This is a genomic window from Chryseobacterium sp. Chry.R1 (assembly GCF_039645525.1).
GTDB classification, from domain to species: Bacteria; Bacteroidota; Bacteroidia; order Flavobacteriales; family Weeksellaceae; genus Chryseobacterium; species Chryseobacterium proteolyticum.
Window position 1 is genome coordinate 1,326,447 of the sequence record NZ_CP151793.1, and the last position, 115,343, is coordinate 1,441,789.

Annotated in this window: 101 protein-coding genes and 2 riboswitches (2 of these 103 cut by a window edge); of the genes, 57 read left to right on the top strand and 44 right to left on the bottom strand. The window is 36.2% G+C overall.

All coding sequences use genetic code 11. The features are described from left to right. The 5 genes from AAEU33_RS06225 to AAEU33_RS06245 form a co-directional block, all read right to left on the bottom strand. A protein-coding gene (locus AAEU33_RS06225) for a cbb3-type cytochrome c oxidase N-terminal domain-containing protein (RefSeq protein ID WP_345991465.1) crosses the window boundary here: on the bottom strand, positions 1 to 692 show its 5' portion. Its footprint begins 190 nt before the window's first position; only the first 692 of its 882 coding nucleotides appear in the window; it begins with the start codon at positions 690 to 692; the stop codon falls past the left edge of the window. 9 nt (positions 693 to 701) lie between these two features. Further along, the gene (locus AAEU33_RS06230) at positions 702 to 899 is read right to left on the bottom strand and encodes a cbb3-type cytochrome c oxidase subunit 3 (RefSeq protein WP_089028120.1); all 198 of its coding nucleotides are present in this window, start codon (positions 897 to 899) and stop codon (positions 702 to 704) included. 16 nt (positions 900 to 915) lie between these two features. Then, a complete protein-coding gene (gene ccoN, locus AAEU33_RS06235; RefSeq protein ID WP_172281244.1) occupies positions 916 to 3,177 on the bottom strand; it encodes a cytochrome-c oxidase, cbb3-type subunit I in 2,262 nt (753 codons plus the stop codon). 5 nt (positions 3,178 to 3,182) lie between these two features. After that, positions 3,183 to 3,407: a cbb3-type cytochrome oxidase assembly protein CcoS gene (ccoS, locus tag AAEU33_RS06240; protein ID WP_172281242.1), complete on the bottom strand. Its 225-nt coding sequence runs from the start codon at positions 3,405 to 3,407 to the stop codon at positions 3,183 to 3,185. Between the two features lie 109 nt (positions 3,408 to 3,516). Next, positions 3,517 to 5,892 (bottom strand): heavy metal translocating P-type ATPase metal-binding domain-containing protein, encoded by a 2,376-nt coding sequence (locus tag AAEU33_RS06245; protein ID WP_345991468.1) that lies wholly within the window; start codon positions 5,890 to 5,892, stop codon positions 3,517 to 3,519. A gap of 90 nt (positions 5,893 to 5,982) precedes the next feature. Here AAEU33_RS06245 and AAEU33_RS06250 point away from each other — a divergent pair, with 90 nt between their 5' ends. The 11 genes from AAEU33_RS06250 to AAEU33_RS06300 all read left to right on the top strand — a co-directional run bounded on the left by AAEU33_RS06250 (position 5,983) and on the right by AAEU33_RS06300 (position 14,758). Continuing rightward, a complete protein-coding gene (locus tag AAEU33_RS06250) occupies positions 5,983 to 6,696 on the top strand; it encodes a Crp/Fnr family transcriptional regulator (RefSeq protein ID WP_172281238.1) in 714 nt (237 codons plus the stop codon). Between the two features lie 61 nt (positions 6,697 to 6,757). Continuing rightward, positions 6,758 to 7,573, top strand: coding sequence for a 3-methyl-2-oxobutanoate hydroxymethyltransferase (gene panB / locus AAEU33_RS06255; RefSeq protein ID WP_172281236.1), 816 nt, complete (start codon positions 6,758 to 6,760; stop codon positions 7,571 to 7,573). Continuing rightward, positions 7,573 to 7,896: a hypothetical protein gene (locus AAEU33_RS06260; protein ID WP_172281234.1), complete on the top strand. Its 324-nt coding sequence runs from the start codon at positions 7,573 to 7,575 to the stop codon at positions 7,894 to 7,896. Before panB ends, AAEU33_RS06260 begins: the two co-directional genes overlap by 1 nt. Before the next feature lie 7 nt (positions 7,897 to 7,903). Next, on the top strand, positions 7,904 to 8,581 hold the full coding sequence (locus AAEU33_RS06265; RefSeq protein ID WP_273650005.1) for an RluA family pseudouridine synthase: 678 nt from the start codon (positions 7,904 to 7,906) through the stop codon (positions 8,579 to 8,581). A 125-nt stretch (positions 8,582 to 8,706) separates the two neighbouring features. Further along, positions 8,707 to 8,804: riboswitch (TPP riboswitch) on the top strand. 64 nt (positions 8,805 to 8,868) lie between these two features. Beyond that, positions 8,869 to 9,075, top strand: coding sequence for a sulfur carrier protein ThiS (thiS, locus tag AAEU33_RS06270; RefSeq protein ID WP_172281231.1), 207 nt, complete (start codon positions 8,869 to 8,871; stop codon positions 9,073 to 9,075). A gap of 24 nt (positions 9,076 to 9,099) precedes the next feature. Beyond that, entirely contained in the window at positions 9,100 to 10,911 is a 1,812-nt protein-coding gene (thiC, locus tag AAEU33_RS06275) for a phosphomethylpyrimidine synthase ThiC (RefSeq protein WP_345991472.1), read from the top strand. Next, the gene (locus tag AAEU33_RS06280; RefSeq protein WP_345991474.1) at positions 10,908 to 11,513 is read left to right on the top strand and encodes a thiamine phosphate synthase; all 606 of its coding nucleotides are present in this window, start codon (positions 10,908 to 10,910) and stop codon (positions 11,511 to 11,513) included. The genes thiC and AAEU33_RS06280 overlap by 4 nt, the downstream gene beginning before the upstream one ends. Before the next feature lie 3 nt (positions 11,514 to 11,516). After that, complete coding sequence (locus AAEU33_RS06285; protein WP_345991476.1) at positions 11,517 to 12,137, top strand: thiamine phosphate synthase; 621 nt, start codon at positions 11,517 to 11,519, stop codon at positions 12,135 to 12,137. Then, positions 12,134 to 12,907, top strand: a complete 774-nt coding sequence (locus tag AAEU33_RS06290; protein WP_345991478.1) for a thiazole synthase — start codon at positions 12,134 to 12,136, stop codon at positions 12,905 to 12,907. The genes AAEU33_RS06285 and AAEU33_RS06290 overlap by 4 nt, the downstream gene beginning before the upstream one ends. 11 nt (positions 12,908 to 12,918) lie before the next feature. After that, positions 12,919 to 14,037, top strand: coding sequence for a 2-iminoacetate synthase ThiH (gene thiH, locus AAEU33_RS06295; protein WP_172281225.1), 1,119 nt, complete (start codon positions 12,919 to 12,921; stop codon positions 14,035 to 14,037). A gap of 10 nt (positions 14,038 to 14,047) precedes the next feature. Beyond that, positions 14,048 to 14,758 (top strand): HesA/MoeB/ThiF family protein, encoded by a 711-nt coding sequence (locus AAEU33_RS06300; protein ID WP_172281223.1) that lies wholly within the window; start codon positions 14,048 to 14,050, stop codon positions 14,756 to 14,758. Between the two features lie 99 nt (positions 14,759 to 14,857). On the opposite strand, the gene AAEU33_RS06305 is transcribed toward AAEU33_RS06300, so the two are convergent. Continuing rightward, complete coding sequence (locus AAEU33_RS06305; RefSeq protein WP_345991481.1) at positions 14,858 to 17,080, bottom strand: outer membrane beta-barrel family protein; 2,223 nt, start codon at positions 17,078 to 17,080, stop codon at positions 14,858 to 14,860. A gap of 199 nt (positions 17,081 to 17,279) precedes the next feature. Beyond that, a riboswitch (SAM-I-IV-variant riboswitch) is annotated at positions 17,280 to 17,378 on the top strand. Positions 17,379 to 17,683: 305 nt separating this feature from the next. Between AAEU33_RS06305 and AAEU33_RS06310 the strand changes: the two genes are divergently transcribed. Further along, entirely contained in the window at positions 17,684 to 20,440 is a 2,757-nt protein-coding gene (locus tag AAEU33_RS06310) for a TonB-dependent receptor (protein WP_345991483.1), read from the top strand. A 75-nt stretch (positions 20,441 to 20,515) separates the two neighbouring features. Here AAEU33_RS06310 and AAEU33_RS06315 read toward each other — a convergent pair whose 3' ends face one another. The 4 genes from AAEU33_RS06315 to AAEU33_RS06330 form a co-directional block, all read right to left on the bottom strand. Further along, positions 20,516 to 21,349, bottom strand: a complete 834-nt coding sequence (locus AAEU33_RS06315) for a DUF5694 domain-containing protein (RefSeq protein WP_345991485.1) — start codon at positions 21,347 to 21,349, stop codon at positions 20,516 to 20,518. Between the two features lie 161 nt (positions 21,350 to 21,510). After that, complete coding sequence (locus tag AAEU33_RS06320) at positions 21,511 to 23,778, bottom strand: aconitate hydratase (RefSeq protein ID WP_273649986.1); 2,268 nt, start codon at positions 23,776 to 23,778, stop codon at positions 21,511 to 21,513. Between the two features lie 317 nt (positions 23,779 to 24,095). After that, positions 24,096 to 26,876 (bottom strand): bifunctional aconitate hydratase 2/2-methylisocitrate dehydratase, encoded by a 2,781-nt coding sequence (locus AAEU33_RS06325; protein WP_345991487.1) that lies wholly within the window; start codon positions 26,874 to 26,876, stop codon positions 24,096 to 24,098. 181 nt (positions 26,877 to 27,057) lie between these two features. After that, positions 27,058 to 27,201, bottom strand: a complete 144-nt coding sequence (locus AAEU33_RS06330) for a hypothetical protein (protein ID WP_172281212.1) — start codon at positions 27,199 to 27,201, stop codon at positions 27,058 to 27,060. 121 nt (positions 27,202 to 27,322) lie between these two features. Here AAEU33_RS06330 and AAEU33_RS06335 point away from each other — a divergent pair, with 121 nt between their 5' ends. From AAEU33_RS06335 to AAEU33_RS06370, 8 genes are all read left to right on the top strand, one after another. After that, positions 27,323 to 28,096, top strand: a complete 774-nt coding sequence (locus AAEU33_RS06335) for a WG repeat-containing protein (RefSeq protein WP_345991490.1) — start codon at positions 27,323 to 27,325, stop codon at positions 28,094 to 28,096. Positions 28,097 to 28,305: 209 nt separating this feature from the next. After that, positions 28,306 to 30,417 carry a TonB-dependent receptor plug domain-containing protein gene (locus AAEU33_RS06340; RefSeq protein WP_345991492.1) on the top strand — a complete coding sequence of 704 codons (2,112 nt, stop codon included), beginning with the start codon at positions 28,306 to 28,308 and terminating at the stop codon, positions 30,415 to 30,417. A 152-nt stretch (positions 30,418 to 30,569) separates the two neighbouring features. After that, entirely contained in the window at positions 30,570 to 31,322 is a 753-nt protein-coding gene (locus tag AAEU33_RS06345; protein ID WP_172281207.1) for a hypothetical protein, read from the top strand. Beyond that, complete coding sequence (locus AAEU33_RS06350; protein WP_172281205.1) at positions 31,307 to 31,831, top strand: acyl-CoA thioesterase; 525 nt, start codon at positions 31,307 to 31,309, stop codon at positions 31,829 to 31,831. Before AAEU33_RS06345 ends, AAEU33_RS06350 begins: the two co-directional genes overlap by 16 nt. A 171-nt stretch (positions 31,832 to 32,002) precedes the next feature. Beyond that, positions 32,003 to 32,938 carry a 2-hydroxyacid dehydrogenase gene (locus AAEU33_RS06355; protein WP_345991497.1) on the top strand — a complete coding sequence of 312 codons (936 nt, stop codon included), beginning with the start codon at positions 32,003 to 32,005 and terminating at the stop codon, positions 32,936 to 32,938. A 231-nt stretch (positions 32,939 to 33,169) separates the two neighbouring features. After that, a complete protein-coding gene (locus tag AAEU33_RS06360) occupies positions 33,170 to 34,432 on the top strand; it encodes a serine hydrolase domain-containing protein (RefSeq protein WP_345991499.1) in 1,263 nt (420 codons plus the stop codon). A gap of 25 nt (positions 34,433 to 34,457) precedes the next feature. Next, positions 34,458 to 36,185 (top strand): Ig-like domain-containing protein, encoded by a 1,728-nt coding sequence (locus tag AAEU33_RS06365; RefSeq protein ID WP_345991501.1) that lies wholly within the window; start codon positions 34,458 to 34,460, stop codon positions 36,183 to 36,185. Positions 36,186 to 36,192: 7 nt separating this feature from the next. Beyond that, positions 36,193 to 36,651 carry a heme-binding domain-containing protein gene (locus AAEU33_RS06370; protein WP_345991503.1) on the top strand — a complete coding sequence of 153 codons (459 nt, stop codon included), beginning with the start codon at positions 36,193 to 36,195 and terminating at the stop codon, positions 36,649 to 36,651. 76 nt (positions 36,652 to 36,727) lie between these two features. Here AAEU33_RS06370 and AAEU33_RS06375 read toward each other — a convergent pair whose 3' ends face one another. From AAEU33_RS06375 to AAEU33_RS06395, 5 genes are all read right to left on the bottom strand, one after another. Then, the gene (locus tag AAEU33_RS06375; protein WP_172281196.1) at positions 36,728 to 37,243 is read right to left on the bottom strand and encodes an NUDIX domain-containing protein; all 516 of its coding nucleotides are present in this window, start codon (positions 37,241 to 37,243) and stop codon (positions 36,728 to 36,730) included. Continuing rightward, positions 37,243 to 38,154, bottom strand: a complete 912-nt coding sequence (gene xerD, locus AAEU33_RS06380; protein WP_172281194.1) for a site-specific tyrosine recombinase XerD — start codon at positions 38,152 to 38,154, stop codon at positions 37,243 to 37,245. The genes AAEU33_RS06375 and xerD overlap by 1 nt, the downstream gene beginning before the upstream one ends. Before the next feature lie 5 nt (positions 38,155 to 38,159). After that, positions 38,160 to 38,582, bottom strand: coding sequence for a dCMP deaminase family protein (locus tag AAEU33_RS06385; protein WP_172281192.1), 423 nt, complete (start codon positions 38,580 to 38,582; stop codon positions 38,160 to 38,162). Positions 38,583 to 38,624: 42 nt separating this feature from the next. Then, positions 38,625 to 39,392 (bottom strand): enoyl-CoA hydratase-related protein, encoded by a 768-nt coding sequence (locus AAEU33_RS06390; protein ID WP_345991506.1) that lies wholly within the window; start codon positions 39,390 to 39,392, stop codon positions 38,625 to 38,627. Between the two features lie 105 nt (positions 39,393 to 39,497). Continuing rightward, positions 39,498 to 40,985: a catalase gene (locus tag AAEU33_RS06395; RefSeq protein ID WP_345991508.1), complete on the bottom strand. Its 1,488-nt coding sequence runs from the start codon at positions 40,983 to 40,985 to the stop codon at positions 39,498 to 39,500. A 118-nt stretch (positions 40,986 to 41,103) separates the two neighbouring features. On the opposite strand from AAEU33_RS06395, the gene AAEU33_RS06400 reads away from it, so the two are divergent. The 8 genes from AAEU33_RS06400 (at position 41,104) to AAEU33_RS06435 (ending at position 48,607) form a co-directional block, all read left to right on the top strand. Continuing rightward, positions 41,104 to 42,054 carry a LysR substrate-binding domain-containing protein gene (locus tag AAEU33_RS06400; RefSeq protein WP_172281186.1) on the top strand — a complete coding sequence of 317 codons (951 nt, stop codon included), beginning with the start codon at positions 41,104 to 41,106 and terminating at the stop codon, positions 42,052 to 42,054. Positions 42,055 to 42,287: 233 nt separating this feature from the next. Further along, the gene (gene metK / locus AAEU33_RS06405) at positions 42,288 to 43,568 is read left to right on the top strand and encodes a methionine adenosyltransferase (protein WP_172281184.1); all 1,281 of its coding nucleotides are present in this window, start codon (positions 42,288 to 42,290) and stop codon (positions 43,566 to 43,568) included. Positions 43,569 to 43,656: 88 nt separating this feature from the next. Further along, positions 43,657 to 44,145 (top strand): hypothetical protein, encoded by a 489-nt coding sequence (locus AAEU33_RS06410; RefSeq protein ID WP_345992743.1) that lies wholly within the window; start codon positions 43,657 to 43,659, stop codon positions 44,143 to 44,145. Positions 44,146 to 44,345: 200 nt separating this feature from the next. Next, positions 44,346 to 44,936, top strand: coding sequence for a sigma-70 family RNA polymerase sigma factor (locus AAEU33_RS06415; protein ID WP_089028087.1), 591 nt, complete (start codon positions 44,346 to 44,348; stop codon positions 44,934 to 44,936). Positions 44,937 to 45,134: 198 nt separating this feature from the next. After that, complete coding sequence (locus AAEU33_RS06420) at positions 45,135 to 45,830, top strand: YjjG family noncanonical pyrimidine nucleotidase (protein ID WP_345991511.1); 696 nt, start codon at positions 45,135 to 45,137, stop codon at positions 45,828 to 45,830. Between the two features lie 85 nt (positions 45,831 to 45,915). Then, the gene (locus AAEU33_RS06425; protein WP_345991513.1) at positions 45,916 to 46,365 is read left to right on the top strand and encodes a PepSY-like domain-containing protein; all 450 of its coding nucleotides are present in this window, start codon (positions 45,916 to 45,918) and stop codon (positions 46,363 to 46,365) included. Between the two features lie 287 nt (positions 46,366 to 46,652). Next, positions 46,653 to 47,324, top strand: a complete 672-nt coding sequence (locus AAEU33_RS06430; RefSeq protein ID WP_345991515.1) for a response regulator transcription factor — start codon at positions 46,653 to 46,655, stop codon at positions 47,322 to 47,324. After that, positions 47,321 to 48,607, top strand: a complete 1,287-nt coding sequence (locus tag AAEU33_RS06435) for a HAMP domain-containing sensor histidine kinase (RefSeq protein WP_345991517.1) — start codon at positions 47,321 to 47,323, stop codon at positions 48,605 to 48,607. Before AAEU33_RS06430 ends, AAEU33_RS06435 begins: the two co-directional genes overlap by 4 nt. Before the next feature lie 11 nt (positions 48,608 to 48,618). Here AAEU33_RS06435 and trpS read toward each other — a convergent pair whose 3' ends face one another. The 7 genes from trpS to ileS all read right to left on the bottom strand — a co-directional run bounded on the left by trpS (position 48,619) and on the right by ileS (position 55,576). Next, positions 48,619 to 49,587, bottom strand: a complete 969-nt coding sequence (gene trpS / locus AAEU33_RS06440) for a tryptophan--tRNA ligase (protein ID WP_345991519.1) — start codon at positions 49,585 to 49,587, stop codon at positions 48,619 to 48,621. A gap of 325 nt (positions 49,588 to 49,912) precedes the next feature. After that, positions 49,913 to 50,557, bottom strand: coding sequence for an ElyC/SanA/YdcF family protein (locus AAEU33_RS06445; protein WP_345991521.1), 645 nt, complete (start codon positions 50,555 to 50,557; stop codon positions 49,913 to 49,915). Positions 50,558 to 50,569: 12 nt separating this feature from the next. Continuing rightward, positions 50,570 to 51,208 (bottom strand): lipoprotein signal peptidase, encoded by a 639-nt coding sequence (locus AAEU33_RS06450; protein ID WP_172281172.1) that lies wholly within the window; start codon positions 51,206 to 51,208, stop codon positions 50,570 to 50,572. Next, positions 51,208 to 51,402, bottom strand: a complete 195-nt coding sequence (locus AAEU33_RS06455; protein ID WP_172281170.1) for a DUF2683 family protein — start codon at positions 51,400 to 51,402, stop codon at positions 51,208 to 51,210. Before AAEU33_RS06455 ends, AAEU33_RS06450 begins: the two co-directional genes overlap by 1 nt. Before the next feature lie 18 nt (positions 51,403 to 51,420). Next, on the bottom strand, positions 51,421 to 51,666 hold the full coding sequence (locus tag AAEU33_RS06460; protein WP_172281168.1) for a DUF6576 domain-containing protein: 246 nt from the start codon (positions 51,664 to 51,666) through the stop codon (positions 51,421 to 51,423). 80 nt (positions 51,667 to 51,746) lie between these two features. After that, a complete protein-coding gene (locus AAEU33_RS06465) occupies positions 51,747 to 52,127 on the bottom strand; it encodes a TraR/DksA C4-type zinc finger protein (protein WP_034740299.1) in 381 nt (126 codons plus the stop codon). A gap of 59 nt (positions 52,128 to 52,186) precedes the next feature. Next, positions 52,187 to 55,576 (bottom strand): isoleucine--tRNA ligase, encoded by a 3,390-nt coding sequence (ileS, locus tag AAEU33_RS06470; protein ID WP_345991525.1) that lies wholly within the window; start codon positions 55,574 to 55,576, stop codon positions 52,187 to 52,189. A 935-nt stretch (positions 55,577 to 56,511) separates the two neighbouring features. Here ileS and AAEU33_RS06475 point away from each other — a divergent pair. Then, positions 56,512 to 58,191 carry a M23 family metallopeptidase gene (locus AAEU33_RS06475; protein ID WP_345991527.1) on the top strand — a complete coding sequence of 560 codons (1,680 nt, stop codon included), beginning with the start codon at positions 56,512 to 56,514 and terminating at the stop codon, positions 58,189 to 58,191. Between the two features lie 100 nt (positions 58,192 to 58,291). Next, complete coding sequence (locus tag AAEU33_RS06480; protein ID WP_273649938.1) at positions 58,292 to 59,584, top strand: AMP-binding protein; 1,293 nt, start codon at positions 58,292 to 58,294, stop codon at positions 59,582 to 59,584. A 58-nt stretch (positions 59,585 to 59,642) separates the two neighbouring features. Here AAEU33_RS06480 and AAEU33_RS06485 read toward each other — a convergent pair whose 3' ends face one another. Then, positions 59,643 to 60,896, bottom strand: a complete 1,254-nt coding sequence (locus AAEU33_RS06485; protein ID WP_345991529.1) for an NAD(P)/FAD-dependent oxidoreductase — start codon at positions 60,894 to 60,896, stop codon at positions 59,643 to 59,645. Between the two features lie 98 nt (positions 60,897 to 60,994). On the opposite strand from AAEU33_RS06485, the gene AAEU33_RS06490 reads away from it, so the two are divergent. From AAEU33_RS06490 to AAEU33_RS06540, 11 genes are all read left to right on the top strand, one after another. Beyond that, positions 60,995 to 62,521 (top strand): aromatic amino acid ammonia-lyase, encoded by a 1,527-nt coding sequence (locus AAEU33_RS06490; RefSeq protein ID WP_345991531.1) that lies wholly within the window; start codon positions 60,995 to 60,997, stop codon positions 62,519 to 62,521. Next, positions 62,518 to 63,624 (top strand): WG repeat-containing protein, encoded by a 1,107-nt coding sequence (locus tag AAEU33_RS06495; RefSeq protein WP_345991533.1) that lies wholly within the window; start codon positions 62,518 to 62,520, stop codon positions 63,622 to 63,624. Before AAEU33_RS06490 ends, AAEU33_RS06495 begins: the two co-directional genes overlap by 4 nt. A 15-nt stretch (positions 63,625 to 63,639) precedes the next feature. Beyond that, positions 63,640 to 64,371: a 3-oxoacyl-ACP reductase FabG gene (gene fabG / locus AAEU33_RS06500; RefSeq protein WP_273649931.1), complete on the top strand. Its 732-nt coding sequence runs from the start codon at positions 63,640 to 63,642 to the stop codon at positions 64,369 to 64,371. 17 nt (positions 64,372 to 64,388) lie between these two features. Beyond that, positions 64,389 to 65,609, top strand: coding sequence for a beta-ketoacyl-[acyl-carrier-protein] synthase family protein (locus tag AAEU33_RS06505; protein ID WP_345991536.1), 1,221 nt, complete (start codon positions 64,389 to 64,391; stop codon positions 65,607 to 65,609). 5 nt (positions 65,610 to 65,614) lie between these two features. Beyond that, positions 65,615 to 65,869, top strand: coding sequence for a phosphopantetheine-binding protein (locus AAEU33_RS06510; RefSeq protein WP_172281149.1), 255 nt, complete (start codon positions 65,615 to 65,617; stop codon positions 65,867 to 65,869). A 48-nt stretch (positions 65,870 to 65,917) separates the two neighbouring features. Continuing rightward, positions 65,918 to 66,799 carry a lipid A biosynthesis acyltransferase gene (locus tag AAEU33_RS06515; protein ID WP_345991538.1) on the top strand — a complete coding sequence of 294 codons (882 nt, stop codon included), beginning with the start codon at positions 65,918 to 65,920 and terminating at the stop codon, positions 66,797 to 66,799. Between the two features lie 200 nt (positions 66,800 to 66,999). After that, positions 67,000 to 68,535 (top strand): NAD(P)/FAD-dependent oxidoreductase, encoded by a 1,536-nt coding sequence (locus tag AAEU33_RS06520; protein WP_345991540.1) that lies wholly within the window; start codon positions 67,000 to 67,002, stop codon positions 68,533 to 68,535. 70 nt (positions 68,536 to 68,605) lie between these two features. After that, on the top strand, positions 68,606 to 70,273 hold the full coding sequence (locus AAEU33_RS06525; RefSeq protein ID WP_345992745.1) for a C45 family peptidase: 1,668 nt from the start codon (positions 68,606 to 68,608) through the stop codon (positions 70,271 to 70,273). A 257-nt stretch (positions 70,274 to 70,530) separates the two neighbouring features. Continuing rightward, positions 70,531 to 71,622 (top strand): hypothetical protein, encoded by a 1,092-nt coding sequence (locus AAEU33_RS06530; protein ID WP_345991542.1) that lies wholly within the window; start codon positions 70,531 to 70,533, stop codon positions 71,620 to 71,622. Further along, positions 71,589 to 73,658, top strand: coding sequence for an FG-GAP-like repeat-containing protein (locus tag AAEU33_RS06535; RefSeq protein ID WP_345991544.1), 2,070 nt, complete (start codon positions 71,589 to 71,591; stop codon positions 73,656 to 73,658). Before AAEU33_RS06530 ends, AAEU33_RS06535 begins: the two co-directional genes overlap by 34 nt. 124 nt (positions 73,659 to 73,782) lie before the next feature. Then, positions 73,783 to 74,148 (top strand): hypothetical protein, encoded by a 366-nt coding sequence (locus AAEU33_RS06540; RefSeq protein WP_172281138.1) that lies wholly within the window; start codon positions 73,783 to 73,785, stop codon positions 74,146 to 74,148. A gap of 1 nt (position 74,149) precedes the next feature. On the opposite strand, the gene AAEU33_RS06545 is transcribed toward AAEU33_RS06540, so the two are convergent. From AAEU33_RS06545 to AAEU33_RS06645, 21 genes are all read right to left on the bottom strand, one after another. Next, a complete protein-coding gene (locus tag AAEU33_RS06545; protein ID WP_345991547.1) occupies positions 74,150 to 75,316 on the bottom strand; it encodes a DUF2062 domain-containing protein in 1,167 nt (388 codons plus the stop codon). A gap of 4 nt (positions 75,317 to 75,320) precedes the next feature. After that, positions 75,321 to 75,806 (bottom strand): hypothetical protein, encoded by a 486-nt coding sequence (locus AAEU33_RS06550; protein ID WP_273649915.1) that lies wholly within the window; start codon positions 75,804 to 75,806, stop codon positions 75,321 to 75,323. Positions 75,807 to 75,811: 5 nt separating this feature from the next. After that, complete coding sequence (locus AAEU33_RS06555; RefSeq protein WP_172281131.1) at positions 75,812 to 76,183, bottom strand: 3-hydroxyacyl-ACP dehydratase; 372 nt, start codon at positions 76,181 to 76,183, stop codon at positions 75,812 to 75,814. Between the two features lie 3 nt (positions 76,184 to 76,186). Further along, positions 76,187 to 76,822: a hypothetical protein gene (locus tag AAEU33_RS06560; protein WP_345991549.1), complete on the bottom strand. Its 636-nt coding sequence runs from the start codon at positions 76,820 to 76,822 to the stop codon at positions 76,187 to 76,189. Continuing rightward, positions 76,788 to 77,414, bottom strand: a complete 627-nt coding sequence (locus AAEU33_RS06565; RefSeq protein WP_345991551.1) for an outer membrane lipoprotein carrier protein LolA — start codon at positions 77,412 to 77,414, stop codon at positions 76,788 to 76,790. The genes AAEU33_RS06560 and AAEU33_RS06565 overlap by 35 nt, the downstream gene beginning before the upstream one ends. Continuing rightward, entirely contained in the window at positions 77,411 to 78,163 is a 753-nt protein-coding gene (locus AAEU33_RS06570) for a polysaccharide deacetylase family protein (protein WP_345991553.1), read from the bottom strand. Before AAEU33_RS06570 ends, AAEU33_RS06565 begins: the two co-directional genes overlap by 4 nt. 158 nt (positions 78,164 to 78,321) lie before the next feature. After that, on the bottom strand, positions 78,322 to 79,383 hold the full coding sequence (locus tag AAEU33_RS06575) for a beta-ketoacyl synthase chain length factor (protein WP_345991555.1): 1,062 nt from the start codon (positions 79,381 to 79,383) through the stop codon (positions 78,322 to 78,324). Next, on the bottom strand, positions 79,380 to 80,579 hold the full coding sequence (locus AAEU33_RS06580; RefSeq protein WP_345991557.1) for a beta-ketoacyl-[acyl-carrier-protein] synthase family protein: 1,200 nt from the start codon (positions 80,577 to 80,579) through the stop codon (positions 79,380 to 79,382). Before AAEU33_RS06580 ends, AAEU33_RS06575 begins: the two co-directional genes overlap by 4 nt. 3 nt (positions 80,580 to 80,582) lie before the next feature. Beyond that, a complete protein-coding gene (locus AAEU33_RS06585; RefSeq protein ID WP_172281119.1) occupies positions 80,583 to 80,840 on the bottom strand; it encodes a phosphopantetheine-binding protein in 258 nt (85 codons plus the stop codon). Positions 80,841 to 80,893: 53 nt separating this feature from the next. Next, complete coding sequence (locus tag AAEU33_RS06590; RefSeq protein ID WP_345991560.1) at positions 80,894 to 81,433, bottom strand: 3-oxoacyl-ACP synthase; 540 nt, start codon at positions 81,431 to 81,433, stop codon at positions 80,894 to 80,896. 10 nt (positions 81,434 to 81,443) lie between these two features. Next, complete coding sequence (locus AAEU33_RS06595) at positions 81,444 to 82,577, bottom strand: beta-ketoacyl synthase N-terminal-like domain-containing protein (protein ID WP_345991562.1); 1,134 nt, start codon at positions 82,575 to 82,577, stop codon at positions 81,444 to 81,446. Continuing rightward, on the bottom strand, positions 82,574 to 83,002 hold the full coding sequence (locus AAEU33_RS06600) for an acyl-CoA thioesterase (protein ID WP_172281113.1): 429 nt from the start codon (positions 83,000 to 83,002) through the stop codon (positions 82,574 to 82,576). Before AAEU33_RS06600 ends, AAEU33_RS06595 begins: the two co-directional genes overlap by 4 nt. Beyond that, entirely contained in the window at positions 82,992 to 84,260 is a 1,269-nt protein-coding gene (locus AAEU33_RS06605) for an ABC transporter permease (protein ID WP_172281111.1), read from the bottom strand. The genes AAEU33_RS06600 and AAEU33_RS06605 overlap by 11 nt, the downstream gene beginning before the upstream one ends. Further along, positions 84,247 to 85,005 (bottom strand): ABC transporter ATP-binding protein, encoded by a 759-nt coding sequence (locus tag AAEU33_RS06610; RefSeq protein ID WP_172281109.1) that lies wholly within the window; start codon positions 85,003 to 85,005, stop codon positions 84,247 to 84,249. The genes AAEU33_RS06605 and AAEU33_RS06610 overlap by 14 nt, the downstream gene beginning before the upstream one ends. Position 85,006: 1 nt before the next feature. Next, on the bottom strand, positions 85,007 to 86,002 hold the full coding sequence (locus AAEU33_RS06615) for a BtrH N-terminal domain-containing protein (protein WP_172281107.1): 996 nt from the start codon (positions 86,000 to 86,002) through the stop codon (positions 85,007 to 85,009). Positions 86,003 to 86,061: 59 nt separating this feature from the next. After that, positions 86,062 to 86,466, bottom strand: a complete 405-nt coding sequence (locus tag AAEU33_RS06620; RefSeq protein ID WP_172281105.1) for a hypothetical protein — start codon at positions 86,464 to 86,466, stop codon at positions 86,062 to 86,064. 13 nt (positions 86,467 to 86,479) lie between these two features. Then, positions 86,480 to 86,920 (bottom strand): ABC transporter permease, encoded by a 441-nt coding sequence (locus tag AAEU33_RS06625; RefSeq protein ID WP_345991566.1) that lies wholly within the window; start codon positions 86,918 to 86,920, stop codon positions 86,480 to 86,482. A gap of 5 nt (positions 86,921 to 86,925) precedes the next feature. Further along, positions 86,926 to 87,357, bottom strand: coding sequence for a hypothetical protein (locus AAEU33_RS06630; RefSeq protein WP_345991568.1), 432 nt, complete (start codon positions 87,355 to 87,357; stop codon positions 86,926 to 86,928). Beyond that, positions 87,357 to 88,496 (bottom strand): beta-ketoacyl-ACP synthase III, encoded by a 1,140-nt coding sequence (locus AAEU33_RS06635; RefSeq protein ID WP_345991570.1) that lies wholly within the window; start codon positions 88,494 to 88,496, stop codon positions 87,357 to 87,359. Before AAEU33_RS06635 ends, AAEU33_RS06630 begins: the two co-directional genes overlap by 1 nt. A gap of 3 nt (positions 88,497 to 88,499) precedes the next feature. Next, positions 88,500 to 89,414: a dialkylrecorsinol condensing enzyme DarA gene (locus tag AAEU33_RS06640; protein ID WP_345991572.1), complete on the bottom strand. Its 915-nt coding sequence runs from the start codon at positions 89,412 to 89,414 to the stop codon at positions 88,500 to 88,502. A gap of 45 nt (positions 89,415 to 89,459) precedes the next feature. Then, positions 89,460 to 93,110 carry an MMPL family transporter gene (locus tag AAEU33_RS06645; protein ID WP_345991574.1) on the bottom strand — a complete coding sequence of 1,217 codons (3,651 nt, stop codon included), beginning with the start codon at positions 93,108 to 93,110 and terminating at the stop codon, positions 89,460 to 89,462. Positions 93,111 to 93,295: 185 nt separating this feature from the next. On the opposite strand from AAEU33_RS06645, the gene AAEU33_RS06650 reads away from it, so the two are divergent. From AAEU33_RS06650 to rfbD, 16 genes are all read left to right on the top strand, one after another. Beyond that, positions 93,296 to 94,303, top strand: a complete 1,008-nt coding sequence (locus AAEU33_RS06650; protein WP_345991576.1) for a hypothetical protein — start codon at positions 93,296 to 93,298, stop codon at positions 94,301 to 94,303. Then, entirely contained in the window at positions 94,300 to 95,439 is a 1,140-nt protein-coding gene (locus AAEU33_RS06655; RefSeq protein WP_228457003.1) for an EpsG family protein, read from the top strand. Before AAEU33_RS06650 ends, AAEU33_RS06655 begins: the two co-directional genes overlap by 4 nt. Positions 95,440 to 95,789: 350 nt before the next feature. Further along, positions 95,790 to 99,272, top strand: coding sequence for a T9SS type A sorting domain-containing protein (locus AAEU33_RS06660; protein ID WP_345991579.1), 3,483 nt, complete (start codon positions 95,790 to 95,792; stop codon positions 99,270 to 99,272). Positions 99,273 to 99,523: 251 nt separating this feature from the next. Then, entirely contained in the window at positions 99,524 to 102,055 is a 2,532-nt protein-coding gene (topA, locus tag AAEU33_RS06665) for a type I DNA topoisomerase (RefSeq protein ID WP_345991581.1), read from the top strand. A gap of 109 nt (positions 102,056 to 102,164) precedes the next feature. Next, positions 102,165 to 103,235 carry a formimidoylglutamase gene (locus tag AAEU33_RS06670; RefSeq protein ID WP_345991583.1) on the top strand — a complete coding sequence of 357 codons (1,071 nt, stop codon included), beginning with the start codon at positions 102,165 to 102,167 and terminating at the stop codon, positions 103,233 to 103,235. Positions 103,236 to 103,241: 6 nt separating this feature from the next. Next, positions 103,242 to 104,243: a glycosyltransferase family 2 protein gene (locus AAEU33_RS06675; protein ID WP_345991584.1), complete on the top strand. Its 1,002-nt coding sequence runs from the start codon at positions 103,242 to 103,244 to the stop codon at positions 104,241 to 104,243. Between the two features lie 111 nt (positions 104,244 to 104,354). Beyond that, a complete protein-coding gene (locus AAEU33_RS06680; RefSeq protein WP_273649875.1) occupies positions 104,355 to 105,473 on the top strand; it encodes an MraY family glycosyltransferase in 1,119 nt (372 codons plus the stop codon). Between the two features lie 36 nt (positions 105,474 to 105,509). Beyond that, positions 105,510 to 106,388: a polysaccharide biosynthesis/export family protein gene (locus AAEU33_RS06685; RefSeq protein WP_172281083.1), complete on the top strand. Its 879-nt coding sequence runs from the start codon at positions 105,510 to 105,512 to the stop codon at positions 106,386 to 106,388. Positions 106,389 to 106,392: 4 nt separating this feature from the next. Continuing rightward, positions 106,393 to 108,876: a polysaccharide biosynthesis tyrosine autokinase gene (locus tag AAEU33_RS06690; protein WP_345991587.1), complete on the top strand. Its 2,484-nt coding sequence runs from the start codon at positions 106,393 to 106,395 to the stop codon at positions 108,874 to 108,876. 212 nt (positions 108,877 to 109,088) lie between these two features. Further along, positions 109,089 to 109,982 (top strand): DUF6089 family protein, encoded by an 894-nt coding sequence (locus AAEU33_RS06695; RefSeq protein ID WP_172282395.1) that lies wholly within the window; start codon positions 109,089 to 109,091, stop codon positions 109,980 to 109,982. Between the two features lie 5 nt (positions 109,983 to 109,987). Further along, the gene (gene uppS, locus AAEU33_RS06700; protein WP_172281079.1) at positions 109,988 to 110,737 is read left to right on the top strand and encodes a polyprenyl diphosphate synthase; all 750 of its coding nucleotides are present in this window, start codon (positions 109,988 to 109,990) and stop codon (positions 110,735 to 110,737) included. A 29-nt stretch (positions 110,738 to 110,766) separates the two neighbouring features. Further along, entirely contained in the window at positions 110,767 to 113,322 is a 2,556-nt protein-coding gene (gene bamA / locus AAEU33_RS06705) for an outer membrane protein assembly factor BamA (protein WP_172281077.1), read from the top strand. Between the two features lie 7 nt (positions 113,323 to 113,329). Next, positions 113,330 to 113,884, top strand: coding sequence for an OmpH family outer membrane protein (locus AAEU33_RS06710; protein ID WP_172281075.1), 555 nt, complete (start codon positions 113,330 to 113,332; stop codon positions 113,882 to 113,884). Between the two features lie 65 nt (positions 113,885 to 113,949). Beyond that, complete coding sequence (locus AAEU33_RS06715; protein ID WP_172281073.1) at positions 113,950 to 114,453, top strand: OmpH family outer membrane protein; 504 nt, start codon at positions 113,950 to 113,952, stop codon at positions 114,451 to 114,453. Between the two features lie 69 nt (positions 114,454 to 114,522). Beyond that, the gene (locus tag AAEU33_RS06720) at positions 114,523 to 115,008 is read left to right on the top strand and encodes an acyl-CoA thioesterase (RefSeq protein ID WP_172281071.1); all 486 of its coding nucleotides are present in this window, start codon (positions 114,523 to 114,525) and stop codon (positions 115,006 to 115,008) included. Further along, positions 115,008 to 115,343, top strand: the 5' portion of a protein-coding gene (rfbD, locus tag AAEU33_RS06725; RefSeq protein ID WP_345991592.1) for a dTDP-4-dehydrorhamnose reductase. It continues 528 nt past the right edge of the window; 336 of the gene's 864 nt are visible here — the first part of the coding sequence; the start codon lies at positions 115,008 to 115,010; the stop codon falls past the right edge of the window. The genes AAEU33_RS06720 and rfbD overlap by 1 nt, the downstream gene beginning before the upstream one ends.

The window sequence follows — 115,343 nt, forward strand, 5'->3', positions numbered from 1 at the left end:
TGGAAAACATTTTTAAATAAAGTCTTCTCTGGTTGGTTGATCCAGTAATTATCCGTTAAGTTCGGACCAATACCTCCTCTTCCGTCTTCTCCGTGGCAAGATGCACAGTTTGTTTTGAAAAGCTCTTTACCATCTGCAATATTATCAGCCGAATATTTCGCTGTTTCAATGGTTACAGGAGGCTGAGATTTTTCGTACTCTGCAATACTTGCGATTTGCTCTTTATATTCTTTTTCATATTCGCTTAATGGATGAGCGAAGTCTGTAAAAGAGTATGCACATATATATACAATACAAAAAGCAGTCCCAAAATAAAATAAACCTACCCACCATTTTGGTAATTGATTATCGAGCTCCATAATTCCATCGAAGCCATGGTCGATAAGGATGTCTTTTTCCTCTGTAACAGATTGCTTTTTGAATGCACTGTCATACATTCTTCTTAAGAAAGGAATCTTTTTCTCAGCAAGGTAAGCCGCTTTTTCATCAGGAGACAATTTTTTGAATCTATTATTTTCAATCAGGTCTCCAATGGCGCTATGAATATAAGCTAAGATAGCACTTATCACAACAGTTCCCCAGAAGTATGGTGAAGCTAGAAACGAGTAGCTTTGTACAAATAAATAATAAAAAACTATTAAAAGTCCAATTATTATTAAAATGTTTACAACAACCGGTGTTCTTTGTTTCATAATAAATTTTTAATTTTTTAAATTAAAGTCGTCTTCGTCATCCTGCAGAGGAGCCTCTTCTTCTTCCTTGTAATATTTTTTAGGTCTGCTAAAAACATATATTACCAAAGCTACGAAGAACAGCATAAAGAAAATCAGAGCCAGCGTCTGGTAAAAACCAGCGTTTTCTGTATTGGATAATATATCTTTAAAGTTCTGAGGAATCATTGAGCTTTAATATTTTTTAGTTATTACTTGCTGTTTTTATTTCTGTTGTTTTGATATCAGTACCTAATCTTTGAAGATAAGAGATAAGGGCTACAACCTCTTTTTTCTCTAGTTCACCTTTAGGTCTCTTCGCATAAGCCTCTTTCAGGTCATTTGCTTCAGAGAAAATATCTTTTACAATCTTCGCTGCCTGGTTATCTGCCCACTTGTTTGCAGAATCTATCTGAGGCTTTGTATATGGTACGTCAAAAGTATTTTTCATCAGTAACATTTTATCAACCATTTTAGATCTGTCTAAGTTCGTAGCGATTAACCAAGGGTAACGAGGCATGATAGAACCCGCTGATGTCGATCTTGGGTTATACATGTGCTTATAGTGCCAAGAACTAGGGTTTTTCCCTCCTTCTCTATGTAAATCCGGTCCCGTTCTTTTTGAACCCCACAAGAATGGTCTGTCATAAACAAACTCACCCGCTTTTGAATATTGTCCGTTTTTACCGTTAAATCTTACGATCTCATCTCGGAATGGTCTTACCATCTGAGAGTGACAAGCGTTACAACCTTCACGGATATAAATATCTCTACCTTCAAGTTCCAACGGAGAATAAGGCTTCACTGCTGAAATGGTTGGTACACTTTTCTTAAGTGATAGAGTAGGTATAATTTCAACTGAACTACCGATAGAAATAGTGATGAAAGATAAAATACCTAATAATACAGGAGTTCTTTCTAACCATAGGTGAGTTCCTTCTCCTTCTTTTCTGTTTTTGCTGATGTTTGCTAAAGCAGGAGCTTCTGCAGGAACTTCTTTCTGGAATGATCCTTTTCTTACCGTTGCAACAACGTTTACGATCATTAAAATAGCTCCTGAAATGTAGAAGAATCCTCCTAAGAATCTCATTTTAAAATAAGGGATAATAGCTGTTACAGTATCCAACCAGTTTTTCCACAATAGGGTTCCGTCTGGATTGAACTGTTTCCACATCAAACCTTGAGTAAATCCTGAAATATACATTGGTACTGCATAGAAAATAATTCCTAAAGTCCCTAACCAGAAATGCCAGTTAGCTAGTTTTACAGACCATAATTTTGTTCTCCACAAGATAGGTACAAGATAATAGATTACACCGAATGCCATGAAACCATTCCATCCTAGTGCACCTAAATGTACGTGTCCGATTACCCAGTCAGTAAAGTGACCGATCTTGTTGATATTTTTAGTTGCTAAAAGCGGTCCTTCAAAAGTTGCCATACCATAACATGTAACAGCCACCACGAAGAATTTAAGGATAGGATTTTCTCTTACTTTATCCCATGCTCCTCTTAAGGTAAGAAGACCATTAAGCATTCCTCCCCATGATGGAGCGATAAGCATAATAGAGAACCCTGTTCCTACTGCCTGTGCCCATGCAGGAAGTGCAGTATACTGAAGGTGGTGAGGACCAGCCCAGATATATACGAAAATTAATGACCAGAAGTGGATAATAGACAGTTTATATGAGAAAACCGGTCTGTCTGCCGCTTTTGGCAAGAAGTAATACATCAAACCTAAAACCGGAGTTGTTAATACGAATGCTACTGCATTGTGACCATACCACCATTGTACGATAGCATCTTTTACCCCTGCATATGCTGAATATGATTTCCATCCTGTGAAAGATAACGGAACTTCTAAGTTATTAAAGATGTGAAGCATTGCTACTGCGATCCAGGTACCAATGTAGAACCAGATAGCTACATAAAGGTGTCTTACCCTTCTCTTAGCAATAGTTAAGAACATGTTGATACCGAAAATGATCCATGAGAAAGCAATTAATATATCGATTGGCCATTCGTGCTCAGCATATTCTTTAGAGGTGTTGATCCCCATAAAGAATGTAATGAACGTAGCAACAATCATAAACTGCCAAGTCCAGAAATGTAACCAAGATAATGTATCGCTATACATTCTTGTTTTTAATAATCTCTGTAATGAGTAATAAATACCGGTATAAACGATATTACAAACGAATGCAAAGATTACCGTGTTGGTGTGCAACATTCTGATTCTACCAAAACCAAATGCACCATGAGTATTAATTAGCCCTTGGATATTACCACTCTTCAAACTCTGAATGGTAGTATCATCTGTACCAAATAAAAATTCAGGAAGTTCAGGGTAGAAAAGCATTAAGGCTGCTGTAAGCCCGAACAAAAACCCTATAAGCCCAAAAACTATGGTCGCATAAAGAAATGCCCGAACAATACTGTTGTCATAACTAAACTTTTGTGTCTCCATATCAACTATTCACTTTTTTCTTCAATTTTATTATTTTCTCCTTTTTCTTTCTCGTCTGTTTTGTTGCCATCTTTCTCTTTCTCCTTTATTTCACCGGAGTCAAAAAGAATTCGTACAGCAGGAGATTCATCATCCTCAAACTGTCCTTTTCGGGCGTTAACTATAAAAACGACCAAGAAAATTGCAGCTAAAGAAACACTGCATAGGATCATTAAATATAGAATATCCATCAGACAACAAAATTAACCTATTTTCGGGGTTCAAATTTAGTGAAAAATAATGACATTCATCACGAAATACCGATTCTTGCTAATTTAAAATCAGTCTAAATAAGGGCTTCTACGCCTCTTTGGTAAAGTATTTCCGTCCTAAGATCCAGGTTGAAATTGTAGTGAATGCAACTACAGTGATTGAGCTTATTGGCATGATTATCGCTGCGAATAGCGGATGCATATGGCCTGTAACAGCGTAACTTAAGCCTACTATATTGTATAAAAAGCTTATTATGAATGTCATTTTAACAATAGTAATTGAGCCTTTGCAAACGTTCAGGTACCTGTCAAGGGTAACCACTTTGTCACCATTCATGATGACATCGGATGAAGGAGTAAAGGTATTGGTGTCATCTGCAATGGCTATTCCTACATTGCTTTGTTTCAATGCTCCTGCATCATTTAATCCATCTCCCAACATGGCAACTTTGTAATTTTTATCCTGGAGTTGCTTGATGTAATTTAATTTATCCTCAGGGCTTTGATTAAATGCCATCGCCTGATAGTTGGGGACAATTTCCTTTAACTGATTTTCTTCAGAAGAATTATCTCCGCTTAAAATGAAGATTTTATAATGGTTGAGCGTTTTGAATAAGTCTTTAAGGCGACTTCTATATTCATTCTTGAATATGAATTTACCTAGAAATTCATTGTTTTTACTGATGTAGACTGCCGTTTCAAGATTTTTAGATTCCTGATTATTATATTTTGCAGATCCTATCTTGTAATGGGCTCCTCTTACAGTAGCCTCATATCCTTTCCCGGAGGTCTCAACGAAATTATCAACAGGGAAGTAGTCATCATTGATATCAATAAATTCGTATAAAGATTTTGAAAGTGGGTGATTTGAATTTTTTAATAAGGTTTTGATATTCAGTGAGTCGAATTCTGAAATGGTGGAACCTTCATACTTGATATTTGTTTTTTTGCGGTGGGTAATGGTTCCCGTTTTATCAAATACAAGCGTGTCGATTTTTGCAATTTTCTCAATGGTCAGGGTATCCTTCACGTAGAATTTATTTCGTCCTAAAATCCTCATAATGTGCCCGAAAGTAAAAGGAGCGGAAAGCGCCAGCGCGCAAGGACAGGCAATGATCAATATGGCAGATACCACCTGGAACATTTTTTCCAGATCAATGAATGACCAGTAAATTCCTGAAATCAAAGCTATGCCTAAGATGATAAATGTGAAATACTTGCTGATGTTATTGGTGAGAGTGTCAAGTCCTGTTTCGTATTTCTTAAATGCTTCCTTATTCCAAAGTTGAGTAAGATAACTTTGGTCCACATTTTTGATCACTTCAAGTTCAAGAGAAGATCCTATCTGTTTTCCACCGGCAAAAATTTTATCTCCCGGTTGTTTACTTATGCTTTCACTTTCACCAGTGATGAAACTGTTATCGATATTTCCTTCCCCGTTAATAAGAATAGCATCTACGGGGATGATTTCCTGGTTTCTAACCAGAATCCGGTCTCCTACTTTAACTTCTGAAAGTAAGATATTATCCTGCTTTCCATCAAAATCGACTTTGGTAACTGCAATCGGATAAAAAGATTTGTAATCACGGTCGTATGAAAGAGCACTATAAGTTCTTTTCTGGAAAGTTTTTCCTAGCAGCATGAAGAATAATAGCCCACAAAGTGTATCGAAATAGCCAGGTCCGTAGTCTGTTGCTACCTCATAAATACTTCTTCCGAAAAGAACGAAAATACCCAAAACAATAGGAACGTCAATATTAACGATCTTGTTTTTTAAACCATACCAGGCCGATTTGTAATAATCTGAAGCTGAATAGAAAACTACAGGAATGGCAAGCAGAAACATTAATGTTCTAAAAAGTCCTTTGTAATGCTGCATCCAATAATCTTCACCTCCAATATACTCAGGAAAAGCAAGGAACATTCCATTCCCAAACGCAAAACCTGCAATGGCAAGTTTAACAAGAAGGGACTTATCAAGATGATCCACGTTTTTCTCTGCCGTTTCCAGGCTAATGACCGGTTTGTATCCGAGGTTGGTTAAAAATTTAGCGAGTTCGCTTAGTTTTAGATCGTTATGGTTGAAAGAAACCTGTAGGGTCTTTCTGGTAAAATTGACCTGTGAATATTTAATGCCGTCGTTCAGGGTATGAAGGCTTTCCAAAAGCCAGATGCAAGATGAGCAGTGGATTACAGGGATTTTAAAAGTCACAAGGCTTGTATTGCCTTCTGAAAAATCGGTGACTTTTTCAAAAATTTCCGGGGTGTCCAAATAATCGAACTGAGAGGAATTTTCGTCCGGACGAATTCCTGCTCTTTTATTCAGTTCATAAAAATTACTTAGATTGTTGGTATTCAGAATTTCGTAAACTGACTTGCAACCGTTGCAACAAAAAATTTTTTCATCAAAAAGAATTCGTTCTTTTTCTATGCCTTGACCACAATGAAAACAGTTCTCGCTCACCTCCATAAATTATTGAGGTACAAAATTATAACAATTTTTTTTGTTTATCGAGTTAAAATGTTCTATTTTTGTGATAAATGTCATATTAAAATGTCGCAGGAACAACAGATTGCAATTGAAGAGAGGTTCGCCAGAGTTTTTAATGATAAATCTTTTAAGGAAAGACTTTCAAGCGCAGATTTTGAAAAATACATTAGCACAAAAAAGAAATTAAAATTTCAGAAACACGATACTATTTTCGAAGATGGAGAAACTCCAAAGGGAGTATATTTTTTAGAAAATGGTGCTGCTAAACTTTCTAAATCCGGAGCCTTTGGAAAAGATCAGATCTTAAGGTTTATCAAAGAAGGTGATATTATTGGCTACCGTTCTTTACTTTGCGGAGAAAACTTTCAGGCTAAAGCTGAAGCAATGACTGATATTGAGTGTACTTTTCTACCTGCAGATGTATTTATGTATCTTTTAGAGGTGGATTCTCAACTGTCTTTCGTAATGCTTCAGAAAATAGCTTATGAATTAGGAGAATCTTCAAACACGATTACTTTCCTTGCTCAAAAAACCGTAAGAGAACGATTGGCTGAAATTTTATTGCTTCTGGAACAGAAATTAGGAGTAGATCCGGAAGGGTTTATCAAAATTTCTTTAACAAGAGAAGAAATTGCCAATATCATCGGGACAGCTACCGAGAGTGCTATCCGTCTGATCTCCGAATTCAAACAGGATGATCTGATAGAAGTGGACGGAAGAAACATCAAGATCCTCAACCACGACAAACTAATGAAACTAGGTCACGTAGTTTTATAAATCATAAAAAAATTTAAGTCGGCGGAAGCCGACTTTTTAACTTTTAAAATATAGATACATTATGTCTGTTCATTCTGAAATAAAAAAAGTTACGACTGAAACCTTGCGTAAAATGAAGTTCGACAAGGAAAAAATAACAATGCTTACAGCCTATGATTTCACTACAGCAAAGATGGTAGATGCAGGAGGAGTAGATGCTGTTTTGATAGGAGATTCTGCAGCCAATGTAATGGCAGGTTTTGAAACTACGCTGCCTATTACTCTTGATCAGATGATCTATCATGCTCAAAGTGTTGTGCGTGGAGTAGACAGAGCTCTCGTTATTGCTGACCTTCCTTTTGGAACTTATCAGAGTAATCCTGAAAAAGCATTAGAGTCTGCCGTGAGAATGATGAAAGAGGGCGGTGCCCATGCTGTGAAAATTGAAGGCGGTAAAGAGATTTCAAAATCAATCAAGAAAATTGTTAATGCAGGAATTCCTGTGATGGGGCATTTAGGATTAACCCCTCAGTCTATTTATAAATTTGGAACTTACAAAGTAAGAGCGAAGGACGAAGCAGAAGCTGAGAAACTGATCAGTGATGCGCAGCTTTTAGAAGAATTAGGGTGCTTTTCTGTTGTTTTAGAAAAAATTCCGGCAGATTTGGCTAAAAAAGTATCTGAAAGTATCTCGATTCCGACAATCGGAATCGGAGCAGGCCCTGACTGTGACGGACAGGTTTTGGTTTATCATGATATGGTAGGAATGAACCAGGGATTCAGTCCAAAATTTTTGAGAAGATATCTTGATCTTTACAGTGAAATCACAGGGGCGGTTGCACAATATGTAAAAGATGTAAAAGAGGTTACCTTTCCTAATGAAAAAGAAAGCTATTAATGAGAGATAATCAACAGACTATACAAGGAGTTATTTCCGTTATCGCATTGATCTGCCTTGCCGTAGGATGGTTCAATTTCTTTTCACCGGAAACTAATGATATCCTCTCGAAAAGGGTATTTTACATCGTCATAGGAATAAGTTTTGCCATTCAGGCTCCTTTTCTGTCTAACAGAAATTTTGTATATCCAATGTATGCTGCCGCAGGCCTTTGTATTGTTGGCGCTTTTCTTCCATTGGAATCAAGGCTGGCTGCAATGAAAACACTTGGGCTTCTTGCAGGGATTATTCTTTCTTTGTCGAACAGACGACAGACTAATTAAATGTAAAATGGAGGAGCAGATTGCTTATGAAGACAACCATCTCCTGGTTGTAAATAAAAAAGTCGGTCAGCTTGTACAGGGTGACAAGACTGGTGATGAATCGTTATTAGAATCAATAAAGAACTTTATAAAGAAAAGAGATGCTAAACCGGGAAATGTTTTTCTCGGTTTGGTTCATCGTATAGACCGTCCGACATCAGGTTTGGTTATTTATGCCAAAACCTCAAAAGCCCTTTCCCGTCTTACTCAGATGGTTAAAAACAGGGAAATTAAAAAAACATACTGGGCTGTTGTTGCTAAAGAAATGATTCCGCATCACCAGAGACTGGTTCATTATTTAAAGAAAAACGAGAAAAATAATAAAGCCATTGTTTTTCCAAAGGCAACAGATGGAGCAAAAGAGGCAATTTTAACTTATAATGTTATTAAAACCCTGGACAATTATATGCTTCTTGAAATTGATCTGGAAACAGGAAGACACCATCAGATCCGGGCTCAACTTTCCAAGATTGGAGTTCCGATAAAAGGGGACTTGAAATATGGAGCACCCAGGTCCAATCCGGACGGAGGGATCAATCTTCATGCACGGATGCTTACATTCATCCATCCTGTGACCAAAGAAGAGATCAGAATTGTAGCTCCTGTTCCGCAAAATGATGCCATATGGAGAGCATGCGAAGAATAAGTCTGAATATAAAAGTTAATCTTAACATTATACTATTAAACATACAAAAGACCATCTAAAAGCAGATGGTCTTTTTGTTTTTAATGAAATCATTTTGCCTGTTTTGAAAAAATAACTAACTTCGTCCCATACTTTAGGGGTGTCTGTTCACAAACAGACTGAGACTTTACCCTTTGAACCTGATCTGGATCATACCAGCGTAGGGAAAAGTGAGATGACTTTTTGCTGTACATTTCTATTGTACAATTATAGCCATTCCTAAAGTGATTTATAACAAAAATCTTGGAATGGAACTTATAATCAATCACACACGGAAAACTTTCGATATTCCACCGGAAAACCTGGAGGCTTTGATGGCTCTGGAGGCACCCGGCCGCAAAAAAGGAATCGCTGTTGCCTTAAACAATCGTATTATTCCCATTTCCTCCTGGCAGAATACTGTACTTCAGGACCAGGATTCAATTTTAATTATTACCGCAACACAGGGCGGCTAATCTTCGTAAAACCCCAATAATTTTATGGCACATTCAATTACGCGTTCGCCATTTCCGAACTCAAAGAAAATTTATGTTGAAGGAAGCATTCATCCTATTAAGGTTGCTATGCGCGAAATCCTATTGAGCCCTACAAAGCTCAGCAATGGAACATTGGAGAATAATCCTCCTGTCACGGTTTATGATACGTCAGGACCTTATACGGATGAAAATTCGCAGATCGATATCCAGAAAGGACTTCCAAGAATAAGAGAGCAATGGATCCTGGAAAGGGGAGATGTAAAAATTCTCGACGGAATATCGTCCGAATATGGGAAAGCCCGTTTGGCAGATCCGAAACTGGATGAATTACGTTTTTCTTATAACCATAAGCCAAAAGTCGCTCTGGAAGGAAAAGAGGTAACCCAGTTATACTATGCAAAACAGGGAATCATTACTCCTGAAATGGAGTACATTGCCATCCGTGAAAACCAAAGAATAGAACAGCTTGATTTTGTTTCCAAAGAAATGTCTTCCCAGCATGCCGGGAACAATTTCGGGGCAAGAACTCCTAAAAATAAAATTACTCCTGAATTTGTAAGAGAAGAGATTGCTGCCGGAAGGGCAATCATTCCTAATAACATCAACCATCCAGAAAGTGAACCGATGATTATCGGGCGGAATTTTTTAGTAAAGATAAATGCCAATATTGGTAACAGTGCTGTTTCTTCCAGTATCGATGAAGAGGTCGAAAAAGCAGTGTGGGCATGCAGATGGGGTGCGGATACTATTATGGATCTTTCCACAGGAAAAAATATTCACGAAACAAGGGAATGGATCATCAGAAATAGTCCTGTACCTATCGGAACTGTTCCCATATATCAGGCACTTGAAAAAGTGAAAGGAGTTCCTGAAGATCTTACCTGGGAAGTATTTAAAGATACTCTGATAGAGCAGGCGGAGCAAGGCGTTTCGTACTTTACCATTCATGCAGGAGTGCTGCTCAGATATATTCACCTTACCGTTAATAGAGTAACGGGAATTGTTTCGCGCGGAGGCTCTATTATGGCTAAATGGTGTCTTTATCATCACAAAGAAAACTTCTTGTACACGCATTTTGAAGAGATTTGTGAAATCATGAAAAAATATGATGTAGCTTTTTCTTTAGGTGACGGACTTCGTCCGGGATCTATTGCAGATGCTAATGACGCAGCACAATTTGCAGAGCTGGAGACTTTAGGAGAGCTTACGAAGATTGCTTGGAAACACAATGTACAGGTAATGATTGAAGGTCCCGGTCATGTTCCGATGCATATGATCAAAGAAAATATGGATAAGCAGCTGGAAGAGTGCCACGAAGCACCTTTTTATACATTAGGGCCGTTAACAACAGATATTGCACCGGGCTATGATCATATAACTTCAGGAATCGGAGCTGCCATGATCGGATGGTTTGGATGTGCAATGCTTTGTTACGTTACCCCTAAAGAACATCTAGGACTACCCAATAAAAAAGATGTGAAAGACGGGGTTATTACCTACAAGCTGGCAGCACATGCTGCGGATTTGGCAAAAGGACATCCAGGTGCTCAGTACAGAGATAATGCTCTGAGTAAGGCAAGGTTTGAATTCAGATGGGAAGATCAGTTTAATCTTTCCCTGGATCCTGAAACGGCAAAAGCATATCATGATGAAACATTACCGGCAGAGGGAGCAAAGATTGCGCATTTTTGTTCCATGTGTGGTCCTAAATTCTGTTCCATGAAAATTACTCAGGAAATACGGGAATCCGCTGAAATGGGGATGATGATAAAATCACAGGAGTTTATCGAGAACGGAAAGGAAATTTATTTATGATCATTGTCATAAGTCCTGAAAACATTTTAATCAATGAAGCAGAATGTGTCAATAAGATGTTTCAGGATGGGCTGGAATTATTTCATATCAGGAAACCTTTTATCACTGAGGAAGAAATGATCGTTTTTTTGGATCAGATCGATGCATCATTCCGTCATCGATTGGTAATGCACAGTTATTTTGACCTGGCAGCAGAATATGGCATTTCAAGAATACACTTCAGAGAAGAGGACCGTATTAATGGATTGCATCCATGGCGTGCAAAAGGTTCGGTAATCTCTACATCGGTACATGATATCATTTCTTTTAATGCTCTTGAACCCAATTGGGAATATGCTTTTTTCAGTCCATTTTTCTCAAGCATTTCAAAACCGGGATATGGAGAACATTCCAAGGTTTTGGAGAGGATAGGACTTCGGAATAATCATGATGTGAAACTTATTGCTTTAGGAGGAATCTATGAGGAAAACATGGAGATAGCACTGAGATCGGGAGCAGAAGGTCTTGCCTTGCTGGGAGGGATCTGGATGAATGAGCAACCTGTAAAGGCATTTAATCAGTGCAGGAATAGAATGTTGGAATATAATTATCAAAACAGGTAGAAATTGGTCAAAGAAAAATTACAATATATTTCCCAGGGAAATACGAAAGAAGAACAGGAATTGAATATTTACAGGGCTCTGGACGCCGGTGTAAAGTGGGTGCAGGTTCGTTGGAAAAACGCGCCTGGGAAAGAGCTTTTTGAATTGTGTGAAAAATCAAAATTACAATGTACCGAATACGGGGCAATATGTATTATTAATGATCACATACATTTGGCAGAACTCGTAGATGCTGATGGTGTCCATTTAGGATTAGATGATGATACAATCACTCAGGCAAGACAAATTCTGGGTCCTGAAAAAATAGTCGGGGGAACAGCTAATACATTAGAGCATGTCCTGCAAAGAATTGATGAATCTTGTGATTATATCGGTTTGGGGCCATTGCGGTATACACCGACAAAGGAGAAATTAAGTCCGGTACTGGGCTTTGAAGGGTATCAGCAACTGATCCGGGATTTAGAAAAAAGATCGGTTAAAATTCCTGCAATCTATGCAATTGGAGGTGTACGTCTTGAAGATGTAGAATTATTACAGGAAATTGGAATCCATGGAGTTGCTGTCTCCGGACAAATTACAGGCAGGCCGTCTGTCGTTAATGAATTTATAAAATCTTTCAAATGAATCAAATACTAACAATAGCAGGAAGAAATTTCGAATCAAGGCTATTTCTGGGAACGGGTAAATTCGGAAATCTGGCAGAAATGACACAATCTATTATTGCATCAGAAAGCAATATGGTGACAATGGCACTGAAAAGAATTGATGCTCAATCTGAGGATGATGGTATTCTCACGGCACTGCAGCCCACCAATACCCATCTTCTGCCTAACACCTCCGGAGCCCGTACTGCGAAAGAAGCGGTATTAGCTGCGCAATTGGCTAGGGAAGCGTTAGAAACAAACTGGGTGAAACTGGAAATACATCCGGACCCTAAATATTTACTGCCGGATCCTATTGAAACATTATATGCAACGGAAGAACTTGCGAAGCTTGGGTTTATTGTAATGCCTTACATTCATGCTGATCCCGTTTTATGCAAACGGTTAGAAGACGCAGGGACAGCAGTGGTTATGCCATTGGGAGCCCCTATCGGAACGAACAAAGGTCTTCGGACGTTGGATTTCCTGGAAATTATCATTAGCCAGAGCAACGTTCCTGTGGTAGTTGATGCAGGAATAGGAGCCCCATCTGATGCGGCAAAGGCCATGGAAATTGGTGCTGATGCCGTATTGGTGAATACTGCTATAGCCGTGGCAAAGGATCCGATCAGTATGGCAATTGCATTTAAGGAAGGGGTTATTGCAGGAAGAAGAGCTTATGAAGCCGGACTGGGCTCGATTAGTTCTCATGCTGAGGCATCAAGCCCCTTGACTTCATTTTTATTTGAATAAATCGTATTAGAATGAAAAATTTTGAGGAGGTTTTCACATCCTATGAGTGGAATGATATTAAACAAAAACTGGAAAATGTCACTTTATCCGATGTAGAATACAGCCTTCAGAAGAAGCAGAAAACATTGGATGATTTCCTTAATCTTATTTCAATGGCTGCGGCACCGAAATTAGAAGTGATGGCTGGTATGGCGAGAGCGATTACCCAAAAACGTTTTGGCAAAGTAATCCAGCTTTATGCACCTTTATACCTTAGTAACGAATGTCAGAACATTTGTACCTATTGTGGTTTTAGCTTAGACAATAAACTGAAAAGAAAAACACTTTCCGATACTGAGATTATGATAGAAGCAACGGTTCTGAAGGCCATGGGAGTAAATCATATATTGCTGGTAAGCGGTGAAGCGAATAAGACCGTAGGAATTGCCTACTTTCTGAATGCTGTTCGGTTATTAAAATCCCATTTTGCCAACATTTCTATCGAAGTACAGCCATTGTCAGAAGATGAATACCGATTACTCCATCAGGAAGGAGTTCATTCAATCCTTGTGTATCAGGAGACTTATCATCAGGAAGTGTATAAGCAGTATCATCCGAAAGGTAAAAAATCAAATTTTAATTTTCGTCTGGAAACACCTGACCGAATAGGAAGAGCAGGGATCCATAAAATGGGGTTAGGTGTTTTATTAGGATTGGAAGATTGGAGAGTCGATAGCTTCTTCAATGCAGCCCACATTGATTACCTGCAAAAGCAATATTGGAAAAGTAAATTTTCCGTATCATTTCCGAGATTACGGCCCGCTGAGGGAATCATAGAACCCAACTTCATTATGGAGGATAAAGAGCTTTTGCAACTTATTTGTGCTTACCGGATATGGAATGAAGATCTTGAAATTTCCATTTCTACCAGGGAGAATGAAAATTTCAGAAATCATATTGTATCTCTTGGAGCCACTTCCATGAGTGCCGGATCTAAGACTAATCCGGGAGGCTATGCTGTAGATCCTCAATCGTTGGAACAATTTGAAACCAGTGATGAAAGAAGCATGCAGGATATAAAAAATGTGATCAGGAATGCGGGATATGATCCTGTTATGAAAGATTGGGATTCTGTGTACAGTGGTTTTTAATAGAATGATCATGAATAGCGAAGAAATGTTTTCCAGATACAGCCGTCAAATTTTTATTGATGAGATTGGTACTTCAGGGCAACGAAAAATACTTAATGCGAAAGTGCTTGTTGTGGGGGCTGGTGGATTGGGGAGTCCTGTTATTCAATATTTGGCAGCGGCAGGAGTTGGCATTTTAGGGATCGCAGACTTTGATAAAGTAGAGCTTCATAATCTGAACAGGCAGATCATTCATAATGAAAAAAGTGTCGGGATATCCAAAGTGTCCAGCGCAGTACAATTTGTTGAAGCACTTAACAGGCATATTACTATTATTCCCATTGATGAAAAGATAGATCTTTCAAATATTGAAAGGATAATTTCCAGATATGACCTGATTGTAGACGGATCAGATAACTTTTCTACACGGTATTTAATTAATGATGCTTGTGTGAGACTAAAAAAACCGGTGGTTTATGGAAGTATTCTGGGCTTTTCCGGTCAGGTGGCAGTATTTAATTACAGAGAGAGTAAAAACCTGAGGGATCTTTTTCCTGAACCACCGGTGGATGAAGATACCCCGGATTGTGATAGTTTAGGTGTTCTGGGATCATTACCCGGAATAATAGGAAGTATGATGGCACATCTGAGCCTGAAAATAATTACAGATCTTCCTGTGAATACCAATCAGCTGACTTTGGTCGATACTCTGGACTGGAGATTTCACACCATCGATTTTTAATTATATTGTTTTTAAATAAATCGGGCAATAAGAATATTCTTACTGCCCGATTTTATGATAATTGATATGTTGATGTAGTATTAAAAGACTATAACCTGATTATTTACTATCCTGTTGCATTACCCCTCCGTTATCCTCTTTCTTGCTGCTGTTTAAGATATTCGGATCCTCTTTAGCCAGTTTGTTTTTGGTTGGGATCTTGTAATTAATGGAAAGTCCGAAATTTCTTGTGTCATATTTTGTTCTCAAAGTAACCGCTTCTCCGGATGGCGGATTAGAACGGACCTGCATTACCTGTCCGTTAAAAATATCATTAGCAAAAACAGAAACAGTAAGACGGTTATCCAAAAACTTTTTAGTCAGTGTAATATCCAGTGAATTGCTGAATGGTTTTTCTGCTGTGAAGTAGAAATAACCTGCTTTTGGCGTCAGGTAGCTGTAGTTTGCTGTTAGCTTAATCTGTTTAGGCAGAATAAGTTGGGTCATCACATTGAAAATCCAGAATCCTTTGTTGTTTAAATTATCAATATCATGTTTCTGATATCCGGCATACAGATACATAAAATTGATTTTGTCCGGATTAAAATCAAACTTCATGATTTCGCTCATGGGCTTACTAAAAATCATGAAAGGGACAGGAAGCCCTACATTGAAATTGTGGATCCTCATGCTGGAAATGTTTATCTGCTCATTAAACAGGTTTTTTCCATTTTTTCTGATGATCTGTGCAACCTGATTTTTAGCAGAACTTACACTATATCCGATGAATGCATAATCAAAGGCAGAAAGTTTTACTTCATAATTGTTAAAGATCGTAGGCTGCAGATTCGGATTTCCGGTAACCTGGGTATTCGGTCCCTGAAATGTAGTGTTATTGGGATTAAGTGCAGAAATACTTGGCAGACTGATCTTCTTGTTATAGTTTGCTGAAACAGAAACCTGATTCATAAAGCTGTACTGAACACTTGCATTTGGAAATAATTTAAACTTATTAAAAGGGATCAGATTTTTCTGAACTATTGCACCGGTACTGTCAATCACCCTTGTAATTCCAGAGATGTCATAATTTTCAGCCCTGGATCCTAATGTGAAATCGAATTTTTTCAATTTAGCCTGGAACTCAAGATAGGTGGAAGCGGTCTGTCGTTGATAGTCCAGATTGGTCAAACCTCTGCTTTGGGTATCGAAGTTTTGTTTTTCATATAATCCACCGAAACTTACCTTTCCTCCATCAAGGATCTTGATGGGCTGCGAATAATCCACTTTAAAATTAGCAATTCTCATGTCAGATTCATTGTTCAGTAAAAGACCATCCGAAAATCTTGGAAAGTTTTCGTTAGGATTGATGTAACTGATATCTCTGAAAATATTATTCTGATCAAATTTACTCGTTGATTTGGTATATCCGAACTGGAAATCCAGTTTTTGAGATTTATCACTAAAGCGTTTCTGATAGGTTATTACCGCTTCCTGTCTCAAATTATTCGTGTAGGCGGCATCAAATGCATGAAAATATCCTTCCCTGATACTGTCTTTAACAGGAATGTACGGTAGGTCAGCAAAACCGTTACTATCTGTGTAATTGCTGTTTTTATTATGATAGATATCGTAATTTAATAATAATCTGTCCTGTCCCAGATCAAATGTTAAGCCCGATTTCGCGAAATAACCACGGCCGATTCTATCCGTATTGCTTAATAATAAATCATTTTGATTCGAATTCAGCATACTTTCCCGATAGTTCTGTCCGATGTTCAGCTGCCATCCGAAATATTTATTACGGGCGTTTAAATTTAAAGAGTTGCTGGTTCTGCTTCTCAACTTACCGTAGTTGGTAAATGAATAATTTCCTGAATAAGTTGCCGTAAGATATTTATTGGCATTTTTGTTCGTAATGATATTCATAATTGCGCCCCCGGAAGTTGCCGGGAATTCAGCGCCAGGTTGAGTGATCACCTCAATTCGGTCTACAGAATTGGCAGGCATCCCTTCCAAAAATGAATTAAGTTCATTGGAAGTAATGTTTAAGGGGCGTCCGTTAAGATAAACATCAAGGATCTTTCCCTGATACATCATACCGGCAATATCAGTAGACACCAGACCCGGAAGTTTTTTGATACCCTCTAAAACATTTCCGTTGTTCAGCTGGGGCTGTTCTGAAAAATCAAAAATAGTACGGTCTGCCTTTTGTTCAACGGCTTTTTTAGTTTTGGTAATTACAACGCCTTCGATCTGCTTTTCCTTGACCTGGTTGTTGGTTTTTTCCTGAGCCTTTGTGACAATAATGCTTAAGGAAAATAAAACGAGTACAATTTTTTTCATAATGGTTTTTACTACTACTCAGTTAGACGTTTAAAATAAAAAAATGTTACAAGGAAAGTTTTTAGAGGGTTGTTTTATTCCATGAAATACCTCACAATAGGATATAATTATATTGCATCATCATACGGCTTGGTTTTGCGATTAATTTAAAAATTTTACAAATTATTTTTTTATTTGTAAAATAGTTATATCTTTGCCTCACAATTATCAAGAATCTCATAGATGGGATAGCAACCTGCAAAACAAGCAAGGTGCTGAAATAGATAAGCCGGCAAGCTCCGGAAAAAATGTTTTTCTATTCATTCCCATCTTACAATTTTTGTTTAAAATTTAAAATCAATGTTTAAGAACAGGGAAAATTACAGCACAATGAATTTGACTTTTTGCCCGGCAGATATCGAAGCAAAGCTTCTGTATGCTGGTGATCACTCATGGCATTTCGTGATGTGTATGTGTTGTTGTTCTTAGCCTCTGGTTTCTATTAACTAATAAAATCGTTTATCATTTTTCTTTTAGCCTTGTGTTTTCAAGGTTACAGGATACTTTTTGCTTAAAATTTTAAGCAAACAAAAAAATTATAACAAAAATTTAAAAATAAAACACATGCGCCATTTTAAAAATAGAAGTATCATTGCTTCGGCCACTTTAATTTCGACGTTTTACTTCGCCCAGTCTGATACTCTAAAATCAAAAAAAATCGATGAGGTTGTTCTTCTCGGTTCAAGAGGATCAGGTAGATCATTAACAGATACTCCGGTTCCGGTAGACGTTATTAACATTTCAAAAATATTGAAACAAAGCCCGGTTAATAATATAAGCCAGGCTCTAAACTATATTGTCCCTTCTTTTTCCTCCACATCGCATACTGTAAATGACGGGACGGATTTTGTGGATCCTGCACAGTTGAGGGGTTTAGGTCCCGATCAGGTTTTAGTTTTACTTAATGGGAAAAGAAGGCATCAGTCTTCACTCATCAATGTAACCCTTACACCAGGTAGGGGTTCGGTGGGAACAGATCTTAATGCGATTCCTGCTTTTGCTTTAGATAAAATTGAAGTGCTTCGGGATGGTGCTTCTGCTCAATACGGATCTGATGCTATTGCAGGAGTTGTCAATTTAGGTCTTAAAAAAAGATTGGGGCTATCCGGTCAGTTATTTTTGGGAGGATATGCTTCACCGGTTACCAACAATTTTTCCGGTGGACTGGATGGAGAAACCATCTCTTTAGACCTGAATTATGGATTCAAACTTGGAAAACAGGGGTTCTTCAATATTACTACATCAACCCAATACCGGGATCCTTATTCCCGAGCTGGTGTGAGGAATGGCGATATATACAATGCCTATAATGCTATTAACTACAGGGCTGCTCAAGATGGGATAGATATAGACGGGCTTTATAAGAATATAAATAATACTTCCAATAGCCAGCAAATTATCAATACGATTAAGCAGTATGCAACAAAAGTAAATTATTTTTCATCTGATTTACAGAATAAAATTGCAAACGCCAATAATATTTCAACTTTACAGGGTTTATTAGGAGGGGATGTTACCAATGATGAACTTGCATATAGAGGACTTCAACGGAAAGATTTCAGTATCAGGGCTGGACAATCGAAATTGCAGTCAGCACAGGTTTATTATAATTCAGAAATTCCGATTAATGATGACTGGAAGGTGTATTCTTTTGGAGGATATAGCTACAGGCTTGGGAATGCCGGAGGTTTTTTCCGTTTGCCTAATACCGAGAGAAATATCAATTTTATAACACCCAACGGATATCTGCCGCAAATTGAGTCTACCATTAATGATTATTCATATGCAGCTGGGATCAAAGGAAAATGGAATGACTGGAATATAGATCTCAGTAACACTTTTGGAAAGAATACTTTCAATTTTGGAGTTGTTAATACTTTTAATTCTTCATTGGTCAACAACTCTCCAAGAAGATTTGATGCAGGTGGACTTGAGTTTTTGCAAAACACCCTAAACCTTGACTTTTCCAAAAAGTATGATGTATTGCATGGGCTGAACATTGCATTTGGAGGGGAATACCGTTATGAAAATTATAAGGTGAATGCCGGTAACGAGAATTCTTATGCCTCTTATGATATTTATGGAAATGTAGTGACCGTAAATACTCCAAAAAATGAGCTTGTGACTGATTTTTTTGGCGTAACAAGACCTGCCGGTTCCCAGGTATTTCCGGGATTTAGTCCGGATAATGCTGTTTCCGGAAATAGAAATAGTGTGGCCGGATATGTAGATGTGGAGCTGGAACCAACGGATTGGTGGCTGGTAGAAGGTGCTTTGCGCTATGAAAACTATTCAGACTTTGGATCTACCTTTAATTATAAACTAGCGACTAATGTGAAGTTGGCTGATAATTTTAATTGGAGAGGTGCTGTTTCTACAGGTTTTAGAGCCCCTTCATTAGCCCAGATCTATTATAGCTCAACATCAACCTTAATTCAACAGGGTAATACTACCCAGGTAGGAACTTTTAGGAATAATTCCGAGGCTGCACAGGCGCTTGGGATTCCAAAACTGAAACAGGAAACCTCTCAGTCGTACAGTACAGGACTTACTTGGAAAGCTCCAAATTTAAATCTTGTGGTTACAGCAGATGTTTATTATATTAAAATTAAAGATAGAGTAGTGCTCACTGATTTGTTTTTCAGGCCTAAAGGTACTATAGGTGTAGATTTTCCTGAAGGATCGGATCAGGCGATTCTGCAGGATGCTTTTGACCTTGCAAGAGCTAGTGCCGCCAATTTTTTTGCGAATGCTGTAGATTCCCAGACCAAAGGGCTTGATCTTACCATTTCCCAGACATCCAATTTAGGTTCAGGAATTAATCTGGAAAATAACTTTGGGCTCAATCTGAATCAGACCAGAAGAATAGGAAATATCCATGCCTCTCCAAAATTAGTTAGCCAGATAGACAGTTACTTTTCTGAGCCCAACAGGATTTACTTTGAAGAAGCCGTACCTCGGGTAAAAGCAACTCTATCCAATAATCTTAGAGTTTCAGGATTTAATATTTTATTGAGGAATTCTTTCTTTGGAAAAGTAACCGACGCTGATGTATTGGATGCTAATTTTGATGGTGTAGTAGGAAAACAGGAACACTTTGTATTGAATAATCGTTTTGTAACAGATCTTTCAGTAGGCTATGACTTCAGTAAAAATATATCTGCAACCATTGGAAGTAATAATATATTCAATGTGATGCCTTCTAAAAATCCACTAATCAATTCCCTGACAGCAGATAATCAGTTTGTATACTCCAGACAGGTTTCCCAATATGGTATTGGAGGGCGATTTCTGTTTGCAAGGGTAGAATTTAAGTTTTAAATGCTCTGGAAGCTTTGAAGCATAAACCCATATAAACAAAGGCAGAGATTTCAACTTAAATCTCTGCCTTTATATTTATAAAGAAGAAAATTCTGTGAACTCATATTCTGCAGAGCAGGTTAGAAGTTGTCTGAGGACTGCTGCATGTCCGTTTCCTACGATTACAAGAATCCTGTCGTCACTCTGATGCGGAATATTCTGTATATTACGGAATATTCTCAGATTCCTGCTATACCAGTTCATGGCAAGTATATCAGCTCCGTCATAATCCCTTAATTTAAAATCTCCACTCAGATAAGCGCCATATCCATATTCGTGATATTCTTTGCTGTTAAGATATTGGAAGGTGTTCATAAGTGAGCTAAAGTTTTTGGCTTCTGAATGATTATAGAAATCAGTAAAGTTTTGAGAAATAGGGTCGTCACTTTTATAATCATATCCCTCTGTAAGTTTCTTAAAATACAGTGAGTCAGTCTTTCCAAACTTTTCCATAAGATCTTCTAATATGGAAGAGGCGTCTACACTGAATAGTTCATTGATCTTTAGTTCATTGGCAATTCTCATGGCAAGCTGATACCGTTCATCTCTTTTATCATGGTGTTTTCCTTCATTATACTCTTTGAGTTTTTGATTGGCGTTCCATTCGGGTGAAGCTTCAATAGCAATCTTTGTTGGTCTGAACTTCTTAATATAATTTACCAGATCGGTAACCTCTTTGGATGTTTTAGGAGATAGTACATCGATCTGGTCCTGTTTTTTGATTTTGTGGGCATCCAGATTAGGATAATCAAAATGGAATGAACCAACTACTAATACTTTTGTTTTTGGGGAAGGGAAGAAATCTGATGGTTTTTTTTGGGCCTGAACAAAGCAGGAAAATAATAGAAGAGTGTAAAGAAGTGTTTTCATGATATTTTATTACTATTCTTAAAACAACTTATTATATAGATTTATTACATATTCCTATAAAAATTGAAGGTTATCATATAAAGTATATATATAGATATAGATAGATAATAAAAAAAAACATCCCGGTCGGGATGTTTTTTTTTATCGGGGCATAAATAGATTTATGCCTCTTGCTGTTTAATAAGATTCAATGCTGAACCAGCTTTGAACCAGTCGATTTGTTGATCATTATAGGTGTGGTTAGCCATAATAATATCCTTGGTTCCGTCAGCATGTACAAATTCGAGTGTTAACTGTTTTCCGGGAGCAAACTGATCTAAATCTAAGAAGTTAACAGTGTCGTCTTCCTGGATTTTATCATAATCTGCCTCATTAGCGAAAGTTAATCCCAGCATCCCTTGTTTTTTAAGGTTGGTTTCGTGGATTCTTGCAAATGATTTTACCAATACTGCTTTTACACCAAGGTGTCTCGGCTCCATTGCTGCGTGTTCTCTTGATGATCCTTCACCATAGTTCTGGTCTCCCACAACAATGGTAGGAATACCTGCCGCTTTATAAGCTCTTTGAACAGCCGGAACTTCACCGTATTCACCCGTTAATTCGTTTTTAACATGGTTTGTTTCCATATTATAAGCATTTACTGCTCCGATTAACATGTTATTGGAAATATTATCAAGGTGTCCTCTATATTTTAACCATGGTCCGGCCATAGAAATGTGGTCGGTTGTACATTTTCCGAAAGCTTTGATTAAAACTTTAGCACCTGTAATATTTTTACCATCCCATGCAGGGAATTCTTCTAATAACTGAAGTCTGTCTGATGTAGGGCTTACCTTTACTACCACTGAAGAACCATCTTCAGATGGAGCCTGATACCCATTGTCATCTACAGCAAACCCTTTTGCCGGCAACTCAGATCCTTTCGGTTCGTCTAGTTTAACCTGATCTCCATTTTCTGCAGTAAGTGTATCGGTAATAGGATTAAAGTCCAGTCTTCCTGAAATTGCTACAGCAGCTACCATTTCCGGTGAAGCTACGAAAGCATGCGTATTCGGGTTACCGTCCGCTCTTTTTGCAAAGTTCCTGTTGAAAGAGTGGATAATAGAGTTTTTCTCTCCTTTATCAGCTCCCTCTCTGTCCCATTGCCCTATACAAGGTCCACAGGCATTTGTAAAGATTCTTGCGTTTTCAAATTTTCTGAATGAATTTAAGAAACCGTCTCTTTCTGCAGTGAATTTCACCTGCTCGGATCCCGGATTGATACCCAAAATAGCTTTAGGTTTTACTCCTTTTGCTACAGCATCTTCAACAATAGAAGCTGCTCTTGACAAATCCTCATAAGACGAATTGGTACAAGAACCGATCAGTGCCCATTCAACCTCTAAAGGCCATCCGTTAGCTTCTGCTTTTGCTCTGAACTCAGAAACAGGAGTTGCTAAATCCGGAGTAAATGGTCCGTTTAAGTGCGGAGCCAGCTCTGAAAGATTGATTTCAATTACCTGATCAAAATATTGTTCAGGATTTGCATATACTTCGGCGTCACCCGTAAGATGTTCCGCAATTTTATCAGCAGCATCCACAACATCCTGTCTTCCTGTAGCAGCCAGATATCTTCTCATGGAGTCATCGTATCCGAAAGTGGAAGTGGTCGCACCAATTTCAGCGCCCATATTACAGATGGTTCCTTTACCTGTCGCAGAAAGAGATTCTGCTCCTTCTCCGAAATATTCAACGATGCATCCGGTTCCTCCTTTTACAGTAAGAATTCCTGCTACTTTTAAGATCACATCTTTTGCAGAAGTCCAGCCACTCATTTTACCGGTTAATTTTACACCGATTAACTTAGGCATTTTAAGCTCCCATGCCATTCCTGCCATTACGTCTACAGCATCAGCACCACCTACTCCGATGGCTACCATCCCAAGTCCTCCTGCGTTTACCGTATGCGAATCAGTACCGATCATCATACCGCCAGGAAAGGCGTAATTTTCCAGTACTACCTGGTGGATAATACCGGCTCCAGGTTTCCAGAAACCGATTCCATATTTATCACAAACAGAACTCAAAAAGTTGAAAACTTCAGAGTTTTTATTAATACCTTCCTGTAAATCTGCTTCTGCACCTACTCTGGCCTGGATCAGGTGATCCGCATGGGCAGTAGAGGGAACGGCAACTTTGGCTTTGCCGGCTTGCATGAACTGCAAAAGTGCCATTTGTGCTGTTGCATCCTGCATAGCTACTCTATCCGGAGCAAAATCTACGTAAGAGCTTCCTCTTTCATGTGCTGTAGTTGCATTTCCTTCCCAAAGGTGGGTGTATAAGATTTTTTCTGAAAGTGTAAGAGGTTTTCCAACGATTTGTCTTGCCGCAGCAATTCTTTCAGGGTAACGCTCGTACACCTTTTTGATCATATCAATGTCGAAAGTCATATCTATTTTAATTTTTCTTTTTCAATTTTTTTTCCGGATTTAATTTAAAAATAAGAAGCGGAAATTCTTCGAGTGCAAATCATCAAATACTATTCCTACCTTCCAAAAATGGCATAAATAAGATGAATCATTACTATTTTTAATACCTATCAAGTTAAGGAAAAAATAAATTTTGAGCTGTTGACCTAGGTTAAAATAATTCTATTCACTCTTAAATGGAAAGATTCTAAATAAAAAAGAAAGGTTTCAATCCAATAGATTGAAACCTTTCTTAAATTATCATATAAAAGAGTCTTTCGACTTATTATTTCAAGCTCTTAATGACCCACCTGAACAAGTTCTTTAATAGGTGGAGCAAATTTAGTAAGGTCAATACCTTCAACTGCAGCTTTATATTCATCTATATTAGGAATTCTTCCAATGATAGAAGATAGAACGACAACAGGTGTTGATGCAAGCAGGGATTCTCCTTTTTTACGTTCTGAATCTTCAACTACTCTTCCCTGGAAAAGACGGGTAGAAGTTGCCAGTACAGTATCTCCTTTAGCTGCTTTTTCCTGATTACCCATGCAAAGGTTACATCCCGGGCGTTCAAGGTACATTACGTTTTTATATTCTACACGGGCTTCTCCCTTAGGAGCATTATCATCAAATTCGAAGGCAGAATATTTTTCCAGTAGTTCCCAATCTCCTTCAGCTTTAAGTTCATCAATGATGTTATAAGTGGGAGCAGCTACTACAAGAGGAGCATTAAATTCTACTTTACCTTGCTGTTTTTCAAGGTTTCTTAGCATCTGGGAAACAATTTTTAAATCTCCTTTATGAACCATACATGATCCTACAAATCCAAGATCTACCTTTTTCTCTCCTCCGTAATAAGAAAGAGCTCTGATGGTATCATGTGTATATCTTTTGGAAACGTCTTCATTGTTTACGTCAGGGTCAGCGATCATCGGCTCTACAATAACATCAAGATCTACAACAACTTCAGCGTAATATTTAGCATTCGCATCAGGAGTTAAAGCTGGTTTTTCCCCGGATCTAATCTCTGCAATTCTTTTGTTTGCTTTATTGATCAATCCCTGAAGAACCTGATTTTTATTATCCATTCCTTTATCGATCATAATCTGGATTCTGCTTTTTGCGATTTCCAATGATTCGATCAGAGTATTGTCTTCAGAAATGTTGATGGATGCTTTTGCTTTCATTTCAGCAGTCCAGTCTGTAAAGGTAAATGCCTGATCAGCAGGAAGAGTTCCGATGTGGACTTCAATAATTCTACCCTGGAACACATTTTCTCCACCGAATTGTTTCAGCATCTGAGCTTGTGTTGCATGAACCACATCACGGAAATCCATGTGTTCTTTCATGTTTCCTTTAAAGGTAACTTTTACAGATTCAGGAATCGGCATAGAGGCTTCACCTGTGGCTAAGGCAAGGGCTACTGTTCCGGAGTCAGCTCCGAAAGCAACACCTTTAGACATTCTCGTGTGAGAATCACCACCGATGATAATTGCCCATTCGTCTACCGTGATATCATTAAGAACTTTATGAATTACATCGGTCATTGCATGGTATTCACCTTTAGGGTCACGGGCTGTAATCAATCCGAACTCGTTCATGAACTTCATAAGTTTAGGGATGTTTGCCTGAGCTTTTTTATCCCATACTGAAGCGGTATGACATCCTGATTGGTATGCACCATCTACTACCGGAGAGATCACTGTAGCCGCCATCGACTCAAGTTCCTGAGAGGTCATAAGACCTGTTGTATCTTGTGATCCAACGATATTTACCTGTACACGAACATCAGAACCTGCGTGTAATACTTTACCTGGTGTTGTTCCAACAGCATTTCTGTTGAATATTTTTTCTACTGCCGTAAGGCCTTGCCCTTCATGGGAAATTTCTTTTGAAGGAGCAAAAACAAGAGGAGTTTCTATTCCTAAAAGTTGTGCAGCGAATGTTTGAAGTTTTTTACCAAAAACAATGGCATATGAGCCTCCGGCTTTAATAAACTCCATTTTCTGAGGTGTGAGAGCCTTCGAAATATCAATAAGCTCCTGATCACCTTTATATAATTTTTTCTCTTTAATGTTGATTGTAAGTACAGTTCCTGTAGCTACAGAATAGGCTTCCTCAAGGATCGGCTCACCATTTTCATTACGAAGAGGATTGCCATTTTCATCCAGTTTTTTCACCCAGTTTTTAAGGTCGATACCTATACCTCCTGTAACATCTACGGTTGTAAGGAATATGGGAGAAATACCATTTGTACCTCCAACGATCGGGGCAATATTTACAAACGGTACATATGGACTAGCCTGCTTACCTGTCCATAAAGCTACATTATTTACTCCGGACATTCTTGAAGAACCTACACCCATAGTACCTTTTTCTGCAATAAGCATTACGCTTTTGTCAGGATGCTGTGCCTGCAGAGCTTTGATTTCTTCTTGTGCCTGAGGAGTGATCATACACTTACCATGAAGCTCACGGTCAGATCTGGAGTGAGCCTGGTTACCCGGAGAAAGTAAGTCTGTTGAAATGTCACCTTCACCGGCAATATAAGTAACAATCTTTATTTCGTCAGCAATCTCTGGTAATTTTGTGAAAAACTCAGCTTTTGCATAGCTTTCAACAATTTCCTGTGCGATTTTATTACCATTATTGAATGCTTCTTTCAGACGGTTAGTATCTGCGTCATATAGGAAAACCTGTGTTTTAAGAACATTTGCTGCTTCTTTTGCGATAGAAATATCATTTCCTAAAGCAAGATCAAGGAGTACTTCAATCGAAGGACCACCTTTCATGTGAGATAGAAGCTCAAAAGCAAATGCAGGTGATATCTCCTCTACTACAGATTCGCCCAGAATGATTTCTTTTAAAAATTTTGCTTTAACACCTGCTGCACTGGTCGTTCCCGGAAGGGTATTGTAGATGAAAAACTTAAGAGAATCTGCTCGGTCTGCATTAGCCGGGTCTTTAATTTGTGCGATGATTTCGCTTAGCAATTCTGCACCATCAATCGGCTTTGGATGAAGCCCCTGGTTTTTCCTTTCCTCAATCTCTTTGATGTAATCCTTATAATTATTCATATAGAAGTCTTTTCAATATTAATTAAAGGTAGATTGATAACGCCACTTTTCCTTACCAGTCAGAATTAAACCATAATATGCCGTTTTTGAGCTTTGCATTTTGATATGTAACACGGACCGGTTAAAATAAGTACAATCTACATTGCTTTTATAAAATGAAAGATAATGTTTCATGCCAAAGCTAAGTATAAAGGACCTTATCGAAAAGTGTAAATGGCTTACCTGTAGTCTGTCTTGCCGCAAAAACTCTCTTTGTAACGTTGGAAAACTTTCTGATCATATCAATATCAAATCTTGTATTCCAAAGACGTTTTAAAATTATCAAACATTTAAAAATGCTCCCAAAAGTACGAATTTTTAATATTTTATAAGGATGAAATTATTTAGATTCTTTATAAATATGATTTTTATATTTTCTATTTTGGCTGTACTTTTGCAAAAAATAAATGATGAAAGTGAAAAATGTAATGGGTCTGCTATCCCTTTTTATTTCGATTTTTGTTTTTTCACAGACTAAATCTGTGAAGAAATATCCGGTTAAAAAAGTTTCCAAAGCGGTTGTTAAAAAAGCATCCGAACCAAAAATCAATCCCGATCTGGTTGTTATTAATGACGAGATTCCTGTTCTGATTCCACAAAAGAAGGATGGCAAATTCGGTTATGTGAACCAAAAAGGAAAATTCATTATTCAGCCTGAATACCATATTGCTGTTTTTTTTGCTGAAGACTGTAATTTACTGTACTCCCCTAATGAAAAGGTCAGAAAATTCGGAACAAAAGAATATGCTACAGTTGAAAAAGATCTGATTTCTTATAGAATAGATCAAACCGGAAAAAGAGTATATCAGTATAAAAATTCCGATCTGGGACAATGTAAGATGGAATTTAAACAGCAACAATATCAAGCCTATATTTTAAATGGCTTTTACGGAATTATTGAACCTTCAAAATTTATGAATGCTGCTGATTACAGAGAATATCAGATCTATCCTCAATATGAATACCTGCATATCATGGAAGGAGATGATGTTTCTGATCCTATGATCGTCGCTTCTCATAATGACCGCTTTGGAGTAATTGATGTTCATAATAAAATTGTGATCCCTTTCGAGTATTCCAATATTAAAAGAAATTTCAGTTGGAAATTGGGAAAGATGTTTGAAGTAACAAAAGACGGAACAAACTATTATTATATAGATTCGAAGAATAAAGCGTACTAAGAAATGTGAGCCCCAGGTATCCACATGCCTCCCAATCTCATATATTTTTTGTAATTTCGCGGCTGAAATAAAGGGGTGCTTTTACAGGCTGAGATTATACCCACTGAACCTGGAACAGGTAATGCTGTTTAGGGACGCTCTGGCTTTTGCCGGAATTGTATAATATCTTATTGATCCCCTTTTATTCATTAAATTTTAAAATTTATAGAATGAAAGGATTATTTTTTTTAGGACTTACTGCCAGTTCAATGGCTTTTTCCCAAACCCAAAATACAGATTCCTTAAAAATCAAGGAAATTGAAGCGGTTAATTTTACCAGGAGACTTCCCGTTGCAAAGGAGATCATTAATGTACAAAGAGACCTGGACAGCAGGAACCTCGGACAGGATCTTCCCATACTTTTAAAAAATCAGACTTCTGTAATTTCCACTTCAGATGCCGGAAACGGGGTGGGATATACTGGTTTTAGAATTCGTGGAGTTGCAGGAAGGGGAATAAATGTTATGATGAATGGAGTTCCGTTTAACGATTCGGAGAGCCAGGGTACTTTTTTTGTGAATGTCCCGGATTTGACAAGCTCGGCATCACAGATTGTGATTCAGAGAGGAGTAGGAACTTCCAATAATGGGGTTTCGGCTTTCGGTGCGAGTATCAATGTTATATCCAAAGATCCGGAAGATAAGTTTTATGTAAAAACAGATGACAGTTACGGGTCTTTTAATACCTATAAATATTCTGCTGAGGTAGGTTCCGGAAAGTTTTGGAATAATCGTCTGTCATTAATGGGTAGGTATACCCACATCAGTTCTGACGGATATATTGACAGGGCTTCATCAAGATTAGATTCTTATAATTTCACTGCCTTATTTGAAGAAGGAAAAACAAGGGTTCGTCTGATGGCTTTTGGAGGGAAGGAGAAAACATATCAGGCCTGGAACGGGATAGACAGGAAAACATGGGAGACAGATCCGAAGTTTAATTATTCAGGTGCAATTTATGGCGCTGATGGGAATATCACAGGTTTTTACAATAATGAAACTGATAACTACAGGCAAAATCATTATCAGTTATTATGGGAACAGGGGGTTAATGATCATTGGAATTTAGAGACAACTTTGCATTATACCAAAGGAAAAGGGTATTATGAAAATTATAAGCAGGGAGATCCGTTTTCAAGGTATAATTTACCCAATATCATAGAAGGAGGGCAGACCATAGAAACATCAGATTTTATCAGAAAGAAATGGCTGAACAATGATTTTTACGGAATTGTTTCAACCCTTTACGGAAAATACGAAAACCTGGATCTTAATTTCGGTGCCGTGGCAAATCAGTACTATGGAAGACATTATGGGAATGTGACGGGTGTGTTCTTTCCTATTGATGAGCATGAGTATTACAGAGGGCGTTCGGTAAAAAATGAGGTGGCAGGATTTGCAAAAGCTTTGTTTAGGGTCAATGATTTTGAGTTCTTTGGAGATTTGCAGCTTAGAAATATTGATTACGATACAAAGATTTTATTGGAAGGTGATGATGAAGGTGCTAATATCAAGAAAAACTGGTTGTTCTTCAATCCGAAAGCAGGGATAAACTACAGAATAGGCAATGGTAAAATATTTTTATCCTATGCACATGCTCAACGGGAACCGAACCGGGACGATCTTATTGCCAATAATGAAGTGAAAGCTGAAAAGCTTCATGATTTTGAAGCAGGGTTTGAAAAACAGCTTGGTATTATTTCATTGACGGCTAATTTGTATTATATGTATTATGTAAATCAGCTGGTGCTTAACGGAGAACTGAATAATGTTGGAGCTTTTATCCGTACAAATTCGGGTGAAAGCTATAGGAGAGGTATTGAGATAGGGGCAGTCGCAAAATTTTCAAAGCAATGGGAGATTTCAGGGAATGTTAGTTTAAGTCAAAACAGGAACCAGGACTTTAAAATAGAAAATAAAGCGGTTGTTAAAGAATTGGGAAATACACAGATCTCGTTCTCTCCAGATGTTGTTGCTAATCTGGGATTAAAATTTAATCCTGATAAAAATTTCCAGTTTTCATTGATGAATCAATATGTCGGAAAACAATATCTTGATAACACTGAAGATCCGAATTTACAGCTTAAGGATTACTTTCTTACCGATTTTAATGCACAATATCAGCTCAGGATTGCCAACAATGATATTGCTTTAAAGCTTTTGGTTAATAATATTTTCAATAAAAAATATGTCAATAACGGTGCTGTGTATGGCGGTGAGCCGTATTATTTTTCACAAGCGGGAATTAATTTTATGTTTGGAATAAGTTGGAAAATACAATAAGAATAATGTAAAAATAGTTGCTGTTTTTTTTGAAATATGCAAAAAAGATATCTAAACTTGGAAATTATACATGATAAGGCTGCTCAGGCAGTCTTTTTTTATCCAAATAAATGTCATAAAAAGTCCTGAAAAAGTTATAAATTTGCTGCCAGATGAATATTTCAGCTTACATTCTAGAATATCTGAAACAATTTGGTTCTGTTACAGTTCCAGCGTTTGGCGTGTTTTCTCTGGAGAACTCAAAAGCGATTATTAATTCTGAAAACGGAAGTATACTTCCTCCATCCAGTCAGATAGCCTTTGCATCGGATTATGAGGTGGAATCAGAAGAACTGGTATCCTTTATAAGTAGTCAAAAACAAATTTCAATTGAGTCTGCACAGAATGAATTGCAAATTCAGACTGATTTCTGGAAGAAAAAACTCCAGGCGGATCAGATTTTGGAAATTCAGAATCTGGGAACAATTTTTATTGAAGATGGAGAAACCCACTTCAAAGGAAAAAGATTGGAATCCAACCATCCTGAATATTATGGCCTGGAAGAGATCAGGCTTTCGGATATTAATAGTGCACAGAAGCCTTTGGTTTCAGAAAATAAAGAGAGCGATTATAAATTTAATAAATCCATTCTTTGGATCTTTCTGTTCATTATTCCTGTTTTAGGAATTTTGTATGTAGCATTCTCACAGCAGGAACTATTGTTTGGGAAAAAATCATTCGATAGTGTTTCTGTACAGACAAAAACAAGAAGAATAGTAAAAGATACGGTAAAGATTAAAAAAGATTCTGTTCAGATGAAAACTTTAGATTCCCTGAAAAAAGATTCTTTACCAAAGCAGATTGAAAAAGGAGCAAACCTTAAAAACACTCAAAACAACACTAAGGCAACATGGCAAAAAAAATAAAAAAAGCGTCGGAATCCCTGACGATTATGACTAATATTGTTCTTCCCAATGAAACAAATTCTTTAAGAAACCTTTTTGGTGGAGAGCTTTTGGCAAAAATGGATCGTTGTGCCTCAATTTCGGCTGCAAGACATTGTGAAAGAAGAGTAGTGACAGCATCCGTAAACCATGTTTCTTTCAATCATCCTATTCCTGAAGGTGGAGTCGTTGTTCTGGAATCAAAAGTTTCAAGGGCATTTTCTACTTCCATGGAGGTGTATGTTGATGTTTGGTTGGATGATCCCATCAATCAAAAGAAAATGCATACCAATGCAGGTATTTATACGTTTGTTGCAGTGGACGAATTTAATCGTCCGATTCCTATTCCTGAAATGGTTCCTGAAACAGAAGAAGAAAAAGAAAGGTTTGCTGCTGCTTTTCGTAGAAAAGAACTTTCATTGATTCTTTCCGGTAGAATGAAACCTCTGGAATCGGTGGAGCTTAAAAAGCTTTTCCAGGAACCGAAATAAATACGAGTAAACAAGTGGTTGGTACAAACTTCACCAATGATTTTTGCCAACATATGATCAAAAATTATGAAAGCAGGTATTTCTGAGAATGAAATATCCGGAATTGCATACACAGTGATTCTAATTGGTGTTATTGGTTAATAAAATTTGTGTCATCAGTGTTTAAATATTATGAAAATCCTTCTTTTAGATAAAAATCATCCCCTTATCACGGAACAGCTTCTCGCAAAAAATTTTATCCTGGAAGAAGACTTTACGTCTTCTTATGATGAGGTTTGTAAAAAAATTCATCATTATGACGGTGTGATTATAAGAAGCAGGATTCCTTTGGATAAGCACTTCCTTGAAAAAGGGAAAAAGCTGAAGTTCATTGCAAGAGTAGGAGCAGGAATGGAGAATATTGATATTCCCGCCGCTGAAAAGTTGGGAATTCAGCTGATTAACTCTCCGGAAGGAAACAGGGATTCCGTGGCAGAGCATGTTGTAGGAATGTTACTGATTCTTATGAATCGCCTGTTTATAGCTTCCCAGGAAGTGAAAAATGGAATTTGGCTGCGCGAAGAAAACAGAGGTGATGAATTGCTAGGGAAAACTGTTGGGCTGATTGGTTATGGAAATATGGGCAAGGCGACTGCGAAAAGACTTTCCGGTTTTGGCTGTACTGTAATTTTCCATGATATTTTACCCGGTCTTTCTGATGAATACGCTACACAGGTTTCTTTAAAAGACCTGAAGGAAAGGGCTGAAGTTTTAAGCTTACATATTCCTTTGACCGACGAATCTTATTATCTGATCGATGGACCGTTCATTTCCGATATGAAAAATGATTTCTATTTTGTAAATACGGCAAGAGGGAAAAATATTGAAACGAAAAGTTTAGTTGAGGCTTTAAGAGCTGGGAAAGTAAAAGGGGCATGTCTTGACGTACTAGAGTATGAGAAATCTTCTTTTGAAAACTTAGAGGCTGGGGAAAATCAAGACCTGCAATATCTGCTGGAATCAGAAAAAGTAATTGTAACACCACATATAGCGGGATGGACTCATCAAAGCAAAGAAAAATTGGCCCAGGTTATTGTGGATAAGATTGTAGGGTCGTTTGCGGGTTAATGTAGAAATAGCTGAATAGCTAAATCACTTCTGAGATTGGTTATTTGCTGTAGGATGCAATTTCCAAAGGTATGCTGTAATGCAAACATTTCTACAAATTAGCAAACTGGCGATTTTACATTTTAGCCTTTCCGCCATTCTTCCTCTTTTGTGTTAAATAATTCATAATTTGTGCACTCTTTTCAATATTTATTTTGAGTTTTATTAAATTGCCGCTCATTTTTGATACTCATGAAGAAGCATAATTTTGTCCTTTTTTTAGCTGTTTTTGCATTTTTGTTTTCCTGTAAGAATAAATCCGAAACTAAAGAGGCTGTAGCAGAAAATACTACTAACCTACCCAACTACGGAAATGTGGACCTGAGCAAGGTTTTTACAAAAGCAGATGATCAACTGCCGGATAAAGCTTCTCTGGTACAATATATTGATCAGTATTACAAAAAAGTATGGGATGCCGGTGACTTGAGTGGTGGAATACTTGTCGCTAAAGGAGATGACATTCTGTACGAAAACTACAGAGGTTTTGGAAGAGAAGGAGATCAAATGCCTATTGATAAAAATACCCCTCTTCATGTTGCTTCCGTTTCAAAGACGATGACGGCGATGGCGATGATGAAGTTAATTGAGGCAGGAAAAATAAAATTGTCTGATCATTTAACACAATATTTTCCGGGGTTTCCTTATCCCAATGTAACCGTTCAGAACTTGTTATCGCAGAGAAGCGGCCTGCCTAAATACGAATATTTTATTACTAAAATTCAACCGGCTCCTGTTGAGCTTTCAAAAACATTTATTACCAATCAGGATGTATTGAATATGATTATCAAATATAAACCTGACCTGGCAAGGGATACGGATACCGGTTTTATGTATTGCAATACAAATTTTGCTTTATTGGCATTGCTGATTGAGAAGATTACAAAAACCCCGTTTCCTCAGGCGATGAAGGAAATGGTATTTGATCCTCTTAAAATGAAGAATACCTATATTTTTCAGGAAAAAGATATACCTACCGCTGCACAGTCCTTTTATTACGGACGAGGTAAGTTATATCCTTTGGACAGACTTGACCTTATTTACGGAGACAAGAATGTATATACTACTCCAAGGGATCTTTTTAATTTTTCAAAAGCAATGTTTTCTAAGGATTTCTTAAAGCCGGAACTTATGCAGATGGTTTTTACACCTTACAGTAATGAAAAAGCCGGAATGAATAACTATGGATTAGGTTTTCGGATGAAGATTTTTGATAACGGAGAGAAGCTTACCTATCACAACGGATGGTGGCATGGAACGAATTCTGTTTTTGCCCATTTGTTAAATTCAAAGGTGACCATTGTTGCCATTGGAAACAAATATTCCAACAGGGTGTATACAGCATTGGCATTATCAGGATTATTTGAAGATTTTCCTGTGCAAAAAGATAAGCTGCATAGTGTCATGAATGATAATCAGGATTCTTTAAAAAATGGACATGAAGTTTTTGGAGAATAATGTTTACTTTTGCTTAAACATATTCATGAAAAGACTTTTTTTACTATTCATTATTGGTTTTCTTGTACAGTCCTGTGCAAGAGTAGGTTCTCCGGTAGGAGGTCCTAAAGATACGCTGGCTCCAAAGTTTTTAAGCTCAAATATAGATACAACCAGAGTAAATGTTAGAAGAGATATTAAAGAACTTCGTATCGATTTTGATGAATATGTGACGCTAAAAGATATCAACAAAAATTTAATCATCTCTCCGCCTATTAAAAAAATCAAGCGGATCTTACCTTCGAATATTGCCAATAAATATCTTTTGATCCAGTGGGAAGATACCTTACAGGCCAATACCACTTATAATTTTAATTTTGGAAATTCTATAGTAGATAATAATGAGTCTAACACACTGCGTTATTTCAACTTTGCTTTTTCTACGGGTGAAAAACTTGATGATCTTTATATCAGCGGTGATGTAAGAGATGCAATATCCTTTAAAAAGGAAACAAGCACAGAAAATAAAATGGTTGTAGGTTTGTACAAGGTTCAGGATACCATGAATTATAAACAAAAACCTTACTATATCACAAAGGTAGATGACGATGGCTATTATGAGCTTAATTATTTGTCGCCGGGGAAATACAAGATCATTGCCTTTGAAGATGAAAATGGTAATTCCATGTATGATCCCGGAAAAGAAAAAGTAGGATTCCAGAAAGAGCCTATCGACTTTGAAAAATCCATTTCGGGATTGAACTTAAAGGTATATCCATCGAGAAAACCATTGAAGTATGTAGAGATGAAGGAAACACCGGGAGGTATCACGATGACGTTTGAAGGAAAGCCGGATAATGTAAAGGTTCTTTCTATTAACGATAAGCTTCAGGATATAAAAGTAACCCACAGACCTAAATCGGATTCTGTAAAGATATGGTTTGATGCGGTGAAAAGCAATGTAGGACAGACGACTACTGAAAATTTGAAGTTTAGTTATGATGCTGATAATAAAAAGGATACGGTTTCTGTCTTTTATAAATACAATGCGAAAAACGGAATGACCCTTGACAACAATGACGGATCTCTTTTACCTCCTAAAACAGATTTCAGGATTACTTCCAATTACATCATTGATAAAATAAATACGGATAAATGGATATTGAAAAGTGATAGTTTAACGACTCAGAACTTCACGGCAAAAATTTCCGAAACCAATCCATATCAGATCCTGATTCAATCCGATTTTGTTCCGGGAAAAAAATATCAGCTGGTTGTTCCTAAAACAACTGTTCTGTCATTCTATGATAAAAACCCAACATCAAAGCGGTTTGACTTTGAAGCAGACAAGGTAGAAAACTACGGCAGTCTTGCATTCAAGCTCCAAAATGCCCCCGCTTCGAATTATTGGCTTCAGTTATTGGATACATCTGAAAAAGTGGTTTACCAAAAATATACAAAGGGGGACGCTGTTAAATTCGATATTCTGAAACCCGGAGATTATGTTGTGAGGATTCTGGTTGACAACAATGATAATAAATATTGGGATGAAGCAGACTTTCAAAACGACGTGTTTGCGGAAGACTCTTATATTTTCTATAAAGCTGTTGTTGTAAGACCTTTATGGGACAGCAATGAAGATTGGGATTTAAAGGATACAAGAGTGCTGGATACAAAAGGATTAAATATTCCTAAACCGGTTGTTGAAAAGCCTGTTGAAAAGGATAATCCTGCACTTAAGTCCGGTAATTCCGTATTGCAACCTGTGAGATAGAGAACGTATGAAAACGATAAAGAAGATTGTATTCTGGAGCCTGGTTGTCTTTGCACTCATTCAGTTTATCCCTATAGACAGGACCAATATGCCCGTTGATCATAAGGTAAATTTTGTAGATGCAAAACAAACACCCGAAAAAATCACTAAACTTATAAAAGGGGCTTGCTATGACTGTCATTCCAACGAAACGGTATACCCTAAGTATTCTTATATAGCGCCTATATCGTGGTCTATAAAAAGCCATGTTAATGATGGAAGACAGCATCTGAACTTTTCGATCTGGCAAACTTACAATTCAGATTTGAAGATAAGTATGCTTAACAGTATTATTCCAACACTTCAAAGCAGGACAATGCCGATGCCCGGATATATTGTGTATCATAATGAGGCTAATTTATCTGAAGCAGAACGAAAACTGCTGATCAATTATTTCGAGGAAATGCTAAAATCCAAAACTTACTGATACGCTGATTTGTAGCGTCGTAAAAAATAATAATAGCAGAGCTTAGGCCCTGCTATCAATATTTTAAATTGTGTAATTATAGATTGTTTAAGTATTGCTCAAAAAATATTTTCTGAGAATCAAAAGCAATATCCTCCAGTTTAATATCTTTTAGTGGAATCCACTGTGCTTCCGATATTTCGGATAATTCAATGTTAACTTCGAATTTTTTATCCACGCGGTATTCATAAAACAAATCGATCGTATTGTAGTCGATCTCTTTATATTGATAGATATTAGGTAGGCTGGTAAGGTATTTTAAATTTGAAATATCGATATTCAGCTGTAGCTCTTCAAAAAGTTCTCTTTTACAGGTTTCTTCTGCACTTTCTTTCGGGTCAACAAAACCACCTGCTAGGTCCAGCTTTCCTTTTTTAGGATCCCGGTTTCTTCTTGTCAGGTAAATTTCATCACCATATCTTATAACAACGGCCACAGCTCCTGCTACATTGTTATATAAAGTGAAATTGCATAGAGGGCAGCTCCATTTTTTTTCGCCATCCCAGTGTAGAGATTCTTTGCCACAGTTTGGACAATATTTCAATAATTTCATTAAGCAATATTAATATTTCGGGGATGGTAATTTAAAATGACATCCCGTAGTTCTTCGGTTTTTAAGTGAGTATAAATTTCAGTTGTCGTAATGCTTGAATGACCAAGCATTTCCTGAATATATCTTAAGTCAGCTCCGTTTTGTAGTAAATGTGTAGCAAATGAATGTCTGAAGGTATGTGGGGATATTTTTTTACTTACACCGGCTTTATCCGTGAGTTCTTTAATAATAAGAAATACAATCACTCTGGACATAGAAGTTCCTCTGCTGTTCAGGAATAATGAATCTTCATATTTCTTGTTGATCTTGTTTTTAGAACGCACCTCTTTGATGTAACTGTTCAATAATTCAGCAGTGTAATCAGCCAAAGGAACGAAACGGGTTTTATTTCCCTTCCCGTTCACCTTAATGTAATTTTCTTTAAAATTAATGTTTGAAATTTTCAGATCAATAAGTTCTGATACCCGAAGTCCACAACCATAAAGTACTTCTACAATACACTGATTTCTTCTTCCCAGATCCGAGTTCACTTCAATGGCTCCGATAATCTTGTTGATATCCATAAGGCTTAGTGTATCGGGAAGGTATAATCCCAATTTAGGGCCTTCAAGCAATGCTGCCGGATTATCCTCACGGGCTTCATCCTCCAGAAGGAACTTGAAAAAAGCCTTGATAGAAGATATCCATCTGGCCTGCGACCGCTCACTGAATTTTTGTTTGGAAAGATTGAAGATATACTCCTGTAGATTATCGTATCCGATCACATCCGGTCCGATGTTGTCGAGGTCTTCCTCAGCGTACTCCTTTAATTTTTTAATGTCTCTAACATAAGCGTCTAGAGTGTTTTCTGAAAAATTTCTTTCGAAACGAAGAAAGATTTCAAAATCTTTAATTTTTTCATCCCAAGTCATTTGTGTTATTTTTTTAGTTCACAATCAGAAATTTGTTCTATTTCAATATTATGGTTTTTAAGGAATGATATCCCATCGTCGTCCGAATACTCATTGATATATACCAGTCTTGTAATCCCAGCCTGTAAAATTAGCTTGCTGCACTCTTTACATGGAGAAAGCGTTAAATACAGCGTTGCTCCTTTTGCAGATTGGGTAGAAGCAGCTAATTTTAATATAGCATTTGCTTCTGCATGCAATACATACCAATGTGTTTTTCCCTCTGCATCTTCACAACAATTCTCGAATCCCGAAGGAGTTCCGTTATAACCATCTGAAATAATCATCCTATCTTTTACGATAAGAGCTCCTACTTGTTTTCTTTTACAGTAGGAAAGTTTTGCCCATTCCTGAGCCATTTTTAGATAAGCTTTATCAAACTTATTCATACCGCAGCATTGTTTTTTTCGAAATAATTTGTAAAAATAATCTTAGAAGTTAGGCTTTCTTTTTTCCAGAAAAGCACTTACTCCCTCTTGTTTATCAGCTAGTTCAAAAAGCTCGCCAAAATACTTAATCTCAGTCTCAAAGCCTTTATCCGTATCCGATAAATTCACTGCATGAATAGCCTTGGAAATTGCCATAGGTGAATTGAAGGCAATAACGTTTGCTAGTTCCTTTGTTTTAGTTAATAAGTCTTCAATAGGATATACTTCGTTCACCAATCCGATTTCTTTGGCTCTTTGAGCGGGAATCATTTTGGCTGAGAAGATCATTTCGTTGGCAATACCTTTTCCGACAAGCTTTGGAAGTCTTTGCGTTCCTCCGTAACCAGGAATCAATCCTAAGGTCACTTCCGGAAGTCCCAATTTAGCATTTTCCGAAGCATATCTGATATGGCATGCCATAGCAAGCTCTAAACCTCCACCTAAAGCAAAGCCATTGACTGCTGCAATGACTGGTTTAGAGAGATTTTCTATTTTATTAAAAAGAGAATTTTGACCGTTTTTTGCCAATTCTTCAGCCTTTTCCTGTCCGAAATCACTGAATTCTTTGATGTCTGCTCCTGCAACGAAAGATTTCTCACCACTTCCTGTAAGAATAATCACCCTGCAAGACTTGTCCAAATCCAGGTCGTCTAAAGCTGAACTTATTTCCTGGATGGTTTTAGCGTTTAGTGCATTGAGACTTTCAGGTCTGTTAATTGTAATAATAGCTAATTTATCTTCTTTTTTTAATAATATATTTTCGTAACTCATTTTTCCACTTTAAATACTAACCCTTGCAAATTATCATTTTTTTACAAAAAAAAGGAAAAAAAGTTGATATTTTTTCCTTTTTTGTTGAAATATTATTTTGTTTGCTTATTTGATGTGATTCATCATATTGCTATCGATATTGATATTTAGCTGTGATGCTACTTTCATGCCAAGTTCAATATTCGCTCTGAAAAAATGACACAGCTGACGATTTATGATTTCATCTCTCTTTGGTCCGTCAATCCCCTTCATGCTTCCTACAATATTATGGACAAGGCGTTCCCGGTCTTCAGTATTCATTGCCTTTGTATAAAGAAGCCCGGGTTGTGTATAATGATCATCATCATTTTCATTTCTGTTGTAGAAAGCTACATGAGCGCTATCAAGTTCATAATCATAACCTTTATAAGAAGGATCCGGCTTGATGTCATCAAAGCTGTTAGGATGGTAGTTAGGCTTATCAGCATATTCACTAGAGTCAGCCATAAAACCATCTCTCTGGTAATTGTTGGTAGCAAAAGGGCAACGGTTCACTTCCAGCTGGTGGGCATTTACTCCTACTCTGTATCTGTGAGCATCGGGATATGAGAATAATCTTCCCTGAAGCATTTTATCCGGAGAAAAACTAATTCCATTGATCAGATTGCTAGGGGAAAATGTGGATTGTTCTACGTGTGCAAAATAATTAACAGGTACTTCATTCAGTTCCATTTCTCCAACCTCAATTAGAGGGAAGTCATTCTGGAACCAAACCTTGGTTACATCAAAAGGATTCCATCTGAAATCTTTTGCCTGCTCTTCAGTCATTACCTGAATGTATAAGGTCCATTTCGGGAAATCTCCATTTTCTATAGCATTGCAAAGATCCTCCTGCGCAAAGTCAGGGTTTTCACCAGCCATCTTTACGGCTTCCTCATTGTTGAAGTTTTTAATTCCCTGTTTTGTTTTGAAATGGAATTTTACCCAAACTCTTTCATTGCTTGCATTGATCATAGAGAAGGTATGGGATCCGAAACCGTGCATATGCCTGTAACCATGAGGCGTACCCCTGTCGGACATTAAGATCAGAACCTGATGAAGTGATTCAGGATTCAGGCTCCAGAAATCCCACATCATTGTGGCACTCTTTAAATTTGTTTTCGGCACTCTTTTTTGAGTATGAATAAAATCAGGGAATTTTTTGGCATCTTTAATAAAAAACACAGGAGTATTATTACCTACAAGATCCCAGTTTCCGTCTTCAGTATAAAATTTTAATGCAAAACCTCTCGGGTCTCTTGCGGTATCCGCGCTTCCTTTCTCACCACCTACGGTAGAAAACCTTGCAAACATTCTGCAGGAGTTTCCCACCTTCGAAAATAATTTTGCTTTGGTATATTTACTAATATCGTGTGTTACGGTAAATGTTCCATAAGCGCCGCTTCCTTTTGCATGAACAATTCTTTCGGGAATTCTTTCTCTTACGAAATGGGCAAGGTTTTCCTGAAGAATAAAGTCCTGCAATAGAACAGGACCTCTGGGACCTACCGTCTGAGAATCCTGATGCTCAAAGTACGGAGCACCGCTGCTTAATGTTAATTTTTTAGAATCCATATAGTTAAGATTTGATTTATTTGTTGTGTTTTTGGATGTAAGAATTATCAAATTTACTTGAATTTTTAATTGCTTATAGCAAAAACATCATATCTTTGTAATAGATAATATTAATCAGATGAACATTCAGCAATTGGAGTATCTTATCGCTGTAGATAAGTACAAACATTTTGGGAAAGCAGCTCAAGCATGCTTCATTACGCAACCTACACTAAGTGCGATGATACAGAAATTTGAGGATGAACTGGATGTAAAGGTGTTCGACAGGACTACGCACCCGATCCGTACCACAGATGTAGGGCTTCAGATCATTGATCAGGCGAAGGTGATTATAGAATCTGTCAATGAGCTGAGAAATAAAGCAAACCTGCTTAATAACATTTTAGGAGGAACAATTAACCTGGGAATTATTCCTACAGTATCTTCCTTCATTTTACCTACAGAAATTTTCAAATTCCTTGATGAGAATCCGAAAATTCAGATGAACGTGAAGGAAATGACAACAGACAGTATTATCAAAGCTTTAAAGGCTGGGGAACTGGATGCTGGAATTATTTCGACTCCGTATGATACGGCGGATGAATTCTATCAGGATTTTCTGTTCAATGAAGAGCTGATGATCTACAGTTCCGATACACAAGCTAATAAAAAGAATTCCTATATTATTCCTGAGGAGCTTAATGTTGAAAAAGTATGGCTTCTGGAAGAAGGGAACTGTTTGAGAAATCAGTTTGAAAACATTTGTCATCTGAAAGAAAATACACTCAAGCCAAAAAATCTTGACTTCCTTGCTTCCAACATCCAGACGCTGGTTCATATGGTTGATAAGGTAGGAGGAATAAGTATTCTGCCGGAATTGGCTTTAAGCCAGCTTTCTGAAGAGCAGAAAGGTAAAGTTTTCAGATTTAAGAAGCCTTTCCCTTACAGGGAAATAAGCATCATTTATTACAAACCGACTTTCAAACAAAAGATTATTGACGAATTGTCTTCTTCAATCCAGTCTTCTTTAAAAGAAAGACTTAATTATAATGAAAGTCCAAAAGATTTCGTAAGCATAAAACCACAATAGTTTTTTATACTCAATCGGGATAAATCGCTTGTTTCAAGAAATTTATAATTATTTCTTAAAAGTTTTGGCTATTGAAAAATAGTCCTTAACTTTGCCCCTGTTTACAAACGAGGAAAAATTTGACCTGATTGCAACCTCTATAAAAAAAAGCTAAAACAGTATTCTTTTTGAGCTTTCCATGCAATTATTCACGTTATTCCTCATATTTTTAATCTAATAAAACAAAGAATAATATGTCTTATTTATTTACATCTGAATCCGTTTCAGAAGGGCATCCTGATAAAATTGCGGATCAGATTTCTGACGCTTTGATTGATCATTTTCTAGCATACGATAAATCCTCAAAAGTAGCGTGTGAAACACTTGTTACTACCGGACAGGTAGTATTGGCAGGAGAGGTTAAGTCGGATGCTTATCTTGATGTTCAGACCATTGCCAGAGAGGTAATCAATGGAATAGGTTATACAAAAGGAGAGTATATGTTCAATGGAGACTCTTGCGGGGTAATCTCTGCGATCCATGAGCAATCACCGGATATCAATCAGGGGGTTGATAGAAAAGTAGCAGATGAGACTTTTGAAAGCAAGGCTAATGCACAAGGTGCAGGAGACCAGGGAATGATGTTTGGTTATGCTACTAATGAGACCGCTAATTATATGCCTTTGGCGCTTGACCTTGCACATACTATTCTAAAAGAGCTTTCTGCAGTAAGAAGAGAAAATAAAGAAATTACTTATTTACGTCCTGATGCGAAAAGCCAGGTGACTATTGAATATTCTGACGATCATAAACCGGTAAGAATTGATTCTATCGTAGTATCTACTCAACATGATGACTTCGGATCCGAAGAAGAAATGTTGAACAAGATCCGTGAGGATATCAAAAATATCCTGATCCCAAGAGTAGTGGCTCAACAGCCGGAGGAAATCAAAGCTTTATTCAACGATCAGATCAAATATCACATCAATCCTACCGGGAAATTTGTAATCGGTGGTCCTCATGGTGATACCGGTCTTACAGGTAGAAAGATCATTGTGGATACATACGGTGGAAAAGGAGCTCACGGAGGTGGGGCATTTTCCGGAAAAGACCCTTCAAAAGTAGACAGAAGTGCTGCTTACGCAACAAGGCATATTGCTAAAAACCTTGTAGCTGCAGGTGTTGCAGATGAAGTATTGGTGCAGGTTTCTTATGCAATTGGTGTTGCTGAGCCTTGTGGTCTGTATATCAACACATATGGGACTTCAAAAGTAGATCTTCATGATGGGGAAATTGCGAAGAAAGTTTCTGCAATTTTCGATCTGAGACCTTACGCAATTGAAGAAAATCTGAAATTAAGAAACCCTATTTATCAGGAAACAGCTTCTTACGGGCATATGGGTAAAGAACACTACATTGCTGATAAAACGTTTAATAAAGGTCATAAAAATGAGCTTACGCTTAAAGACCTGGAATTCTTCACCTGGGAGAAATTAGACAAAGTAGAAGAGATTAAAACAGCATTTGGTATTTAATTTTTTCTTTAAGATATTTATACTGCTTTATCTTTAACAAGATAAGGCAGTTTTTTTTAATTTTACACCTTAAATAAATAAAAAGATGATGAATTTCCGATGGGTAATAACGGTTGTATCCGTATTTTTTTTATCCACCTACGCAAGTGCACAATATACCATGCACAAAATGATTAGTGTTGGATATACATATCAAAACCAAAGCTTCGGAGAATTGGGTGGAAAATTACTTTTCCTTAAGAATGACGATGTTATTTACAGATTAGGAGCTTCCGCATTAATGGGTTCCACTAATTCTAAATTTGCCATCATGCCCAAAATTCAGGCAGATGTCTTGCTTAATTTTGAAAAAAATGTAGATTTTTATCACTCTTATTATTTTTTAGCAGGAGTTGAAGGGACCAATAAATATATTGCACCCAAAGTAGGGGTTACTTTATTCGGGCTGCTGGATTTAACTGCAGGGTATGCTTTTCCCTTTGGAGACGCTGAATTGAACGGAAAACAGCTAAAAGGAGTGAATGTAAATTTTACATTAAATATCCCAACTGTCTTCATTCATGATATGTTTAAGTGATTTTTTTTAAAAATTTTTTCTAAATATTAATAATAGGTTAACAGTTATTAAAATTTTATTATATTTACATCCATAAATAAACGAACTGCTTATTGATTGGACTTTACTCTGAAAAACTGTTTTGTATTTACAGCTAAAACCAGATAAAATATCTGGAAGAAAAACTGTCGGCAAATATATATTATATTGAGAAGAAAGTCATGAAATCAAAATCGGATTGCGTATTAATTTCCCTTTACCAAAAAGGAGACGAAGGAGCTTTATCAACTCTTATTCATCGTCATCAGAGAGAATTGTTTACATTCATTTTTTACAAAATTAATGATGAAGACCTAGCTAATGATGTTTTCCAGGATACATTCATGAAAATCATCGTGATGTTGAAAGAAGGACGTTATAACGAAGAAGGAAAATTTATTCTTTGGGCTAAAAGAATTGCCTATAATCTTATTATTGACCATTTCAGATTGAAATCGAAAAATATCAAGGTTTCGGAAACAACTTTTGAAACTGACGAATATTCTATTTTCGATTTAATCAGAGAGCCTTCAGAAAATATTGAAGATCAATTAGTGACTAATCAGATTCAGGAAGATTTATTGCGAATGCTGCAATACCTGCCTCAGAATCAGCAAGAGGTTATTAAGTTAAGATTTTTTGATGGGTTGAGCTTTAAAGAGATTGCAGATCACACGGATATGAGCATTAACACTACATTGGGACGTGTAAGGTATGCGCTGATCAACCTGAGAAAAATCATGGAAGAGAATAATATTATCCTTACCAGATAATAATTATAAAAAATTCCCGTTTTAAGGATAAACATGTTTCGCCTATGAAAAAAAATGATTCCTTAAAAGTGAAAACTTTGAAACCAAAAAAACAAACTGTTGATTTTCTACTCAACTTTTCAAAAAATCTTGGAATAGTAAAAATCAAAGATAAAAATTATTCGATCTCTAAAAATTAAAGTATTAATTTTGTGCTGTATGAAAATTCAGCACATTTTTTTTGACCTGGACAATACGCTTTGGGATCATCGCAAGAACGCTTACCTTACCATCAGGGATCTTTTCGAAAAGCAGGAAATAACACTCAAATACAATATAGATTTCGAGGAATTTCATGAAGTGTATCATGAAATCAATGAGAGCTTATGGGAAAAAATCAGAGACGGCATAATCGGTAAAGAATATTTAAGAAAACACCGTTTTCTTAATACTTTTAAACATTTTGGAGTTGAAGATGAGCAGTTGTCAGATTATTTTGAAGAACACTTTCTGGATAAAATTCTTAATCACAATGAACTGGTAGAGGGAGCTTTGTATGTTCTTGATTATCTAAAATCAAAAGAATATACAATGCACATTATTTCCAATGGCTTTAAGGAAGTCACGGAAAGAAAATGTATACTTTCAGGGATTGATCATTATTTTAATACGATCACCAGTGCTGATGCCGTGGGGGTGAGGAAACCTAATCCTGAAATTTTTGAGTATTCTTTAGGTCGTGCACAGGCGAATAAGGAAGAAAGTATCTTGATAGGGGATGATTGGATTGCAGATGCGGTAGGAGCCATGAATTTTGGAATGGATGTTATTTTCTTTGATGTCCTGAACGAAAACCGGACAGAAGAAAATGTAAAGACCATTAAGCATCTTCTTCAAATCAAAGAATATCTTTAAAATTTGCTGCTTACATTTTTTTCCTAATTCTTTCCTAAATTAATATAGAATTTTGCTTCATAATAAATGAATAAAATTTTATATTATGAAAAGTTTAAAGAAAATCACCAGCTTACTAACCTTTATCTTAGTTTTATCAGCAGGTTTCATATTTGCACAGGATAGAGCAATCAGTCCCAATCAATTACCTGTTACTGCAAAGAAGTTTCTGGCAGGAAATTTTAAAGGTATTGCAGTAGGTTCCGTTATAGAGGACCGTGAAATATATGGAGTAGACGAATACAAAGTATACCTTTCCAACGGTGTGAAAATAGAGTTTGACAGCCAGGGAAACTGGAAGGAAGTGGATGGTAAGCATCAGAAGCTCCCGTATGGCTTTATTCCTGCAGGTATAAGAAATTATGTGGTTAAAAGCTTTCCAAACACTTGGATTATAAAAATTGAAAAAGAAAGATGGTCTTATAAAGCTGAACTATCCAATGGCGTTGACCTGAAATTCGACAAAAATGGGAATTTTAGTAAGATTGATGACTAATACTATATTAAATTTTTATGTTATGGTAAATTGGAATATAATCAACAAAGAAAGCCGAAGAAATATACTTACTTTTCTTACTATATACCATCCATGTATGATCATTGAATCGGTAAAAGATATAAAGAATAAATACAAAATCCATGTGCTGAATGAGCAAACGCTTAGTTTTCATGTGGATGGTAGTTCTATCACAAATAATTTTTAATCTTGATAAATTATAGCCTCCCGGGAACAGGAGGTTATAATTTTATATATTTGATCAGAAAGTCAGAATAATACTTACTATGAAAATTTTACTTGTTGAAGATGAGGCGGAATTAAGAAATACTGTGCAAAGCTTTCTTGAAGCACAGCACTTTATAGTAGAGTCCGCTTCTGACTATAGTTCAGGTTTGGATAAAATCATTTCATATGAATATGACTGTATTCTCCTGGATATTATGCTGCCAGACGGAAGTGGGATGGATCTTCTTAAAGAAATTAAAAGTATGCACAAAAAAGATCCTGTAATCATCCTTTCTGCAAAAGATTCTGTCGACGATAAAGTAAGCGGATTGGAAATAGGGGCAGATGATTACCTTGCCAAGCCTTTTCACCTGGCAGAATTGATGGCCCGGATTAAATCGGTCATCAGAAGGAAAAATCAGGATGGAGAGAATATAATCACTTATAAAAACATCTTTGTGGATCCTGACAACAGAAAAGTAAAGATAGGTAATGAAGAATTGATCCTTAACCGTAAGGAGTATGATCTTTTGTATTATTTCGTGATACATCCTGAAAAAACATTACAAAAAACAATGCTTGCAGAAGCAATTTGGGGCGATTATATTGATCAGGCGGATAGCCTGGATTTTATTTATTCACAGATAAAAAACCTTCGTAAAAAGCTCAAAGCGTTAGGAGCTGAAGCTGATTTTCAGGCGGTTTACGGAATAGGATATAAATTTGTATGATGAAAGTTTCTCTGAAATATTATACCATAAAATACCTGATAACCATTCTGCTATTGATCATTGCAGTGTGGGCGGCATTATTTTACGCCTATATTCTGGACGAAGTGTATGATAATGTGGATGATGGATTGAAAAACAGAAAAATACAGATTATTAAGGCAGTATATCTGGATGAGCACTTGTTAAAGAATAATGAGTTTGGTTTTAATGAATTTAAGATCAATCCTATTTCTGCAGCAGAGCATCAGGAAAAGAACAAGCTTTTTAATAAGATGTATTACATGGAATACGATGATGAAGAGCAGCCTTACAGAGTTCTTGAGACAGATTTTATAGACCAGTTTGGAAAGTATCAGAAATTGACTATCCGAACGTCCACGGTAGAAGAAGATGAGCTGGTATATGACCTTACAACAGCTCTGATTGTTTTGTATCTGTTATTGGTAGTAAGTATTATCGGGATCAACGGATTTTTGCTTCACAAAGCGATGAAGCCTTTTTACCGTATTCTGGATAAGCTCAAAAAATATCAGTTTGGGATTTCTTCTGATAAAGAGTCTCCAAAATATTCCATCAAAGAGTTTGAAGAGCTGGATAGAGAGATCAACGAAATGATTGATCGTAACGAGCTCGCCTTTAATCAACAAAAACAGTTTATTGAAAATGCATCTCACGAATTGCAGACACCTTTGGCAATTGCAATCAATAAAATAGATCTGGCAATACAGAATGATCAGTTTGATGAAAAGGATATGAATTTCTTTACTGACATCAAGAATGATCTGGGAAGGATGGCAAGCCTGAATAAATCATTGCTTATGCTGTCTAAAATTGAGAACAATCAGTTCAGTACGTTGTCCCATGTAAATTTTACTGCGATGATCAAAGAGCTGGTCAATAGCTATGAAGATTTTATAGAATACAAAGAGATTAAAGTAAACCTGTTGGACAAAGAAATATTTGAAACTATCTTCAGCCCTGACTTAGCCAATATTTTACTTTCTAATTTACTTAAAAATGCAGTCAGGTATAACCATCAAAATGGAATTTTAAATATTATTACCGAAAAGGACAGGATGATTTTTCAGAATACCGGATCAATGAATCCTCTGGATGGAAAAAAAATCTTCAACAGGTTTTTTAAGCAAAGCACGGACAGCAGTTCTACCGGATTGGGACTTTCTATCATTAAAACCATAATAAAACAATATCCCGGATGGGATATTGTTTATGATTTTGAAGACGGAATGCATAGCTTCATTCTGTCAAAGAATAAAAGTTAGCTACCTATATATTAAAGTCCTAGACTTTCCCTTACACGTTTAATGGTTTCTACTGCAATCACTCTTGTTTTTGCAGCACCTTCGTGAAGTTTTGCTTCCAATTCATCCAGGTGGGTCATATAGTAGGTAAATGTTTCTCTTTCCTTCTGGAAACGAGTGGTAATCAGGTTTAAAAGTTCTGTTTTTGCATGTCCGTATCCGAAGTTTCCTGCAAGATATTTTGCTCTTAGCTCCTCTGTCTGTTCAGGAGTTGCAATCAATTGATAAATTGCAAATACTTTGTCGGTTTCAGGATCTTTCGGCTCCTCCAATGATTTGGAATCTGTTTCAATGCTCATCACCTGTTTTTTCAGTTCTTTATCCGGTAAGAAAATATTAATAATATTTCCCATGGATTTAGACATTTTACGACCATCTGTTCCAGGGACATATTTTGTATTTTCCTGAAGTTCGGCCTGAGGAAGTACCAGTACCTCTCCCATCTGATTATTAAACCTTGAGGCTACATCCCGGGCAATTTCCAAATGCTGAAGCTGATCCTTTCCTACTGGAACTATTTCTGCATCGTACAATAAAATATCTGCAGCCATTAAAATAGGATAAGTAAAAAGACCGGCATTCACATCCTGAAGCCTGTCTGCTTTATCCTTAAATGAATGCGCCAGGGTTAATCTCTGATAAGGAAAAAAACATGATAAATGCCAAGATAGTTCACAGGTTTCAGGGATATCACTCTGTCTGTAAAAAAATGTTTTTTCAGTATCCAGCCCACAAGCAAGCCAAGCCGCAGCAATCTCGTAGGTATTTTGTTTCAGCTCTTTTGCATCCTTTATCTGAGTTAATGAATGCAGATTAGCGATGAATAAAAATGATTCATTTCCTTCCTGTTTCGATAGTTCAACAGCAGGAATAATAGCACCCAATAAGTTTCCAAGGTGCGGTGTTCCGGTGGCTTGAATGCCGGTAAGAATTCTTGACATTTTGTTTTATTATTTATAAAAATTAACGAACCACAAATTTACGAGGTTTGGCGGGAATAATAATTAAAAGATTAAAAGATTAAAAGATTAAAAGATTAAAAGATTAAAAGATTAAAAGATTAAAAGATTAAAAGATTAAAAGATTAAAAGATTAAAAGATTAAAAGATTAAAAGATTAAAAGATTAAAAGATTAAAAGATTTTTGGATAAATCTCGGGAATTTTTTTACAAAAAGAAGGATCAATAGGAGCGGACTTTAGCCCAAAGTTAAAATTAATTTAAACTAAAAATATACCCAGTCCTCAAAATCTGGGGGACACAAAAACTATGGAATCACAATCTTTTCCCCACCGAATTTCGGTTGTACCCCAAATAAAAGATCCCAGTATACTTTGGTTTTAGCAAGATACTCCCTTAGATTGGTCTTTAAACCCGCATATTTATTCACATCATTTGCATTATAACCATAGGCTTCGATTCCGTTTTTACGGGCTAAAAATACGGCTCTTTCATTGTGGAACTTTTGGGAAATGATGATGAATCTGGTTTGTCCAAAAATCTCTTTAGCTCTGATTACAGAATCTAGTGTTCTAAAACCTGCGTGATCCAGAATTATTTTATCCTGGGGAATTCCGTATTTCATTAAAGCAAGTTGCATATCCTCAGGCTCATTATAGTCCGCAGTACTGTTATCTCCACTTACAATAATGTATTGTATCTTACCACTTTTATAGAGATCTATAGCGGATTGTATTCTGTTGTAGAAGTATGCATTGGGCATACCGCTGTTTAGGGTTTTACTTGTTCCAAGGAGGATTGCTGTTTTGGTCGAAGGTAATACTGATAAGTTATCTGAAATGTATGGGGCACTTTGTTTTTTGATATTATAGTTGGCAAAGGCAATAAAAATAATTCCTGCTACGAGAAGAAGCAGGAAAATTTTAAGAGTATTTTTAATCAGTTTTTTCATCTGTATTATTTTCTAAAATTCCAGTCCGTTTGGAAAGGCTTTTTTTCTGAAAATCAATAATAATATGGCTCCTACAGTAATGGCAGAATCCGCGACATTAAAGATATATTTGAAAAATTCAATGTGCTTTCCACCAATAAGAGGGAAGCTTTCCGGTACATTCCAGTCTACCAGTGGGAAGTGAAGCATATCCACTACACAGCCTCTCATGAAAGACGAATATCCCTGTCCTGCAGAAGCTATTTTCGAAATACCTCCGTATCCGATCCAGCGGTCGATGCTAGGATCATAAACGGTGCCGCTATCGAAAATTAACCCGTAAAACATTCCGTCGATAAGATTACCGATGGCTCCTGCAAAAATTACAGCCATTGGAATGATAAGATAATTGGAGGCTCCCTGCTGAAGCCATTTTTTGAACATATAAATCATTCCCCCGATCAGGAATATTCTTAGAATAACTAAAAAATATTTACCTATAACACCGCCAAAGTGAAGCCCATAAGCCATTCCTGGATTCTCTACGAAAGTAAGTTTGAAACCCGGAAGAACGGAAACACTATCATCAAGGTTGAAATGAGTTTTTATATATATTTTTGAAGCCTGGTCGATTAACAATACCAAAAATGTAATAGCTAATATCTTTTTCATTACTGTCCTTTAGGTTTTGAGGATTTTGCAGCCGGTTTTACATTTTTATTATCGCTTGCTTTCTTGATCACTTTTTGTCCGTTAAATGAACTTTTAACATGAGCCTTTTCAAATTTAATGTTCATTTCCTTCAGAACACTTTTCAGTGCACTCAGCTCCATAGGATTTTTGGGATGTACTATTATAGATTCCATTGTTCTGGATTTAGATTTTTACTTCTTAGATAATTCGTCAAGTCTTTTTCTGTCTTTTGGAGAAAGATCATTGATGCCGTTTTTGCCCATCTTACCTAAAAGTTTGTCAATTTCTTTTTCCCTTTCGCGTTTATCGGAATTAAACTGATCGTCTATTGTATAGTTTTTGTGCTGATCAGGAAAGAATTTATTCTTAATCCTCTCCCTGTTGAAAAACCATAAAACCACAATAAGGATCAACCCTAAAATTAAATATTCGCTCATGGATATAAATTAAAAATTAGGTTTATAAAGTATTACTGCTAATACAATATAAACCCAAATTTATTTTACAAACCTTACGGTTATTTCTGCATATTTTTCGCTTCGATGCTTAAGGTAGCATGAGGAACTGCCAATAGTCTTTCTTTTGGAATCAGTTTCCCTGTTACTCTGCAAACACCATACGTTTTATTTTCTATTCTGATTAAAGCGTTCTTAAGATCACGAACAAATTTTTCCTGTCTTCCTGCTAAGATCGAGTTTTGTTCCTTACTAAGAGTTTCAGCTCCTTCTTCAAACGCTTTGAATGTAGGCGATGTGTCATCAGTCCCATTATTCTGGTCATTGATAAAGCTTTCTCTTATCAGTTGTAAATCTTTTTCTGCTTTTTCTATTTTTTCTTTAATGATCGCTTTAAACTCTTGTAAATCAGAATCATTATATCTTACTCTTTCGTCTGACATGTTCTTTTCTCTTTTTTAATAAAATTATGAAATGGAATTTGAAATGCAATAACTATATGTTAATTTTTTTCAACATTTACCTTAAAATTAACCTCATCTATCTCAATTTCGTTAAAATTTGAAAGTGAAGATACAATTTCTATTTTATTTGACAAGACCTCTGCAGAAATATATTCTTCATTTTTCTTGATATTATCAAGGAATGGTGAATTTTCTTCTATGAAGATATTTATTCTGTCTGTCAACTCGAAATCTTTGTCTTTTCTCAGGTTTTGAATTCTATTGATGAACTCTCTTGCCACACCTTCAGATTTCAACTCGTCTGTCAACGTCAAATCTAATGCCACAGTTGTTTTTCCATCAGAAGTTACTGTCCATCCCGGAATGTCTTTTGTTGAAATTTCAACATCATTCATTGTTATTTCGTAACCTTGGATAGCTATTTTGCCTTCTTTTTCTAAATCAGCAATTTGTTCTGATGAGAAATTAGCAATTTCATTTCCAACTACTTTCATATCCTTCCCTAATTTAGGGCCTAATGCCTTAAAGTTCGGTTTAATTTGCTTTACAATTAAATGAGAAGCTTCTTCTGCATTGATTAATTGTAATTCTTTTACATTCACTTCCTGTTTGATCAGTTCCGCAACTGCAAGAATCTGTTCTTCAGCTTTGGAATCTAATACAGGAACCAATACCTTTTGTAAAGGCTGGCGTACTTTTACATTCTCTTTTTTTCTAAGAGAGAATACCATGCTTGTGATTTGCTGTGCTAAATGGGTTTTTTCAACCAGATCCTGATCGATTAAACTTTCATCAGCAACCGGAAAATCTGTAAGGTGTATTGAATCACAGTTTTCTTTTCCTGTTACCTTATTCAGATCCTGATACAACTGATCCATAAAGAACGGAGCAATTGGTGCGGATAATTTAGCAACTACCTCAAGACATGTATATAAAGTCTGGTAAGCGGAGATCTTGTCATCGGAGTAGTCTCCTTTCCAGAAACGTCTTCTGCATAATCTTACATACCAGTTACTTAAGTTGTCATTTACAAAATTACTTATCGCTCTTGCCACTCTTGTAGGTTCATAATCCTCGTAGAATGCTTTAACCTCTTTAATTAAAAGGTTCAGTTCGGAAAGGATCCATCTGTCTATTTCCGGACGGTTTTCCACATCCTTTTCTGAGTAATTGAATCCATCCACATTCGCATATAATGCAAAGAAGGAATAAGTATTATAAAGGGTTCCGAAGAATTTTCTTCTTACCTCATCGATGCCCTCAATATCAAATTTCAAATTCTCCCAAGGATTTGCGTTGGAGATCATGTACCAACGTGTAGCATCCGGGCCATAAACGGAAAGAGTTTCAAACGGATCTACCGCATTACCTAAACGCTTAGACATTTTCTGACCGTTTTTATCCAGAACAAGTCCGTTACTCATAACATTTTTATAAGCAACTGAATCAAAAACGGCTGTTCCGATTGCGTGAAGGGTATAGAACCAACCACGGGTCTGATCCACACCTTCGGCAATAAAGTCCGCCGGAAAGGCCTTTTTATTATCTATTAATTCTTTATTTTCAAAAGGGTAATGCAATTGGGCATAAGGCATAGAGCCTGAGTCAAACCATACATCGATCAGGTCGCTTTCACGATTCATAGGTTTTCCTGATGCAGATACCAAAACAACTTTGTCCACCACATTTTTATGCAGATCTACCAAAGAGTAGTTTTCTTCCGTCATGTTTCCTATTTCAAACCCTTTGAAAGGATTTTCTTTCATGAATCCTTTTTCAACGGATTTTTCGATCTCGTTGTATAGTTCCTCTACAGAACCGATTACTATCTCTTCTTTCAGGTCATCCGTTCTCCAGATAGGTAATGGAATACCCCAGTAACGGGAACGTGAAAGGTTCCAGTCATTAACATTTTCTAACCAGTTGGCAAAACGTCCTTCTCCGGTAGCTTTTGGCTTCCAGTTGATCTCCTTGTTCAGATTCACCAGGCGGTCTTTTACAGCTGTCATTTTTACAAACCACGAATCCAATGGGTAATATAATACAGGTTTGTCAGTTCTCCAGCAATGAGGATAACTGTGGACGTATTTCTCTACTTTGAAAGCTTTATTCTCTTCTTTTAATACAATTGCCAAATGAACATCCCAAGATTTTTCAGGAGCGGTCCCGTCATCATAATATTCATTTTTGATATACTTTCCTGAGAATACTTCCGGAACATTTTCTCCTCTTATAAATCTACCCTGCAGATCTACTAACGGAACAAGATTGTCGTTTTCATCTTTTACCAACATTGGAGGAATACCTGCCTCTTTAGCAACTCTGGCGTCATCCGCACCAAAAGTAGGAGCGATATGAACGATACCGGTACCGTCTTCAGTTGTCACAAAATCACCGATGATCACTCTGAGTGCCTTTTCAGGGGTTTCAGACGGCGTAAACCATGGGATGAGCTGCTCATACTGAGTTCCTGCTAACTTTTCTCCGTTAAACTCTTTCAGAATCTGGTAAGGGATTGTTTTGCTCTCCGATGTATAGTTGGCAAAATCTTCCGCTGTTCCTGCTGCATATTTTTTACCAAAGTTCTTTTCCAAAAGAACTCTTGCCAACACAACCGTTACAGGCTCAAAAGTATATTGGTTGAAAGTTTTAACAACAACGTATTCAATGTCTCTTCCTACAGCAAGAGCTGTATTTGACGGCAGCGTCCATGGAGTAGTGGTCCAGGCCAGGATGTCTACATTACCTTCTACATCGTTGAACAAATCACTGGTTTCTTTTTTTACTCTGAATTGAGCTACTATGGTGGTATCCGAAACATCACGGTATGTTCCGGGCTGGTTCAACTCATGTGAAGAAAGTCCTGTACCTGCTTTTGGAGAATAAGGCTGGATCGTATAACCTTTATACAACAACTCTTTGTTGTATAATTGTTTTAGTAACCACCAAACAGTCTCCATATATTTTGATTTATAGGTAATATATGGATCATCAAGATCCACCCAATATCCTATTTTTTCTGTAAGGTTATTCCACACGTCTGTATAACGCATTACCGCTTCACGACATGCTTTATTATAATCTTCAATAGAAATCTTTTTGCCAATATCCTCTTTCGTAATTCCTAATTCCTTTTCAACACCAAGCTCCACAGGAAGCCCGTGTGTATCCCAACCCGCTTTACGGAAAACCTGTTTACCGTTCTGAGTCTGGTAACGGCAGAAAATATCTTTCAACGCTCTTGCCATTACATGGTGAATCCCGGGCATACCGTTTGCTGAAGGCGGACCTTCATAAAATACAAACTCAGGGCTACCTTCGCGAATTTCAACACTTTTATTGAAGGTTTTATTTTGTTTCCAAAATTCCGAAACATTGTCGGCTATATCAATAAGGTTGAGGTTTTTGTATTCTTTAAATTGACTCATTGTATTATCTCAATATCGTTGATTAATTAAGTTGGCAAATTTAGTGATTTTTTGTCGGTTTATAATATATGTTTTATTTTGATATCATCTATTAAAAACTTCAATTTCAGAAATATAATTCAGCGGTTAATAAAAAGAAGGCAAAATGCTGAGTTTTACTATATAAAAACCATATATGAAGTTATAAAAAAGCCCCATAAACTTTTGGATATCTATGAGGCTTGTTAAAATGAAATACAGTCTAAATTATTCAAGTAAAATAATTTTATTGAGATCTTTCGTTTCTGTTTTTTCGATACATCTTTAAAATAAAAAAAGATAATGTAGAGGACCATATTATATTACCTATTGCAATTATCCAATCTATATTCCTTTCAGGTTTGCTAATAAGGAAAACAATATTTGCCGCTACGAAAGTAAGCAGCACAAGATAATAGATGAAATATAACCTTTCTTTTTTCATATTGTGTACATTTAGTTTTCCTTGAAAATAAGAAATAAAATTAAAACTATAGAACAAGTCTCTGTGTAAGTAATATTAAAAATTAATCTGTTTAGTAATAGTATAATCGTTTATTTTTCTAGTATATGATTGAGAAAGAGTTTTATTTATTTGTTGTTTTTATCAATAGAAGTGGGCTTTAGCCCACTTTCAAATTATATATTTTATCATTTGGTTTTAACCAAAACATAATAATACTCTCGCAGGTTTTGAAACATTATGAAGATTTTAATACGATGTTTTAATTTATAAAACATCATTTTAATTGAAGCAAAAAAAGGGAATAAGATTAAGTGTCTTCCTATTAAATAAATATAGAAAATAGAATCTATGCGTTAAAATTTAAAATCCGTGAAATCCATTTGAAAAAGAGACTTTTCTGATAATTAACCAAAATTTCGTAATTTTAAGATAACACATAAAAACCATTTGAATGAAAACCATTTCCAGATTATTGCTTATTATTTATTTTGTGAGCGGGAACCTGATGCTGGCTCAAAATAGCTATCCTCAAAACTACTTTAGAAATCCTTTAAATATCCCGATACAGCTGGCGGCTAATTTCGGTGCTGTACGGTCAAATCATTTTCACATGGGGCTGGATATACGGACGAACAGTCAGGAAAACCTTCCCGTAGTAGCTGCAGCGGAAGGTTATGTAAGCAGAATAAAGGTTGAACGCTATGGTTTTGGCAATGCTGTTTACGTTACACATCCTAATGGTTATACTACTGTTTATGCCCATTTAAACAAATATTTTGATCAGCTTGACGCATCCGTAAAAGAAAAGCAGTATAAAGATGAAAAGTGGGAGCAGGATATTACTTTTTCTCCACGCCAGTTTCCTGTAGCGAAAGGGCAGATGATCGCTTTAAGTGGAAATACCGGCGGATCCGCCGGACCCCATCTGCATTTTGAAATCAGAGATACAAAAACGGAAGAGTGCCTGAATCCGTTGTTGTTTGGTTTTAACATTCCGGACAATATTGCCCCCATAGTGAGTGGTTTGTATTGGTATGACAGACGGTTCAGTAGCTATGAACCTGGAGCGAATGATGTCTCCGTTAAAAAATTGGGAAATACTTATACGGCCAATATCATATACGTCAATTCTCCGGTCGTGAGCTTAGCCATTAAAGCTGTGGATAAAGCTAATAAGGGTTTTAATCTCGGGATCTATGAAGCACAGCTTTTGATGGATAATAAATTAATATACAGCTTTACAATAGATAAAGTGAGTTATGATGATACCCGGTATATCAATGGTTGTATCGATTACGCAAAGTTCATTCTTGATAAAATGAGTATTCAGCATTTGTCTGTATTACCGGGAATGAAACTTTCTGATTACAGTTCCGGATCAAATGGGATTATAAACCTTCCTGATGATGCGATTCATAATATTGAAATTGTATTAAAAGATACTAATGGAAATACCAGTCGGCTAACAACCCAAATCCAATGGATTAAAACTTCAGAAGGAATAGTTGAGGGTGCCCAGACAATACATCCTAATGAAGCAAGGACAATAAAAACAGAGAATGCGGAAATCAATTTGAGCAAAAATGCCCTTTATGACGCAATTAATTTTAAAATGTCTGAAAGATCTGATTCTGATGCGGTTTCAAATGCTGTCATATTACACAATCTCTATGTTCCCATTCATGATCATTATGCTCTGAAAATAAAACCCAACCGGAAATTAAATGATGATGAAAAGAACCGCTTGGTAATTGAGCTTAACTATGGAAGCGATAAAGAGTTTATTAAAGGAAAGTGGAATGGTAGCTATGTCGAAGGACAATTTAAGAGATTGGGGGTAGCGAGAATTCTTTTGGATAATAGTGTGCCATCGGTTTCTCCAAACTGGAAAGAAGGTGCGCTTATAGCAGGCAGTTCTTTGATCCTCAGAGGGAAAACGGATATTGGAGATGTAGAATCATTTCGTGCGGAACTGGATGGGAAATGGCTTCGTTTTGCCAGAATAAAAGATAATTTCGTTTATTTTTTTGATGAAAAATGTCCTAAAGGTTCGGGTGTACATACACTAAAAGTGACAGCAACCAATACTGCAGGAAACATGAATACACAAACTTTTACATTTCAGAGATAACAATCGGGGATACACGACAATTAAAAATCATGAATACATTGTACCCGAATACATTCTACAATATTTTATTTAATAAATTTGTTACATAAAAATAAAATCATTGGAATTCTATCCATCAATCGAAAAATCAAACCTTCCCGAAATTAAACAGTTTCAGGAAAAAAAACTTCAGGAACTTCTAATTTATCTTGAAAAGAACTCGCCGTTTTACCAGAGATTATTTAAAGAAAATAATATCAGCAGTGGTGATATTCAATCTTTGGAAGATTTACGGAAGATTCCTACCACCTCCAAAAATGATCTGCAGCAGCATAACCATGATTTCTTCTGTATTCCTCCAGGGGAGATTGTAGATTACAGTACGACTTCAGGAACTTTAGGAGATCCGGTAACCTTTGGGCTATCTGATAAAGATCTCGAAAGGTTAGCTTATAATGAAGCTATTTCTTTTGCTTGTGCGGGAGTACAGAAAGGAGATGTAGTGCAGATGATTACTACTATCGACAAAAGATTTATGGCAGGTTTAGCTTATTTTCTGGGACTGCGGAAAATGGGTGCCAGTGTTGTAAGGATGGGACCTGGAATTCCGGAATTACAATGGGATTCTATTTTCAGGTATAAGCCTAAATACCTGATCACAGTTCCTTCTTTTCTCCTAAAAATGATCGATTATGCAGAAAAGAATGGGATTGATTATAAAAATTCCAGCGTTTATGGAGCTGTTTGTATTGGGGAAAGTATCAAAAACCAGGATTTTACAGATAATATTCTTTCGCAGAAAATCAAGGAGAAATGGAATATTAAACTTTTTTCTACATATGCCTCCACAGAAATGAGTACGGCATTTACCGAATGTGAGTTTCAGGTGGGGGGACATCAGCATCCGGAGCTGATCATTACAGAAATACTTGATGATAATGAAAATCCTGTACAGGAAGGTGAAAGTGGTGAATTGACTATTACTACTCTGGATGTGGAAGCTATACCATTGCTTCGATTTAAAACAGGAGATATTGTAAAAGCACATTATGAGCCTTGTCAATGCGGGCGTAACACCATGCGTCTTGGACCTGTGATCGGAAGGAAGCAGCAGATGATCAAATATAAAGGGACAACACTTTATCCACCTGCGATGAATGATATTTTGAATGATTTTAATAATTTACAATGTTATCAGATTGTTATTCAATCTAATGAAATCGGGCTGGATGAGATCATTATTAAAATCAGTACGGATAGTGAGTCTGAAGATTTCGTAAGCGAAGTACGGGACCACTTCCGGGCTAAGCTAAGGGTAAGTCCTAAGATTGAAATTGTGGAATTTGAGACTTTATCTAAAGTTGTACATAATCCCAACAGCAGGAAACCGATTACTTTTATTGATATGAGATAGATAAAAGAAATAAAGTACTTTAAACTGATAGAAAAGCGGCCTGAAACTAGGCCGCTTTTTATTGTAATTCTTGTTGTTGTTTTTCTATTTTAATCAGGTTAGCAAGATTTTTTATGACAGTATCGTGCTTCTTTACAAAAGGATTGTCTTTATTCCACACATAACCCGCCAGGACTGCACATATTTTTCTTTTGACATCTTCGTTTTCCGGCCTGTGGAAGAACAGCTCCTGTAAGTTTCCTGTATACCATTCTTTTACATAAGTGGTAAAAACATCTACACCGTATAGTATGTAATCAGCATATTCTTTTTGCCAGTCAATAGTTTCCCCGTTCAATTGTCTGATGGCAAGTTTGGCCGCCAGCATTCCGGATTCTGTAGCAAATGCCATCCCCGATGAAAAAACAGGATCTAAAAATTCTGATGCATTTCCCGTAAGGGCGAACCCGTCACCGTATAGTTTTTTTACAGAGCAAGAGTAATCAACTAGTTTTTTAGGTTCAAAGATAAAGTCTACGTTTCCAAAACGTTTCACATAATAATCCGAGAGTGAAATTGCTTTTCTGAGAGCTTCCGTTGTGTCACCATTTTCTGCAAGCTTTTCAATATAATCTGTAGGACCTACAATTCCTACGCTTGTATTTCCATTAGAAAAAGGAATGACCCAAAGCCATACTTCAGTTTCAATGATATCGAAAGAGATTAATGTTCCTTCCGTTCCCGTTTCTCTATTGATATCTTCAACATGCGAAAAAATAGCGGAGTGAGGAGATAGTTTTGAAGGTTTTTCCAGATCAAGTAAACGAGGCAACACCCTTCCATAACCACTGGAGTCAATAACGAATTTTGCATGGATCTCTTTCGTCTCGCCATTCTTACTTTTTACGGTGGTCACAGAATCGGTTCCTTCAAACCTAATGTCGATTACTTCTGTTTCAAATTCAAGGTCAATTCCTTTATTGATGACTTCGTTGGCAAGTGTATTATCAAAATCAGCTCTGGGAACCTGCCAGGTCCAGTCCCAACCTTCTCCGAATTTGTCACTGAAATCAAACAGGCAGACTTCATCACCTCTCAGGAAGCGGGCTCCTAGTTTTTTTTCAAAGTTCATTTTGTCCAGGGCAGGGAAAAGTCCGGCTTCATCAAAGTGATCCATTACTCTGGGAATTAGGCTTTCGCCAACGACCAATCTTGGGAATCTGGCTTTCTCAATAACCTTTACATTGATGTTGTTCTTCTTTAAGTATGAGGAAGATACACATCCTGAAGGTCCGGCACCGATTACAAGAACGTCTACAAACTCTTTACCCATCTTTGATTTTTTATTTTAATAATAACTTCTATCTTTGCCGCAAAATTAGTGACAATTAATTAATATTTTATAAAATTATCTACTATTACTTCTGATTAATGAAAATAGACAACTTTTTAGAACTGAGGGATTTTCAAAAAATTATTATTGAAAATGAGAAAATAGAACTGGATGATACACTTTTAATAAGGGTGGAAGAAAGCTTTCAGTTTTTAAAAGAATTTTCAAAAAATAAAGTAATATATGGTGTAAACACAGGTTTTGGGCCAATGGCTCAATTTAAAATCAGTGATGAAGACACCCATCAGCTTCAGTATAACCTGATCAGAAGCCATTCTTCAGGAATTGGGAATCCTCTTCCTGCAGCCGAAGTTAAGGCTTGTATGTTGGCGAGACTTAATACTCTGTCTTTGGGAAATTCCGGTGTTCATAGTTCTGTTGTTTATTTACTTAAAGAATTGATAAACAGAGATATTATCCCTCTTGTTTTTGAACATGGAGGAGTGGGAGCAAGTGGGGATTTGGTCCAGCTTGCCCATTTGGCATTGGTTCTGATTGGTGAAGGGGAAGTATTTTATAAAGGAGATAGGCAACCAACAAAAAAAGTTTTTGAAACGGAAGGATTAGAGCCGATAAAAGTTGAGATCAGGGAAGGATTAGCTTTAATGAACGGAACTTCTGTAATGTCTGGTATCGGAGCTGTAAATGCTTATAAAGCGAACCGGCTTACTGAAATATCCATAAAGCTTTCCTGCGCGATTAATGAGATTGTTCAGGCTTATGATGATCATTTCTCAGAGGTTTTAAACGGAACCAAAAGACATTATGGACAGCAGAAAATTGCTGAAAAAATGAGAGCCCATTTATCTGACAGTAAACTGATCAGAAAAAGAGAAGATCATTTGTATACCCACTTCGAAGAGCAGGAAAAAGTATTTAAAGAAAAGGTTCAGGAATATTATTCATTAAGATGTGTTCCTCAGATTTTGGGACCTGTACTGGATACTTTGGAATACACAGAGAAAGTCCTTGAGAATGAGATCAATTCCGCAAATGATAATCCAATCATTAACGTTGATGATAAACATGTATATCATGGTGGAAACTTCCATGGTGATTACATTTCGCTGGAGATGGATAAACTAAAGCTGGTCGTAACTAAATTAACAATGCTTGCAGAAAGACAATTGAACTATCTTTTGAACTCCAAGATCAATGAAATTTTACCTCCTTTTGTTAATTTAGGAAAATTAGGATTTAACTTCGGAATGCAGGGTGTTCAGTTTACAGCTACCTCTACTACTGCTGAAAGCCAGATGCTGTCGAATTCTATGTATGTCCACAGTATTCCTAACAATAATGATAACCAGGATATTGTAAGTATGGGAACGAATGCAGCGGTTATTTGCAGAAAAGTAATAGAAAATGCTTTTGAGGTGTTAAGTATAGAAGCGATCACAGTTGTTCAGGCAATCGAATATCTTGGTTTCCAGGATAAAGTGTCTTCTTCAACAAAAAGCTTATATGATGATATCAGAAAAATCATCCCGGCATTTTCTGACGATATGGTGATGTATCCTTATCTGGAAGAAGTGAAACAATATTTAAAAAACAACAAAGGATGAAAAAAGTGCTGATTCTTTCTCTTATCGTATTGGGGCAAAGTATATTTGCTCAGCAGCTTGCATTGGTAAAAGAAAAGGCGAAAATAGGATATATTGACAAATCCGGAAATTACGTTATTGAACCTGCATATGAAACAGCAAGAAGTTTCTCTGACGGATTAGCAGCTGTGAAAATCAAAGATATGTGGGGGTTTGTAGGGAAAGATGGTAAAATGGCTATCGAACCTTCCTTCACGAAGGCGAGGGATTTCAATGATGGACTTTGTGCTGTGGAACGTGACGGAATTTGGTTCTATATCAATGAGAATGGAGAAAAGCTAAACATGCCGTATTCGGATAAATTATACGATTTTAACAATGGACTTGCCTTAATGAAAGTTTCAAATAAAATCGGAGCATTTGATACGGGCGGAAAGGTTGTAATACCCGCAGAATATGATGTTATCAAACCCTTTCAAAATGGTTATGCGAGGATTTCTCAGAACGGATTATGGGGAATTATTGATACAGCCGGAAAAGTGATTGTTCCTGTGGAATATAACGATATAGGAGAATATAAGAACGAAGCAACCTGGGCGCAGAAAGGAAAAGCTTATGGTATTATTGATGGAAGTACTTTTTCCATCGCTGAAGGTGCGGATAAGATATGGGATTTTGGAAACCAGCCCATTACCTACGCCCGCAGAAACGGAAAAATAGGATTTGTGGACAAAGCAGGAAAATGGGTGATAGAGCCTAAGTTTGATAAGGCGAGGGCATTTAATCAAAATTTAGCTCCTGCATATTCAGGAGGAAAATGGGGATATATTGATATGAAAGGAAACTTTGTAGTAGAACCTGCATATAATGATGCTGAAGTTTTTAGCAATGATAACCTGGCTCCAGTAAAGGGAAAGAATTGGGGATTCATTGATACTTCCGGTAAGCTTGTTATTCCGATGGATTATGATATTTCAGTAAGCTTTGGGTTCAATGAAAAAAATAAAGGTTTTAATGACGGCGTTTCCAGAGTGAAGAAATCCGGAAAATGGGGTTTTATTGATAAAACAGGATCCCTGGTGGGAAATAAATGGTTTTATAATGCAGAACTTTTTCAAAATTAAAACTAATTCTAAGAGATGAAATGTGCAATTGTAACAGGTGGTTCCAGAGGTATAGGAAGGGCAATCTGTATAAAACTGGCTGAGGAGAAAAATTATCATATACTGATCAACTATACTTCTAATGAAGAGGCAGCAAAGGAAACATTGGCAAAAGTTGAAGAACTTGGAGCCACTGGAGAAATTCTTAAGTTTGATGTGGGAAATGCCGAAGAAACCCTTAAGGTTTTAGGGGATTGGCAGGAAAGTAATGCCGATGCATTGGTTGAAGTGATCGTAAATAATGCAGGGATTACCAGAGACGGTCTGTTTATGTGGATGAAGAACGAAGACTGGAATAGTGTAATTAATACCAGTTTAAATGGTTTTTTCAATGTTACGAATTTTTTCATTCAGAAATTGTTGCGTAACAAATATGGCAGGATTATAAATATGGTTTCAGTTTCCGGTGTTAAAGGAACTGCCGGACAAACCAATTATTCCGCTGCAAAAGGAGCCTTAGTGGGTGCAACAAAAGCACTTGCGCAGGAGGTTGCCAAAAGAAATATCACGGTAAATGCAGTAGCTCCGGGATTTATAAGAACAGATATGACACAGGAGTTTAATGAAGATGAATTAAAGGCAATGATTCCTGCAAACAGATTTGGGGAGGCTGAAGAAGTGGCTGATCTGGTTGCATTTCTGGCTTCACGAAAATCCTCCTATATTACAGGAGAAGTGATTAATATTAATGGTGGTATTTATTCATAATCAATAGCATAAGAAAGATGGAAAATAGGGTTGTGATTACCGGAATGGGAATTTATTCTTGCATCGGAACTTCTTTAGAAGAGGTGAAAGAGTCCCTATATCAAGGCAAATCAGGGATCGTTCTGGAAAAGGAAAGAAAGGAATTCGGATACAGATCAGGGTTAACAGGACAAGTTCCTAAACCGGACCTTAAAGTTCTTCTGAACAGAAGACAGCGTATAAGCATGGGAGAAGAAAGTGAATATGCTTATCTTGCTACAGTAGACGCCTTAAAACAGGCTCAGGTCAGCGACAGTTTTCTTGAAGATCATGAAGTAGGTATTTTGTATGGGAACGATAGCGTATCTCAGGCTGTAGTGGAAGCGATTGATATTGCCAGGGAAAAGAAGGATACTACATTGATGGGATCAGGTGCCATTTTCAAGTCTATGAACTCTACGGTGACCATGAACCTATCCACGATTTTTAAACTAAAAGGAATTAACCTTACCATCAGCGCGGCTTGTGCAAGCGGATCACATTCTCTGGGGCTTGCTTATCTGATGATCAAAAGCGGTCTGCAAGACATGATTGTTTGCGGCGGAGCTCAGGAGACCAATAAATACTCAATGGCCAGTTTTGATGGGCTGGGTGTTTTCTCTGTAAAGGAAGATGAACCTGAAAAGGCATCAAGACCTTTCGATTCTGCACGTGACGGATTGATCCCGAGTGGGGGAGCGGCGACCTTAATCGTCGAAAGCCTTGAATCTGCCCAAAGGAGGGGAGTTCCTGTTTTAGGAGAGATTATAGGATATGGTTTTTCTTCAAACGGGGGACATATTTCTACTCCTAATGTAGATGGTCCTGCTTTAGCAATGGACAGAGCTCTAAAACAATCCGGATTAAGTGCTAAAGATATAGACTACATCAATGCACACGCTACATCTACTCCGATAGGAGATGCTAATGAAGCACGTGCGATCTACGAGATTTTTGGCAGCGAAGTTCCGGTAAGCTCTACAAAATCAATGACAGGACATGAATGCTGGATGGCGGGAGCCAGCGAAGTGATTTACTCGATGCTGATGATGGAGAATGGTTTTGTAGCTCCGAACATCAATCTTGAAAATCCCGATGAAGAGGCAAAAAGGATAAATTTGGTATCTAAAACAAAAAATCAAAAAATTGACGTATTTTTGTCGAATTCTTTTGGGTTTGGGGGAACCAATTCGGCATTAATTGTAAAAAAATTTGATTAAAAAAGATGGAAAGAGAAAAAATTGTTGCTATCGTTAATGATTTTTTAGTAAATGAATTTGAGGTAGATGGCGATGAGATAAACAAAGACGCTAACCTTAAAACAACTTTAGGTTTAGACAGTTTAGATTATATTGACATGGTTGTCATTATTGAGGCTAACTTCGGAGTGAAGTTAGGCGAAGCCGATTTTAAAAAGATGGTCACATTTGATGACTTCTACAACACTATTGAAAACAAAATAGCTAACAAAAACGCATAACTATCGACTGAACTTTATTTTTTATTATAAAAATCAGGCAGATCAAAAATGAACAAGTGGAAAGGTAAGTCTAAAGGAACAATATCAGGATATAAGATATTTGTTTACTGTATTAGAAATATCGGCATCAGAAGTTCATATTTTGTGCTTTATTTTGTAGCAACCTATTACTTTCTGTTTCTAAGAAAGAGTAATCAGTATATTTTTTATTACTTCAACAAAAGATTAAAGTATAATTTCTGGAAGTCAAAAATCTCTGTATTTAAAAGTTACTTTACTTTTGGAAAGGTTCTTATCGATAAGACAGCCATATCGGTTGGCTTAAGGGATCGGTTTACCTATGAATTTGATGGGATCCAGAATCTTAAGGACCTTCTTAATGAAAAAAAAGGCGGCGTACTTATCAGTGCTCATATCGGAAATTTTGAAATCGCAGAACATTTTTTTGGAGATATTGATTTCGATTGCCAGATTAATTTAGTGACTACGGATCAGGAGGTTACAGCCATTAAAGAATATATGGACAGTATTGCTGTTAAAAAAAGCAATATCAAATTTATTTACGTTAAAGATGATATGTCCCATATTTTCGATATCAATACCGCCTTATCTAAAAATGAGTTGATTTGCTTTACAGGAGATCGCTACTTTGAAGGCTCTAAATTCCTGGAAACCGAATTGCTGGGGAAAAGTGCCAAGTTTCCGGCAGGCCCGTTTCTTATTGCCTCCAGGTTAGGAGTGCCTGTGGTGTACGTTTATGTTATGAAAGAAAAGAATCTCCACTACCATTTATATGCAAGGGTTGCACACGTAAAAAAACGGGATGCTCAGGGGTTATTAAACTCTTATGTCGAGAATCTGGAGAATATGATTAAAAAATATCCGCTGCAATGGTTCAATTATTTTGATTTCTGGGATGATATTAATTAATTTTCTATACTTTTAAGGCATAAAAACTAACAATAACTCCAACTGCTAAGATTTCTTTAGAAGTTTAGATCAATGAAGCTTACTGTATTTGTTTTTGTCCTTGCATAATCTTAATGTAAGGAAGAAGCAAAAATAAATACTCGTCCGCTTAATAATTTAACTTCTGAATTTCTTAGCTTTAAAGAAATGAGGCGCTACTTTTGAAAAAAGAATATGACATACTTGTAATCGGCAGCGGTTTAGGAGGTCTTGTTTCGGCTTTGATTTTAGCGAAAGAAGGTCTTAAGGTATGTGTATTGGAGAAAAACAATCAGTACGGAGGTAATCTACAGACCTTTTCCCGTAATAAACTTATTTTCGATACCGGTGTTCATTATCTTGGAGGGCTTTCAAAAGGCCAGAACCTGAACCGTTTTTTTTCCTATCTGGAAATTATGGATGATCTGGAAATCCATCAAATGGATCTAAACGGATTTGATAAAATAACTTTTGACGGAGATGATACAGAATATCCTCATGCGCAGGGTTATGAGAACTTTGTTTTTCAATTATCCCGTTTCTTTCCTCATGAAAAAGAAAATCTTGAAAGATACTGTGAGGGAGTACAATACGTCTGTAATCATTTCCCCAGATATAATGTGGTTGGAAAAGACCATTACAATGAGGAAATCCTTCACCTCAATACCCGGAGATTCATAGAATCAATTACTTCTAATAAGAAGCTGCAGGCCATATTATTAGGGTCTAATTTTCTGTATGGCGGAGATTCTGAAAAGACCCCGTTTTATGTGCATGCACTTACCGTTAATTCCTGTATTCAGAGTGCTTATAAATGTGTGAAAGGAGGAAGCCAGATCTCCAAGTTGCTCATCCGCAAACTACGTGAATATGGTGCAGATGTTCACAAGCATTCTGAAGTCTCTGAAATGATCTTTAATGAGGATGTTTTGGTAGCCGTAAGGACTAAAAGAGGAAAGGAATATGCTGCTAAAAAGTTTATTTCCAACATGGAAATCCGTTCTACTCTAAAGCTGATCAATGAGAAAAGACTAAGAAAATCTTTTCATAACAGGGTTTTAAGCTGGGAGCCTATTTCTTCCTGCTTCAGTGTCTATATTGTTCTGAAGCCGGGAAATATACCCTATTTTAATCACAACATCTACCATTATTCTTGCATTGAACAGGTTTGGAATGCTTATCAGTATAAGAATGAAACCTGGCCTGAGACGTATATGCTAAGCTCTACTCCATCGAAGCATCATCCTGAATTTGCAGAAAGTATGACAGCAATTACTTATATGGATTTTGATGAGGTGAAAAAATGGGAGAAAACAGTCAATACAGTAACGGATGAGCATGAAAGAGGGAAAGAATATGAAAAGTTCAAGCAGGAAAAAGCCAACAGGATGATTGATGCGCTGGAAAAGAAAATTCCAGATCTCAGACAATCGATTAAACATATATACACCTCTTCACCGCTTTCTTATCGTGATTATATAGGAAGTTTTGAAGGAAATATGTACGGATATATAAAAAGTTCTGAAACCCCATTGAAAACAATGGTTTCACCAAGGACTAAAATTGATAATCTCTTTTTAACCGGACAGACTGTTAATATGCATGGTATTTTAGGCGTGACCATAGGTGCTTTTAATACCTGTGCCGAGATTGTAGGGAAAGAACTTATTGATGATCGTTTGAAAAAAATGGATACAAAGAGTGACAAAGAGAGTTAATTTCAGGTTTTCAATTCGGGATGATAGAAAGTGGAATGAGGGTTTTCAATCTTCCTTTTCTATCTTACGTATTGTTGATATCTGTAAGATAGTATGCTCGCTCTTATGCACTATTACGCTCGTCTCATGTGGTATCCAAAAATCCATACATCATCTTCCTGAAGTAAAACAATATGCTTTGGAAGTTCCCAAAGTTGAAAGGATTAACGATTCTACCTTTAGTTTTAATCAGAATTATTTAACGAAGAACCGGCAGCAGCTTTGGGAATTATATATCAAGGGAAATCCTTTACAGTTGGGATACAATAATGGAGCATTGACGAAAGACCTGATGCAGAAGCAGGAAGCCATTTTTTTCTCTAAGGTAGAAGGATTTGTACCATCCAATTTTAAGCAAAAATTACTACGAGGATTTCTAAAATGGTATAACAGGAAGATGTACCTGAATGTAAGGGAAGATTATCAGGCCGAACTATACGGATTGTCCCGTTACTCCTCTGATCAGTACAACTTTATTGCTCCAAGGTATTTAAGAAGCCTATATCTTCATGGAGCTCATGATATTGGCCACGCCATGCAGGATCTTGCTTTGGTGGGATGCAGCTCCCTGGCAGTTTGGAATGATAATACGGAAGATGGAGACCTGCTGATTGGTAGAAATTTTGATTTTTATGTTGGAGACGATTTTGCAAAAAATAAGCTTGTAGAATTTATAGAACCTGAAGAAGGTATTTCCTATATGTCTGTCAGCTGGCCCGGAATGATCGGGGTGGTTTCCGGAATGAATAAAGAAGGAATCACGGTGACGATCAACGCAGGGAAATCCAAAATCCCATTAACCGCAAAAACCCCAATATCTCTTGTAACCAGGGAGATTTTGCAGTATGCTAAAAATATTGACGAAGCCATTGCTATTGCTAAAAAAAGAAAGGTTTTCGTTTCAGAATCTATATTGGTAGGAAGCGCCAATGATAAAGATGCAGTGATAATTGAAGTTTCTCCCAACAACTTTGGAGTTTACCGGGTTCAGAATTCAAGTCGTATTGTTTGTACCAATCATTTTCAATCCGAGTCTTATAAAGATGATAAGAAAAACAGGAAACATATTCTGGAAAGCCATTCGGGATATCGATATGAAAAACTTCAGGAGCTTCTTCAGGAGAACAAAAAATTAAATCCGGAAAAAATGGCTTCGATTCTCAGGGACAGATCAGGTTTAAAAGGTGAAAAAATAGGATATGGAAATGAAAAAGCCCTTAACCAGCTGCTGGCTCATCATGCCGTCATATTTTCACCTCAGAAGAAATTAGTCTGGGTTTCTTCTAATCCTTATCAGTTGGGCGAATTTGTTTGTTATGATTTAAACAGGATATTTTCCGCAGATCGTTTGAAATCCGGAGAATTTGCTGTTTCCAGCCTCAATATATCTAAAGATCCTTTCTTAGACTCCCGGGAATTTAAAAATTATGAAGAATACAAAAAGCTTCATAACCAGATAGATGATGCTTCAGAAGGTAAGGGAGAAGTGCTGTCAGAAGATTGGATCCGGCATTATCAATCCTTAAACCCAGATTTCTGGCTTGTTTATTACCAGGCGGGGAAGTACTATCTCAGTAAGAAAGACTTTTATAAGGCAAAGGCAGCTTTCGAAAAAGCTCTGACGAAAGAAATCACTACTGTCCCGGACAAAAGAAAAGTTGCAAAATACCTGAGAAAATGCAAGAGAAAACTGAATTAAGGCTGTTCTATCTAAAACTTTCCCATTCCCTTTAATACTATTGAATATTTAGTGATCATATTTTATCTGATTTTTATTGGGTATAAAAATATATGTGTTTGTGGGATTGCTTGTATTTTCAGTTATTTTATTGAGTAATTTGTTTTATTTAGGGCAATTTGTTTTATTATTTTAATTAAAAATTACTTTTAAGTGAAAAATATTTTAAAACATTTGAATTTATTAATTATATTCGTTTGTTTAAAATTAATAAATGAATGAAGAAAATCTATTTTTTATTTCTTTTGTCCTTTTTTATTGTGTACTCCTGTAAAGATGAGAGAATTGAAGGAATAGGCATTGAAAATCCCCGTGTTAATTTCGATATTAATGCTGTTCCCTATGCAAAATTATCTACTTATTCTTTTTTCACTGGCGAATTGAAGAACCTGGTTCCGGCACCCAAAGTAATACCTTATGAACCTGCCAGTTCGCTTTTTACAGATTATGCTTTAAAGAAAAGATTTATCTGGATGCCGGAAGGTACAAAAGCTACTTTTGATGGTGATAGCAAAACATTGGACTTTCCTGTTGGCACTGTATTGATAAAAAGTTTTTATTACAATACCATACAGCCCGGTAATACAACGAAAATTCTGGAAACGAGATTAATGATAAGAAAATCCAGTGGATGGATATTTGCCGAATATTTATGGAATGATGGCCAGACAGAAGCCAACCTCGTATCCGGAAACGATTTTACCAGCGGAAGCTCCAAAAATATTACATTTAAAAAAGAAAATAATGAAATTCTGAATATTGACTACAGAATTCCATCGGAATCGGAATGCTATGCATGTCATAAATTAGACAATAAGCCTGTCCCTATCGGGGTAAAGCCCCAGAATTTAAATACAACATACAATTACCCTGGAGGAATTAAAAATCAATTGCAAAAACTGGTTGACGAGGGTTATCTGGTCAGCTATCCTGCAAACATCGTTTCTACAGTGAATTATAAAGATACGAGTAAGCCTGTGGATATCCGGTTACGATCCTATCTGGATATTAATTGTGCTCACTGCCATCAGCAGAATGCACGTTGTGATTATCGGGCTATCCGATTGAGCTTTAACCAGACTACAAACCTTACCAATATGGGAGTTTGTGTACTGGCAGATGAACCGATAGATGCTTCATTGGAGAGAATTATAACACCTGGAAATCATAACAAATCAGTGATGAGCTTCAGACTTTCTTCTGTAGATGAAAGTAAGAGAATGCCTTTGCTGGGGAGGACGATTGTGCATGATGAAGGGGTCGCCCTCTTAAATCAATGGATCAATTCTTTGAACCAAAACTGTCCCTAAAAACTAAACAACCTGAAGAAAACATGAGAAAAAATTTATCCCTTTTTATTTTGTTATTCAATATAACCTGGGGAATTGCACAATTAACGTGTGCTTCTGCATTGAATGTGGTGCTGGGAACAAATACAGCACCTGTAATTACCGGAACTGCAGCTACTACGGCATGTAACATCGGACTGCCTGGTACGGCCGGATTATGGTACAAATATACCGCGACCCAGGATAGGAGTGTTACCGTCTCAACAGTCATTACAGGACAAAATGTTGATACCCGGGAGATTATATTTAAAGGCACCTGCGGAGCATTGACCTGTGTAACGGCGAATGATGATTTTTTAGGAAACGCTTCTCAGGTAACATTTACAGCACAGGCAGGCACAACATATTATATTGTTTTTGATAATAAGTGGTCCAGTTCAGGATTCAATTTCACGGTATCTGAAACGGCTCCGCTTGTCAACAGGGTTTCTTTTACCCCACAGTCCGGTAATGTTTATGGTACTTATAATAATTGTGTAGTAGATATGAACGGGGATTATCTGGATGATATTGTATCCGTTTTGAGTAATACCCAGATTGCAATCTCCTACCAGCAGCCTGGAGGAACTTTTAATCCGGTTACCTATAACGTTCCCAACACCACAGTTACCCCTAGCTGGAGCATAGCAGCTGGAGACTATGACAATAACGGATTTAATGATCTGATATATGGTTCGGGAAATGGCATTTGCTTTTTAAAGGCCAATGCAGATGGAACAGGGTACACTTCTGACAGAAAACCCCAAACATTCCTGACACAGCGTACTAATTTTATTGATATTAATAAAGATGGAAAGCTGGATGCTTTTGTATGTGATGATAATGCGCCGAACCGGTTCTATTTGAATGATGGCACTAATATGAACCATAACCAGGGAGGGTTGGGAGATTTTCCTTCCGGAGGTAATTATGGTTCTATCTGGATTGATTATGATAATGACGGAGATATGGATCTTTATATTGCAAAATGCAGTGGTGGAGGTTCAGGGCCAGGAGGAAACGTAGATGAGCTGCACCGGAACAATGGTGATGGAACGTTTACGAATGTGGCAGTGGCAGCTAATATGGCGAATCCTACACAGACATGGTCCTCTGCATGGGGGGATTTTAATAACGACGGCTGGATGGATGCTGTCATTGGGATAAATTCTACCTCAAACGGGTTGAGCAGAGTCATGAAAAATAATGGTAACGGCACCTTTACTGATGTATCTGCAGGCTCCGGATATGATATTATAAGCAATCTAAGCAGGGAATATGTGGCCTATGATTTTGATAATGACGGATTCCTCGATGTATTGGGAGCTGGAAATACAATTATGTTTGGCAATGGAAATTTCCAATTCACTCCTAACCTTAATCCTTATAGTCTTGACTTTAACAAGCGTCCAATAGGTGATCTGAATAACGATGGCTTCCTGGACATTCAAAGTGGACAAACGATCATGATTAATGACGGAAATTCTAATCACTGGTTAAAAGTGACATTGAGGGGAACCCAGAGTAACAGAAATGGAATCGGAGCAAGAGTTGAGATTTACGGAGAATGGGGTAAGCAGATTCGGGATGTGCAAAGTGGGGTAGGTTTCATGAATATGAATACTCTTAATGTTCATTTTGGAATCGGGCAAGCAACAACGATCGGAAAAGTGGTCGTAAAATGGCCTTCCGGATTGGTAGATGTCATTAGTAATGTTACCCCGGATACAACATTGCATGTTGTGGAAGGAACACATCTGGATGTGAAGGAAGTGCAAAATACACAAGAACTGCTGACAGTTTATCCTAATCCGAGTGCGGACCATTTAAATTTCAAATCCAACGCCGATTTCGTTCCGGTGGAGGCCAGATTATTTGATGCAAGCGGTAGAATAGCTTTGCAGACAAAAGTTGAAAGAAATGCAATATCGATTAAACAGCTGAACACAGGTATTTATATTCTCGTGTTATTAGATAAGAATGGCAAATTATATTCGCAGAAAGTAACTATAAAATAGTACTACAATCAATTAATAACTTCAAACTGCAAAGTCGAAAGGCTATGCAGTTTTTTATTTAAAATACTATATTGCAGGATCAAAATAATATTACATTATTTTGAGAATAAGTAAAAACGGTTCAATGATTTCGAAGAAGATTAAAATCTTATTTAGTATTCCTTTTATTATTATTGTGTGCTACACTTGTTATTTAGTAAGTGTATATGATTCCATTCCCGAGATTATTCCTATCCACGGATATGGAAAAAATACAGATGGATTTGGCAGCAAAATGTTTTTATTTTTTCCCATCATTCTTAACCTGATCCTGTTGTTGTTTATCTGGTGGATTATCAAAAGTCCCCATAAAATTAATTTTTCCTTTGAAATAAAAGAGGACGAGAAAGCCAGGACCTATGCAACAGCTCAAATGGTGTTGGTTATCGTTTCGATATTTATTACTGTTATATTAACCCTTTTGTTATTTTCAGGGGTTGTATTTAAATAAATTATTCAGGATTTACTTTATTAAGAAAAAGATAGACTGCAGCACCTGAAATAGCAGATGCTGTGCTTGCAAGGATCATACTCCCGATAACATATTGAAGGAGGTTATTCTTTACCAGATCGAAATTTAATTCCTGGTTAAAAACATTGCTTTCACCATGTACGAAAGAAGCACCGATAAATAAAGAGATTGCAATGATAAAAGGAATAAAGGGAGGTAAGCTTATATTGGATGCGACAAAAGCCAGCACCTTATTTAATTTAAATAATACTGATAAGGAAATAACAAGCAGTGTCTGAAACCCCCAAAAAGGTGACAGCCCGATAAATACACCTAATGCAACAGAAAAAGCTTTCGTTCTGTTACTGCCATCACTTTCAAGCACATCTTCTTTAATGAACTTTTTGAAACTTTTCTTACGGAAATTATTAATAAAATTTCTTGGGATAATGTAGAAAAGGGTAATCGTAACAAGAATAGTATTCAGGATACTTATCCGGGTAAAATCTTTAAATGGCCTGAAATGAGAAACCCTTTCTGCAGGGTCATATAGAACCTTAACAGGAACATTCTTTACAGGAATATGCCGCCATGCAGATCTTACAATAACTTCAATCTCAAACTCAAATTTTGGGGTAAAATATTTCTTGGGGATCTTTAGTAATGGATACAGACGGTAGCCAGATTGGGTATCTTCTAATTTAATACCAGTTTCAAACCAAAACCAGAAATTAGAAAACCTGTTTCCAAAGCTGCTTTTCTTAGGAATTCCGTCTTGAGACATATTTCGGTTACCGATGAGCAAAACATCTTCTTTTTCTTTGATAAGGGCTTCTGTAAAAACCGGAATGTCATCCGGGTAGTGCTGGCCATCAGAATCTATTGTTATAGCATAATGAAATCCTGATTCTTTTGCTTTCCTGAAACCTGTTCTTAAACCGTTTCCTTTACCTTTATTTTCCTGAAGTGTAATGACTGTAATTTGCGGATAGCCGTTCAGTATCTGAGCTGTGGAATCCGTGGATCCGTCATTGACCACAATAATGTTTGAAGTATATTCTAAAACACCATCAATAACTCTTGCCAGTGTTCTTTCATTGTTGTAGGTGGGAATTAAAATACAGATTTTCTTTTCGGAAATTGTATTTTGTACTTCAGGAAGGGTCATTGTTTTATTTTAATGAAGCTTTGTCTGCTGGAGTAAAAGTTTTAGACTGCGCTGCAAATCTCTGAATATAGCTTTTTAAAGCCTGATTCTGCTTGCTGTAATTGTTCAGAATGAATAATTTATCATCTTTTAAACTGGAATGGTATCCTACAATTTTAGGAATATTTTCCTGAACGCTCAGGCGGATCACTCTCAATTCAATATTGTTAGGATTATTTTTAATAATACTTTCAAGACTTGTTGCACCTGTTTTTACAAAAGATTTTCTCTTTCCTTTTTCAGTGGTTACCTTTGCTTCCATAATTTGTGCAGCTGCTTTATAACCGGAAATAACGGGATCAGTTGAAGACTGTTTTTCCGCGATATTGATAAAGGACTGAGTATTGGCGTTCGATTGATTGGCTTTCGCATAGCTGTTTCTCAATGACTCCAGATCAGAGGACTGAAAGAAAAATGTAAATACGGCTACCAGCGATAAGATGAATTTCATAATTTCTATCTTTTATAATGTACAGACATCTTTAATGCAATAGTCTCGCCAAATAAAGTCGTGTTCTTTACTTTAATCTCATCTTCTCCTTCATTAATATCGAGCTGTACAGTAAGGTCGGGTGTTTCAAAAGGATTAATGATGGCCATAAACTTCACATTGGAAGCTGTTTTTAAGAACAACTTTGAACCGGTGATCTCTTCTGTAAGTTCTTTTACAATTTGCATCATGCACACTCCGGGCGTAACCGGATTTCCCGGGAAGTGTCCCTTAAAAATTTCGTGATCACTGTTTAATCTGATATGGGCAACGAAGCTTCCGTTTTCCGCTTTGTCGTACGATTTTAGAGTATAAAAGTCTGTAAGAATGGTTTGCATCTGTTACTCGGTTTCTGTTATTTGAACTAACTTTATATTGATCTTGAAATCTTTATGTTGAAGATTGATACTATCCGCGAATATATGTTTTTTTGCTTCAAAACTAAAATCGATTTTTGCTTTATTATTCCTTGTATACATGATCTGATGAAGCAAGCCGTCCTTTTTATCAAAAAACAGATAATACTTGTTGTGGTCTTCCTGAGAGACAAAAATCTTTGATTGATCATTTTCAAAACTTTCCTGTACCGGATAGGTCTGCTTCAAAAGATGTTGAAAATCATTCTTCAGGAAGTTTTTTACGATTTTCTTATCGAGATCAGGAATGATATAATTGATTTTGAAATCTTGATCTGAAATTTCAAAATCTATAAGTTTATTTCCAAAATCTGATGTCAATGCCACGCGATGTGTCGTTTCGTTGATCCTTTTTATGATAAGAATTCCACTCACGTGATTTTTATAAATATCGATCTGGCATTTATACACATAATCTTCTTTTGAAGAAAAATATAAGTTCTCAACAGATTTCTCAGTGCCTGGTGCAGGTTTTACATCAGTAAGCTGATAGGTCTTACAGGATATGAAAAACAGTAGAAGAGTACTATAAAGAAAACTCTGATGCAGAAATCGGGGCATTGATCTTTGTGTTTTTGAAAACTATATTCGTTGTATCTCCCGATGCTTCCAGCATATTGACCTGGGCAACGGTGGATTCATTTTTAGGAAAATATAACTCGATCTGTTTGATGTACTTCAGGAGCTGAGCAGATTTAGGAGTAAATTTTGCAATATTGTAAGCAGAGCTTTTGAAGTAGGTGACGATGAATTCGGGATCACTAAACATTTTTCCATTGGAGCTTCCTACAATAAGTTTGTTAATTTTTTCAAATGTTTTACTTTTTGCATCAACAGAGGATTTCTTCCCCTGATCATTGATAAAGATTTTATTTTCCTTAAAAACAATGCTGTATTGATAAGGCTTGGTGTATTTCCAGCTTAGCATATTGGGCGATTTAAGAGACATCTTACCATAGGTGACAATGTTCTTATCCAGGAAATCCATTTTTTTGGTTTGGGTAAAGTCGCTCTGCAACGTTTTGATTTGTTGTGTTTCAGATGATACCTTCATTACAAACGCCTTTGCCTCGGTTCCTGTCATTGCTGTGTTTTGAGCAAAAAAGAAACCTGAAACCAATAAAAATGCTCCAAAAGCAATATTTTTAATCATTTTTTATTTGATTTTATAATTGAATCAATAGTAAAGGCAGAATACTTTTTATCCTTCAAAAATAGCAATAAATCTACCAAAACACGATACGTCTTTTCTGAAGTGTCGTGAAGAAGCACAATGCTGCCGGGTTTTATTTTAGATGTAATCCTTTTGTAGATTTTCCTTTCATCTTCTATAACGGTGTCCAGCGATCGTACATTCCAGCCGATACTTATTTTTCCGTTTCTTTTAATTGCTTTAGCTATGGAAGGATTGGTCACTCCAAATGGAGGCCTGTATAATACGGTTGTTGTGTTTCCCGCAGATGCAATTATTTCATCACATTTTGCTATTTCATCAGTCATTTTTGCTGTCGGTAGAAAACCCGTTGAGTTAGAATGGGTATACGTATGGTTTCCAATGCTATGACCTTCAGCAATAATCCTTTTGAACGTATCAGGATATTTCTCAATTTGTTTTCCAATACAAAAAAATGTTGCTTTGATGTGATGTTCCTGAAGCAGATCTAAAAATTGAGGGGTAAACTCAGTCGGTCCGTCATCAAAAGTAAGGGCAACCTCTTTAACTTTTGTTTTTTTATGGGTAATGCTATTCACAAAATAGCCCAGCTTAATATCAAAGGAACCCCAAACCACAAATGCCGAAAAAAGCAAAAAGCAGAATACATATACCCAAAAGCTCCCGTGAAATGCATAAATAAATACATTACAGAATATATAAAACAGGATCATTGAATAATGCTTCATTGTATTGTTTTTTTTGAACTTCCAATCTAAAATTTTTTATTCGGGGTTTGACACAGCCGAACGAAAAATCCAAAAAATTGAGAATATACAAGGTGTTACCCGCTTACAATTTAACGATTTTGAAATGTAAAGATTAAAAATTCCGTCCTTTTATCCTATCATACCTTTTCTAACAATACCAAACTATGATCATTTCCTAAAAGATGATTGTACAAAAGCACATTTTTAATCGCATTCTTTTTTATAGAATTGATCATCATGATCTCCGGGATTTGTTGATTTTTCAGAATATGACATGCCATAAATGTTGAAAAACCACTTGCCGTATTGTATTCTCCGCTTAAATGTTTATAATATAGCAATGCTGATTCAGGAAACAGGTTTATTGCTGTTTTATAATACGTATCCGATTCCTGATCGCCACTGAATCCTAAAATTACGGCATCAATATCGGTAAGAGAAAAATTATTCTTCACGAGAAAAGCTTCAATAAAGCTTTCGGTTTCCTGCTGTTCAAGTTTATTGGTTATTTGAATGTCCCTGATCTGGGCATAAGAATTTTCCGTCTTATTTTTTCCAATAACAAAAAAGCTTGAACCTTCACCCCATAGTACACCTTTTGTTGTTGATGTTAAAAAATCAACAGGAAAATGTTCGGTTTTTTTAATGATGTGGCGGAGCTGGTAAAGTTCCATTGTTCTTTCAGTCTGTTCATCCGTAGAGCCAACAAGTATATTTTCAGCCTCATCATCGGTAAGCTGAAGTTTGGCATCCAGTAAGGAAAACTCTAGAGCTGAAGAAGTATTGACATAAGTAAAATTATAAGCGTGGCATTGTAGAGCCAAAGCAATCTGGCCGGCTACGGTATTGTGCGTCGACTGAATAAAATAAGTTGGAGTTAAAAATTCCTCCTGATTGTCGATTACATTTTTTAAGAATTTTTCAGAATCCTGAGAACAGCCCATTCCGGTTCCTACAATAATGGCATCCGGTTTTTCTATTCCAGCCTCTTTCAAGGCGTAGTGAGATGCGACCGAGCTCATTTTTACCGTTTTAGACATCCTCCTGATCATTGCTGCGGGAATGAATTCTTTATATGCCGGTTCTATTGCTTTTACAATTGGTACAGAGTTTTCAGGTTTGAACTGACCAAAAAAATCTTCAGCTAATGTATCCTGTACCGAAATACATGAAGCCCCATTGATATACACTGAACTCATGGCTTGGAGAAAATTAGGGTTGAACAGTTTCCTCCGAATCCGAATGAGTTGGATAAGACATGGTTGATATTCTTTTTCCTAAGTTCAGTAACCGGAACCAGGTTGAATTCTTCCATAGGAGTTTTAAAATTCAAATTCGGAAATATAATGCCGTGCTGAATGGCTAAAATGGAATAAACTGCTTCTATTCCTGCTGCAGCGGCTAATGTATGTCCTGTAAAAGCTTTGGTGGAACTGAATTCGGGAACATTTCCTTCTCCGAAAATACGGATCATTGCAATTCCTTCCGACAGATCATTATTGGGAGTGGCTGTCCCATGAACATTGATGTAGTTAATTTCCTCTTTGTCGATTCCGGAAACCTTTAATGCCTGCTGCATCGCAAGATAAGCGCCTTGTCCGTTTTCAGAAGACGCGGTTTGATGATGGGCATCATTAGCATTTCCATAACCTGAAAGGTAGGCAAGAACCTTTTTATCCTCTTTTTTTACAACTTCATCAGACTCCAGCACCAGAAAAGCTGCTGCTTCACCTAGATTCAAACCTTTTCTGTTCTGGTCGAAAGGAGTATTATAAGAATCAGTAAGAATCATTAGGGTATTAAACCCATTGAGTGTAAATTTGGATAAAGAATCTGTTCCCCCTACGATCACACGATCCAGCACCCCATTTTTAATAAGCTTAGCTCCCATCATGATCGCATTCGCTGCCGATGAGCATGCGGTACTTATTGTTGATACCATTCCTTTTAAGCCCAGATAATCTGCAATGGCTAAAGAGGAGTTTCCTGCATCATGAGCATCAATATATTTTTGCTTTTCAGGAAAGTCTTCATAGTTGTAGAAATACTTTTCAGTAATATCCATTCCTCCGACACTTGTCGAGGAAATCAGGCCTGTTCTGAAGGCATTGATATCGGAAATTCCTGCATTTTCTACAGCTTCTTTTGCGGCAATCATTCCTAATAAAGAGGTTCTTGTAACATTGTTGTCTTCATTCAGCTGAAGGTGTTGTACAAGTTCTTCATTAGACTGTTTTATTTCACCTGTTTTAATGTGTCCTGCATGGCGGCTTTCAAACATTTGTATTTCCGAAATGCCATGCCGGCCGGTTGTCAGCGAAATAAAATTTTCTTCCACGTTGTTGCCAACGGAAGAAATGATGCCCATTCCTGTTATGGCAATTTTATGACCCATTAATTATTTTGTTCTGTTTTCTTCGATGAATTTTGCCATCGTATCGATAGATTGAAAAATTTCTTTTCCTTTCTTTGGATCAGCTAATTTTATTCCATAATCCTTATCCAGAAGAACAATCAGTTCTAACGCATCAATAGAGTCTAATCCTAAACCACCACCAAATAACGGGTCTGTGTCTTTGATTTCCTCAACAGCTACATCTTCAAGGTTAAGAACTTCTATAATTTTGTGTTTTAATTCTAATTTTAAATCTTCCATAATTATTATTTTAAGGTAACCCTATAACAATGTGCCAGATTACCAATGATATTTTATAATGCGAGCAAATATACAAAAGCTTTATAACTTTCCTGATATAGTTCCACCCAGCCACACAATACATTTTCTGCTTTTCCGGACTTCAGTAATTGCTGGGCATAATTGTTTAAAAAATTTTCATCAAATTCGTCTAAAACGAAAAAAGCATTTTCAGTCTGCATTTTATGTCGGATACTTATTTCTCCTACACAAATGTTAGGCAATGTATACACAAAGACCGCAGGGCTGGGAAAATAATTCTCGTTGGAATTAATACTTTCCTGATATTTAAAGTCCGTATCCAGGCTTGATGATTTATTGGCAAAAACCAAAGCGGTTTTGCTGTTATCCTCATCTTTTAGAAGCATTTCTGCGGCTAAAAAAGCAAGTTTGCTTAGCGGATCCATTTTATGGAACTTAGGATAATTAAGATCAAGGTTCTTGTAGGCTTCTTTAGCAAACTCCTGAAATGTTGTTTCCTGATTTGAGAAGACCATATTCCCGTTCATGGTAATTGTAGAATTTTCTATAGTGCAAACAGCTGTTTTCTTCATCTTATCCGGTTTAACATTTTTCTAAAACAATTGCAGCATTACATCCTCCAAAACCAGAAGCGGTTTTTAAAATATATTTAATTTCTGAGTGTTGCTGTTCTTTTATGATATGCAGAGGTTGGGAGACACCCATCTCTTTAAAGTTTTTGGAGGGAAGAAGGGTATTGTGTAAAGCGCTTTCCATTGAAATGATACTTTCTAATAATCCCGATGCACCAAGACAATGTCCGTAAAACCCCTTCATACTATTCAACGGGACATGTTGAAGCTCCATTCTGTTAAAAGCAATAGCTTCCATTTCATCATTATACAGGGTTGCTGTTCCGTGTGCAGAGATAAAATCAATATCAGTGGCAGCTACTTTAGCCTCTGCCATGGCATTCCTGATACTTTTATACAGTCCGTCTCCTGTTCTTGAGGGACCTGAAATATGGTTAGCGTCATTAATAGCAGAATCTCCGAGAATTTTAAACCTAAACTGATAAGGAGAAATTGCCCCGGAAGTTATATATAACGCTGCCGCAGCCTCTCCGATATTAATTCCGTTTCGATTTTTGTCATAAGGCTGGCAAGGTTCTTTTGCCAGAGCCTGAAAAGAGTTAAAACCGGAGATAACAAACTCCGTGATTTCATCACCTGCAATGACAAAAGCATCTTTATAATTTCCCGATTGAATCAGGTTTTTAGCTACGCCAATAGCCATCACTCCTGAAACACAGGCGTTAGAAACAACAATGGGCTTTGATTTAAATCCAAAAAAATCAGCGATCTTTTGTGCCAGGACAGAAAGAAATGCCCCCTCTGGTAAAGAAGGTTGATTCTTTAGTAAGCTCACATTTCCCTTTGTGGTAGATAATATAAAAGCTGTTTCTGTAGTAATGTCGTGCCTTTCTATTAAAGGTTTTAAGCACAACAGGAACATTTTTTCCAATCGGGTGAAATTCTGGTCGGTAAAATGACTGTTGAATTCCGTATTTAATTTTTCCGTATCCACCATTGAAGCATATACTGCTTCCTGGTTCTCTAAAATTGAATGCTGAGCAACTCCAGACTGGTTTTGCAACAGAGCATGCCAATTGTCATTGAGGTTCATACCCAGCGGAGTGACGCAGTTATAATCAATTATGTAAATCTCCTTCATCATGACAATTTCATTTTATCTTTCCATTTCTGAAAGAAGTCGGGATTATAGAGGCATAAATTTCCGTCATTATCTAAAAATACCTGAATGGTCTCGCCTTTGCAAACCAGTTTATTGTCCTGATTGAATATTTCATAAGTAAAGATCAGTTTTGCCGCAACTGAATTCACAAAAGTAGTTTCTATCCTGAATGTTTCTCCGTATTTTAAGGGAAGAAAATGCTCGCATGTGCTTTTTACAATAGGAGTAAGGTAACCGGCATTCTGGATGTCGAGATACGAAAGTCCGTGCTCTCTTCCAAAAGCTTCCCTTCCGTCTTCGAAATAGACAATATAATGACCATGCCAGACAATTCCCAAAGGATCTGTTTCATTGAATCTTACTCTGACTTGTTCAGAAAAGGTAATATTTTTTTCTTTAGACTGCATTTTTTTTCCTTTCGTAAAAAATAGAAATTGTGACCATAGCGATATAAAATAAAAATAATAAAATAAGCTCTTTCGCTATATCGGTGATTCCACTGTTTCTTAAAATAATATCGTAATACGCATTAAGTCCCCAGTTCATAGGTGAGAACTTGGCCATATGCTGCATAAATTCAGGCATCAGGAACACGGGAACCCAGATTCCACCAATAGCAGCCAATACAACAACAGATGTTGCGCCAAAAGGTGCAGACTGTTCCTGAGTATCTGCAATGGTTCCCAATAAAACTCCAAACCCAATAGCGGCAAGCCCGGCAAATAAAGTAACCACAATAAGGTGGAACATTTTTCCCGACACATCGAAAGCCGGAAGATTCATGTACGGGAAAAGGTATATACCTACAGCAACCATCAGTAAAAACTGAATCATACAGATGATCAGATAAGTACATGTTTTACCGAGAATATGAATATAATAAGGTGTTGGACTCACTCTGGCTCTAACACTGGTGCCCTGGCTTTTTTCTTTAACCAGATTGATGGAAAGAGGGACTACAATGAAAAAGATAGCAAATAATGTCCATGCAGGAACGTTATGCTGAACAGAATTCGGGATTATCTCCACATTGCCTTTCGATGGAGTGATCTCTTTAAAGCTGATGAGATTCTTGTTTTCTTCCAGGTTTTCTGTTGTTCCGAGCTGATCCTGGAAAGCTTTGTAAATTTTTTTATTTTCAATCTCAAAGATCATTTTATTCACAGAATTCATCACGGAGTTTTTGAAGCCTGCATTGGTTGCAGGATCAAAATATAAATGAATATCTTTTGTCTTTGGAGCTGTTTTTTTTACAGCTGCGGAGTCTGTTTCCAGTCCGAAAGAACTTACGATCGTCTGAACTTTGGATTCTATATTGGAATTGAGGTTTTTGGTTAAGTCTTCAGGAATGACAATGGCCATCTGATATTCGCCTGAAAAAACGGCGTCCCGAGCGGACTTTTCGTTGTAATGGGTCAGAAGCTGAAATGTCTTGCTGTTTTCCAGTTCCTTTTTTATATTTTGAGAAACGTCAGACTTGTCCTTATCGATAAAAATGATTGGTATTTTGGATCCTTCCAGATTTTTAAAAGTCGAATCCTGAATCAATGTAATAGTAACGATAAGCAGCAAAGGCATCACAAAAATAATAACGATCCCTCCGATATCCCTTTTTAATAAAAGGATTTCTTTAATAAAACTTCTCCACAATTTATACAACAACATCTCTTAGTTCTTTTCCGGTTAATGAAATGAAAACGTCTTCCAGATTTTCGGCGGAAGCTATCTGTGCAACAAGCTCCTCCGGGGTCCCTGTAGCATGGATCTTCCCTCTGTCGATAATGGCAATTTTTGTACAAAATTCCTCGGCTTCTGAAAGATGGTGGGAGGTATAAATAATACAGGTTCCGTTTTTATTGAGTTCCTGAAGGAAATCAATGATCACTTTTTTGGATTGTACATCTACTCCTACGGTAGGCTCATCCAGGAAAAGGACTTTAGGATTGTGAAGTGTTCCCGCAATAAGATTACAACGACGTTTCATACCTCCTGAAAATTGTTCTACCTTTTTATTGGCAAATTTTGATAATCCCATAATTTCAAGGGATTCATCAATGCTTTTATGAAGTGCTTTATGCTTGAGCCCATATAAGCTTCCAAAGAATAACAAATTCTCTTTTGCAGTAAGGGTAGGATAAAGAGCATATTCCTGAGGAACTATTCCAATGATCTGCTTTATTTTAAAACTGTTTTTCTGTGGTGAAAGACCATTAATGGTAAACTGGCCGGAAGTGGGCTTGATCAGTCCCGAAAGCATGGAAATGAGGGTCGTTTTTCCCGCACCGTTTGGCCCAAGAATTCCATAGATTTCGTTTTTGTCGATATTTAAAGAAATATCATTGACAGAAAACTCATCAGAGTTCTTGTATTTTTTATAAAGATTTTTAATTTCAATAATATGCTCTGCCATATCAGATTGCTTTTCTTAGTTTTTTATAGAAAGCTTCTTCAAGATCTGCTATATGAAGCATTGATTTCGAAAGTTCCTGATAAATATTGCTTTTTGAATTCCTGTTTTTATAAACGCGGGCAATATCCACAGCAAAGTCTCTCCATAGATCACCTATGGCTGTAATTTCTTTTGACAACTCCCTTAATTGATCATTCTTAAGAATTTCTGCTGCTTCTTGTAAAAAAGCTCCGTAAATAAATCTGAATCCGCCACCACCGGTTCCTATTTCTTCCTGCATTCTTATTAATTGCCCCAAATAATGATTGGTCACTTTCGTTCCTTTTTTCTCGGCCCATTTGGGAATACTTTTCGCAACCCATCTCATGGCTTTTACTCCTATGAGAGGCACGGGAGCAAGCATATTTTTACAGGTGTCTTTAATCCCTTTTTTTATGGCTTCTTCCAAATGGATGTTTTCAGGGATATAAACGGGATAATACATGTGGCCTTTTGGCGGTAATGCTCCCTTTGCATATCTTACTTTTTCGAGTTCAGCCTCAGATAATGTGGTTACGTAATCCATTACAGGGTCACTGATCAGAAACCTTCCGTCTTCCTTTCCATAAACGACAAGATTATGCGCATTAAAATGAAATTTATATTCTTCCGGGAAATACGTAAGGTTAAAAACCCCGACCTGAAGTCCTGTAGGGATATTATTCTCTAAGTTTTTTTCTAATGCTACCTGGGCATCTTTAGGATTTGAGAATTTTTGTCTTTTAATTTTAATACCCAATCTTTTTGCTGCTTTGCTGAAAATAGCACCTGGCATCGGACGATAGCTAAAGCCCGGTGCAAAGTTTACTTTTAGGAAAGGCAGATACACAAAAAATAACCCCGAACCTATTCCGAAAATCATAGGTTCGCTTAATTTTATACCTTTATAGAGTAATAAATTAGAGGCAACACCGTTTTCGCAATGAGCGGTTTGGTGGTGTTCAAAATTCAATTTCATCCTTATATTTTTTTATTTCAGGGAAGATAGAATCAGTATCAATTATGTACTTTATCTTATTATCTTCCATTGAAATTTTTTAATTCTTCTACTGTGATCCCAAATGCATCAGCATATTTTTTCAGCACAGTATCGCTTAGTGTTCTAAATACTTTTGGTTTGGTATGTCTTTTTATCCGCCACTGCCACATTCCGACATATGCAGAAAGGACAGCCATATCCATTTTATTTAATTCCATGAAATAAATGATGGGACTTACGGTCTGAGCAGCAACGTTTTGCCGGGCTTCTTCTATCCTCTCATTAATAAGAGCCATGGATTCGTCAAGGGCAAGCTTTTTGGCTTCCCAGCCAATACTGTTTGCTGTTGTATAATTGTCATTTTCATCGGTAACATATACCACTTCGGTCATGTTCGCTGATTTCAGATTACTTTCGTCCTGTGGAAGATCCTGCTTTTTCATAGTCTGTTTTTTATTATGATAGTTTTTGAATAAACAGATTGATTTCAGCTCTTATCAATAATTCATCATTATTAAAAGTTTCGCAGAAGATATTGCATATATTCTCATATTTGGAAATAAGCGATGCCTTCGAAATGATCGTATCACCCACTTTCGGTAATGAAAAGATGTCGATTTTTTTAATATTGGTAATGAATCCGATCACTTTTGTTTCTATTTCGGGCCCTTCAAAAAAACTCTGGCCTACAATAGAGGAGCATGTTTGTGCGGAATTTTCGATTAACCCTGCTTCTACAAGTTCATTGTTATGAACAAAAATATTATCTGCTGTTATCAGAAAGGAAGTGATCACATTTTCTTCTGTTAATTCCAGAATATAATCCACCATCAGCATCGGTTCCCGATGAGGTAAAAAGTTATGGATATTGATGATATTGTCTTCCTTAATTTTCATTGCTATTATTTTACAACAGTTTTCATTTGAGAGCTTGCGATAGTTAGTCCGTTCAGTTTCGTAATACAGTTAACTAATGTAACTCCCATTACTTCGTTGAGGATTGCCACTTCTGTTTTTAGCTCATCTCCAAGTTTGGGTAAAGATTCCGCGTCAAAAGATTTGATGGCTCCTATATAACCCGTTGGAGCTTCTTTACCTAAAAGGTAATACTTATAGCCTGTATGCAAAGCTACGCTTTGAGCCTGATGTTCGATCAATCCCGATGCCTGAAAGATTCCACCCTGCAGGAAGATATTGTCTTCTTTTATCGTAAAACCCGAGACCAAATGATTCTCAGAGTATTCAGTTAATTCATTCACCATGACAAAAGGAAACCTCTGTGGAATTAAACTTTCCACAAAACTTTTGTCAGATGTTGGCAGATTGATTTCCATTAGCAAACCGTTAATAATGCACAGGAGTAAGCAAACCTTCCACTTTCAGGAACACAAAGAAGTACTTTTTCTCCCTTTTTCAGTTTTCCTGAATTCATCAGTTCCTCTAAAGCAATGAAAATAGAGCCAGCTCCAATATTTCCTACTTCGGAAAGGTTATAATACCATTTTTCCCATGGGAAATCCATTCCTTTTTTGGCAAATTCTTCCTTAAGCCCATTTTTAAAGTAACCGGATGAAATATGTGCCAGGACGTGATCTATTTTTTGAGGGTCTAGCTGGTGCTTGTCGAAAGAAGCTCTTAAACTTTCTGCTCCTTTTACTAATATATATTGATCCAGAAGCTTTGTATCCTGCTTTAATGCAAAAAGAGACTGCTTCAGCCATTCATCAGATGGATAATCTGCCCATGATTTTAAGCTTCCGTCCTCTTGCTTTTCACAGCCGGAATACATACAAGCTTCAATTTCATGTGCATAAGAATAGAAATCGATGAATTCTACTTTTAAAGAAATGCTGTTTTCCCTTGGTTTGTTTTCTAATAATAAAGCACCTGCACCATCGGAAAGCATCCATCTTAAAAATTCTCTTTTAAAAGCAATAATAGGTCTTTCCTCCAGTAGTTTCAGGTTTTCTGCTTCGTGATTGAATTTATCTGCTGTCATCCAGGCCGAAAATCTCTCAGAACCTACACAAACCGCATTATCACGTACACCGGCTTTTACAGAAAGAAAACCATAATTAAAGGCATTCATTCCTGAATTACAAAGTCCTGTTGAGGTATTGATTTCTATAGATTTTCCCACATTCAGCTCTCCATGAACCATCGAAGCATGAGAAGGCTGAATCTGATCTGCAGAAGTAGTTCCACAAGATAATAACTGAATATCATCTTTCGTGAAATTTTCATCAAACAACCCTTCTACAGCTCTTGCTGTGATCTGAGCATTGGTATGGGTAGGTTGGCTGTTTTTATCTAAAGCGTAATATCTTGTTTTAATCTGATTATTTCTTAAGATCAAAGCTCTTGCTTTAGAGGGGGTGTCATTGACCAAGCCAAGATAGCTTTCCATCTCATCATTAGAAACCGGATCATTGGGTAAGTATGTTGAAGCTTTGGTTATAAATACGTCGTTCATCTCTTATTTTAAATTTATTCCTTGTAAATATTTTTTTTCTTTCATTCTTTTAGATCTCAAAAGAGGTGCCAACAATATGTGAAAAACTAAAACAATAGGGGAAATAATCCATATCGCTGCCATCAAATATACCTTAAAGAATTTGATAAGCATTGGTCGCTTTTCTTTTTTCCTGATAATAAGGTTAGACCATGCAGTAAAGATTTTGTTCCCTACTTTTTCCACCCTTACTAAAAAAGGTCTGATTTCTACAGCTCCGTTCTTTACCAGTTCAGGTTGCAGATTATCATAGTGGTTATTATCGAAATGCCTTTTGATGATGTTACCGTATTTTCCGGCTCCGGCAATCTCTTCATCGGAAATTCCTGCTGCCGGAAGCATTCCCGATTTTTCTTTTTTTCCAGTTGTCAACCAGCGCAAAATAGTCAATACACTGGTATAATTGTCATGTCTGTCTACCAATGCAATGTTTCCGACCAGTTTTGCATTTAAGTTTTTTAAATATACCTTAAGCTTTTCCTGCGAAAGCATCCACATATTTCGGGTCCCTGAAACAGTAACAACAGGAGTGTCTTTTAAAATGTTTTCCGCATAACCGCTTTTTAAGAAAGAGATAATTGGAATTGAGGGAGTTAAATACCAAACCTGGTACCCGAAAATAATAAGATCGAATTTCTTATTCAATACTTCTTCTGGCGGAGGAAGTATTTCTCTTGGGATCTGTAAATAAGACTCCGGGAATGTATTGAAAAAAACATCACCTGGCCATGGAAAAGGGAAGTCTTCCTTAAGCTTAATGCTATAATAGGTGACATTATATTCGTCCTTTTTATCCTCAAAAGGCTGGGCAATATTCTTTACAATATCCTCTAATTGGCCCGTTTGTGTATAGTATAAGACAAGTATGTTCTTCTGCATGGAAATTTTTATTGTTTACAAAAATATAATTTTATAATTTATCTGTTATCTCTTATAGATTTTAATTGATTCTGAACTAAAATATAAATTATATTCGTCGTTTTGAAACAATAAGTTTTTAATATTGAAGAAAATAATAACATCAGGAAGCTGATCAATACTGTTTAAAGCATAGTTATCACTGGAAACTAAAAGTATACCAACCTTTTTATTAATCTCTGAAATTGTGGATATATAGTTTATTTTTCTTTTTTTAACGAGATAATTATGATCAGCGATTTCTCTTTTTTCAATATCAGGAATCAAACTGAATATCTTGCGGCTTGCCTGTTGAAGAGAAAGTAGGATATCAATCTGGCCGTAGTCATCTGCAATATGAAGAAGCGTTGCGTCTTTTGGAATATGCTTGTTCAATTCAAAGTAAGCAGATTTATTGATCCTGAAATCTTCTTTAACCTGTTTTACAATCTCATTTTCCTTATACAAAAAGCTCAGAAACAGCTTCTTTTTAAAGTAATCCTCATCCTCCAGCTCTTCTCTTAGCTTTGAAAACTTTTCTCTGAAATAAGCGTTTATTTTTTTTGTTCGTTCAGAATACGTGGACCCAAAACTTTCATCATTTTGATGGATACGATTTCCTACTTTTACCGTAATGCTTCCATCATAAATGATAAAGTCTCCTTTTGGCAATACTTCCGAGTTACCATGAATATACACGGGTAAAATATCCAGATTCAATTGCTCAGAAAGGTAGAAAGCTCCTTTATGAAATCTTTTAATATCATTCGTATAAGAACGTTCTGCTTCCGGAAAAACTACCAGCGAATATCCTTGTTGTACTTTTTCTTTTAATTTGTCAATTCCGTTTTCAATACCTTGGGAAACCGGATAAAAACCTAATGCCTTTACAAGTTTTCCAAAAATAGGTGAGTTATACACCCAATCATTTACAAGATATACAATCTTGTAATTGGTCATTGCCAGAGCCAGTGTATCCAGGAATGAAGTATGATTGGCAATAATAATAGCAGGTTTACTGAAATCTTCTTCAGGATTTTTTATCACCGTCTTTTTTACAAATGGATTACTATATAAAACAGAAGTTAAAAACCGGGCAATGAATATTTTGATATACCTGAGTGTATTTCCCCTGGCATTTTTAACAAAAAAAGCTCCAAACAAGGAAAAAAGAAATCCTCCCAGCCCATAGTAGGCAAACGATACCACGGAGTGAAGGAATAATCTAAAAGTAATAGGAGAAAGTCCCTTTTTTGCTCTGTTAATAATTAAAAGTCTGAACCAGAACGGATACAAAGTAGAAGTAATGATAATAACCGAAAACATTCCTATTAAAGCCACCAGTGCCAAAGAGTGTAATGCCGGATGCTTGGCAAAAATCAATGAGCCGATCGATAAAATAGTGGTGAAAACAGCTAAAATGATTGAGATCCTATAAGTAGGAAGTTCATTTTTACCTGTAGTATGTTCCTTTTGCATAGCCTTTGTCAGAAAGATGCTGAAATCGTCTCCGACTCCAAAGATGAGGGTACAGACTACAGTACTGAAAATATTGAGTTCCAGCCCTAAGAAATAAAGAATGCCGGCTGTAACCACTCCTGTTAATACAATAGGGAACATGGTAAGGACAGTGAGTTCAAAATTTCTGAAAAAGACAATAATAGTAAGGATGATGGCGAGTAGTGAATAATTGATCAGGGTGTTGAAATCTCTTTTCAATAATCCCAGAAAATTCTCATTCATTTGCTGGCGGTCAATAGCAAGAACATCCTGCTTTTTTTCTACATCTCTGATAAAGGCATCTCTTTTAGTTTCATCCACTTTTATAATATTGGAAATAGTATAAAATCCTTTTTCATTGCTTAAAAATTCAGATACCTGTAATGCTTTTATTTTTTCATAATCCTCAATGCTGCGGGTGGAGTAGTTTTTGTTTAAAAGTTCTGTAAATTGCTTAAAAGCTGAACTATTAAATCCAAATTTGTTTCCATTGCTTACCAATTCTGAAACCGTTTGATTTTTCTTTTGGTCGTTCCAGAATTTTTTCCAGTTTTCAATCTTTTTTTGCTGATCCTTTTCAGACAGGACTACATTGCCCAGAGAATTATAGCTCAGGATTTTTCCTTCCTTTTTTTCTTTTTCCAGAAATTGGTTCAGTTGGGTGTTTCGGGTTAATGCTTCTTCTTCAGAATTACCATAGGAAATGGTGTAGATTGATTTTGAAGTAATATCTGAAAGCTTCTGTAATTTTGCTTCACTTATTTTCAGATCCTTTGGAATGTAATTTAGATCTCCAATGTCTTCATTAAAACCCACGTGCCTGAATCCAAATAAGCAGGCAATAATGACCAGGGAGCATCCTATAATTAGGGGTTTGTTCTTTTCATAGGGATAAAAGCCGATCCTGTCAATGAAATTTGTGCTTGCTTTTTTCCCTTTTTCTTTAGTGTGGTATAGTTGGGGAACAATAATCAGGGCTGAAATGGAAGAAAGCATTACCGTTATGGAAGCAAATAGTCCCAGATCCTTTAAGGCTTCCGATCTTACGAAGACAAGACATAAGAATGAAACCGCAGTGGTAGCACTGCTTAAAATAATAGGTTGGGTAATTTCTTTATAGAGCTCTTCAATATTATTATTGTGTTTATAGTGTGTAAGAATATGCAAGGCATAATCTATTGTAATTCCGATAAGGATTGCTCCGACACTTAATGAAATTGCTGAGATCTTATCCTTAATAAAATATAATATAAGCAGTGCCAGCAGAACAGAAAATACCGTAGGAAGAAAAACAATAATCGGAGTGAAGAAATTCCTGAAATAATAAATAAGCAGGATCAGCAGTACAGTCATGGAAATCATTACTGTATTCTGAATGTCCTTTTTTATCTGTTCAGCATTTGCAACCGCAATTACGGGTGAACCAAAGTAGCTGATTTCTGTTTTTCCTTTAAATTCTTTATTAAGATCATCCTTTATTTTGTTGAGCTGGTCTACAAAAAATTCATTGTTTTTAGTATCGTTACTTTTGTTTTTAGGATCAATAAAAAGTAATAAATTTTTTCCGTCTTTCGTTACAATAAAATTATCCTCCAGCTTAAAATCTTTGCTGACGTTAAGTGCATTCAATTTTTTAATGCCTAAAAAAGTAATTCCGAGAGGATCTTTTTTTATAAATTCTTTTGTCACCAGGCTTGTTGGGGAAGCAAGAGAAATGTAATTGTTTTCTACCTGTTTTGCAATGCTGTCTTTCTGAATCTTCCTGTTGATTTCTTTATAGTCATTTTCATCTAAAAACAAAGGGAGGTTTTGATTTACAAAATCAAAAGTCTCGGAAATTTCACTGTCATTTACCTTTCCCTGAATCGCTCCGACATACTTTTGTAAAGGAGAAATTTTTTCCAGAAAAGTATTGGCGGTTTCAGAAAGCTGAAAATTATCCTCCGAAGATTTATTCTCAATGATGACGATGATCTTATCTGAAAAATTAAGTTGTTTAAGAATTTTTGCAGTAAGATCAGATTTTTCACTTTTAGGAATGATCTGATTGATGTCTTCCTCGAAATTTATTTTTGATGCAAAAAACAGGCAAACCAAAGCAATTCCCACTGCAAATAATGCAGATAGAACTCTGTTTTTGGAGATTAAATAGTATAAAAATATAAAAAAACGATGCATCGCATTAAAAAATCAAGTTTGCAAATTTAATTTTTTAAGTATTAGTTCAAAACTTTTACCCCGTAAGTTTATTTTAAAATCAATAAAATGTTTAGGTAAAATAAAAAAAACTTATACTTTTGCAAATGTCCCTCCTAATAATATATTTTAAAACAAAATTATTCTGAATAAAAAGCTGTTTTGATATGTTGAAAATATTTGATGAAAAAATAAACGGATTTTTATTTACGATAATACTTCCGGTTTTGCTGTTCTCAATGTCCTATTATGGATTTGAGTCTTCCTACACAAGATTGAAAACAGCAGAAAGGCCGCCCGATTATTTGTTTTCATCGGTCTATGCTTATCGGGTACTTCCCAACTATCTCAGTTTGTATCTTACGGACATTGTGGGATATATTATTGAAAATTATCTGGGCTTTTTTCGGAAATTTCTCCATAAAAACGGAACTGCATTTTATCATGGTCTTTTTCTGATGAACAGTTTCTTCTTTATTCTTTCTTCCGTTGTTTTTAATAAACTACTTTCCATGAAGCCGGTTTCACTTCTTGTAAACATCAATCTAAAAAGAGTTATTCATCTGCTGGCCGTGTTTTTTATTGTAATCACGCAATATGCACCTACAAATTGTGATATGATGGCACTTTTTTGTTATCTGACAGGAGTGTTTTTAACATTAAAATATTTTCATACAAATAAGACGGCATATTTTTATATTTTAATTGCTTTAATATTTCTTTCGACGTTCGTTAGGGAGACAGCTTGTCTGAATATTGCTTTTTTTGCTGCGCTCTTCCTGGATATGGATGATCTCAGAAAAGGAAATTATACAATGGTCGCAAAAACGATTCCTCTGGTGATCTCTTTTTTAACAGCCTATTTAGGATTGAGAATGATTGTTGTTCAGGAAACCACTTTTGTAGAAGGCTTTTATATCAACAGGAACTTCGAAAGCCCGTTCAATCTGGCGGGGCTGTTATTTGGATCCATAGTCTTGTATTTTGTATACCTGTTGGGCGTATCTGCTGACAATAAAACGATATTTAAAAAGTATTTATTTTTCTCATTGCCTTATCTTGCTATGATTACCATGGTGGGACTTTACTGGGAGGTGAGGCTTTTCCTTCCACTTATTCTGACAGGGATTGTAGTGGCTTATCATCAATTTAAAAATTCCCTGATCCTCTCATGAGTTTATTGCATCCATATTACATCATTGCGATGATCTACATGCTTATTTTTAGCGTGCAGGAGGTCTTTGGAAATAAAGTTGATAAAAAGTGGTTTTGGTTTTTAGGGGTTTACCTGATTATTATTGCCGGGCTCAGAGATAGCGTTGGGCCGGATTATGGGAGTTATAGAGGAATTTATATCTATTCAGATACAAAAGAATATTGGAGTATCTTTTTAAAAGCCCTTCACATAGAAGGTTCAGAGAATGTTGATATAGAATGGTTATATGCGTTGATCAATAAGATCATGCTTAATGTGTTCAATGCTCCGTTTTATATGTTGACACTCGTTATTGCTATTTTTGCTATATTTTTTAAGATAAAATATACAGAAGACAATACTTTTTATCCATTTACTTTTACGCTGTTTATGTTTATTCCCAATTTCTTCATTGGAGAAAGTGGACAGATCAGGCAGAATCTTGGAACCTTTATTATATACTTCGCAATCAGGTATATCAAAGAAAGAAAATTATGGCATTATTTATTCTTTGTATTCATAGCTTCAGGGATTCATAATGTATGTTATATATTTCTACCCATGTATTGGGTTGCACGCATACCTTTAAATAAAACAATGATGCTGGTGTCTATTATTGTTTCGATCTTTTTGTCTCCATTCGAAGTGTATAAGGTTTTTGGTAACTTTTTGAGTAATATTGCCTCCGATAGTATGCTTGTGGAAGGTTTTAACGGATATGTGGATGAGACGGCGCAAAGATTAAATGGGGGATTTGGTATTCCCGAAGCGTTAATGGCAATTCTCACATTCTTTTTATTTGCATTTGATACTCCCATGAAGGAAAAATATCCATATTATGAATATCACAGGAACTATGCTGTCATTGGAATCTGTTTTTATTTCATATTCAGAAACAATCCGGTGTTCTCATCCAGGCTTGCGGGAGCGTTTATTGGTTTCTCATTTGTATTGATTCCTAATGCAATGTATGTTGTTTCGGCTAATAAAAAGAGATTAATATATTCCTTTATCATTGCATTGACCATATTCAACTTCGTGGTATTTTCCAGTTTCAGAAATATTATTGCAGGTAGGTTCACCATTGACCTCTATAAAAATCATATTTTACCTTAACAATAAAGTAAATGTATTGACAAAAAGGCGCACTTTAAAGATGCGTCTTTTTTCTGTTATCCCTTATCAATGCTCGTTTCTTTACGCTCCAGGCTGTATTTTGCCTTATTATTTGTGAACTTAATATACCACAAATTTAAAATTCAATACAATAATATTGTAGTTTTGTGCTGTTTTAATCAAAATAGAATATCTATAAATAATTGTTTTATTTAATAGTATTTATATAATAATTAACTTATTAAATATATATTTATAATATAAATCACTATTTATTGATGCGGGCTTAAAATTTGTATTGGTGTTTCTACACCAAACCTAAGGATATGAGAAACAGTATACTAAAAAAAATGACGGCAATTTTTTGCCTTGTGTCAGTGAGTGCCTATTGTAGCAATGGGTATAGATATGATAAAGATGATGAGTGGCCAGGTGATCACTACACAAAAGTTAACGATTCTTTGGTCAGGATACCACAAAACTATGATCAAAGAGTGATCAATTCTGCTGATACCCAAAGTTTTTCATCCCAGCTTAATGTAAAAAGTAAAGTAAACCCACTTGCCTTAGATTGGACTAAGGCGCCCAATAGTTATATTTTTGATCCTAACCAGGAATATGCCGGTCTGCTTATACCGGTCAGAAAAGCCTATGCCATGTGGGAAGATGATAAATATTTAGGAAGTGAAGGTATTCCCGAAGGAAAATTAACGGCTGATGTATTATGGGAGGATGTTCCTGGGCTAATAATAAGTGGAGGTAATTACGCTCTTGAAGTACTTGATACGGGGCAGAATGCCAAAATTAAAGTTCCTGTAAATAAATCAAAAGAGGGAAATGCTGTAATAGCATTTAGAATAAATGGCGAAATTTTTTGGTCATGGCATGTATGGGTTACTGATGATCCCACTAACGGATCTGCCTATAAAAGTTTTGAAACAATTAAAAGACAGAGGAACGATGGAGTGATTGAACAGATCCCTGATTCTGACTGGAGGTGGATGGATAGGGATTTAGGCTCTGTAAACGGAACGATCACAGGAACAGAATGGAACAGAAATTTAGGCTTACTCTATCAATGGGGTAGAAAAGACCCGATACCCTCTCTGGTATACAGGGGTAATGATTTCTATGAAGTATCAGGATCTATCGGAAGAATAAGGCACCGGGGAGCAAAAAATTTTACTAATGCCATTAAAATTGATGATCTCAGGAAGTTTGTTTTATTATCCAATGCTGAAGTGACCAATAATATCAAGCTTTCTGTAAAAAATCCTTTGAGTCTTATCTATGTGAATAAAGATGATAACTCTGGTCCCGCATATTATAATAACAATGCTAATCTGATGGTTAACTGGTTTGGAAAATCCTCTAATTTTAAAGACTACCAGTTATCTGAGCTTAATCTATGGTCAGACAATTCACAGGGGAAAATAAACGCAACTTATACCACTGATGATTCAGCTCAACCGTACCGTGATAAGTCATCTTATGATCCTTGTCCCAACGGATGGCGGATTCCATCGGTTTTGGTTGCTAATCTTGCCTCAGCAAATTATGTGGATGATATCAGGACCGATTTTTCTCCCTTTGGAGTAAGAACTAATATGGGAAAAAATGCTTTTGAATCCAATGGCTACCATATTATAAAACCCACTGATATGAATATGCCTTTATTTATGAAGGGTATTAAATTGTATCCCAATATCGGATTTGACCTTTCTCAGGTCGGAGGTTACGATATGGGATTGTTTCCCGGAACGGGGCAGGTAGCTATTGAAACACAGGCCGGACAATATGCGGACCAGCACCATACCAACATATGGACTGCGACGATGGCCAGACAGTTTGATGCTACTCCTGCTACTGTTGCAAGAGGCTTATATATGATTCCGGATAAAGCCCAGCCTGACATTCCGGATTCAAATTTCCCTACGATAAAAGGTAGATTTCAATATGTGCCGTTAGCAACAATGAATACTTCAGAAGCTAATGGATGCCGTTGCGTAAAAGATCCTTTGTATGTGGTGGATAATTATGATTTTCCTACTGAATTTTTAAACATTTCCAATGAATATCTTGAAGGGTTAAATAATCCGAATACTTATCAGATCGTTAAGGCGACGACTGTATCTACCATAGAGATTCCAGTGAGTAAAGCATTTTCAGTTCAAAGTCAGCTTCTTAATAATCAGGAGATTCTTGATCCTTCCAATTATAACAACCTTAAGGTAAATGTACTTTGGACAACTAATACAAGTTTAATTAGTAATGTATCAATAGCTAATCCCTCTCCTGCGTCGCTGGGCGGTTTAAGCGGGTCTAAAATTGTAGTTGCAATTAATCCCAATCAAAGTGGAAATGCGGTGGTTACTCTTCATAATGGCAATATCACTAATCCTGTTTACTGGAGCTGGCATATTTGGGTTACTGACACGCCCGTGAACAGTCTTCAATATACAACAGAATTGCCGGCCGGAAATGCCACCAATTATGTCAATTATGTAGATAAAGCAGATATTCCCTTCCGGACCGAATTTATGGACAGAAATCTGGGGGCAACGGATGCATTTCCGATGGTTGTAAATAATCTTACCCCTACCTCTGCGGAATTATCCAGAATCAGGGCATCCACTGGGCTTCATTATCAGTGGGGAAGAAAAGATCCTATTCCAACATTCCAGTATGCTGATAACAGAGGGTCATACAATGTGTTTCTTGGGAATGTTTTAGCAACCGGAACGATTAGTTATACTACCCTTGCTGCGTCTACTTATAATAATATGTCCGGAAGTTATATTGTTCCTTATAATACTTATGCTGCGAATGCAAATCTCCTGGATACAGATAAGGTGTCTGACAAAATTTCGAAAATCTTGTCTTATTCTGTTAGAAATCCTTTAGTATATATGATTCCAAGTACTTTTGCTCCCTATAATAGCAGTACACCTAATTATACAAATGGAACGGATTGGCTATCTACTGAACCGAATCTGGCGCCGGACAGATGGGGAAGAGGAGGTGTGAAATCACCGTTTGATCCTTGTCCGGAAGGCTGGAGAATTCCTGATGTGTCTGGTGTTGCAATTGTTTCCGGTAAAGATTTTGGAATGACTCCATGGTATAAAAAGGATAAAAATGTTGCAACCATGTATAGTATAGTTAACGATTATCAGGGAGTGAGAGTCAGAAATCCAAGCACGACAACTACGATTGGCTATATGTTCAATCAGTCAGCATATCCTGTCGGCAATTATCCTAATTCCGGATCCAGAGGTTTCAGAAGTGTTACAGGGAATCAATCTGCCCAGGGAACTTATAACGTCCTTAATTATCAATATCCCGGATTCTGGACCGGTGCATTGGCGTCGAATTATACGGGGCGTTCTGTAAATATGTTATTCGATGCAGCTTCCTCTTCAAACCGTATTATGGCTTTTCATGATAATAACGACCCTTATTTTGGAATGAGCTGTCGTTGTGTAAAGGTTAAATATGATGAAGACGGAAATGAAGAAGGGGTAATTACAAAACTTCAGATTACATCTTTGTCAGCGACAAAAGCTGCAACACCTTTAAATAAAGATGAGTTTTTGGATATTATGGGAAAAGAGCAGGTCTCTGTTTTTCCTAATCCGGTAAAAAGTGAACTTCATATCAAGGCACCGGAGACTACCGGAGGATATTATTATCAGATATATAATATGTCGGGACAACTGATCATGTCCGGAAAATTTGAAAATGATAAGACTAATCTATCTGCATTGACATCAGGAATATATTTGATCCGGATAAATAATTCGGATAAGATTATTAAGCTTATAAAAGAATAAAAATTTAAATATAAATAGGCTGTTTCAATCACGAGACAGCTTATTTTTTACTACTTTATTTACCGATCTTATAATAATAGGTGAAAAATTCTATTAAGATGTGTTTTACTAAATTAATTTTAAGTCAATCACTTGATTGAAAAGAATAAAACCAGTATATAAATGCCCTGTAAAGTCATTTCATTTTTAAATTAAACAAGTATTGCAAAACCTATGTAATAAAAAAGCTTTACTTTTGCAAAAATTTTAGAATGTCGAAAAATTTAGTAATTGTAGAGTCCCCGGCAAAAGCAAAAACTATTCAGAAATATTTAGGAAAGGATTTTGAGGTGAAATCCAGTTTCGGACATATCCGGGATTTACCTAAAAAAGGGATGGGTATAGACCTTGAGACATTCAGTCCTGATTACGAAGTTTCTGCTGACAAAAAGAAATTGGTAACAGAATTAAAATCTGCTGTTAAAAAAGCTGAAATTGTTTGGCTTGCTTCCGATGAGGATCGTGAAGGAGAAGCCATTGCATGGCATTTGGCAGATGAATTAAAGCTTAAGCCGGAAAACAGAAAACGTATTGTTTTTCATGAAATTACTAAAAATGCTATTCTAAAAGCAATTGATAACCCGAGAGATATCGATCAGAATCTGGTTAATGCACAACAGGCAAGAAGAGTCCTTGACAGAATCGTAGGTTTTGAAATGTCTCCTGTTCTTTGGAAAAAAGTAAAACCGGGATTATCAGCGGGTAGAGTGCAGTCTGTAGCCGTAAGATTAATTGTTGAAAGAGAAAAAGAAATACGAGCTTTCAATCCTAAAGCAAGCTTTAAGCTTGACGGGATTTTCCTGAATAAAGAAGATCAGGAAATCGCTGCGAAACTTAAAAAAGATTTCGAAAAAGAAGAAGAAGCTGAAAAATTTTTGGAAAAGGCAAAAACAACAGAGTTTAAAGTTCTGAATGTTGAAACAAAGCCTGGAACGCGTTCCGCATCTGCTCCTTTTACTACTTCTACATTACAGCAGGAAGCTTCTTCCAGATTAGGTTATAATGTAACAAACACTATGCGTCTTGCACAAAGACTGTATGAAGAAGGATACATTACCTATATGAGAACAGATTCCGTGAATCTTTCTCAGGAAGCAATCGAAGGATCAAAAAGACAGATTATATCTGAATACGGTGCAGAATATTCCGCTCCGAGAAATTATACGACAAAGTCGGCTTCAGCACAGGAGGCTCACGAAGCGATACGACCGACTGATTTCGCAGTAAAAAGTATTGGGGATGCTCAATTAAACAGATTATATCAATTAATATACAGAAGAACGCTGGCCTCTCAGATGGCTAATGCTAAAATTGAAAAAACGGTCATTGAAATAGGTAATGCGAGCTTGCCTCAGCATTTTGAAGCTCAGGGTGAGGTTATTATTTTTGATGGTTTCCTTAAAGCTTACGGTATTGTAAAAACGGAAGATGACGACGAGGAAAATAATGAGAAATTACTTCCGAAAGTAAAAGTAGGAGAAGTTTTAAGTTATAAATCAATTACGGCAACTGAAAAGTTCACCAGACCCAGCGCAAGATATACAGAAGCAGGATTGGTAAGAAAGCTTGAAGAATTGGGAATAGGCCGTCCTTCCACGTATGCGCCTACCATTCAGACCATCCAGAACCGTGAGTATGTTGATAAGCGTGAGATTGAGCCACAGATTCGTGAAGTGGTGAAAATGTCTTTGGTAAAAGATAAAATTAAAAAGGTAGTACTCGACGAGAAATTCGGAGGTGATAAAAATAAATTTGTTCCTACAGATATTGGTGAGGTAGTCAATGACTTTCTTATTGATCATTTTAAAGAAATTCTTGATTACGGATTCACGGCAAGAGTTGAAGAAAGTTTCGATGAAATTGCAAACGGAGATCAGAAATGGAAGGAGATGATGACGGATTTTTATTCCAAATTCCATCCAAGAATTGAAGATGTAGAAGAAAATGCAGACCGTGCAAATGGGGATAGGCTGTTGGGTGTTGATCCAAAAACAGGTAAAAATGTTCATGCCAGAATTGGAAGATTTGGAGCTATGATCCAGATAGGGGAGACTGAAGATGAAGAAAAGCCTACTTTTGCATCGCTAATGAGTGGGCAGAATATTGCAACCATTACGCTTGAAGAAGCATTGGAACTATTCAAGCTGCCTTTTGATCTGAAAGATTATGAAGGCCAATCCGTTTCAGTAGGTGTGGGGAGATTCGGTCCTTATGTAAAGTGGGGTGAAACGTATATCAGTATTCCAAAAGGAGAGGATCCGCTTTCTGTAGATCAGAACAGGGCTGAAGAAATTATAGGAGAAAAGAAAAAAGCTGATGCTCCTATTGCAACCTACAAGGGAGAGCCGGTGACCAAAGGAACAGGAAGGTTTGGCCCTTTTATCAAATATCAGAGTATTTTTGTAAACGTTCCTAAAAAGTATGATTTCGATAATCTTTCTCAAAGCGACATTAATGAATTAATTGATTCTAAACTGGAGAAAGAAGCAAACAGATATATTCAGCAGTGGGAGAAAGAAAAAATATCTATTGAAAATGGAAGATGGGGACCATTTATTAAGTTTGGAAAGAGCATGTTCAAAATTCCAAAGAAAAAAGATGACACAAAATATGATGCTAAAGAACTGAAAGAAGTTTCATTGGATGAGGTGAAAAAGTGGATTACTGCCCAGGATAAAAATGCTTTTGCCGAGAAAAAAAAGCCGGCAGCCAAGAAAAAAGCGACTGCCACAAAAAAGAAATAAAAAGTAATGATATTACAAAGCCATTAACAAACAGTGTTAATGGCTTTTTTTATGACCATTAAATGATTTTATTTTAATATTTTTGGTTTTTAAGACTTAATTAGAGAGAATGAATTTTGAAGATTTTATAATTGCCCCTAGGAATTTCAAAACTGAGAATTGGCAGATTGGAAACCAGATTACCAAAGAAATAAAAGAAGACAGTATTGTTTTGCTTTTCGTATCAGATTACAGAGGATCAGGTGGCGATGCTGAAGTACAGGATTTTACCTCTGTAAGAAAGGAATTTTATAAATTATCACAGTTGGATTTTGAAATTCCCATCGTTGATCTTGGAGACCTTGTTTCCGGTAAATCTGTTCAGGATTCCCATTATATCTTACAGGAGGTTCTTTCTGCCTGTCACTATAAAAGAGCAATTCCTGTCATTATCGGAGGTTCTAATGATTTCGCCTTTTCTTTATTTTCAGGATTGAATTTTCATCAAAAAAATATCAATTATACACAGATCAGTAATGTCATTTCTCTTAAACAGGGTGAGCATATCAATGAGCATACTTTTCTAAGCAAAATTTTGGGTGCTAAGAATTTTTCGATTAAGAATTACCACCACCTGGGATATCAGAAGCACCTGAATGAAGTAGATTCTGTAAAGCTGATTAAAGAAGTTGAGTTTGATATTGTCCGTCTGGCAGAAATGATGAATTCTACGGAAAAAACAGAACCCTTCTTCAGAAAAGCTGATTTGGTGACTCTCAATTGTGATGCAATTGAAAGTTTTGGAGAACCTTTTTCAATAAATCCACAGGTGAATGGACTAAATAGACGGGAAATTTGCGCTTACATGAAGGAAATTGGGTTGAGTGAAAATTTGAAGTCTGTCGGAATTTTTAATTATAACATATATTCGGAAAGCCAGTTGAATCATCAATTGTTGGCACAGATGATCTGGTATCTGATAGAAGGAATCAATATCCAAAGATCACACCCAAAAGAAAGGCACTACGAAATTTTTTATGTCTTGATCGATGATAGCCAATATACATTTAAGCGTGACACGTTTAGTAATCTGTGGTATTTTGGAGATGATGAGAATATTGAGAGTTGTATTCCTTGTTCAAGAAAAGATTTTGACGAAGCAAAGAAAGGCTGGTTGAATGTAAGGCTGACGAAAATTTAATTTATAATGAATACTGTTCCCTCAAAAGTTTCTATCATAGTTCCTGTTTATAATGTTGAAAATTATTTGGCTAAATGTCTCGACTCTTTGGTTAATCAAAGTCTGCAGGAAATTGAAATTATCGTTGTGGACGATGGTAGCAGTGATAATTCTGGATTGATTGCACAGGAATATGGCCAGCGTTTTCCGGAAAGACTAAAAGTTTGGAAGAAAGAAAATGGAGGTTTAAGCGATGCCCGGAATTTTGCCATCGATCGGGCGACGGGAGATTATATTGGTTTTGTGGATAGTGATGATTATGTCGGAAAAACCATGTTTGAAGAAATGTTTAACCTTGCGGAAAAGCATAATGCCGAAATGGTCATCTGTAATATTCAAAAAGTGGACGAGTCGGGAATTGTTACCCAAAAGCTTACTCAAATTCCTAATATGCCGGAAAAAATTGATTTGGAGAAAAACTTTTCTGTTTTTTCTGATCTCAGCTATTTTGCATGCAACAAGTTGTTCCGGAAGGAACTTTTTAATGATAAAAGGTTCAAAAGAGGGGTGCATTTTGAAGACATTCAGCTCATTCCACAACTTTTACTCAAGTGTAAGATTGTAGCACAGACGCAAAACTTTCATTATCACTATTTGGAAAGAAATGATTCTATCACTAAAACACATACTGAAAAAGGATTGGATATCCTCAAAGCAGTAAAAGATGTAGAATCTGAATTTAAAACATCATCCTATTCAACAAAAAAAGAGGAACTGAAAAACTTCCAGATTTTAGAGGGAGTATATAGTTTTTTGGCCTATCTGGCGTTTGTAAAAGATGATAAAGTTTTTTATGATATGGCTGATCAGCTGAAAAATTTTATAGAGGAAAGGAATATTAAAATTAAAGATATATTGTTCTATAGTCGTTTTGGTAAGAATTATATTTTATATTTGCCACTGAAAAAAAAGATATTTTATCTATTGTTTTTTGCAGGGCAAAAAAAATTGATAAGAAAGTTGATTTAAACACAAATGTAAGTACTGTCATTTCGATATATTACAAATTTCATAGATACTATTTAGCAGATCTTAAGTAATGAGTGCTAAAGCATAATGAAAGTACTTAAATAGGAAAAAATGAAGAATTTTGAATTGTTCTTAAGCGAGATGGATATTTCTATTTTTTATGTAAAAATAGGATTTGGATTCTTGTTTTCTTTTTTAATCACGTTTTTCTCTATCCCAACCATTATTAAAATTTCTAGAAGAAAAAATCTGATGGATGAGCCGGGGGTAAGAAGTTCACACTTGAGAAAAATTCCCAATCTTGGAGGAATTGCTATTTTCTATTCTATAGGTATTTGTACTTCTATTTTTGCCTATGAACTTTTTGATCTGTATAAGTTTTTATTTGCTTCATTGCTCATTCTCCTTTATGTAGGAGTAATGGACGATATTGTAGTGATGAGAGCTTACAAAAAGCTTGTTGCCCAGATTGTGGTATCCACGCTTATCGTTATAGGATCTGATATAAGAATCAGAAATCTCTTTGGGATCTTTGGCATTTATGAACTTGAGTATGTTGTAAGTGTTATATTTAGTGTCATTACTTTTATTGTTCTTATTAATGCATTTAATCTCATTGATGGTATTGACGGACTCGCTGGAGGGTATTCAGTGATATGCAGTGCATTGTTTGGGATAAGTTATTATAGATTAGGAGAATATAATTATCCTCTGGTCGTATTGTCCGTTGTTATCATTGGGGCTGTTTTGGCTTTTTTATACTATAACCTCTCGAATTACAGGACCAATAAGATATTCATGGGAGATACCGGATCTATGTTGTTAGGATTTTTATTGGCATTTACAAGCATCTGTTTTATCGATATATTTATAGATAAAAAGCTTCCGGATATTCCAAGGTATCACTTACAGTCAGCTCCGGCGATAGCTGTAGCCATATTGATTTTACCTATTGTAGATACTTTGAATGTCATCTTTGTAAGACTTTGGAATAAAAAATCTCCCTTTGATGCGGATAAGAATCATATACACCATAAGCTTCTGAAGCTTGACTTTACCCATAGAAGATCGGGTTTTTATATTGTCGTCTATTATCTTTTTATAGTAATGGTGGCTTATTTTTTAAGACATATAAATGTAAATTTGTTGTTATTGGTGATACTTGTGCTGGGCTTTACTGGTGCTTATTTGCCGGATTTTATTTATCGGATAAGAAATAATAGGAAGTAACAATTAAATTTTTATTTTTGTAAACAACATTTGATTATGATAAGAAATTTTAAATATTTATCCCTTTTAATCCTGCCTTTTTTCATTACATCTTGTATCACAAAAAAAGATGTAAGATATATGCAGCCTAATGAAAATCTTGTGATCAATGAGGAAGGTCTTGTTCCTTACAACATTCCCGTATACAGGATCACGAAGAACGATATACTGAATCTCAATATTGTTACTACTCCAAAGGGCGATGCAGCGCAGTTTTATTCTACTTTAAATACTTCCGGTAGTACAGTTGCTCCCGGGGTTAATCCCACAACTATAGGAACTTTAGGACGTGTTGGAAGCGGAAGTGGAGGAAGTGGAGGCGGAGGAAATACCAATTTCTATTTTAATGGTTTAAAAGTGGATTCCAATGGAGATATTAATGTTTTTGGAATCGGTTACATCAAAGCAGAAGGACGTACTATCGAAGATATCACCAAAGAGATCCAGGAGAAAGTAAATGAAAATTTCCAGGATGGAAAGTCTCAGGTGAGATTAAATACGGACGGGATAACTTATTATATTCTTGGAGACACGGAAGCTGTTGCTATTACGGGAGAAAAAGTGGCTCACAAAAATACGCTTACCATTACCGAAGCACTGGCAATTAATGGAGGTTTAAATAAGAGTGTAGATAGAAAAACAATTGTTATCCACAGAAAATTACCGGAAGGAATTAAAATTGCGAAAATAGATTTAACCCGGGAAGATGTAATGAATTCACCATATTATTATGTGCAAAATGGTGATGAAATCTATCTTAATACCAGAGGAAAAAGCTTGAATGGATTGGGAAAAGACCCTGTACAGACGATCACAACAGGAATTTCATTAATTACTACAGCGTTGTCAGTTTATTTAATCCTAACAAGACTTTAATATCATGATTCCAGGAAAAGAAACTAACGTTGAGAAGAATAATTCTCAAAAAGATAAAACCGGTTCTTTTGAATTGTTTGATGTTGAGCACTTTTTAAGAAGGATATTAAAGAACTGGTATTGGTTTGTTTTAATGCTGTTTATTGGCTACTGTATCTCATGGATGTATGGTAAATATTATGCACAGAGTATTTATGCTTCAAACCTTTCTTTAAGTGTGTCTAATAATACTTCCAGCTACTTTACTCCTAACCAGTCAATTAACTTTATTTGGGGACAGGGAGGAAATCAAGACGGGATTTATTTGAAAAAAATGCTTTTGTCAAGATCACACAATGAATTTCTTGTAAAGGAGCTTGATCTTTTTGTTAACTATTCTACAAAAGGATCTATAAAATCTACTTATCTGGATAAAGACGATTCACCGGTCTTTGTGCAGATTGATAAGAAACACCTACAACAGATTAATTATCCTATTACACTGATGCCAAAAGGAGGAAATACTTATGAAGTGGTATTACCCGATAAAGGAGAATCAACTCATTTGTATAATTATGAAGTGGAGGGTTTTCAGGATATTCATAGCTTTAAAAGACCATCGAATAAAATAATTAAAGTAGGAGAATGGTTCACAGCACCTAATATAAAATTTAGATTGCTTCAGAATCCAATAACCCCAAATATTAAACTGGATAATATTATTGTTAATCTTAGTTCTGTCAATCAGTCCGTTAATGAGATTGTATCAACCATCGGAGTAGAGTTTGATAAGGAGATCAATTCTATTATGATCATTACAAAAACAGGTTTCAATCTTAATGGAACTGTAAATTTCCTTAACAAGTCTGTAAGTGAGTTACAGAAGAAAAGGATGCTTGATAAAATGACCGTCGATAAAAATACGGAAACCTATCTTCAGGATAATCTTACAGGAGTAAGAAAGAAACTGGATTCAAGTGCTACTGTTCTCAACTATTTAAAAACTTCGGAAAAGCTCTACGACATTAAAGATAGAGATGAAAAATCTCTGACGAAGATTAAGGAATTGGAAGCAAAAAAGGCGGACCTGACCAGTAAAATTAACTCCCTTAATCTTATTAAGAACACACTGGAGAACCAGAATTTTGATAAAATGATCAGTACAAATGCTGCAGGATTCGAAGACGGAATGTTTACGGCTTCAGTTTCGGAACTTAAAGCATTGTATCTTAAAAGGAGAGAAATGGCTACGATTTATACGCCAAATTCAGAACCTATGAAAGAAATCAACAGGTTGATCAGTGATGCAAAATTGAGCTCTTCCAACTCTTTGAGCAATTACTATAATGGATTTAATGTTGAAATCAATAAGATTAATCAACAGGTAGCTGAAGCTAATGCGGATCTTGATGCTTACCCTGAAAAGGAAAGAAAGTATTTGGATGCAGAAAGAGGGTACAATATGATTGAAGCCACTTATAATAGTTTACTGGGAAGGCAGAATGAAACTAAGATGAGGATGGCGACGAATCAATCTGATATATCTGTTATTGACCCTGCCAAAAATGTAGGACAGTCTCCTATCGGGCCCAATGTAAAAGGAACGAAGCTGGTCATTATGGGAGGTTTATTACTTCTGCCGTTTTTGTTTATTTTAATCGGAGAATTGCTGGATAATAAAATAAGAAATATTAAAGAGTTATTGAGTGCTACCAAAATTCCATTGCTTGGAGTGGTAGGTAATAATAATAATGAGAATATGCTTACCGTGCTTGATCAGCCTAAGTCTTCAGTTTCTGAAGCATTTAGAGGAATAAGGGCGAATATGCGATTTTTGTCTGATGAAAATGAAAAAAGTAAAGTTGTTTTAATTACTTCATCGATTGGAGGGGAAGGTAAAACATATGTTTCAATTAACCTTGCTTCAGTTCTTGGTTTAAGTGATAAAAAGACTATTCTTTTGGGAATGGACCTAAGAAAACCAAAAATATTCGGTGATTTCAAAATTGATAATAAATATGGAATTTCGAATTATCTTACAGGCGAAGTTTCCATTGACCAGATTATCAATAAAACAACAATTCCAAATCTTGATGTTGCTACTTCAGGGCCAATTCCTCCGAACCCGTCAGAACTGTTAATGAGTAAAAAGAATATTAAATTCATTGAAGAGTTAAGGGAGATTTATGATTTTATCATTATCGATTCCCCGCCGGTAGGGCTTGTCGCAGACTCATATGAATTGATGAAATATTCTGATACTAACATCTATGTGGTGCGTCATGAATATACTGAAAAGTATATGCTTAAAATGATTACGGAAAAATATCATAATAATGAGATTGAAAACCTTGGTCTTGTATATAATGATTATATTATAAAGCAGGGATATGGTTATGGCTATGGATACGGATACGGTTATGGCTATTTTGATGAGGACAAAAATTACAAAGAGCCGCTATTGATTAAAATAAGAAATAAAATACAGGCAATTTTTAATAAAAAATAAAACATTAAACCCTCATTTAATGAGGGTTTATTATATAAGGCTTTTATTGATTCTATTAAAAAAAGAATATTTTCGGTACTTTGTCGTTTACTTTATAACAAATTATGTTTTTTTGTTTGTTTTTAACTAAACATTAAGAATATCATTAATATAAAAATGTTTTATATTTGCAAAAATTAAATTTTAAAATAACCATAAATCCATATTCTTTTATGAATAAAAAATTATTATTTAGCTTCCTGGCCGTCCTTGGAACAATGACTGGTGTGAAAGCACAAAGAAACGAATTGGGAGTTCGTCTAGGTATGAGTAACCTAGTGGGTGATATAGGAAGTACGAGTTATATTTTACAAAAGCCGTTGGATTTAAGCAGAGCATCAGATTGGGGAGTTCCATTTTATGGTGGTATATTATATAGATTTAATTTTAATCCCTACCAAACTGTTAGACTAGATTTAGGTTATAATCAGGTACAGTTCAGTGATAAAGCAGCGAAAGAAGATTATAGAAGAAATAGAAACTCATTTGGAAAGAATAATGTATATGAAGCAAGTTTGGTATTTGAATATAATTTTTTCCCGGTAAATAATGAGCAGATAAGTATGGTTAGCCCTTATATATTTGGGGGTATTGGAGGTTTAATGTTTGATGCTCCTAAAGCGACTTTAGTGAATGACTTTAGAAGAGATGCAGATGGAGTAGCACAAGCTCCGATTAATGAAAGGGATTTTACTACAAGAGCAGAATATTCTCTGGGTAAGAAAGTAACAATGCATATTCCTTTTGGAGTCGGATTAAAATATAAATTTAACCATAGCTGGGCAATATTTGCGGAAGCTACGTTTAGATATACATTAACAGATCAGTTGGATCATAGTAAAATATTAACTAAAGATGTTGTATCTACCTATAATGGAGATATAGTAAACCCTACAACAGGAGGGTCTTTATTGCAAACAGGAAATTATTATGCTGTTTCAAAAGAAAGAGAAGCTGCATTTGTTAATGGAAGAAATGTTGGAGATACAAAATCTAAGGATTGGATGAATACCTTTAGCTTAGGTCTTACATTCTCCTTTGGAAGACCTCCGTGTTATTGTGAGTAATTAGTATGTCGTTGATTAAAGATAAAATAAATTCAGAGAATTTACCAAAACATGTTGCCATCATTATGGATGGCAATGGAAGATGGGCAAAATCTCGTGGTGAAGAAAGAACTTTTGGTCATAAAAATGCCATTAATGCTGTGAGAAATGCCATTAATGCGTGTAATGAGATCAATATCCCATATTTAACATTGTATACATTCTCTTCGGAGAATTGGAACCGGCCGAGTGATGAAGTAAATACTTTAATGAATTTGCTTACTGAAACATTATTGCTTGAAGCGGAAGAAATTTTCAGTAAGGGGCTAAGAATGCATGTTATTGGGAATCTGGATAAGCTGCCACCTCTTGTAAAAGAGCAGCTGCTAAGAGTGGTTGAATTAACAAAAGAAAACACAAAAGGTAATTTAGTATTAGCGATCAGTTATGGCTCGCAAAACGAGATCCTGAATGCCGTGAGAAATATAAGTTCTGATGTAAAAGAAGGCAAGGTGGATGTAGAGAATATTGATGAGAAATTATTCGAAAATTATCTCTATACAAAAGATTTTCCACCTGTCGATTTATTAATAAGAACCAGTGGTGAAATAAGAATTAGTAATTTTCTTCTTTGGCAGATCGCCTATGCAGAACTCCAGTTTTTAAATGTTCTGTGGCCAGATTTCACAAAAGATATTTTCTTCCAATGTATTGTAGACTATCAAAACAAAGAAAGGAGATATGGCCTAACCGGCGAACAAATAAAAATCCAGTAAAATTTAAAGAAAAGAAAGACTACGATAAAATGAAGTTTAGACTATTACCCATCATCATGTTTGTTGCTTCTGCACATTTTTATGGACAGGTGACTCCACAGGATAGCACAAAAGTGAATAACCCTGTGCATGCAGAAAACCAAACAGGAACCTACGTTCTTAAAGACATTGTTGTAGATGGGGTTAAGAAATATACACCTGCGCAAATCTTAAGATTTACAGGATTATCTAAAGGAGAAAGTGTGGATATCCCCGGACAAAAAGTTAGCAATGCTATCAAAAAGCTTTGGGATACCCAATCATTTTCAGAAGTAGAGGTTTATGTTCAAAGTATTGAAGGAGAAACAGTAGTTTTGAAATTTTACTTGCAGGACTTAAAAGAACTTGGAGAAGTTAAATTTTCCGGTAAAGGAATTGGAAAGTCAAAAAGCGAGAAACTAGCTAAGGATAATAACCTTAAGCCGGGAACTAAAATTACACAGAATTTAGTTTCAAGCCTAAAAACAAATGTTCCTAAAGACTATATTAAGAAAGGTTTTGCAGATGCAAAGATTTCTATTCAGGATAAAGTAAATGCAAATGACCCTGCTTTAGTGGACTGGACCATCAATGTAGATAAAGGCAAAAGAGTAAAGATTGATCATATTGAGTTCGAAGGGAACGAAAATGTGAGCGATTCTAAACTTAGAAACAAAGCATTTAAAGAAACCAAACAAAAAAGATTTGGGATCGGTGGTATCTTGAAATCCTCAAAATTTATCGAAGATAAATATCAGGAAGATAAACAAAGCCTGATCAGCTACTATAACTCATTAGGTTATAGAGATGCTGCTATAGTGTCCGATTCTGTTTGGAGAAATAAAAGAAATAATTACGAAATCAACGTAAAATTAAAAGAAGGTAAAAAATACTATATCGGAGATATCACTTTTACCGGAAATACAGTATATGCCACAGAATACTTGCAAAGACTTCTCGGTTATAAAAAAGGAGATATTTATGATGCAGTAGGTTTCAACAAAAAAGTTGGAGAAGATGGAGGTAAGGAGGATGATTCCGATATCAAATCGGTATACATGAATAATGGTTATCTTTTCTCTAATGTAACCCCTGTTGAAAAATCAGTATCTGGTGATTCTATCAATTTGGAAATCAGAGTAAACGAAGGAGAACAGGCAACTTGGAACAGAGTTACTTGGCAAGGAAATACAACAACTCATGACCATGTAATTCTGAGGGCATTAAGAACAAAACCGGGGGAGCTATTTAAGAAAACCGAAATCAAAAGAACTTATTTTGATTTAGCAGGTATGTCTTTCTTTGATCCGCAACAGATCGGTCAGGATATCCAGCCAAATCAGCAGGACAATACAGTAGACATCAACTGGAAACTTGTTGAAAAAGGATCTTCGCAAGTACAGCTACAAGCGGGGTATGGAGGAAATAGCTTTATCGGAACATTAGGTTTAACCTTTAATAACTTCTCTTTGAAAAACTTCCTGAAGTTTAAGGATTTCAGACCTGTACCTCAGGGAGATGGACAGACCCTGTCTATTCAGGCTCAGGCCGGACAATATTTTCAGAATTATGGGGTATCATTTACTGAACCATGGTTATTCGGAACAAAGCCAACGGCACTTTCTGTAAGTATTAATAACTCAATTGTTAGATATAGTACGTCAGTTACAACGACAAGTACTGACCCTTCAAGATTGAACATTTTTTCAGCATCTGTTGGGTTAAACAGACTATTGAAATGGCCGGATGATTATTTCTCATTGTATACAGGAATTCAGTATCAAAAGTATGACTTTAAAAACTATCCGTTTGATTTCGGAGGATCACAAGAAAATTATGGTTCAGCAAATAACTTAAGTTTAAATTTAGGGCTAAGCAGAAACTCTGCAGGTATCGACCCGATATTCCCTACAATGGGTTCCAATATCGAACTTTCTGCTAAGTTAACCCCACCATATTCATTGTTTAGTAATAAAGACTATTCTACAATGTCGCCTACGGATAAATATAAGTGGATGGAATTTTATAAAATTAAATTCAAAGCTGATGTTTATAACGAAATTGCAGGTAAGTTAGTTCTAAGGTCTTCTGCCGAAATGGGCTTCATGGATGGTTATAACAAGCAGTTGGGAGCACCACCTTTCGAGAGATTCTATATGGGAGGAACCGGGCTTTTCGGAGGAAGATATGACGGTAGAGAGTTAATTCCTTTAAGAGGTTATGAAAATGCTTCTACTTACGGAGGAGATGGTACTCAGGGAGATATCACTCCACAAGGAGGAGGTACCATTTATAATAGATTTACATTGGAGCTAAGATATCCGATATCATTAAATCAGACAGCAAAAATTTATGCATTAACCTTTGCTGAAGGAGGTAACGTTTGGAATTCATGGGGAAGCTACAATCCTTTCCAGTTAAAAAGATCAGTGGGGGTAGGGGTAAGAGTATATATGGGAGCATTTGGATTGATCGGATTTGATTTTGCTTATGGATTTGATAAACCAATAAACTCATCAGAGCCTTCAGGATGGAAGACACACTTCTTAATGAACCAATCATTATAATGATCACATGAAAAAAATTAAAATCATTTTCACATTTGTATTATTTTTGCTCTTCAGTTTTAGCAATGCGCAGAAAATTGGAGTAGTTGATACAGAATATATTTTGAACAAGCTTCCACAATATAAAGAGGCAGAAGCAAGATTAAATTCGCAGATTGATACTTGGGAATCGGAACTTCAGAGTTTGAATGCTGAGTATGAAAAGAAAAGATCTGCATTTGAAAATGAGAGAGTGTTATTAGTTGGAGACCAGCTCAAACTGAGAGAAAAGGAAGTAATGGATCTCGACAAGAACATTAAAACAACAACAAGTTTACGCTTTGGAACAAACGGGGAGATTACAAAATTGAGATCTAATCTCGTTGAACCTTTTCAGGATCAAATTTGGAACGCTGTAAAAACCATGTCCGAGAAAAATGGCTTGGGCATAGTTCTTGATAAAAGCAATAACATTAATGTTATTTTTCTTCAAAAAAGATATGACTATACAGACAAAGTACTAGACATTCTTTTAAAAGGAACAGAAAAGAAAGAAAAAACTAATACAAGAGGTAAAAAGTAATCGATGGAATTAACTTTTACTTAAATTAAAAATCTAAAACAAATTAAATTATTTATTTACCAATTATGAAAAAATTAAGTGTATTATTTGCAGCAGTAATGATGGTTGTATCTGTAGGTATGGCAAAAGCTCAAAAAATTGCTACTTTAGATGTTATAGGTGTTCTTAACGCAATGCCTGAAAAGAAAAAGGCTGATGCTGACTTAAAGACTTTCTTAGATACTAAGCAAGCTGAGATCAAAAAGAAAGCAGATGCTGGACAAGCTAAATTAAAGCAATATTCTGAGGAAGCTCCTAAGAAAACTGCCGATGAAAACAAAGCAAGAGAAGCTGAATTAGCTAAAATGCAAGAAGAAATTCAACAAATGAACGATAAAGCTCAGAAAGATTTTGTGGCTAAACAAGATGCTGCTTACGAGCCTATTGAGAAGAAACTAAACGAGGCTGTATCTAAAGTAGCTAAAGCTGCAGGATACGATTTCATTATGGATGCAAACTCTTCTGCATTTGTATACAAAGGAGGTCCGGATGCGACTCCAGCTGTAAAAAAAGAATTAGGTGTTCAATAATCTAACAAATTAACAAACATTTATAAAACTTACCACCTCTTTTAGGGGTGGTTTTTTTATTTTTGCCAAATGGAAAAAGAAGTATCAACAACGGTAAAAGTCAGATTCAGTGATTGCGATCCTATCGGGCATCTCAATAATGTAAAGTATTTGGATTATATGTTTAATGCGAGAGAAGATCACGTTGAAACATTTTATGGTTTTACTTATGAAGAGTACACCAAAAAAACTGGCTGTACCTGGATTGCTATACAGAATGAAATAGCATACCTGAAAGAAGTAAGATACAATACCCAGGTTGTAATCAGCAGCAAAACAATCGACATACAGGACAGAACTGCAAAAGTTGAAATTCTTATGAAGAGTCTTGATGAAAGTACAATTCATGCTGTTTTATGGGTAACCGTAATTTATTTTAATGTTAAAACAAGAAAATCAGATATACATCCTGAAGATATTAAAGAAATTTTCCATAAGTTCTACGTAGATTTAGAAGAAAAAGATTTTCAATCAAGAGTTAAGTTTTTAAGATCCCAAAACGCAAAAAATCCATAATGAAGAAAATAGTTGTTATAGGCAGTAATGGTCAGTTAGGCAATTGTATAAGGAAAATAGCCCCTGATTTTGAAAGTGATTATGAATTTATTTTTACGGACTCTCAGACCCTTGATATTACAGATGAAGATCAGGTAGACACCTTCTTTTACGATAATAAGCCGGACTTCTGTATCAATGCATCAGCGTATACAGCGGTAGATCTGGCTGAAAAAGAGAAAGAAAAAGCATTTGCAGTAAATGCTGATGGGGTAGCATATCTTGCCCAGGCATGTTCTGAACATAAAACAGTTTTAATACATGTTTCTACGGACTATGTTTTTGATGGAGAAACA

What these genes read in the sequence shown, in the direction of transcription:
- AAEU33_RS06230 (WP_089028120.1), bottom strand. Translation starts at nt 899, where the DNA reads ATGATTCCTCAGAACTTTAAAGATATATTATCCAATACAGAAAACGCT.
- ccoN (WP_172281244.1), bottom strand. Translation starts at nt 3,177, where the DNA reads ATGGAGACACAAAAGTTTAGTTATGACAACAGTATTGTTCGGGCATTT.
- ccoS (WP_172281242.1), bottom strand. Translation starts at nt 3,407, where the DNA reads ATGGATATTCTATATTTAATGATCCTATGCAGTGTTTCTTTAGCTGCA.
- AAEU33_RS06250 (WP_172281238.1), top strand. Translation starts at nt 5,983, where the DNA reads ATGTCGCAGGAACAACAGATTGCAATTGAAGAGAGGTTCGCCAGAGTT.
- panB (WP_172281236.1), top strand. Translation starts at nt 6,758, where the DNA reads ATGTCTGTTCATTCTGAAATAAAAAAAGTTACGACTGAAACCTTGCGT.
- AAEU33_RS06260 (WP_172281234.1), top strand. Translation starts at nt 7,573, where the DNA reads ATGAGAGATAATCAACAGACTATACAAGGAGTTATTTCCGTTATCGCA.
- AAEU33_RS06265 (WP_273650005.1), top strand. Translation starts at nt 7,904, where the DNA reads ATGGAGGAGCAGATTGCTTATGAAGACAACCATCTCCTGGTTGTAAAT.
- thiS (WP_172281231.1), top strand. Translation starts at nt 8,869, where the DNA reads ATGGAACTTATAATCAATCACACACGGAAAACTTTCGATATTCCACCG.
- thiC (WP_345991472.1), top strand. Translation starts at nt 9,100, where the DNA reads ATGGCACATTCAATTACGCGTTCGCCATTTCCGAACTCAAAGAAAATT.
- AAEU33_RS06280 (WP_345991474.1), top strand. Translation starts at nt 10,908, where the DNA reads ATGATCATTGTCATAAGTCCTGAAAACATTTTAATCAATGAAGCAGAA.
- AAEU33_RS06290 (WP_345991478.1), top strand. Translation starts at nt 12,134, where the DNA reads ATGAATCAAATACTAACAATAGCAGGAAGAAATTTCGAATCAAGGCTA.
- thiH (WP_172281225.1), top strand. Translation starts at nt 12,919, where the DNA reads ATGAAAAATTTTGAGGAGGTTTTCACATCCTATGAGTGGAATGATATT.
- AAEU33_RS06300 (WP_172281223.1), top strand. Translation starts at nt 14,048, where the DNA reads ATGAATAGCGAAGAAATGTTTTCCAGATACAGCCGTCAAATTTTTATT.
- AAEU33_RS06305 (WP_345991481.1), bottom strand. Translation starts at nt 17,080, where the DNA reads ATGAAAAAAATTGTACTCGTTTTATTTTCCTTAAGCATTATTGTCACA.
- AAEU33_RS06310 (WP_345991483.1), top strand. Translation starts at nt 17,684, where the DNA reads ATGCGCCATTTTAAAAATAGAAGTATCATTGCTTCGGCCACTTTAATT.
- AAEU33_RS06315 (WP_345991485.1), bottom strand. Translation starts at nt 21,349, where the DNA reads ATGAAAACACTTCTTTACACTCTTCTATTATTTTCCTGCTTTGTTCAG.
- AAEU33_RS06320 (WP_273649986.1), bottom strand. Translation starts at nt 23,778, where the DNA reads ATGACTTTCGACATTGATATGATCAAAAAGGTGTACGAGCGTTACCCT.
- AAEU33_RS06325 (WP_345991487.1), bottom strand. Translation starts at nt 26,876, where the DNA reads ATGAATAATTATAAGGATTACATCAAAGAGATTGAGGAAAGGAAAAAC.
- AAEU33_RS06335 (WP_345991490.1), top strand. Translation starts at nt 27,323, where the DNA reads ATGATGAAAGTGAAAAATGTAATGGGTCTGCTATCCCTTTTTATTTCG.
- AAEU33_RS06340 (WP_345991492.1), top strand. Translation starts at nt 28,306, where the DNA reads ATGAAAGGATTATTTTTTTTAGGACTTACTGCCAGTTCAATGGCTTTT.
- AAEU33_RS06345 (WP_172281207.1), top strand. Translation starts at nt 30,570, where the DNA reads ATGAATATTTCAGCTTACATTCTAGAATATCTGAAACAATTTGGTTCT.
- AAEU33_RS06350 (WP_172281205.1), top strand. Translation starts at nt 31,307, where the DNA reads ATGGCAAAAAAAATAAAAAAAGCGTCGGAATCCCTGACGATTATGACT.
- AAEU33_RS06355 (WP_345991497.1), top strand. Translation starts at nt 32,003, where the DNA reads ATGAAAATCCTTCTTTTAGATAAAAATCATCCCCTTATCACGGAACAG.
- AAEU33_RS06360 (WP_345991499.1), top strand. Translation starts at nt 33,170, where the DNA reads ATGAAGAAGCATAATTTTGTCCTTTTTTTAGCTGTTTTTGCATTTTTG.
- AAEU33_RS06365 (WP_345991501.1), top strand. Translation starts at nt 34,458, where the DNA reads ATGAAAAGACTTTTTTTACTATTCATTATTGGTTTTCTTGTACAGTCC.
- AAEU33_RS06370 (WP_345991503.1), top strand. Translation starts at nt 36,193, where the DNA reads ATGAAAACGATAAAGAAGATTGTATTCTGGAGCCTGGTTGTCTTTGCA.
- AAEU33_RS06375 (WP_172281196.1), bottom strand. Translation starts at nt 37,243, where the DNA reads ATGAAATTATTGAAATATTGTCCAAACTGTGGCAAAGAATCTCTACAC.
- xerD (WP_172281194.1), bottom strand. Translation starts at nt 38,154, where the DNA reads ATGACTTGGGATGAAAAAATTAAAGATTTTGAAATCTTTCTTCGTTTC.
- AAEU33_RS06385 (WP_172281192.1), bottom strand. Translation starts at nt 38,582, where the DNA reads ATGAATAAGTTTGATAAAGCTTATCTAAAAATGGCTCAGGAATGGGCA.
- AAEU33_RS06390 (WP_345991506.1), bottom strand. Translation starts at nt 39,392, where the DNA reads ATGAGTTACGAAAATATATTATTAAAAAAAGAAGATAAATTAGCTATT.
- AAEU33_RS06395 (WP_345991508.1), bottom strand. Translation starts at nt 40,985, where the DNA reads ATGGATTCTAAAAAATTAACATTAAGCAGCGGTGCTCCGTACTTTGAG.
- AAEU33_RS06400 (WP_172281186.1), top strand. Translation starts at nt 41,104, where the DNA reads ATGAACATTCAGCAATTGGAGTATCTTATCGCTGTAGATAAGTACAAA.
- metK (WP_172281184.1), top strand. Translation starts at nt 42,288, where the DNA reads ATGTCTTATTTATTTACATCTGAATCCGTTTCAGAAGGGCATCCTGAT.
- AAEU33_RS06410 (WP_345992743.1), top strand. Translation starts at nt 43,657, where the DNA reads ATGAATTTCCGATGGGTAATAACGGTTGTATCCGTATTTTTTTTATCC.
- AAEU33_RS06415 (WP_089028087.1), top strand. Translation starts at nt 44,346, where the DNA reads ATGAAATCAAAATCGGATTGCGTATTAATTTCCCTTTACCAAAAAGGA.
- AAEU33_RS06420 (WP_345991511.1), top strand. Translation starts at nt 45,135, where the DNA reads ATGAAAATTCAGCACATTTTTTTTGACCTGGACAATACGCTTTGGGAT.
- AAEU33_RS06425 (WP_345991513.1), top strand. Translation starts at nt 45,916, where the DNA reads ATGAAAAGTTTAAAGAAAATCACCAGCTTACTAACCTTTATCTTAGTT.
- AAEU33_RS06430 (WP_345991515.1), top strand. Translation starts at nt 46,653, where the DNA reads ATGAAAATTTTACTTGTTGAAGATGAGGCGGAATTAAGAAATACTGTG.
- AAEU33_RS06435 (WP_345991517.1), top strand. Translation starts at nt 47,321, where the DNA reads ATGATGAAAGTTTCTCTGAAATATTATACCATAAAATACCTGATAACC.
- trpS (WP_345991519.1), bottom strand. Translation starts at nt 49,587, where the DNA reads ATGTCAAGAATTCTTACCGGCATTCAAGCCACCGGAACACCGCACCTT.
- AAEU33_RS06445 (WP_345991521.1), bottom strand. Translation starts at nt 50,557, where the DNA reads ATGAAAAAACTGATTAAAAATACTCTTAAAATTTTCCTGCTTCTTCTC.
- AAEU33_RS06450 (WP_172281172.1), bottom strand. Translation starts at nt 51,208, where the DNA reads ATGAAAAAGATATTAGCTATTACATTTTTGGTATTGTTAATCGACCAG.
- AAEU33_RS06455 (WP_172281170.1), bottom strand. Translation starts at nt 51,402, where the DNA reads ATGGAATCTATAATAGTACATCCCAAAAATCCTATGGAGCTGAGTGCA.
- AAEU33_RS06460 (WP_172281168.1), bottom strand. Translation starts at nt 51,666, where the DNA reads ATGAGCGAATATTTAATTTTAGGGTTGATCCTTATTGTGGTTTTATGG.
- AAEU33_RS06465 (WP_034740299.1), bottom strand. Translation starts at nt 52,127, where the DNA reads ATGTCAGACGAAAGAGTAAGATATAATGATTCTGATTTACAAGAGTTT.
- ileS (WP_345991525.1), bottom strand. Translation starts at nt 55,576, where the DNA reads ATGAGTCAATTTAAAGAATACAAAAACCTCAACCTTATTGATATAGCC.
- AAEU33_RS06475 (WP_345991527.1), top strand. Translation starts at nt 56,512, where the DNA reads ATGAAAACCATTTCCAGATTATTGCTTATTATTTATTTTGTGAGCGGG.
- AAEU33_RS06485 (WP_345991529.1), bottom strand. Translation starts at nt 60,896, where the DNA reads ATGGGTAAAGAGTTTGTAGACGTTCTTGTAATCGGTGCCGGACCTTCA.
- AAEU33_RS06490 (WP_345991531.1), top strand. Translation starts at nt 60,995, where the DNA reads ATGAAAATAGACAACTTTTTAGAACTGAGGGATTTTCAAAAAATTATT.
- AAEU33_RS06495 (WP_345991533.1), top strand. Translation starts at nt 62,518, where the DNA reads ATGAAAAAAGTGCTGATTCTTTCTCTTATCGTATTGGGGCAAAGTATA.
- fabG (WP_273649931.1), top strand. Translation starts at nt 63,640, where the DNA reads ATGAAATGTGCAATTGTAACAGGTGGTTCCAGAGGTATAGGAAGGGCA.
- AAEU33_RS06505 (WP_345991536.1), top strand. Translation starts at nt 64,389, where the DNA reads ATGGAAAATAGGGTTGTGATTACCGGAATGGGAATTTATTCTTGCATC.
- AAEU33_RS06510 (WP_172281149.1), top strand. Translation starts at nt 65,615, where the DNA reads ATGGAAAGAGAAAAAATTGTTGCTATCGTTAATGATTTTTTAGTAAAT.
- AAEU33_RS06515 (WP_345991538.1), top strand. Translation starts at nt 65,918, where the DNA reads ATGAACAAGTGGAAAGGTAAGTCTAAAGGAACAATATCAGGATATAAG.
- AAEU33_RS06530 (WP_345991542.1), top strand. Translation starts at nt 70,531, where the DNA reads ATGAAGAAAATCTATTTTTTATTTCTTTTGTCCTTTTTTATTGTGTAC.
- AAEU33_RS06535 (WP_345991544.1), top strand. Translation starts at nt 71,589, where the DNA reads ATGGATCAATTCTTTGAACCAAAACTGTCCCTAAAAACTAAACAACCT.
- AAEU33_RS06540 (WP_172281138.1), top strand. Translation starts at nt 73,783, where the DNA reads ATGATTTCGAAGAAGATTAAAATCTTATTTAGTATTCCTTTTATTATT.
- AAEU33_RS06545 (WP_345991547.1), bottom strand. Translation starts at nt 75,316, where the DNA reads ATGACCCTTCCTGAAGTACAAAATACAATTTCCGAAAAGAAAATCTGT.
- AAEU33_RS06550 (WP_273649915.1), bottom strand. Translation starts at nt 75,806, where the DNA reads ATGAAATTCATCTTATCGCTGGTAGCCGTATTTACATTTTTCTTTCAG.
- AAEU33_RS06555 (WP_172281131.1), bottom strand. Translation starts at nt 76,183, where the DNA reads ATGCAAACCATTCTTACAGACTTTTATACTCTAAAATCGTACGACAAA.
- AAEU33_RS06560 (WP_345991549.1), bottom strand. Translation starts at nt 76,822, where the DNA reads ATGCCCCGATTTCTGCATCAGAGTTTTCTTTATAGTACTCTTCTACTG.
- AAEU33_RS06565 (WP_345991551.1), bottom strand. Translation starts at nt 77,414, where the DNA reads ATGATTAAAAATATTGCTTTTGGAGCATTTTTATTGGTTTCAGGTTTC.
- AAEU33_RS06570 (WP_345991553.1), bottom strand. Translation starts at nt 78,163, where the DNA reads ATGAAGCATTATTCAATGATCCTGTTTTATATATTCTGTAATGTATTT.
- AAEU33_RS06575 (WP_345991555.1), bottom strand. Translation starts at nt 79,383, where the DNA reads ATGAGTTCAGTGTATATCAATGGGGCTTCATGTATTTCGGTACAGGAT.
- AAEU33_RS06580 (WP_345991557.1), bottom strand. Translation starts at nt 80,579, where the DNA reads ATGGGTCATAAAATTGCCATAACAGGAATGGGCATCATTTCTTCCGTT.
- AAEU33_RS06585 (WP_172281119.1), bottom strand. Translation starts at nt 80,840, where the DNA reads ATGGAAGATTTAAAATTAGAATTAAAACACAAAATTATAGAAGTTCTT.
- AAEU33_RS06590 (WP_345991560.1), bottom strand. Translation starts at nt 81,433, where the DNA reads ATGAAGAAAACAGCTGTTTGCACTATAGAAAATTCTACAATTACCATG.
- AAEU33_RS06595 (WP_345991562.1), bottom strand. Translation starts at nt 82,577, where the DNA reads ATGATGAAGGAGATTTACATAATTGATTATAACTGCGTCACTCCGCTG.
- AAEU33_RS06600 (WP_172281113.1), bottom strand. Translation starts at nt 83,002, where the DNA reads ATGCAGTCTAAAGAAAAAAATATTACCTTTTCTGAACAAGTCAGAGTA.
- AAEU33_RS06605 (WP_172281111.1), bottom strand. Translation starts at nt 84,260, where the DNA reads ATGTTGTTGTATAAATTGTGGAGAAGTTTTATTAAAGAAATCCTTTTA.
- AAEU33_RS06610 (WP_172281109.1), bottom strand. Translation starts at nt 85,005, where the DNA reads ATGGCAGAGCATATTATTGAAATTAAAAATCTTTATAAAAAATACAAG.
- AAEU33_RS06615 (WP_172281107.1), bottom strand. Translation starts at nt 86,002, where the DNA reads ATGAAATTGAATTTTGAACACCACCAAACCGCTCATTGCGAAAACGGT.
- AAEU33_RS06620 (WP_172281105.1), bottom strand. Translation starts at nt 86,466, where the DNA reads ATGAAAAAGCAGGATCTTCCACAGGACGAAAGTAATCTGAAATCAGCG.
- AAEU33_RS06625 (WP_345991566.1), bottom strand. Translation starts at nt 86,920, where the DNA reads ATGAAAATTAAGGAAGACAATATCATCAATATCCATAACTTTTTACCT.
- AAEU33_RS06630 (WP_345991568.1), bottom strand. Translation starts at nt 87,357, where the DNA reads ATGGAAATCAATCTGCCAACATCTGACAAAAGTTTTGTGGAAAGTTTA.
- AAEU33_RS06635 (WP_345991570.1), bottom strand. Translation starts at nt 88,496, where the DNA reads ATGAACGACGTATTTATAACCAAAGCTTCAACATACTTACCCAATGAT.
- AAEU33_RS06640 (WP_345991572.1), bottom strand. Translation starts at nt 89,414, where the DNA reads ATGCAGAAGAACATACTTGTCTTATACTATACACAAACGGGCCAATTA.
- AAEU33_RS06645 (WP_345991574.1), bottom strand. Translation starts at nt 93,110, where the DNA reads ATGCATCGTTTTTTTATATTTTTATACTATTTAATCTCCAAAAACAGA.
- AAEU33_RS06650 (WP_345991576.1), top strand. Translation starts at nt 93,296, where the DNA reads ATGTTGAAAATATTTGATGAAAAAATAAACGGATTTTTATTTACGATA.
- AAEU33_RS06655 (WP_228457003.1), top strand. Translation starts at nt 94,300, where the DNA reads ATGAGTTTATTGCATCCATATTACATCATTGCGATGATCTACATGCTT.
- AAEU33_RS06660 (WP_345991579.1), top strand. Translation starts at nt 95,790, where the DNA reads ATGACGGCAATTTTTTGCCTTGTGTCAGTGAGTGCCTATTGTAGCAAT.
- topA (WP_345991581.1), top strand. Translation starts at nt 99,524, where the DNA reads ATGTCGAAAAATTTAGTAATTGTAGAGTCCCCGGCAAAAGCAAAAACT.
- AAEU33_RS06670 (WP_345991583.1), top strand. Translation starts at nt 102,165, where the DNA reads ATGAATTTTGAAGATTTTATAATTGCCCCTAGGAATTTCAAAACTGAG.
- AAEU33_RS06675 (WP_345991584.1), top strand. Translation starts at nt 103,242, where the DNA reads ATGAATACTGTTCCCTCAAAAGTTTCTATCATAGTTCCTGTTTATAAT.
- AAEU33_RS06680 (WP_273649875.1), top strand. Translation starts at nt 104,355, where the DNA reads ATGAAGAATTTTGAATTGTTCTTAAGCGAGATGGATATTTCTATTTTT.
- AAEU33_RS06685 (WP_172281083.1), top strand. Translation starts at nt 105,510, where the DNA reads ATGATAAGAAATTTTAAATATTTATCCCTTTTAATCCTGCCTTTTTTC.
- AAEU33_RS06690 (WP_345991587.1), top strand. Translation starts at nt 106,393, where the DNA reads ATGATTCCAGGAAAAGAAACTAACGTTGAGAAGAATAATTCTCAAAAA.
- AAEU33_RS06695 (WP_172282395.1), top strand. Translation starts at nt 109,089, where the DNA reads ATGAATAAAAAATTATTATTTAGCTTCCTGGCCGTCCTTGGAACAATG.
- uppS (WP_172281079.1), top strand. Translation starts at nt 109,988, where the DNA reads ATGTCGTTGATTAAAGATAAAATAAATTCAGAGAATTTACCAAAACAT.
- bamA (WP_172281077.1), top strand. Translation starts at nt 110,767, where the DNA reads ATGAAGTTTAGACTATTACCCATCATCATGTTTGTTGCTTCTGCACAT.
- AAEU33_RS06710 (WP_172281075.1), top strand. Translation starts at nt 113,330, where the DNA reads ATGAAAAAAATTAAAATCATTTTCACATTTGTATTATTTTTGCTCTTC.
- AAEU33_RS06715 (WP_172281073.1), top strand. Translation starts at nt 113,950, where the DNA reads ATGAAAAAATTAAGTGTATTATTTGCAGCAGTAATGATGGTTGTATCT.
- AAEU33_RS06720 (WP_172281071.1), top strand. Translation starts at nt 114,523, where the DNA reads ATGGAAAAAGAAGTATCAACAACGGTAAAAGTCAGATTCAGTGATTGC.